This is a genomic window from Microbacterium deminutum, from assembly GCF_039530205.1.
GTDB lineage: Bacteria > Actinomycetota > Actinomycetes > Actinomycetales > Microbacteriaceae > Microbacterium > Microbacterium deminutum.
On the sequence record NZ_BAAAOG010000001.1, the window covers coordinates 1 to 113,037 of the forward strand.

Sequence of the window (113,037 nt, forward strand, 5' to 3'; positions counted from 1 at the left end):
GAAGCCCTACGCTGCCTGAAACGCCGCCTCGCCCGCACGGTCTTCAACGCCCTCACCGCCGACCAGCAACCGAGCCAGATCCCCGCGAGCCTCCCCCTCGCGGCCTAAGACTTGACATAGGAGAAACGCATGGCCGGCGCATCCATCGGACTCGCGAGCGCTGACGTCCGGCGCCACAACCTCAGCCTGGTGCTCAGACATCTCGCCGGTGCGGGTCCGACCTCGCGCACGGCGATCGCCGAGCAGACCGGGCTCACGCGCGGTTCCGTGACCGCGCTCGTGCAGATTCTGCAAGAAGCGGGGATCGTGCGGGAGACGACATCCGTGGTCGGCCTCAAGGGCCGGCCGCGCACGAACCTCGCACTCGCCGGAGACGCGATCGCGCTGCTCGCTCTGCAGATCGCGTCCGACGAGGTGATCGGGATGCTGACATCCCTCGTCGGCGACGAGGTGGCTACGATCAGCCGGCCTCATGCTGCGAGCCCCGGCGATCCGGGGCCGGTGCTCGATCTGGCGTCACAGGTCATGCGCGAGCTCATCGACGTCGCAGCGGCGGAGGGCCGCACTGTCCGCGACGCGAGCATCGTCGTGCTGGCCCCGGTGGGAGGCGACCCGCCGCGCGTGATCGGGGATGCCGCGCTCGGATGGCGCGCCGTCGACGTCGTCGGCGGCATCCGGGATCGCCTCCCCGAGCTGGGCACGGTTCCCGTCACGCTGGCGTCGGATGCGCCCGTCGCCGCCACCGCGGAGCTGAGGCGACTCGGAGTCATCGCCGACGCGATCTACCTCAAGGGAGATTCGACGATCGGCGGTGCCCTCGTCATCAACGGCGAGGTCGTCTCGGGGGCGCACAGCTTCGCCGGCTCGCTCGGGCATCTCGCCGTCGTGCCCGACGGGGAAGTCTGCGTCTGCGGCCAGCGTGGCTGCCTCGTCACCGTCGCGGGGATCGCTCCACTCGCCGCGGCCGCCGGCATGGACGCCGACTTCGCCGCACACTCACCGCACGCGGCATTGGCGGAGTTCATCGCGCGGGTCGACGACGGGGATGCGGCCGCCGGAAGAGCATGGGCCGGTGCCCTTCCGTGGATCGGCCGGACGATCGCCATCCTGAGCATGGCGGTGGATCCGAGCGTTGTCGTGATCGGGGGGCAGTGGGCGCCGCTCGCGTCCACGATCGAGGACGCGTTCCGGCGGGCGAGACCGGATGTCGCCGACGACGATGAGAAGCGTGCCCGTGTGGTGCCCGGCGTACTCGGATCCGGCGCCGCTCTCCGCGGCGCGATCGAGGCCGGGCAGCAGCGGCTTCTCCGTGATCCGCAGGAACTTCTTTACTTCAACACTTGAAATAAGGTGAGGTTCGCGGCAGACTGCCGGTGTCGCATCCGCGCCGCCGCAGGTTTGAGCCCTTCTCAGAGTCGAGGAGCACCGTGTCCGCATCACCGACGGATCAGATCGAGCAATCCGGAGCTTTCCGAAGCCCGCAGTCGCCGAAGCGGCTGCTCCCATCCATGACGATCCTCGCGTTCGTCATGTTCGCGTCCTACGCCGGCCTCGGCCAGGTGCTGCTGCCCAATCAGCTCGCCATCATCGACGAGCCCGACAAGGTGGCGAATCTCGCCGTCATCTCCACGATCTCCTTCGTCTTCACGCTCCTGACCCAGCCGATCATCGGAGCGTTCAGCGATCGCACACGATCTCGGATGGGACGACGCGCGCCGTGGATCGCGATCGGCGGCGCGGCCGGAGGCCTGCTCGTCGCGGGGATGGGAACCCTGACCTCGGTCGTCTGGGTCGGCATCTTCTGGATCGTGCTGCAGGTCTGCCTCAACGCGGTGCAGGGCCCCTTCACCGCCATCGTGCCCGACCGATACCCGCGCGAAAGGCGCGGTGTGGCCAGCGCGATGTTCGGGATCGGCACCGCGGCAGGGCTGACCATCGGAGTGATCGTCGCCGGGCAGCTCGCAGCGGCGCTCGGCCTCGCGTACGTCGTGTTCGGTGCTGCGATCCTCGTGGCCACGCTGCTGTTCGTCCTCGTCAATCGCGACTACTCGAGCGTCGATGCGCGGGCCGACCGCGTCACGGTGCGGGCATTCGTCGCCGCGTTCTGGGTCAGCCCGCGTCGTCACCCAGACTTCGCCTGGGCGTTCGCGGCTCGCTTCTTCTTCATCCTCGGCTACTTCATGGTGCTGTTCTTCCAGCTCTTCCTCCTCACGGACTACCTCGGGCTGCCGCTCGCCGGCGCGAACCAGACGATCGGGCTTCTGGCGCTGACATCCCTGGTCACCACGCTCATCTCCGTCGGGATCAGCGGCGTGTGGAGCGACCGGATCGGCCGACGCAAGATCTTCGTCTACGTGGCGTCCGCGTTCGTCGCGATCGGCTTCGTCGTCCCGCTGCTGAGCCCGAACATCCTCGGGATGGTGATCATGAGCGCGGTCAGCGGAGTGGGATTCGGCCTCTACACGGCGTGCGACACCGCCCTCATGACAGAGGTGCTGCCGAAGGACGGCGCGACGGCCGGCAAGGATCTCGGCATCCTGAACATCGCGACGAACCTCCCGCAAGCCCTGAGCACGGCCATCGGCGGCATCCTGATAGCGACGCTCGGGTACCCCGCCGTCTTCGTCAGCGGGATCGTCGCGGTGATCATCGCCGCCTTCGTGCTCGCACCCATCAAGAGCGTCCGTTAACCGGGGAGGCCGACCTCGTGAACATCCCGACGCTCATGACCAAGCTCGCGGCGGTGCGCGGGCATCCGATCCCCACGTCGACGCGCTCCGCTCCTGACGATCAGCGCGACAGCGAGGTGATCCCCGCCGACTCGACCGGGCAGATCGGCTCCGCCCGCGGGGTGCGACTCCGCCGGAACATCGAATACGCGCGACGTGAGACGCCGGGCGGGAGCGTTCGGCTGCGACTCGATCTGATGATCCCCGAGGCGGGCGGCCGGCATCCGCTCGTCGTCTTCGTCCCAGGCGGCGGGTTCGTGATGGCGCCCAAAGTCGGCGGGGCGAAGATGCGGCGGTACGTCGCCGCGGCGGGACTCGTGGTCGCGAGCATCGAGTACCGGACGACGCGGCACGATGCGACCTTCCGCGACGGTCTGCAGGACGTGCAGGATGCCATCCGATTCCTGCGATCGCACGCGGATGAGTTCGGCATCGATCCCGCTCGCGTCGGGCTCTGGGGCGAGTCCGCCGGAGGATACCTCGCCGCACTTGCCGGCGTCGTGTCCGGTGACCCGGCCCTCGACCCGGACGGCACCGCGGCGGTGCGAGCCGTCGTCGACAAGTTCGGCGGATCAGATCTCAGCCGTCTCGCCGACGGGTTCGACGACGACACGGTGGCGAAGATCAACGCGCCGGGCAACCCGAATGCCCGTTGGGTCGGCGGGCCTCAGGCGATGAGTGTGTCGGACGACGTCGTGTCGTGGCACGCGTCCGACCCTTCCCGCCACGTGCGGCCGGACGCACCGGCCTTCCTCATCTTCCACGGCAGCGACGACCGGCTGGTGTCGCCGGTCCAGACGATGGTGATGCATCAAGCGCTGTTGAACGCCGGTGCACGCAGCCGGCGGATCCTCGTCGCCGGGGCCGGCCACGGCGACATCGCCGTCAAGGGCGGCGAAGAGAAGTACTGGACCACCACCGCCGTCATGCAGTTCATCGTTGACTTCCTGCGGAGGGAGCTCTCCGAGGGCGGCGAAGCCGGATGACATCGCCGCTCGGTGCTCTCGACCCCGCGCAGCTGCAGTCGCTCCGCGAGATCCTCTCCGCGAACCGGCTGCTCAGCATGGCGACCGTCTCCGAGGACGGGCGCGCGCACATCAACACGGCCTTCTTCGCCTTCGCCGAAGACGGGACCCTCTTCGTCCTGACGCCGCCGCACACCGAGCACGCGCGCCATCTCCGCACGAACCCCAGTGCGGCCGTTGCCGTGTACGACTCGCATCAGACGCGCCTCCTGCGGCGCGGTGTCCAGCTGTTCGGCGAGATGGCCGAAGTGGATGCCGCGAACGCACACGCCGCGTTCGCATGCGTGCGCGCGCGGTTCGCCGACATCGGCTCGGATGGCGAGGACTACGAGGAGTTCATCCGCGGACACGACGTCAGGCTGGTCGCCTTCCACCCGACCCGCGTCAAGCTCTTCGACGAGGCGCTGCTGCAGCAGGGCGAGTATGCCGAGGTGCTGCTGCCGAGGCCGCGATGACGTCGTCGACGGCACCGCTTCTCACCGCGCTGCGTGCCGGAGAGCCGCAGCTGATGCTCGGCATCCGCATGAGTCGTTCGACGGACATCGTACGAATTGCGAAGTCGACGGGCTATCACTGCGTGTTGATCGATCTCGAGCATTCCGCGATGACCGTCGAGACCGCCGTCGCGCTGGCGGCGTGCGCGGGTGACATCGGACTGACGGCACTGGTGCGGGTTCCCGAGCGCGAGTACGGGGTGATCGGCAGATTGCTCGACGGAGGCGCGCACGGGATCATCGCGCCACGGGTCGAGACCGCGAGCGAGGCTCGGTCGATCGTCGACGCGTGCCGGTTTCCCCCGCGAGGGCATCGCTCGCAGCTCACGCAGATGCCGCAGCGGGGCATGGTCCCTATCGCTGCGCGGGAGCTCAATCCGCTCGTCGACGCCGCGACCATCGTCAAGATCCTGATCGAGACGCCGGCGGGCGCGAGCAACGCGCAAGAGATCGCCGCCGTCGACGGCGTCGACATCATCGGCCTGGGTGCCAACGACTTCACGAGCGAGCTCGGCATCCCCGGCGATTACGAGGATCCGCGCGTCGCCGCGGCCGTCTCGGCGGTCGCAGCAGCCGGTCGAGCGCACGACAAGCCGGCGATGGTCGGGGGTGTCCCTCTGGGATCGACGCTCGAGCGGTTCTTCGCCCTCGGGATGGCTCCGCTGTTCCTGGCAGGCGTCGATTCCGACCTGATGCATCGGGCGGCAGCCGACCGGTCCGCGGCGACCCGGGAGTGGTACGCGGATCGCAGAGGTCGATGATGGATGTGCCGTTCGCCCAGACCTCCCCGATGCGTCGCGCCGACACCAACACGAAGCCGAGCTTCGTGATGCCGGCCCGGGCGTGCGACACACATCTCCATGTCTTCGAGCCGGGCTTTCCGGCCGTGCCGAACCCGCTGTACACGTTCCCGGACGCGACACTCGCGCAATACCTCGCCGTCGCGGACCGGCTCGGCATCTCACGGATGGTGCCGGTGCAGCCGACGTACTACGGCGACGACAACTCGCTCATGCTGAGCGCTCTGGCCCGCCTCGGAGATCGTGCTCGCGGAGTCGCCCGTGTCAGCGAGGATGCTCCCCGCGGCGTCCTCGACGAGTACGACAGGCGCGGCATCCGAGCGCTGCGGCTCGACCTCTTCTCCCGCAAGGACTGGCCGCTCGACGACCTCCGCCGGTACGCCGACCGGATGGCCGACCTCGCGCATCCCCGGGGCTGGCATCTGCAGTTCTATGCGCCGGGCAGAGTCGTGCACGCGCTGCTCCCCTCCCTGAGCGATCTGCCCGTTCCCTTCGTGGTCGATCACATGGGCTACATGAAGCAGTCGGACGGGCTGGGCGACGAGGGCACCGCTCGGGTGCTGGCCGCGCTGGCCGTCGGGAACTGCTGGATCAAGCTCAGCGGTGCCTATCGGGTCGCCGAGGGTCGGCCGCTGCAGGCGGTTTCCCCGCTGGCCGAGGCGCTCGTCGGTGCCTTCCCCGACCGGCTGATCTGGGGCTCCGACTGGCCGCACCTTCCCGACGGCCAGCGCGACACGGGCGAGCTGCTGAATCTGCTCGCGGAGTGGGCGCCGGATGCCGGTGACCGCAGCCGCATCCTCGTGGACGCTCCCGACATCCTGTTCTACTCGCACTGAAGCCGCGACGATGCCCGGTCCGATCCTGACAGAGGTCCAGCGTCTGGCTTCCACCGGAGCGCGCGCGGTCGCTCCCTTCGTGCTGGGCGACACGCGATGGGTTGCGGTGCCTCAGCTCGCCGTCGACTCGCCCGGGTCGCCGCCGGGGATCAACGGCGGCAGCTCGGACGCCGAGGTGCTCCTCTTCCGAGACGGACCGCACGGCTTCGCGCTCGCCGGATCGCTTCCGGTGGGCGGAGGCGAAGACGTCGAGGTCTTCAGGATCGATCGGCGCGTGTTCGCGGCCGTCGCATCGATCCGCACCGGGAGCGGTCCGTACGACTACGCCACGGTGTCCCCGATCTTCGAATACGTCGAGTCCGGCTTTCGCCTCTTCCAGGAGCTGAACACCTACGCCGCCAAGCAGCTGCGGCACTTCCGGATCGGCAGAACCCACTACCTGGGGATCGCTCAGAATCTGCCGCCCGAAACGCGGCCGAGTGCGATCCTCCGATGGGACGGCTCGCGCTTCGCCCCGTTCCAGGAGCTCGAGTCGATCGCGGGCTATGGCATCGAGGTCTTCGAGATCAGCGGGACGGTATTCCTCGCGCACGCGGATCACCTGACGCCCAGCCGGCTGTACCGCTTCGACGGCGAGAGGTTCGTCGAGCACCAGGAACTGGTGTCGACGGGCGGGCGCGCATTCCTGCTCTTGACCGAGGGTCGCGACGTCCACCTCGCCGTCGGGCGAATCGACAGCCACTCGGTGCTGCTCCGGTGGCAGGACGGGCGATTCTCCTCGCCGATCCCCATCCCCGGCGGTCCCGGCGGGCGCGCGTTCGCGCGACTCGTGACGGACCGTGCGGTCTATGTGGTGCGGGTCGACTTCATCCACGGATCGCCGGCCGACCCGCAGCCCGACCTGCGATCGCATGTCTACCGCTTCAAGGGCGGGGAGCTGCGCGAAGTCGCCGGATTCCGGACGTCGGGTGGAACGGATGTCGCGGTCCTGCCTGGCGGAGGACGGGAGTTCGCTGTTTCGAACGGACTCGCGGCAGCACCCGTGCCCGGCCGCACGTTCGCCGCGGACACGGTCATCTATCGGCTGGATGACGATGTGCGGGAGGAAGCGGGATGAAGCCCTACGAGAATCCGGAGCTGCGGGCACTCCTCGATGTCTACAGCGACTCCACGTCGCCGGATCGCGGCTCTGTCGCCGATCACCTGACGGCCCTGGTGTTGGCGGAGCACGCCGCAGATCCCCTGATCGTCGCCACGGCGACCGATCTCGCCGTCTTCCCCGGCGATGGGAGACCGCCAGAGGTGCGCGGCTTCCGGCTGAACATCCCGGGGTTCACCGAACTGACCGCCATCTCGCATCTCGGACCTGCCATCGGCACGCTCGTCGCGCTCGAACGGCGGGGCGCGCACGAGTTGTGGCGCTCGGACGCAGCACGCCTCGTCGAGGTGATCCGCGGCGTGCGCCTGGTGAACGGCCCGGCGCTCTGGCGAGACGGCCTCGGCATCTCGTCCTTTGCCGGCCGCGAGCACGACATCGCAACCATGGTCGAATACGCGTGCGAGCTGGCCCAGGTCTATCTCCTGCGGGCACTCGGGGAGCCCGGCTACCTCACCCCAGCGAGCCTCGCGTCGGACTACCTCGACGTGGGCAGCGAGCGGTTCCCGGTGTCGGGGAACAAGCTGATGGTGGCGACCTTCGCCCTCTACGGGCTGGATCATGTCCACAGGTGGATCAACTGGTTCCACGGTCTGGGGATCGACTGGGCCCGGGCTCTCGTCGCCATCACCGGCCGCCAGGGGAGACCTACTGCCGGCACGACGAAGAGCACGACGAGCCTGGTGCGGCTGCTGCGCCACATCTCCCATGACGAGCTCGCGCTCACTCGAGTCTTCGTCGCGCCGACGCTGGCAGGGTTCGAGTCGCCGACGGATGGGGATCTTGCCGCCGTCGGCGCCGTGGAAGGACCGCTGCGCTGGCAGCTCGCGAGAGTGATGTCCTCCATGGAGCTCGCCCCCGTCATGTTCGGCGGCTACCCGGCGTTCGTCGAGCCGCCGCTGCTCGGGCCGGAGCTGAGCCCCGGTGCAAGCGAGGTCTCGGAGTTCCCGCCGGTGCGCGCGGCCGACGACTGGCACACGATGATCACGCGGCTGCGATTGACGCTGGAGGATCCGAGGCAGCTGCTCGCCGCCGGAGTGACCGACTTCATCGCCGAGCGTCTCGTCGCGGCAGGCAACGACCCGCGCGCCGTGGTGATCCCCGGGCTGGACACCGAGACGTACCCGCGCGGACGTTGACAGCACGCCGTGCCCTCAGGTCAGATCGGATGCTCCAGGCGCGCTCGCGCCTCGCGCTCCACGAGCACGGGAACGAAGTCCCGTACCTGGGCTCGTGCGAAGGAGTCTCTCGCGGCGTAGACGGCGTCGACGATCTGCGCATGCGGAAGCCGGGGGAAGCGTTCGGCGAGCCGTTCGATCACGTCTTCGATGGCGGCATCTTCGTTGATGGCGTCGCGGGTCACGGGCGGACCTCCGGGGCGAGGGCAGTGCTGATTGGGGACAATTCTGAGCCTCGGACCGCCCGCACTCAAGAGAGTCTTTCGAGCGCGGTGTCGTGAGGTTCGACCCGCCGTCTCGCAGCCGAGAATTGTCCGTATCCTGGATGCTCCATCCCGTCGGCGTGCGCCGAAGACCGCCGATCCGTAACTCGAAGGAGAGCCCGTGGATATCTCGAACGTCGCCCCGAGTCTGCGCACCGCCACGCAGAAGTCACCCAAGGTCAACATCGAGAACCGCTTTCTGCGGAGGTTCGCGGCATCCGCATCGGCGCTGCTGCCGGGCAAGCGCGTCGAAGGCGTCGAGCGACGCCTCCTGCGCCACGGCGGCGTCAAGCTTCGCGTGTACGTGCCGGCGAACCCGTCCGGCGCCGGGCTGCTGTGGATCCATGGCGGCGGACTCGTGCTGGGCGCCGCCGCGATGGATGACACACTCTGCGGTGAGACGGCCCGGCAGACCGGGGTGACGATCGTCTCGGTCGACTACCGGCTCGCGCCGAGGCATCCCTTCCCCGCGGCGATCGACGACTGCCACACGGGCTGGCAGTGGTTGCGGAGCAACCTCGGCGCGCTGGGCCTGGATGCCGGTCGCCTGGCCATCGGCGGGCAGAGCGCCGGCGGTGGACTCGCGGCGAGCCTCGTGCAGCGCGTCCACGACGACGGCGATGCCGTTGCGGCACAGTGGCTCTTCTGCCCGATGCTCGACGACCGCGTGGCAGCGGATCGCGGCCGGGACGAGGTCGATCACTTCATCTGGAACAACCGCTCCAACCTGGTCGGCTGGTCGTCGTACCTCGGAGACGCGATGGGGTCGGCCGATCTTGCCCCGTACGCGGCAGCTGCGCGCAGGGAGGAGTTGTCCGGCTTTCCGCCGACCTGGATCTACACGTCGGACATCGAGCTCTTCTATGACGAGGACATCGACTACGCCCAGCGGCTCGAGGCCGCGGGAGTGGACACGACCATCGACATCGTCTCCGGCGCACCGCACGGTTTCGAGGCGTGGGCGCCCGGCAGCGACCTGGCACTGGAACTCGTCGCCCGTGCGCGGGGGTGGCTCGGCGCACGCCTCGCGGAGCACGCCTGATCGCAGGATCTTCCCGCTCGACGTGTCACATCCGGCGGCCGGGCGGTGTCTTCATGTTCAAGGACGAACCTTGGAGGAGACATGACCGCAAGCACCCGTGTGCCCGCAACCGAGATCACGGGTGCCCGTGGCGCGCTGATGAAGTTCGCGGCCCGCCGCATGCTGGGAGAGGTTCCCGAATCGCTCGGCGTGATGTGGCACAACCCCACTGTGCTGATGGGCCTGATGGGCGTGAACCGCAAGGCCGAGAAGTGGAACGAGCTCGACAAGGACCTCGTGGTGCTCGCGGACATGGCGGCCGCGGCCGCGGTGGGATGCAGCTTCTGCCTTGATCTGAACTACTTCCTGGCGCACAGCCGCGGGCTGGACGAAGCGAAGGCGCGCGAAGCGCCACGGTGGCGCGAATCGTCCTCGTTCGCGCCGCTCGAGCGCAGGGTGATGGAATATGCGGACGCCATGAGTCGGACGCCGGTGGCGGTGACGGATGAGCTCTCCGCCGCCCTGCTCGAGGAGCTCGGGGCACCCGCGCTGCTCGAACTGACCGCGCGGATCGCGATCATGAACACCTCTGCCCGCGCGAACATCGCGCTCGGCATCCGTTCTCAGGGCTTGGCGGACAGCTGCGGCCTCGTGCCGCTCGCGAGCGCAACCGTGCACGTAGGCTCGACGGCATGAGCAGCTCGCGCGGCTCGACGGGGGACGACCCCTTCGTCGCCCACCGGAGCCTTCTGTTCACCGTCGGCTACGAGATGCTCGGCTCGGCCGCTGACGCGGAAGACGTGCTGCAGGAGTCCTGGCTGCGATGGGCCGCGGTCGACCAGGACGGCGTCCGCGACCCTCGCGCCTACCTCGTCCGGCTCGTGACGCGGCAGGCTCTCAACCAGCTGCGGACAGTTTCCCGACGACGCGAGGACTATGTCGGCGAGTGGCTGCCCGAGCCGCTGCTGACGACACCGGATGTCGCGGACGACGTCGAACTCGCCGAGAACGTGTCGATCGCGATGCTCACCGTGCTCGAGACGCTCGCCCCGACGGAGCGTGCGGTGTTCGTGCTGCGGGAGGTCTTCGATGTGCCGTACGACGAGATCGCGGAGGCGGTCGACAAGTCGCCCGCGGCCGTCCGTCAGATCGCGCACCGTTCGCGCGATCACGTCGCGGCGCGCCGCCCCCGCATCAGGGTGGGCCGATCCGAACACGAACGGGTGCTGGAGCGACTGGTGGCCGCGTTGAACAACGGTGACCTGCAGCAGCTCATGGATGTGCTCGCCCCCGATGTCGTCTCCGTGGCCGATGGCGGAGGCCGCGTCCGCGGCGCCGCGCGGCGCCCGATCGTGGGCGCGGACAACATCGCCCGGTACCTGCTCGGCGGCATCGCCAAGTCCGGCGCGGGCTTCGTCATGTCTCCGATGTGGCTGAACGGCGAGCCCGGCGTGCGCGTCGTGCTGGACGGTCGGCTCGCCGCGGCGGTGAGCGTCACGGTCGAGGACGGTCGGGTGACCCGCATCTACTCGATCGCGAATCCCGACAAGTTGGCGCGCCTCGACGCGGAGTCCGCGCTCACGCGGTGAGCGCGAACGGGCAGGTGGCGCGGTTGACAGGTCCCCCGGCGGCGAGCGGTTCGACGGAAGGCTCGGTCGGTCGTCGGCGCGCCCGCCCGAGGATGCGGCGTCCACGTGAGATGACCACGACCCCTGCGACGGTCGTATCGACCGACGCCGATCGAGTCAGCGGTCGAGCCCCAGTCGCCGCCACGCCCAGACGGTGAGGAGGCCGACCGCGACCGCAAGCAGCCCGGGGATCGCCAGCTGGACGCCCGACACCCCGGCGCCCCGGAGATGGCCCACGTCTATCACCGAGCGGAATGCACCGGCCCGGTGGACGCCCGGATGATCAGTTCCGATCCGATGGCCGGGGCGTGTGCGCGCGCCCCACCGAGCAGCTCCGCGACCGCCGACCGACCCTGGGCGTCGAAGTCGATGCGCAGCGTCGTGAGCGGCGGCGAGAAATATGCGGCTTCGGGAATGTCGTCCACACCGGTCACGCTGACATCGTCTGGAACCCGCAGTCCACGGTCTCGCAGGGCGAGCATGGCTCCGAGGGCCATCTGGTCATTCGAGGCGACGACGGCGGTGGCGGTGAAGTCCGGCGGAAGTGCCGCCACGGCGTCGTAGCCGGACTTCGCCGACCAGTCACCCGAGACCACCCCCGTCGACACGAGTCCGTGAGCGGAGATCGCCATGTCGTAGGCGTGACTGCGGTTGCGGGCAGCCGACCAGGTGGATGGTCCGGCGATGTGCAGGAACCGCTCGTGCCCGAGGGCGACGAGATGTGACATGAGCGCCGGGATGCCGAGTGTCGAGAGTTCCGTCGGATGGCCATGCTGCGCGTCGTCCTCTTCGGCCCGGATCAGGGCGGGGACGCGGAAGTCGGCCGCCGCGAAGGCCGCGGCCATCTCGTCGGTGGACGCCAGGGCGAGAACTCCCGCCACATCCAGCTGCTGGACGAGTTCGAGCGCTTCCTGGATCGAGAGTCGATCGCTCATGTCCAGCGTGACGATGTCGAGGAGGTAGCCCGCTTCGCGTGCCGCCACGCTCGCTCCCTGCACGATCTTGCTCGGACCGACCTGGTCGATCTCATGCGTCAGCGCCGCGATGCGGTGCGAGCGACCCTTGCGCAGTGACCGGGCGGTCAGGTTCGGGCGATAGTCGAGCTGTTCGAGGGCGGCGACGACGCGGTCCCTGGTCTCGGGCCGGATGCCTTGATAGCCCTTGATGAAGCGACTCACCGTCTGGTGGGACACTCCCGCGACGCGCGCGACGTCGTAGATCGTCGCCGCCTTCGCACTCCGGGCCTCCGTGGTGGCCGGTTCGGGTTCGGCGATCTCCACGGGAGTGCTGGCTGCGTCGGCATCCATCGTCCACCTCCGCGCTCTCTGCTTGGTCAGTTGAGGATACGGTGCGCCTTCTCGACGTCGGAGACATCGTGAATCAGAGTTTATCGATAACATTCTGGTCACGACTCCTTGTTATCGACAACATTCAGCCCTAGGTTGCTCAGGAAAGCCCACCACGACGACAACGGAGTTCATCAGGATGGTCTCGCGCTCGATCGCCTACCGCCCGACGGGCGTTCTCTTCGGGGCGGCCTACTACGCCGAGTACCACGTCGCCGACAGGCTTCAGCTCGATCTCGACCTGATGAAGGCGGCCGGGTTCACCGTCATCCGGGTGGGTGAGTCGGTGTGGTCGACGTGGGAGCCCCGAGATGGCGAATTCGATCTCGAGTGGCTCACACCGGTGCTCGACGAGGCACACACGCGAGGAATCCGGGTCATCCTGGGGACGCCCACCTACGCCGTGCCGCCCTGGCTGCAGGTCGCTCATCCGGAGATCGCAGGCGAGCGTGCCACAGGCGCCCGCATCCCGTGGGGTGCCCGCCAGGAGGTCGACTTCACGCACCCGGTGTTCCGCCTGCACGCCGAACGGGTCATCCGCGCAATCCTCGCCCGGCACGCCCAGCACCCGGCGGTGATCGGGTTCCAGGTCGACAACGAGCCGGGGCTCGAGCTGTTCCACAACGACGGAGTGTTCGCCGGATTCGTGGAGTCGCTGCGCGAGAGCTATGGGGACGTCGAGACCCTGAACCGGGAATGGGGACTGACGTACTGGTCCCACCGGCTGACCGAGTGGTCGCAGCTGTGGCGTCCGGATGGCAACACATTCCCGCAGTACGACCTCGCCTGGCGCCGCTACCAGGCGTCGCTGACCACGGAGTTCATCGCCTGGCAGGCGGACCTCGTCGACGAGTTCCGCCGCGACGACCAGTTCGTCATGACCTGCCTCGCGTATCCGCGCCCCGCTGTCGACGACGAGAAGCTCAACGCGCGCGTCGACATCACGGCCGGCAACCCTTACTACGGCATGCAGGATCGGCTGGATGCCCTGAAGGAGCTCCCGCCGCTCAGCCATTGGACGACGACGGGCGTCGCCGGACTGTTCCGCCAGGCTGACCGGATGTTCTCGTCGAAGCAGTCGCGGTACCTCGTCACCGAGACGAACGCGCAGTCCATCAGCGGCCCGGAGCTGAACTTCCCCCCGTATCCGGGGCAGCTGCGCCAAGCGGCATTCGCGATGATCTCCCGCGGCGCGGCGATGATCGAGTACTGGCACTGGCACACGCTGCCCTACGGGACCGAGACCTACTGGGGCGGAGTGCTGCCCCACAGCCTCGTTCCCGGCCGCATCTATCAGGAGGTGGCAGAGCTCGGCGCGGCCCTCGGCGGGATCGGCGATGCCCTCGACGGCTATGAGCCCGACGCCGATGTGGCGATCCTGTGGTCGAACCCGAGCCGATTCGCGCTGCAGTTCACGCCGCCGTTCCGGATCGATGGCAAGCCGGATGCCGGCTCGTACGAGCACATCGTCGACAGCTTCCATCGCGGCGTGGTCGACTCGGGTCGGCAGGCGCGCATCCTGCACCTCGACCAGGCGCGCGCCATCGGGGCGGCGCACCTGGTGGAACGGTTCCCGGTGCTCGTCGCCGCGGGGCTCTACATCGCGGATGACGACGACCTCGCCCTGCTGCGCGACTACGCCGAGCTGGGCGGGCACCTCGTGCTCGGGGTGCGCACGGGCTACGCAGACGAGGAGGCGCGCGCGCGGATCGCGGTCGCGCCGCCCGGTCTGAGCGACGCGGCCGGCGTCCGGTACGACGAGTACTCGAACCTCGACGACAGCATCCCGGTGTCGGGGAGCACCGACCTCATTGCGTCGTCCGCAACGGCGCGGCTGTGGGTGGACGGGCTCATCAGCGACGGCGCCGAAGTGCTCGCCGGGTATGAGCACCCGCGATTCCGGGACTTCCCCGCCGTCACCACCAATCCGTTCGGCACGGGGCGGATCTCAGTCGTCGGCACGGTGCCGTCGCCCGAACTGGCGGCCGCCATCGTCGGGTGGGCCGCACCGGATGCGATCACGTCTGAACTCGTGACCGCGGCCTCCCTCCCCGTCACGGTCTCGTCCGGAACCCTGCCCGACGGAGGCCGCGCCTGGTTCGTCTTCAACTGGGGATGGCCCGCGCAGCAGGTCACCCTCTCACTTGCCGTCACCGACCTGGTGACGGGCACCCGCCTGGAGGCGGGCTCCGCACTCTCACTCGACGGATGGTCGACGCGGGCCTTCGTCAGCCGGTGAGATCCCCGGATCGCCAGATCCGACACCATAGATAAGAAAGAGCAACCATGAAAAAGGCACCAAGAACAGCGATGGCGCTGCTGGGCAGCGTTGCGGTCGCGGGTCTGCTGCTCTCCGGCTGCAGCGCCGGCACGAACGGGGGCACCCCGAGCAGCAGCGCGATCTCGCAGGCGGACATCGACAAGGCGATGACCACGCCCACCAACCTCACCTTCTGGACATGGGTTCCCGACATCCAGAACGAGGTGGACCTCTTCGAGGCGAAGTATCCCGACATCAAGGTCAAGGTCGAGAACGTCGGTCAGGGTCTGCCGCATTACCAGAAGCTGCGAAGCGCGATCGAGGCGGGCACCGGCGCCCCGGATGTCGCGCAGATCGAGTATCAGTACATCCCGTCGTTCGTGCTGCCGAAGTCGCTGCTCGACCTCACTCCGTATGGCGCCGCGGATCTCTCCGGCGACTTCGTGGATTGGGCATGGAAGCAGGTTGCGCCTGCCGACCAGGTCTGGGCGATCCCGCAGGATGTCGGACCGATGGGCAATCTCTACCGCAAGGACATCCTCGACAAGGCCGGCATCACTCAGCCGCCGGCGACCTGGGACGACTACGCGACCGCCGCGAAGGCCGTGAAGGACAAGACGGGCTCGTACATCTCGAACCTCGGCGCCACGCAGGCGGGGCAGATGATCGGGTTCTTCTGGCAGGCGGGCGTCAAGCCCTTCGCCTACGACGGCAAGCAGACCGTTGCCATCAACGTCAACAGCGACAAGGCCAAGCAGGTCGCGGACTACTGGACCAAGCTGATCCAGGACGGCCTCATCTCGACCGACGTCGACTTCAATGACACCTGGTACCAGGGTCTCGCCAGCGGCAAGTACGCCGGGTGGCTGACTGCGGCGTGGGGTCCGATCTTCCTCCAGGGGACGGCCAAGGACACCTCGGGTCTCTGGCGCGCGGCTCCGCTGCCGCAGTGGGATGCGAGCACTCAGGTCTCGGGCAACTGGGGCGGCTCGTCAGACGCCGTCCTCGCCGGCAGCAAGAACCCCATTGCCGCGTACGAGCTCGCGAAGTTCATCAACGACGACAAGGAGTCCGCGATGATGCTCGCTACCAAGCAGTTCCTCTACCCGCCGCAGAACTCGGTGCTTCAGGACCCTGCGTTCGTGGACCAGAAGTCGGAGTTCTACGGGGGCCAGCAGGTGAACAAGCTGTTCGCAGACATCTCGAAGACCGTCGACACCGACTTCGAGTGGCTGCCTTTCATGGACTACGTGTACTCGACGTATGAGGGGACGGTGGGCAAGGTGATCGCGGCGAAAGGCGACATCTCCGCAGCCCTGGACGCTTGGCAGGACCAGCTGGTGAAGTACGCCAAGGATCAGGGCTTCACCGTCAAGTGAGACCGGGGGCGCCCGCCACAGGTCGGTGGCGGGCGCCCGAACCCGGCAGGGCTGAACTCGCCGCCGCTCTGCGCATCCGACTTCGAACGATCCACCGAAAGGAGTCACCATGGCGAACGCATCCGCGCTCACGGCCGTGCGCCGCTCACCGAAGGCCGAGCCCAAGCGGCGGACCAGCCCCAACAAGCGCAAGCAGTACCGCGCCGCGTACCTGTTCCTGCTGCCGTTCTTCGTCGTGTTCACCACGATGCTCGTCATCCCGCTCGTCTACGCCGGCTATTTGAGCCTCTTCGAGAGCAAGCTGGTCGGCGGCGAGACCTTCACCGGCCTCGCGAACTACGTCCGCGCCCTTACCGACCCCGAGTTCCTGGGTGGACTCGGCAACGTGGCGCTGTTCTTCATCGTCCAGGTGCCGATCATGCTCGGTCTGGCGCTGTTCTTCGCCCTCGCGCTCGACAGCTTCCGGGCCAGGGGATCGAAAGGCATCCGCCTGCTCATCTTCATGCCGTACGCCGTGCCCGCGGTCGTGGCCACTCTGATGTGGGGCTATCTGTACGGCCCGGACTTCGGACCGCTGGCCCAGATGGCGCGAGCGCTCGGCTTCGGCACTCCCGAGTTCCTCTCGCCCGCGAACATCCTCGGCTCGATGATGAACATCGTCACCTGGGAATTCGTCGGCTACAACATGATCATCATGTACGCCGCCCTGCGGTCGATCCCGGGTGAGCTGTACGAAGCCGCGGAGATCGACGGGGCCGGCCAGTTCCGCCTCGCGTGGAGCGTGAAGATCCCCGCGATCCGTCCTGCGATCATGCTGACGGTGATCTTCTCCGTCATCGGATCGTTCCAGCTCTTCGCCGAGCCGAGCCTGCTCAACGCCATCGCTCCCGACTCCATCACCAACGGGTTCACGCCGAACTACTACGCGTACAACGTCGCCTTCATCAACCAGGAGCTCAACTATGCCGCCGCTCTCGCCTTCGTCCTCGGGCTCGTGATCGCTCTCATCTCGTACTTCGTCCAGCTCGGATCCGAGCGAACCGCGCGGCGCGAGAGGAGGGGGCTGGCATGAGCGTCACCCAGACCCGCACGCTCGTCGCGCCCGGCACCACCAGCCGCCGCGGACGTCCGGCCCGTCACTACGACCCTTCGCGCCGGCGAAGCCTGCTGCTGACGATCCTGTTGTGGCTGTGCGTGCTGTACTTCGTGCTTCCGCTGTGGTGGCTGTTCGTGTCGGCGACGAAGGACAACTCCACCCTGTTCTCGACGTTCGGGCTGTGGTTCGGACCGCAGCTGTCGCTGTGGGACAACCTGCAGACGCTCTTCACCATTCGGGGCGGCCTCTTCACGCGCTGGCTGATAAACACGGTTGTGTACTCGGTGACCGCCGCCTTCGGCGCCACCCTGCTCTCCGCGATGGCCGGCTACGCGTTCGCCAAGTACGAATTCCCTGGAAAGAAGGTGCTCTTCAGCGCCACCCTCGGCGCGATCATGATCCCGCTCACCGCTCTCGCGCTGCCGACATATCTGCTGTTCTCGCGGGCAGGGCTCACCGACACGCCGTGGGCGGTCATCATCCCCTCGCTCGTCAGCCCATTCGGCGTCTACCTCATGCGGGTCTATGCGGCGGACGCCATCCCCGACACCCTCATCGAGGCCGCGCGTGTCGACGGCGCGGGAGAGTTCCGGACCTTCTGGCAGGTGGGACTGCGCCTGCTCGGACCGGGTCTGGTGACGGTGTTCCTCTTCTCGCTCGTCGCGACGTGGAACAACTACTTCCTTCCGCTCATCATGCTCAACACCTCGGACCTGTACCCCATCACGGTGGGGCTCGCCCAGCTGCAGGCGGCGGCATCCGCCGGCGGTGGAACCCAGGCGCTGTTCTCGACGGTGATCACGGGCTCGTTCGTGTCGATCCTCCCGCTGATCATCGCGTTCCTCTTCCTCCAGCGATACTGGCAGTCGGGCCTTGCAACAGGCAGCGTGAAGGGCTGAGGGGTTGCCAGAAGTGTCGACATCCGAGGATGCACATTCGTTCGTGATCGGCGAGCGGGACTTTCTGCTCGACGGTGAGCCGTACCGCGTCCTCTCGGGGGCGATCCACTACTTCCGCGTGCATCCGGAGCAGTGGGCGGACCGCATCCACAAGGCGCGCCTGATGGGCCTCAACACGATCGAGACGTACGTCGCGTGGAACGCCCACGAGCCGGTGAAGGGCGAATGGGATGCCGCCGGCTCGAACGATCTCGGGGCGTTCCTCGACGCGATCGCCGCCGAGGGGATGCACGCGATCGTCCGGCCGGGCCCGTACATCTGCGCCGAGTGGACCAACGGCGGGCTGCCCGTATGGCTCACAGGCGACCAGTCCATCGGACTGCGCAGCTCGGAGCCCCGGTACCTCGCCGAGGTCGAGCGCTTCCTGCGGTCGGTCTACGAGATCGTCGCGCCGCGCCAGATCGATCGCGGCGGCAACGTCATCCTCGTGCAGATCGAGAACGAATACGGCGCGTACGGCGACGACAAGGACCACCTCGCCGCGCTCGTCGCCGTCACCCGGGATGCCGGCATCACCGTGCCGCTCACCACCGTCGATCAGCCGCAGCCGCAGATGCTGCGCGACGGGAGCCTGCCGGGACTGCATCTGACGGGGTCGTTCGGATCCCGCGCGGCGGAGCGGCTCGCGACGCTGCGCGAGTTCCAGCCCACCGGCCCGCTCATGTGCATGGAGTTCTGGGACGGATGGTTCGACTCGTGGGGAGGCGTGCACCACACCACCGATGCCGCCCAGGCCGCCGCCGAGCTCGACACGATGCTCACCGCGGGGGCGTCGGTGAACTTCTACATGTTCCACGGCGGCACCAACTTCGGCATCACGAACGGCGCCAACGACAAGGGCCGATATCACCCCATCACCACCTCGTACGACTACGACGCACCGCTCGACGAGGCTGGGGACCCGACCGCCAAGTACGAGGCGTTCCGGGACGTCATCGCCCGGTACGGCCCCGTTCCGTCCGACCGGCCGGTACGGTCCGACCCGGCGCCGGCGCCGACCGTCCCGCTGCGGGACCTCGGCGGCTGGGTGACGCCTCCCGTCGATGGGGCCGACCGGCATGACACGCCGCCGACGTTCGACGACCTCGGCTTCGCGGGCGCTCTCGTCCGCTACGAGACCGCGCTTCCGGATGCCGAACCCGATGGTCTGTGGACGCTGGAGTTGGACGAGGTCCGGGACCTCGCCTGGGTGAGTGTCGACGGGCGCCCCGTAGGGCGCCTGTCGCGAGCCCTCGGGGAGCGGGCGATCGCGCTGCCGCCGGGTCGTCGCCTCGTGATCCTCGTGGAGGATCAGGGCCGGGTGAACTATGCCGCCCGCATCGGCGAGCCGAAGGGCCTCCTGGGCAGGCCTCTCCTGAACGGCATGCCGCTGCTCGGCTGGACCGCGACTCCGATCGACCTCCTCGCGACTGCCGACGCCGTGGCCGCACGGCTGGATGCCGACATCGCGCGTGCGCCGGCACTCGGCGTCGCGCTCGGGGCGGCGTTGGAGCTCGAGAGGCAGAGCGACCTCTTCCTCGACACCGCCTCCTTCGGCAAGGGGTACGCGTTCCTCAACGGCTTCGCGCTCGGCAGGTACTGGCGCAACGGCCCGCAGCGGACGCTCTACGTCCCCGGTCCTGTCACCCGGGCCGGCACCAACCGCCTCGTGATCCTCGAACTCGAGGCGATCGCAGGTCGCCAAGCGCAATTCGTGCCCCGGGCCGCGCTGGGGCATCTGGAGGAGTGAGCCCGAGCGGGGCTGTGCGGCTCGTCCAGGCGACCGCTGCACTCCGGGCAGAATGAGCGGTATGGATCGCACCATCCTCCGCGGCGGCCGTGTCATCGACCCCGCGGCTCGCACCGCGACCGTCGCCGACGTCCTCGTGCAGGGCGACCGGGTGGTGAACGTGTCACCCGTTCCCATCCTCGACTCCGCGGCGACCCTCATCGACGTGTCGGGGCTCGTCGTCGGCCCCGGCTTCGTGGATCTGCACAGCCATGTCCACTCGATCGCCGGGCAGCGCCTGCAGGCGTTCGACGGCGTCACGACGAACCTCGACCTCGAGGCGGGCCTGATGCCGATCGAGCGCGCCTATGCCGAGGCCGCGGCATCCGGACGGGTGCTGAACTACGGCTTCTCGGCGTCGTGGACATCGGCGCGGGGACAGGTTCTCGCAGGAGTCGAGCCGACGGCGAGCTTCGCCGGCGCCGCGGCGCTGCTCGGCGACGTGGAGTGGCAGCGCAGCTCGTCTCCGACCGAGCTGACCGCCTGGCTCGGACTCCTCGAGCGAGAGCTCGCGGCGGGCGCGCTCGGCATCGGCGTGCTCATGGGATACGCGCCGCGTTCGGATCCCGCTGAGTACCTGGCCGTCGCGCGCCTCGCCGCAGCGGCCGGCACGCCCACCTACACGCACGTGCGCGAGCTCATCGAGGTCGACCGGACCACGCCCGTCGATGGGTCGAGCGAGATCGTGATCGCGGCGGCCGAGACCGGCGCGGCGATGCATCACTGCCATGTCAACAGCACGTCCAAGCGTCACGTCGACCGAGTGCTGGCGACATTGGAAGCTGCGCAGTCGGCGGGCTCGCGGGTGACCGTGGAGGCCTACCCGTACGGGATGGGCAGCACGAGCGTCGGGGCGTTCTTCCTGGCGCCGGAGCGGCTGTCGGCCGCGGGACTCACTCCGTCGAGCATCGTGATGCTCGGCACCGGCGAGCGGATAGCGGATGCGCGACGGCTGCGTGAGGTGCGCGCGGCAGACCCGGCCGCGACCTGCTTCGTGGAGTTCCTCGACGAGCGCGACGAAGCCGACCGGGCACGCCTGCGCAGCGCGCTCGCCTACCCCGACGCCATCGTCGCGAGCGACGCCATGCCGGTGGAGTGGCCGGACCACCGCATCGACACCCGGGAGTGGCCGCTGCCCGCCGGTGCATCCACCCACCCGCGCACGGCGGGCACCTTCGCCCGCAGCCTGCGGCTGATGGTGCGCGAGGACGCCCTCTGGGACTGGATCGAGGCCTTCCGGCGCTGCTCGTATCTGCCCTCGCGCCTGCTCGACGACACGGCTCCGGCGATGCGGCGGAAAGGTTATGTGGCGGCAGGAGCCGACGCCGATCTCGTCATGCTCGATCCGGCCACGATCACCGACAACGCGACCACCGCCGACCCCGTGCGGCCGTCGAGCGGCGTGCGGCACCTCATGGTCGGAGGAACCTTCGTGATCCGCGACGGTGAGCTCGACCTGGGCGCCTACCCCGGCCGCGCCGTGCGCGGCGAACCTCGCTGACCTCTCGCCGCACTGCGGCGGCCTCCAAACGATGAACCAGGTGCGCTGCCACGGGCCCGTTGCTCATGACACTACCGGCGGTCGCTCGCGGGGATTCCGGCATCCCGGCGCAGATGCGACTGATCAGCGCAGGTCGTAGACCCGCTTGTACTTCCCCTCGCTGCGGGGGAGCGTGCCGGGCTCCTCGAGCTTCACGGCCACAGTGGAGCCGATGTGCACCTTGATGCGCTGGGCCAGCACCTCCGCAGCGGCTTCGCATGTCTCGCGCGAGAGGTCGGGGTGTCGCTCGATGCGCACGGTGAGAGCATCCATTCGTCCCTCGCGCGTCAGTTCGAGGATGAAATGCGGTGTCAGCGTCTCGATGCCCAGGACGAGCTCTTCGATCTGGGTCGGGAAGAGATTGACGCCGCGCAGGATGATCATGTCGTCGTTGCGGCCGGTGATCTTCTCGATGCGCCGCATGGCCGGACGTGCCGTGCCCGGCAGCAGGCGGGTGAGGTCGCGCGTGCGGTACCGCAGCACGGGGAAGGCCTCTTTGGTGAGCGACGTGAAGACGAGCTCGCCGCGGTCGCCTTCGGCGAGGGGCTGACCGTCGTCGCTGACGATCTCGGGCAGGAAGTGGTCCTCCCAGATGTGCGGGCCGTCCTTCGTCTCGACGCATTCGTTGCCGACGCCCGGCCCCATCACCTCGCTCAGCCCGTAGATGTCGACGGCATCGAGGTCGAGTCGCCGCTCGAGTTCTGCGCGCATCTCGTTGGTCCATGGCTCGGCGCCGAGCACCGCCACCTTGAGCGACGTCGAGCGCGGATCGATCCCGGCCTGCTCGATGGCGTCCGCGATGGTGAGCAGGTAGCTCGGCGTGCACAGGATCGCGTCCGGTTCGAAGTCGATGATCAGCTGCACCTGGCGCGCGGTCTGCCCGCCCGACATCGGGATGACGGTGGCGCCCAGCTTCTCGATGCCGGCGTGAGCGCCGAGCCCGCCGGTGAAGAGCCCATAGCCGTACGCGTTGTGGACCTTCATGCCCGGACGGATGCCGCTGGCCCGCAGCGAGCGCGTCATCAGGGTGGCCCACCGATCGAGGTCGCCCGCGGTGTACCCGACCACCGTGGGGCGCCCGGTGGTGCCGGATGAGGCGTGGATGCGGCGGACGTCCGCCATCGGCACCGCGAACATCCCGAACGGGTAGGTCTGGCGAAGGTCCTCTTTCGTCGTGAAGGGCAGCCTGCGCACGTCGTCGAGCGAGCGGATGTCGTCGGGCGATACGCCGGCATCATCCAACTTGCGCGTGTACAGGGGAACGTTCTCGTAGGCGTGGCGGACCGTCCACTGCAGTCGCTCGAGCTGCAGCGCCTCGAGTGCGGAGCGGTCGAGACGCTCCTCGGGGTCGAGCATCGATGGATCGGTCGGCGCCGGCAGGGTCGTCGTTGACATGGGACTGCTCCGATTCATTCGGTCGGCGGGCGGCGGGTCGTGATCGACCGTCCGCGGAACTCCGCGACGACGTCGCCGGTCTCATCCGTGACGGTCACGTCGTAGAGCCCGGTGCGGCCGACCACCGCGCGCCGGCTCGCCTGGGCGGTGAGGGTCTGACCCGATCGGGTGGACTTCAGGAACGTGATGTCGGCGCCCGCGGCCACCGTCACCGACTCGTCCTCATTGCACGCGATCGCGAACGCCGTGTCGGCGACGGCGAACACCAGACCACCGTGGGTCACGGCGAAGCCGTTCGTCATATCGTCGCGGATGGGCATGGAGACGACGGCGAAGCCCGGTTCGTCTCGCTCGACCACCATGCCCAGCGCCGCCGAGGCGCGGTCGCGCCGCATCATCGGACGGGCTGCGGCGCGCGGGTTGTCGGCATCCGTCATGGCACTCTCCGTCGAGTCGGTCGCGTTCGTGCACGACTATACCGGATAAGTGAACGTTCGGTCTGTAAATGTTTCGGAACGCGGATGCCGCAGGCTTGCCGCCCGGTGGATTGGTTGTTACGCTTACTGAACGATCGTTCTGTAAATCCGCAGGCACGTCCGAGGAGAGTCGATGATGACCGCACCCGATCTGTCCGTCATGGAGCGCGACGACGAGGCGCAGGCGGACTTCGACGCGCTCATCGCCGCCGAGCAGCGCATCGAGCCGCGGGACTGGATGCCGGATGCGTACCGAAAGACCCTCATCCGGCAGATCTCGCAGCACGCGCACTCCGAGATCATCGGCATGCAGCCCGAGGGCAACTGGATCACGCGGGCGCCGAGCCTCAAGCGCAAGGCGATCCTCATGGCGAAGGTGCAGGACGAGGCGGGCCATGGGCTGTACCTCTACTCGGCCGCCCAGACGCTCGGCATCACGCGCGACGAGATGACCCAGCAGCTCATCGACGGCAAGGCGAAGTACTCGTCGATCTTCAACTACCCGACTCCGACGTGGGCCGACATGGGTGCGATCGGATGGCTCGTCGACGGCGCCGCCATCTGCAACCAGGTGCCGCTGTGCCGCGCGTCGTACGGGCCCTACGGGCGGGCGATGGTGCGCGTCTGCAAAGAGGAGTCCTTCCACCAGCGCCAGGGGTTCGAGATCCTGCTGACGCTCATGCAGGGCACGCCCGCACAGCGCGAGATGGCGCAGGATGCCGTGAACCGCTGGTACTGGCCGTCGCTCATGATGTTCGGCCCGCCCGACGACGCGTCACCGAACTCGGCGCAGTCCATGGCGTGGAAGATCAAGCGCTTCTCGAACGACGAGCTGCGGCAGAGGTTCGTCGGGATGCTGGTACCCCAGGCCGAGATCCTGGGTGTGACGCTGCCCGACCCCGAGCTGCGGTGGGATCAGGACGCCCAGCGCTGGCACATGAGCGAGATCGACTGGACCGAGTTCTTCGAGGTGCTGGCGGGACGAGGGCCCATGAATGCGGTGCGCCTGCAGAACCGCCGCAGCGCGCACGACGACGGCGCGTGGGTGCGCGAGGCCGCGGCTGCCTACGCCGATAAGCATGCCTTCCCTCGGTCGTTGAGCGAGGAGCGAAGCGACGAGACGAAACGCGCTCAACCGACGGGGGTGGCATCATGACCGCCCCGGGGTCGTCCGACCGCGAAACCTGGCCGCTGTGGGAGGTGTTCGTCCGCGCGAACCGCGGGCTGTCGCACGTGCACGCGGGGTCGCTGCACGCTCCGGATGCCGAGTTCGCGCTGCGCAACGCGCGGGATGTCTACACCCGTCGGGGCGAGGGGACGTCCGTGTGGGTCGTCCCTTCCGACGCGATCACGACGAGCGATCCGGACTCGAAGGGCGCGTTCTTCGAGTCGCCCGCCGGCAAGAACTACCGGCACGCCCGTTACTACACGGCATCCGAGGGGGTGCCCCACCTGTGAGCGATGTGCAGCGCGTTTCGTCTCGCTCCGCTCGCTCAACGACCGAGGAGGGCGCAGGCGAGGGGCGGGTCGTCCCCCCGGTCGTTGAGCGAGCCGAAGGCGAGACGAAACGCCCCGAACCCACGCCCGACACCGATCTGCGCGGCGAGGTCACGGTCGATCAGGTCGAGCTCTCCGCCGAGCTCGCCGGGGCCGAGGGTCTCGCGGCGACGGCCGATGTCGCCGAGTACGCGCTGTGTCTCGGCGACGACGCGCTCATCCTGTCGCAGCAGCTCGGCGCGTGGATCGCGCGGGCTCCCGAACTCGAAGAGGACGTAGCCCTCGGCAACATCGCACTCGACCTCCTCGGTCACGCCCGATCTCTGCTGCGCTACGCCGGCACCTTCGACGGACGCAGCGAGGACGACCTCGCCTACTGGCGCGACGAGCCCGAGTTCCGCAGCGCATGGCTCTTCGAGCAGCCGAACGGAGACTTCGCCCACACGATCGCGCGCCAGCTCGCGGCATCCGTCTATCAGTTCGAGCTGTACTCGGCGCTGAGTTCGTCCGCCGACGACACTCTCGCGGCGATCGCCGACAAGGCCGTGAAGGAGGTCGACTACCACCGCGACCACGCCGTGCAGTGGACACTGCGCCTCGCGGGCGGCACCGACGAATCCCGGCGGCGGATGATCAGCGCCGTCGCCGACGTGTGGCCCTACATCGACGAGCTGTTCCGCGATGAACCGCTGACCGATCGGCTCGCCGAGATCGGCGTCGCGGCGCGGCCGTCCGCCCTGCGCGACCGATTCGACGCGGTTGTTGCGGCGGTGTTCGCCGAAGCAGAACTGACCGTTCCCGAGGGTTTCGTGTCCTCGGGCGGCGGCCGCCGAGGGTCGCATTTCTCGACCCTCGGCTACCTCCTCGCCGAGATGCAGGTGCTCGCGAGGCAGCATCCGGGGGCGACATGGTGACGACCTACCAGACGGATGCCGCGGTGCGTGCCCGCGCGATCGCCTCGGCCGTGAAGGATCCTGAGGTGCCGGTCCTCACGATCGAGGATCTCGGTGTGCTCCGCGATGTGCGCGCCCACGGCGATCGCGTCACGGTCACCATCACGCCGACCTACTCGGGATGCCCCGCGATGGACGTCATCCGCGACGATCTCGTGCTCGCCCTTTCGGCGGCGGGCTTCGACGACGTCGAAGTGCGGCTCACCCTCTCGCCTGCGTGGACGACGGACTGGATGACGGATGCCGGCAAGCAGAAGCTCACCGACTACGGCATCGCGCCGCCGACCGGCCGCGCTGCGGTCGGTCCGCTCAAGCTCTCGCTGGCGGTGAAGTGTCCGCGCTGCGGCTCGCTCGACACGCGCGAGGTCTCGCGGTTCGGATCGACGTCCTGCAAGGCGCTCTACGAGTGCCGCGCGTGCCTCGAGCCGTTCGATCACTTCAAGGTGCACTGATGCCCTCGCAGCAGATCGGGAGCGTCGACGATGCCACCCAGATCGCGGACGCGTTCCTCGCGAGCGCGGTCGGGGGGCCCTCGGGAACGCGCAGGCGCGCCCGGTTCCACACGCTTCGCGTCGCCGACGTGCGTGCGCTCACCGATTCCTCCGCCGAGGTCACGTTCGCCGTGCCTGACGAGCTGGTCGGCGAGTTCGACTACCTCGCCGGTCAGCACGTCGCGCTGCGCGCGGAGATCGACGGGCGCGAGGTGCGCCGCTCCTACTCGCTCTGCCGCCCGCCGACACCCGGATCGGTGAGCGTCGCGATCAAGCGCGACCTCGGCGGCCGCTTCTCGACGTGGGCGCTCAGCGAGCTGAAGCCCGGTGACGAGCTGGACGTCATGAGCCCGCAGGGCACGTTCACCTCGACCCTGGCCGACCTCGACGACGCCCACGTCGCCGGCATCGCCGCAGGGTCGGGCATCACGCCTCTGATGGCACTCGCAGCGACCGTGCTCGCGCGATCCGACACGTCGCGCTTCACCCTCGTGTACACGAATCGGTCGACGACGGACGTCATGTTCCTCGATGAGCTCGCCGATCTCAAGGACCGCTACCCGACCCGCCTGGCTCTGCACCATGTGCTGTCGCGCGAGCAGCGCTCGGCGCCGCTGCTGTCGGGCCGGATCGACGAGGAGCGCCTCCGGCGCATCCTCGACACGCTCGTGCTCCCCGAGACGGTGGACGAATGGTTCCTCTGCGGGCCGTTCGAGCTCGTCCAGCTATGCCGCGACACTCTCGGAAGCCTCGGTGTCGATCGCTCGCACGTGCGCTACGAGCTGTTCACGACAGGAGAGCCGGGTCGGGACGAAGGCGACGCGGGGCGGCCGGTCATTGTGCAGCAGGGCGATCCGGTCTTCACGATCGAGATCACCCTGGACGGCCAGTCCTCGACGATCGAGAGTCCCACCAGCGCCCACGAATCGATCCTCAACGCGGCGCTTCGGGTGCGGTCGGACGTGCCGTTCGCGTGCGCCGGGGGCGTCTGCGGCACCTGCCGTGCGCGCCTGCTCGCCGGATCCGTCGCGATGACCGAGAACTACGCGCTCGAGCCCGATGAGCTCGAGCGGGGCTACGTCCTCACCTGCCAGTCGCACCCGACCACCGACCGCGTCGTCGTCGACTACGACGTGTGAGGCGGATGCTGATGAACGGATCCACCATGTCGCGAGGTCAGGTGATGCCGCGACATCAGGCGGGAAGCCGGCGGAATCGCCCGGAAGGGGCGACATCGCCTGATCCCAGCGCAACGTGTCCGCCGCGGACGAGCCGATGCGCAGTCGAGAGAGGCACCCGATGATCGACCTTCGCATCGATGGCCCGGTCGCCCATATCGTGCTCGACAACCCCGCAAAGCTGAACGCGCTCGACGAGGGCGCGCTTCGTGACCTGGATGCCGCCTATGGCGAGGCCGCGGCATCCGGGGTTCGTGCTCTCGTGCTGCGCGGCGAGGGTCGTGCGTTCTGCGCGGGGCGCGACATCTCGGCCGTCGACCCGCGGGACGACGACGTCATCGGATACCTCGGCGGGCTGGTCACGCCGCTGCTGAAGCGCATGTCGGCGTTTCCCGCTCCGACCTTCGCCGCGGCGCACGGTGCCTGCCTCGGCGTCGGCCTCGGGCTGCTGATCGCCACCGACGTCGTCTACGTCGCCGAGAGCGCCAAGATCGGCTCGCCCTTCGCCGCGCTGGGCGCTACGCTCGACTCGGGCGGCCATGCCCTGTTCTACGAGCGACTCGGCGCCCACCGCACGCTCGACCTGATCTACACCGGACGGCTGATGTCGGGCACCGAGGCCGTTGCGGCCGGCCTGTTCTCGCGCGTGTTCGCCGACGACGAGGTCGTCTCAGCCACGATCGAGGCAGCCGAGAAGGCTGCGAACGGTGCGACGCAGGCGTTCCGCGCGAGCAAGGAGCTCGTCCGCGCACTGCGCGACGAACGGCTGGGTCTGTGGCAGGCGATGGATGCCGAGAACGCCGCCCAGGCGGCGCTGTGCGACACCGACGACTACCGTGAGGGCTTCGAGGCGTTCCAGCAGAAGCGCTCTCCCCGGTTCAGGGGCTGAGCGGCGTCCGGTGTGGGATTCAGCGCGGGCGGATCCCGTCGAACGCGACGGTGAGGATGTCGTGGGTCAGGGCGTCGCGATCCTTCGGTCCGCTGGGCCGGTACCACTCGATCGTGGAGTTGAGCATGCCGAAGATGAGGCGCGTGACGATGGCGCTGTCGACATCCGGCCGCACCGATCCGGACGCCTGCGCCTCTCGCACGAGCGACGCCATCTGATGATCGAACGAACGGCGGCGCGCGAGCGCCGCGCGCTCGATGTCGCTGTTGCCGCGCACGCGCAGCAGGAGGGTCACATACGGGAGCCGGTCGAGCAGTACCTCGACTGCGGCGCGCAGCACGAAGTGCAGACGCTCGGATGCCGACCCCTGCTGCGCTCCGGGCTGTGCGAGCACGCCCTCGAGGCCGTCGAGCGCCTCGCCCAGCGCTCTCTCGAGGAGCTGCTCCTTCGACGCGAAGTGGTGGTACATCGCGGACTTGGTGAGCCCGAGCCGGGCCGCGAGATCCGACACGGATGTCGCGTCATACCCCTGCTCGTTGAACAGCGTGACCGCGGCGGCGAGCACCTCGTCGCGGTCGTAACCCGGGCGCCCGCGGCGGCGGGCCGCAGGGGGTTCGACGGTCGTCATGGCCTCAGTCTGGCACTTGGGGCGGGCTTGCCCGGGCGGCCTTTGCGAACATCCTGCCGTTCTGCCATGATTTCTGAACGATCGGTAAGCAATTGCCTGTGGAGCATGGCCGCGGCGCGACGACGCGTGTGGTCGAGAGGATGACGATGGCTGAGTCCGAATCGGCGCTCCACATCGAACGGGCGCCCGACCGCGTCGTCGCGACGCTCGATCGCCCGGCGACCCGCAATGCGATCGATCAGCAGCTGGTCGACGCGCTCCACGTGCTTTGCGCCGAGCTCGAAGCCGAGCCGCGGGTGCTCATCCTCACCGGCGCCGGGGGAGTCTTCGCCTCAGGGGCGGATATCTCGCAGTTGCGTGAGCGCCACGCCGACGATGCCCGCCGCGGAATCAACACCATGGCGTTCCGGCGCATCCGGAACCTGCCGATGCCGGTCATCGCCGCCATAGACGGCTGGGCGCTCGGCGGCGGAGCGGAACTGGCCTATGCCGCCGACATCCGCATCGCGACTCCGCAGGCGAAGCTCGGCAACCCTGAGACCGGGCTCGGGATCATCGCCGCCGCCGGGGCGACCTGGCGGCTCCCCGAGATCGTCGGGCATGCACGGGCGAGCGAGCTGCTGCTCACCGGTCGCGTCCTCACGGCCGATGAGGCGCTGGCCTGGGGCCTGGTCTCGTCACTGCACGATCCGGACGATCTGCTGCCCGCCGCTCACACCATCGCAGACCGCATCGCCGCCAACGATCCGCTGGCGACCCGCCACACCAAGTCGGCACTGCTCGCGCCCGCCGACGCGCACCCGGGCATCGAGCTCGAACTGCAGGCGGAGCTCTTCGAGAGCTCCGAGAAGGTGCGGCGCATGACCGAGTTCCTCGAGAGGAGGCGCCGATGAGCACCGCGCCGGACCAGCGCATCTCGGGGCCGGGCGCTCCCGCGCATGTCGGAGTGCTCGGCGGCGGCCGCATGGGCGCGGGCATCGCGCACGCGTTCCTTCTCGCGGGCAGCCGAGTGACCGTCGTCGAACGCGACGAGCAGTCGATGGATGCCGCATCCGCCCGCATTCGCGACAGCCTGGCCCGCTCGGTGCAGCGCGGCACGGCGGCGCTGGCGCTCGATGCTCTGGAGCGAGCGCTCGAGACGGGCATGGATGTCGAGGCGTTCGCGGCATGCGGTCTCGTGATCGAGGCCGTCCCCGAAGATCGGGCGTCGAAGGTCGAGGCGCTGGCCCGAGTCGAGGGCGTCCTCCCCGACGACGTCGTCGTCGCATCCAACACCTCCTCGATCTCGATCGATGACCTCGCCGGCGAGCTGCGCCGACCCGCCCGGTTCCTGGGGATGCACTTCTTCAACCCCGTCCCCGCCTCCGCTCTCGTGGAGATCGTGATGGGAGCCGCCACCGATCCAGGCCTCGACACGGTGGCCCGTACCTGGGTCGCGGCGATCGGCAAGACGCCGATCGTGGTGCGCGACGCGCCCGGATTCGCGTCGAGCCGCCTCGGGGTCGCCCTCGGGCTGGAGGCGATCCGCATGCTCCAGGAGGGCGTCGCGACCGCCGAGGACATCGACCTGGCGATGCAGCTGGGGTACCGGCATCCGATGGGGCCGCTGCGCACGACGGATGTCGTCGGACTCGACGTCCGCCTCGGGATCGCCGAGGAGCTGCACCGCAAGCTCGGCGAAAGGTTCGCGCCGCCCGAGCTGCTGCAGCGCCTCGTCGGCGAAGGACACCTGGGTCGCAAGACCGGCCGCGGATTCTACGAATGGAGCGACTGATGCCCGAGATCCTGCCGAGTTACGTCCAGGGATCGTGGTGGACCCCGTCCGACGGGGGCGATGCGGCGGTGGTGCGCGACGCCTCGACCGGCGAGATCGTCGCGCACGTCAGCACGAAGGGGCTCGATCTCGCCGCGGCGCTCGACTACGCCCGCACGGTGGGGCAGCGCAGCCTCGGCGAGCTGACGTTCCACCAGCGTGCCGTGCTGCTCAAGGAGTTCGCGCTGGTCCTGACGGATCGCAAGCAGGAACTGTACGAGCTGTCCAAGCGCTCCGGGTCGACCGTGCGCGACTCGCTCAGCGACATCGACGGGGGGATCGGCGTGCTCTTCACCTACTCGTCGAAGGGCCGTCGCGAGCTTCCGAATGCCAAGGTCTACGTCGACGGCCCCGTCGAGTCGCTCTCGAAGGACGGTTCATTCCTCGGGCGGCATGTGTACACCCGCCTCCCGGGGGTCGCCGTGCAGATCAACGCCTTCAACTTCCCGATGTGGGGCGCGCTCGAGAAGTTCGCCCCGGCTTTCCTCGCCGGCGTGCCGAGCGTGGTGAAGCCCGCGACCCCGACGGGCTACATCGCCGAGGCGTGGGTGCGGATCCTCGTCGAGTCGGGGCTGCTGCCCGAGGGGACGCTGCAGCTCGTGAGCGGTGGTGTGCCCACGCTCTTCGAGCATCTGAAGCTCGGCGACCTCGTAGGGTTCACCGGCAGCGCGTCGACCGCGGAGCGCCTGCGCGAGAAGGCCGCGTGCGGTGTGCGTTTCACGAGTGAGACCGACTCGATCAATGCCTCGGTGCTGGGTCCGGATGCCGCCCCCGGATCTCCCGCATTCGACGCCTACGTGAAGCAGCTCATGGTCGAGCTCACGACGAAGGCCGGTCAGAAGTGCACCGCCATCCGGCGGGCGATCGTGCCGGTCGGCACAGTGGACGCACTCGTCGACGCCTTGAGGTCGAAGATCGACGAGCGTGTCGTGATCGGCGATCCACACGCGGATGCCGTCACAATGGGTCCGCTCGTCTCGCTCGAACAGCGCGACGAGGTGCTGAGGCAGGTGGCGGCGCTCGAGGCCGCGGGGGGCCGGATCCTGCTCGGCTCGTCGGACGCCCCTGATGTCGTGCGAGCCGACGGCACGGTCGGCCCGGCGCGCGAGGGCGCCTTCATCACGCCGATCCTCGTCGGATTCGCGGATGCCGGCGCCGAGGCGGTGCACGAGGTCGAGGCCTTCGGCCCGGTGTCGAGCGTGCTCACCTATTCGAGCGTCGCCGAAGCCGCCGACCTCGTCGACCGCGGCGGGGGGTCGCTCGTGACGAGCGTCGCCACCGACGATCCGGATGTCGCGGTCGAGCTGATGAGCCGGATCGGCGCGTTCAACGGGCGGGTGCTGTTCCTCAGCCGCGAAAATGCGCGGACGTCCACCGGGCACGGCTCGCCCGTGCCCCACCTCATCCACGGCGGACCGGGGCGTGCCGGCGGTGGTGAGGAGCTGGGCGGGATCCGTGCGGTCCTGCATCACATGCAGCGGACGGCGATCCAGGGCTCACCCGAGATGCTGACCGCGCTGACCGGCGTGTGGCACGCCGGTGCGACCGTGCAGAGCGGCCGGCATCCGTTCCGCAAGTCCCTCGCCGAGCTGTCGCTCGGCGACCAGGTGGTGTCGGCATCCCGCGAAGTCACCCTCGACGACATCGAGACGTTCGCGCACTTCACGGGCGACACGTTCTACGCCCACATGGACGAGGAGGCCGCTGCGGCGAACCCGTTCTTCCCCGGACGCGTCGCGCACGGCTACCTGCTCGTCTCGTGGGCCGCTGGGCTGTTCGTGGATCCCGAACCGGGTCCGGTGCTCGCCAACTACGGTCTGGAGAATCTGCGGTTCATCACGCCGGTGTCGCCGGGCGACACGATCCGCGTGACGCTGACGGCGAAGCAGATCACGCCTCGCGAGACGGACGAGTATGGCGAAGTGCGATGGGATGCCGTCATCCTGAACCAGGACGACGAGATCGTCGCCACCTACGACGTGCTGACCCTTGTGGCCAAGAACGCGTAGCCCGCTCGGCGTTCCGGTCAGGGACGGCGCAGCAGCTCCGGTCGCGTCGGGACCGCCCGGTACCCGTCGCGGCCGAGCTGCGCGAGGGTTGCGGCGATCGCGGCGAGAGCGATGATCCCGAGTGCGATGAGCAGAATGATTGCCATGTGACGGCCCTCCGTGGGTTGGAGTCGGTGTGATGACCGTCACACTCGTCTCTGAGGTGGCCCTGCCGCGTGCGGCATCCGCCCTATCTTCTCCGCGCCGTTCGGCCACGCTCTAAGGCCGGTGCCGGCGGGCAGTCAGCGTGCCGCGTTGTGCGCGAGGTATGCGGCCTCGGTGCGGGTCGTCGCACCGGTCTTGCGCAGGATGTTCGACACGTGGACGCTCGCCGTCTTGGTGCTGATGAACAGCTCTTCCGCGATCGCGCGGTTGCTCAGCCCGTGCGCGATCAGGTCGAGCACCTGACGCTCGCGCTCGGTGAGCAGGTTGTCGATGGATGCCGCATCCACTGGCGCATCGCCGCGATGCTCGCCGCCGACGGCACCGACACGACGCTCGAGCTCTGTGACCGAGTCGACGATGAGACCGAGGCCGATCGCCTCGGCCCACTCGCGGGACGCCTGCGCCCACGTGCGCGCACCCGCGCGATCGCCTGCGTTCGCCAGCGCCTCGGCGAGGCGGAAGGCGGTGTAGGGGGCGAGCCGGGCGGGGGCGATCGGGTCGTGCACCGCCTCGACGGCCCGCTCCCACAGGGCGGGGTCCGTTCCGGTGCCGCGTGGCCCTCCCAGTTCCGCATCGACGATCGCCGAGTAGGCGGGCGCTGTGGGCCATCGCTGCGCGACCGCCTGCGCGGAGCGCACGTCGCGTTCGAGTTCGTCCGCTGACGTCGCGTCGCCGCCCGCACCGGGCAGCGCGGTGCCCGTCACACGGGCCGCGCCGAGCACGCGCGCCGCCAGCGCGATGAGCGGAAGGTCGTACGCCGGGAACGACCGGTGCTCCGGGTCGAGGAGCACAGCGACCTCGCGCCACGCCTCGGCCGTCTCTCCGCGGGCGAGGGCCAGTTCGCCGCTCACCAGGGCGAGGCTGAGAACCAGCTGCGCATCCATGCGCTGCTGTTGCCGTAGCGGTCCGCGCCAGTCTCGCAGCAGGCGCTCCGCCTGTGTGCGATCTCCTGACCACAGCACGGCCTGCACCTTCATACGTCGTAGGGGTGCGCTGAACCCGATCGGCGAGTCGAGTTCGAGCGCGCGATCGAGCATCTCGTCGGCGCGGGCCGTCTGCCCGAGGGCATAGAGCGGACTGATGACATTGGACAGCAGCACAGCACCCGAGGTGCGCTCGACGCCGCGCTGCCGGGCACGTTCGGCGCCCTCCTCGGCCGTCCGCACGGCTTCTTCGTAGCGACCGACCAGGTGGAGCGCATCGGACATGTTCACCCAGTACCGCAGGCGCGCCGAATCGTTGCCGATCGCGAGTTCGCCGGCAAGGGCGAGGTCCGCGAGCCCGGCCTCGATGTCACCGCCCGCGAGCCGTGAGAATCCTCGGATGTTGGATGCGACCGACATGCGCGGCTTGTTGTCCACCGCCGTCGCCTCGGCGAAGGCCCCATCAGCCATCTCCATCGCCTCCTCGAATCGGGCCAGGAGCATGAGCCGGGCGGCGAGCTCGCCGAGCACGTTCGCACGCAGCACGCTGCGCGGCTCGCCGTCGAGCACCACCAGCGCCTCGCGCAGCAGTTCGATGGATCCGGTCTGGCCGATGTTGGCCAGGTACGACGCCTTGTTCCGAAGCAGGAGTGCGTAGACCTGCACATCGTCCGGCTCGCAGAGCGCGATCGCGTCGTCGATCAGTGCGATGGCCCGCTCGCTCTCGCCGGCGTTGCGCAGCACGTAAGACGTGTCGTGCAGCAGCTGGACCTTCGTCCGCCCGGCGAGCTCCTCCGCGTCCGCGACCTGGTCCCAGAGCTCGATCGCCCGTTCGCCCATGTTGGCCGCAGCGGCGTACGCGAAGGACGCCCTCGCCTGCTGGAACGCGGCGACCGACGCGATGAACGCCTCTCGCACGTTGTGCGCGGCCATCCAGTGGTAAGAGACCGCGGTGCCGTCGGCGGCGCCCGCACCGGTGTGCTCGAGCAGTGCCTGGGCGTATCGCGTGTGGAAGCGCACCCGCTCGCCGGGGAGCAGCTGGTCGTGGATCGCCTCGCGGACCAGGGCGTGGCGGAACGCGTAGGCCGTGTCGTCGACCACGAGCACGTTGCCGGCGATGGCCTCGCTCGCCGCGGCATCGATCGCGTCGGGGGACTCGTCGCACACCGCGACGAGCAGCTCGTGCTCGACGCGCACCCCGCCGGCCGCGATCAGCCGCAGCATCCGCTGTGTGGCGTCGGCGAGCTGGTCGTAGCGTGCGAGCAGGATGTCACGGAGGGTCTCGGGGAAGCCGTCGAGGCTCTGCACCCCGCTGCAGCAGACCAGCTCCTCGACGAAGAAGGGCACACCGTCGGTGCGCAGATAGACCTGCGCGAGCTCCTCCTCGTCGGGCGGTCCGTCGAGGATCGCCGTCGCCATCTCGCGCACCTGCCGGCGGTCGAGGCGGGCGAGTTCGAGCCGTGTCACGCGGCGATTGCGGTCGAGTTCCGGCAGCCACGCGCGCAGGGCGCTGCCGCGTCCGAGTTCGTCGCTGCGGAACGTCAGGACGATGAGCAGGCGCGAGTGCTCGATGACCCTGACCAGAAAGCGCAGGAGGCCCAGGCTCGCCTGATCCACCCAGTGCAGGTCTTCGATCACGAGGACGACGGGTCTGACGGCCGCGACGTTCTCGAGCACCTCGGCCACCGCATCGTAGAGACGCTCGGCGCTGCCGCGAACGGGCGCCTCGGTCATCGACGCGCTCAGGCTGAGATCGGGCAGCAGCAGGGCGAGCGCGTCGCCGGCCGGTCCGGATGCGGCGAACAGCGCCTGCTCACCGACCTCCTGCGCGAGGGATCGGAGCACCGAGAGGATCGGCGCGTACGGCGGGGCGTCGCGATCGAGGTCGATCGACTGGCCGCGCAGCACGATGGCGTCTTCGGGAAGCGTTCGCAGGAACTCGTCCACGAGTCGGGTCTTGCCGATGCCGGCTTCGCCGCCGACCAGCACCGCGCGGCTGGAGCCTGCGGCGCTGTCGGCGTAGGCGTCGTGGAGCGCCTCGAGGTCGTCTTGACGACCGACGAGGGACGGGCTCACGACGGCGCGCATAAGCACATCGTCCCACTGGCCTGCGACATCCGGGGCGGCCCATCGCGGCCCCCGTATCGCCGTCAGCGAACCCGCCCTCGAGGTCATCGAGAGGGCGAGAGGACCGACGCTCCGGTGTGCGCCGGGCGGCGGAGGCGACGCACGGTGTCCCGCACGACGTGGCCGAAGTGCGTGGCCGCCGATTCGCGGTCGACGCCGCGCTCGCGCGCAATGCGGCGGTACTCCAACTCCTGCCGGAAGCGCTGCTCCTCGGCCTCGCGAAGGTGCTGGAAGAGGTACTCGTTGGCGATCATGATGACTCCTCAGGTGGTTCGTCCTGGGAGACGTTCGTCCCTAAGGCGGGGTGCCGCCATCCGGAAGTTGCCTTATTTCGGTCGGCTGCAGCTCCTCAGGCAGGTGCGGCGGCGTGGCAGGCTCAGCGGGAGACTGCGGATTCCGCCCAGTTTCCGCCCTCTCCGGGCACGATGGCGACGTCGTCGGCATCGACGATGCGCTCGTCGTTCCCGCGGAAGGCGACGTGCACGAGGGCCCCGTCGCTCGCGTCGACGATCTTCGATCCCGGGCCTGTCGGCGCGGGATCGAACCGGTCGTTCCAGTCCAGGATGGCGGCGATGACGACCTGCAGGCCGCGTCCGGCCTCGGTGAGGTGGTAGCTCGAGCGCTCGCGGCTGCCGGCCTCACGATAGGCGCGCTTCTCGAGGATGCCGGACTCGACCAGAGACGCGAGCCGCGCCGACAGGATGTCGGACGGTGCGCCGAGCGAGTGGCGGAATTCCGAGAACCGGGTGCGACCACGCAGGGCGTCGCGCACGATCAGCAGCGACCACTTCTCGCCCACGATGTCAAGCGTCCGGACGACCTGGCACTGCGGCTCGGGCGTGCGGTGGCGCGGACTCATGGATCCAGGCTACGTCGAAATCCTCTGAATTGGAAATACCAAGTCAGATGGGTATGCTGACGGAATGACACGCCTCAGCGATCTGGTAGACGTCCGCTCCGCCTCCACGCGTCGGGCGATCCTCGGGTCGCGGGGAACGTTCTGGTCCGCGGCCGCCGTCCTCGCGCTGTGCCTGTGGTCCAGCGGCGCACCGAGCGTCCTGTATCCGCTCTACGCGCAGCGCTGGGAGCTCACACCGGCCGTCACCACGGCCGTGTTCGGCACCTATCCGCTGGCGCTGATCGTCACGCTCGTCCTCTTCGGCGGGATGTCGGATGTCGTCGGCCGCCGCCGCGCGATGATGACGGGCGTCGCCCTGATCGCGGCATCCGCTGTCGTGTTCGCCGCCGCGAGCGGGGTCGGCTTCCTGTTCGCTGGACGCGTGCTGCAGGGCATCGGCACCGGGCTCGCGCTGAGTGCAGCGAGCGCCGCGCTCGTGGAGCACAACGTGTCGGACAACCCTCGGTTCGCGAGCTCGCTGGCGACCGTCTCGACCTCGACCGGGCTGACGCTCGCGCTCGTGGTGTCGGGGATGCTCGCCCAGCTCACACCCCTGCCGCTGGTGTGGAGCTACGTCGTGCTGCTCGGGCTCGGGACCGCGACGTTCATCGCACTGGCGGCCACACCCGACGATCGTCCCGTCGACGCCGTGCAATGGCGGCCCCAGCCGCTGCGGGTGCCCGCCGGCATCCGACGGATCTTCGTCATCGCCGCCATCTCGGTGTCGATCGCCTACTGCGTCGGCGCGATCTTCCTGTCGCTCGGAGCGCTCATGGTGCGCCAGTTCGCGCACACCACCGACATGATCGTGATCGGCGCGCTGCTCGGCGTCTCGTCGCTCGCCATCGGGGCGACCGCGCTGCTGCTCGCGCGGGTGCCGGCGCGCATCGCCGTGTGGGTGGGGGCGAGCCTGTCGCTCGTCGGCCTCAGCCTCATGGCCGCCGTCGCCGCCAGCGGATCGATCGCGCTCTTCCTGGTGTGGTGCCTCGTCGGCGGAGTCGCCTACTCGTTCTCGTTCACCGGGGGACTCGGGTTGATCAACCGTGCCGCGCCTGCGCACCACCGGGGGGCGACGCTCTCACTGCTCTACCTCTTCGCGTATCTGCTGCAGGCGCTCACCGCGATCGGCGCGGGCGCGCTTGCGACCGCATTCGGCCTCGGGCGGGCGGTAGACGTGATGGCCCCGATCCTCGGTGCGCTCTGCGTGGCGGCGCTCGTCCTCGCCGGCGTGGACATGCTCGTCGTGCGGCGGGTCGCGCGGGCCGGCTGAGCACGCACAGCTGCGCGCCTATGTCGGCATCTATGGCACGGTGCTGGCGCGCGGGCGCATGTGCCTCTGCGGCATGCTCGCATCCGACTTCGAGACACTGCCTGCGGCGGTGCAGCAGCGGGTGTCGGAGTTCTTCGGGCGCAGCTATGTGTGGCTCGAGGGCGTGATCGACCAGGGCGTCGCGGACGGGCGGATTCCGGCCCCGGTGTCGCCGCGCGCGACCGCCGAGGCCCTCGTCGCCGGCCTCGAAAGAGCGATGCTCGTTTCACGCCCGTCGCATGGCAGCGAGCGCTTCGAGGCCATCGCCGACGCCCTGCTGGAATCGATGGGAGTCAATTCGCGGGGCTGAGCTGAAGGATCGGTCGGGCCGCCGCGGCGACGCTGATCGCCGAAGCGCTATGGACGGTGATGGTCCGCCGCGACATCGCCCGGCGTCCTCACGACAGCCGCGGCGACCTCATCAGGTCGTTGAACCATGTGGTGATCCCGATGTCGTCGACGCGCTGCGCGTCCCGTCGCTCGCGGGCACGGGCGACGTACGCCTCTGGCTCGCCGGCTTCGATCGCCGCGAGCGTCTCGGCGATGAACTCCTCGAGCGGCATCGCGCGCGGATCGGTGAGGTTGACCGCCTGCAGTGCCGTCTGCGTGTACGGCGGCGCGATCTCGATCACCTCGGGCCCGGCGTCTCCCGACCGGTAGCGTAGGGACAGGGTGTAAGAGTGCATGGCGGCCTTCGTCGCCGAGTAGAGCGACGACCGCGCGAGCGGCGCATATCCGAGCATCGAGGTGATGTTGACGATGGCGGCATCCGGAACCGAGCGCAGCTGTGCGATGAACGCCGAGACCATCCGGATGGGCCCGAGCAGATTCGTCGATACCACCCTCATGAGCTCGTCGTCGTCCACCGGCGCCGTCGGATCGTCGTCGATTATCACGCCGGCGTTGTTGACGAGGACGTTCAGCTCCGGATGCCGCGCCAGCACGTCCGCGGCGGCTGTCGCGATGCTCTCGGCATCCGAGACATCGAGGGCGAGCGTCTCCATGCCGGGGCGGCCTGCCGCGACTTCGGCGAGCACGTCCTCGCGGCGGCCGGCGATGATGACCGTGTTAGCGCTCGTGGAGTGCTTCCGCGAGGCCGCGGCCGATCCCCGTGCCTCCGCCGGTGATGAGGATGGTGCTGCCGGTCAGCTTCATCGGCGGGCCGCCGAGCAGGCGTTCCATTCGCGTCGCACGAACTGCTCGTACGACGTCGGCTCGCGGCCGAGCAGCCAGGTGAGGACATTGGAGTTCCCCACGAAGTCGTGGGCGCTGTAGCGCGCGCTGATCGAGCGCAGCACGGCGAGCTGGTGCGGAGCCGTCGCCGGATCGCGGTCGCCCAGCCACGCCGTGGCGTAGGTGTCGGCGTCGATCTCGCGGACGTCGATGGGCCGCCCGAGCACGCGGGAGATGACTTCGCCGAGCTCCGCAGCGGTGTACCGGCCGGGAGCGACGAGCTCGTACATCGCTGCGGCGTGGCTCGCGCTGTCGGTCAGGGCCATCACCGCGACATCCGTCACGTCGTCGAGGTCCACGAGGCTCTGCCGGCGCTCGAGCGACCACGACAGCTCGAACACGCCGCGCTCGAAGGCGGGCTTGAGCTTCAGCGGCAGCATGTAGTTCGACGGCTGCAGGATCGTGAACTCGAGGTCGGACGAGAGCAGGTGCTCTTCGACATCCCGCTTGATCTCGTGCTGAACAAGATCGGTGACGATCGAGTGCAGCACGGAGCTGAACACGAAATGCTCCACGCCCTCGGCGCGGCCGGCGTCGATGAGCCCGATGCCCATGGCGCGTTCGCCGGGGCTGAGCGTCGCGCCGACGTGATAGACCTTCGACACGCCCCGGACGGCACGGCGCTGTACGTCGGGATCCGCAAGGTCGCCCTCGACGATGTCGCTCACGCCGAGCGCGCGGAGACGGGCAGCGGATGCCGCCGACTGCACGCTGGCCCGCACCGGGATGCCGCGCTCGAGCAGCTTCGGGATGAGCAGCCGCCCCTGGTTGCCCGCGGCGGCGGTGACGAGGATCACGCGCTGCCCGCCAGGCGCTCGCCGGCGAGCCAGACGCCGCGGATCGAGCGTGTCGCGCTGATGTCGGCGGTCGGATCCGCCTCGAGCAGCACGAGGTCGGCCCGCAGCCCCGGCGCGATCGTGCCGCGGTCGGCGAGCCCGAAGTGTTCGGCCGCGACCGACGTCGCCGCGCGCAGCGCCTCGACCGGTGTCAGCCCGGCCTCGACGAGCAGCTCGAGCTCGTCGTGCAGGCTCGAGCCGAACGGCGGGGATGCCGGTGCCGCGGGCGTCTCGTTGGCATCCGTGCCCGCGAGGATGGGGACGCCTGCCTTGTGCAGTGCCCGCACGGACTCGCGCGCCGCCTGGTACGACGGGCCATGGACGCCGGCCGTGCGCAGGACGTCGGTGATGCCCCGCATCATGGTGAGCGTCGGCACCACCACGGTGCCCGCCGCGGCGAGCCGCTCGGCCTGCGCCGCTTCTACCGGCCTGTCCAGCGGGGCGTGCGTGAGCACATCGATCCCGGCCGCCTCCGCCATCGCGACGGCATCCGATCTCGACGCATGCGCGACTGTCCGCAGCCCTCGCGCGTGGGCGGCGGCTACGAGCGCGTCGACGGTCTCGGCATCGAAGCCCGGCAGATCGATGACGATCTTCAGGTAGTCGGCGCCCTGCGCGACTCGGAGGTCGACCGCCTGCTCGGCGTCGGCGGCGCTCGGGACAAGCGCTTCGCGAGCGGCGGGGATGTCCTTCATGCGCTCCGCGTGGGCGCTCACCGGCGACGTGGTCGCCATCATCGCGCTGCGGATGTCGGCCACACCGGCCCGTCCCCGCATGGCGTTGACGAGCGGAGCAGGCGAGCTCATATCCAGGCCCGTCGTGACTCCGGCGGCGGCGAGCAGCTCCTGGGTGTGCGGCCCGGCGAGGTGGATGTGGCAGTCGATGAGGCCGGGGACGAGATAGCCTCCGGCCCCGTCGACGATGTCGGCATCCGGCCCCGCGTCCTCGACCACCACACCGCCGGCCAGAGCGACATCACGCGGGTCGGAGAATCCGTCCCCGTCGAAGACGTGGACGTTGCGCAGGACCGTCGCCATGCTTCTACACCGTGGCCGTCTGCGCGCACGCCTTGGCGAAGACCAGCTGCGAGTCCTGGAACTCGGCGCTCGGCAGATGGAAGTCGATGCAGTGACCGCTGCCGAGCTGCAGGGCGGAGTCGATTGCCGCCGCGGACGTGAACCCCTCGCGGAATGTGTCGACTTCGTTCTGGTTCGTCACCCAGAGCGCGTCGAACTCGCCCTGACGATGGTGCACCGGCACCGTGACCTGGCCGCACACCTCGGCGCGGCGCTGGATCCATCCGCCTGTGATGTCGAGCAGCTCGGCTTTGGGCACGAGCGTGTTCGAGGGGTGGCTCGCGGCGGGCATGTCGTCGGAGTACGTGCCGGCCGGGCCGAACATGACCATGTCCTTCATGGGCACGGGCAGCTCGATCATCGGGATCGGGGGGAGTGCCTCCCATGCGCCGCGGGATTCTTCGGGGACGCGCACGAGGCATCCTGAGATCGCGAGTCCCTGCAGCGGCCACGACGGCTGTGAAGCGGCGATCGCGGTCGCGACGGCGGCTCCGATCGAGTGAGCGATGAGCACGATTCCGGATGCTGCGCCCCCGTGCTCCTCCCAGATCTCGCCGATCGCGTCCGTGAGGACGTCCGCGTTCGCGAGGATGATCGAGTCGTCGCTCTCGAGCGGGCTCGAGCCGACGTAGTTGGGACGGTCGAGGGCGATGACCGGAACGCCTGCCGCCTCGGCGCGGTCGAGCAGCGAATACCCGGAGATGTCGAAGTACTCGGACGTGTAGGTGCCGCCGTGCAGCGCGATCACGAGCGGGGCGCCGGCGGTCGGCTCGATGCTGTTGCGTCGGCCGGTGTAGGCGCGGCCGTCGGCGGAGGTGTGGGTGAATGAGGTGGACATCGTCGTCCTTTCGGTTGGGTGGGTGGCTGGAACGGTCAGGTGGTCGGCTGCGGGAGGAGCGCGTCGCGCACATCGGCGGCGATCGCGAGGGATGCGGGCAGGTCGCGGCCCGCTTCGCGGAGGCCGAGGATGCCGGCTCCGCGATGCTCGGGCGCCAGGTCGGATGGCCGGGCGGTCACGAGGAAGTGGAAGTGCGGGTAGTTCTCGCCGAAGCTCATGAAGTACACCGTGGGGGAGCCGGTCGCGTCGCGGATCGCCGCCGCGACCTGCTGGGACACCCCACCGAAACCCGCGGCCTCCGCGGCGGAGAGACCGGCCCAGCCTTCGGCGTGCCGGCGCAGCCGCAGGATGTACCAGCCCGGCACGTCGTACCCCGCGGCCACGTCGCACGACCAGGTGTCGTCGCGATAGACGATGGCTGCGGCATCCGCCTGCTCCAGGTCGCAGGGCAGGCAGGCGCTCACGCGTCCACCCCGGCCGGCGCGAGGGTCTCGTCGAGGTAGGCCTCGACGGTCCTCGGGGGGCGCCCCGTGACCTGCTGCACGGTGTCGGTGACGAACTCCGATTCGCCGGCGCGGAACAGCTCGTACATTTCGGCGAAGTGATCCGCCTCCCACTCCTCGGTGCCCCGGGCGACGAGCGAGGTGCGCACATCGCCCGGGGTGATGTCGACGACGTCGACGGCCGAGCCGGTGCGCGCCGAGACCAGCTGAGCGATCTCGGGGTAGGTGATCGCGCGGGGGCCGGTGAGCGCGAGGGTCTGGCCATCCCAGTCGTGGCCTGTGAGCACTCGTGCCGCAACGGCGCCGACATCGCGGGCGTCGATGAGGCTGATGCCGGCCGAGCCGAGGGGGTTCATGATCCTGCCGGTCGCCCGAAGCGCGGGAAGCATCAGCCGGCCGACGAGCACCTGCATGAACGAGTTCGGGCGCAGGATGACGAAGGGCTGCCCGCTCGCCTCGAGGACGCGCTCGATCTCCCAGTGCTGACGGCAGGCATGGGGTCCGTCGGGGGTGATGGCCGAGCTCGTGCCCGACAGCTTCACGATCCGGATGCCGGTGCGCCGCAGCTCGCGGATCACCCGGAGCTGGAAGTCCGACATGTCGAACGCGTGCGGGGTGAGCAGGAAGACGCTCTCCACGCCATCGAGGGCGCTCGCGAGCACGGCGGGATCGGTGGCATCGCCACCGATCACCTCGGCGTCGTCGCCGAGCAGCGCGCGGGCTCTGCCGGCGTCGCGGACGAGGACGCGTACGCTCTCGCCGAGTGCGTCGAGTTCATTCACGACGTGCGGGCCGACGTTGCCGGTGGCGCCGAGCACGAGTACGGGCATCAGGATCTCGCTATTCGCTAGGATATATTCTGCATGGTAAGAGGTGATCCGCGACCGCGCAAGAGCGGTGGGTCAGTGGGCTTGCGGGTGGGGTTCGAGGGCTCGGATGTGCGTGAGGATCCGCTCCTCGTTGCGCTTCAGGTGCTGACGCAGGGCCTGGGTCATCGCAGCGGCGTCGTCGGCGACCGCCGCTTCGCGCAGGATGCGGTGGGTCTCGTAGCGGCGGGCCCGCTCTGCCTCGGTGATCCGCGTCGGGTCGAAGACGAGATGCGTGTATCGCTCGGCAGCCATCCACAGCGTGTGCAGCAGCCGGTCATCCCAGTCATTCGACGCCGGATGAACGAGCGCCTCGTGGAAGTCGTAGTGGCCCTGCCATGCGACCTCGGGGTCCTCGTCCCGGCTCAACTCGAGAAGCTCATCCAGCCGGGCGATCTGATCGGCCGAGCGGGTGCCCGCCGACGCGCCGGCCAGCGGGAGTTCGATGAGGTAGCGCAGCCGGTAGATGGCTTCCAGGTCGCTGCTCGAGAGGGGCGCCACGCTCGCGGCGCGAGCCTGTCGCAGCACGATCAGCCCCTGGGACTCGAGCCGGCGAAGGGCCTCGCGGATCGGGATGTGGCTCACGCCGAGCTGGGCGGCCAGATCCTGGATCGAGAACTGCTGACCCGCGGGGAGAGCGCCCGTGAGCACGGCTCGCCGGATCTCGGCGGTCACGAGATCGACCGCCGAACTGTTGGCGGCCGCAACGGACCGGACTCGGCCTTCGAGCGCCATGCACCCTCCTCGGTGTCTGCGTCCATCGTGGCATGTGCTTCACTCTGAGCACTTGACGTGATGGTGGCAATCGCTACTGTATAGAATATATCCTGATGGGACAAGGAGGTTTCCGATGACGGCATCGACGCAGTCCGAGGCGGAGCGGGCCGCGCTCCGCGAGCTCGACATGGACCTCCTGGCGGAAGTCGAACGCAAGGTGCTGTGGCTGTCCACCGCCATCATCGACGCGGCGAACTCCCCCTCGCGCAAGGATCCCGACGGTCTGAAGATCGGCGGGCACCAGGCATCCAGCGCCTCGATGACCACCATCATGACCGCGCTCTGGTTCACGCAGCTCACGAGCGAGGATCGCGTGTCGGTCAAGCCGCACGCTTCGCCGGTTCTTCATGCGATCAACTACCTCCTCGGTGAGCTGACTCCGGAGCAGCTCGGCACCCTCCGCGCCTTCCACGGTCTGCAGAGCTACCCGAGCCGGTCCAAGGACCCCGATACGGTCGACTACTCCACCGGCTCCGTCGGCATCGGGGCGACCGCGCCGATCTGGGGCGCGATCGCGCGTCGATACGCCGCGGACACCGCGAGCGTCCCGCGCAGCGCGGGCCGTCAGTACAGCCTCGTCGGCGACGCGGAGCTGGACGAGGGCGCCGTGTGGGAGGCCGTGCTCGACCCCAGCGTGACCGACCTCGGCGAGCTCGTGTGGATCGTCGACTTCAACCGCCAGTCGCTCGACCGGGTGGTGCCGAACATCTCCGCCACCCGGTTGCAGGCGATGTTCGCCGCCGCCGGCTGGCAGGTCATCACCCTCAAATACGGCCGTTTCCTCACGGCCCTGTTCGATGCACCGGGCGGCCATCACCTGAAGGACCGCATCGACGGGATGTCGAACCCCGAGTATCAGCGGCTGCTGCGCTGCTCGCCCGCCGAGCTGCGCGAGCGCCTGCCGGGCGAGGGACCGGGAGCCGGCGACATCCGCGCTCTGCTGGATGGCCTCGACGACACGCAGGTCACCCGCGTCATCCGGGGACTGGCGGGTCACGACATCCCGAGCCTGGTCGATGCGTTCGACCGGATCGACGACAGCCGCCCGACCGTGATCTTCGCGTACACCATCAAGGGCAACGGCCTCCCGAACGCGGGCCACCCGCAGAACCACTCGAACCTGCTCAAGCCCGATCAACTCGCGCTCGTCGCGCAGCAGCTGGGCGAGGACGTCACGGAGCCGTGGCGCGGGTTCGCCGAGGGGTCGGATGCCGCGCTGCTGTGCACACGGACCGCTGAGCGGCTGCGCCGCCGCCCCGTCGCGGTCGCCGAGCCGCCCACGGTTCCCGCCGACTTCGGCCGCGAGATCAAGGGCCACAGCTCCACGCAGCAGGCGCTCGGGCGGCTGCTGCTCGACCTCACCAGGCTCGCGCCGGCGGCCGCGCGGCGTGTCGTGACCGTCGCACCGGATGTCGCGTCATCCACCAATCTCGGCGGCTGGGTCAACAAGGCGGGCGTGTGGTCGTCGACGGCGAAGCGCGACTGGTTCGCCGACGATGCCGAGACGATCCTGCACTGGGACGAGCGCCCCACCGGCCAGCACGTCGAACTCGGCATCGCGGAGGTCAACCTCGTGTCACTGCTCGGTGAGCTTGGCGCGACGTGGAGCCGCTGGGGCGAGCCCTTGCTGCCGATCGGCACCCTCTACGACCCCTTCGTGACGCGTGCACTCGAGCCCTGGTCGTTCGGCGTCTACGGCGGCGGCCAGTCGATCCTGATCGGCACGCCGTCGGGCGTCACGCTCGCCGCCGAGGGCGGAGCGCACCAGTCGATCATCACGCCCTCCATCGGCATCGAGCAGCCCGGAGTGGTCTCGTTCGAGCCGGCGTTCGTGCAGGACTTCGAATGGTGCATGCTCGACGCGCTCGGCCGGCTCGGTCGCGCCGGCGGATCCTCCAGCTACTTCCGCCTCTCCTCGCGCGTGCTCGATCAGAGCATGGCCGCTGTGCCGGTCGATCCGGCGGCGCGCGAGCGCCGTCGCAGGCAGGTCGTCGCCGGCGGCTACGCGCTGCGCCGTGCCGCGGCTCCGGCCGTGACGCTCGTCGGAATGGGTGCGGTCCTCCCCGAGGTGCTCGTCGCCGCCGATCGACTCGGAGAACTCGGCATCCCGGCCGACGTGGTGTGCGTGACGAGCGCCGACCGGCTGTACCGAGCCGTGCGCGCGCGCACCGGGCACGGATCGCGGGATGCCGGGGCCGGCGATCCGGCGATCGTCGACCAGCTCTTCCCCGCCGATCGTGCCACCCCCATGGTCACCATCCTCGACGGGCACCCGCACACCCTGGCGTTCCTCGCCGCCGTGCACGGCGTCCGCAGCATCAACCTCGGTGTGACCGAGTTCGGCCAGACCGGAACGCTGCAGGAGCTGTACCGCCTCCACGGCATCGGGCCCGACGCCCAGGTGGGGGCGGCCCTCGACCTCGTAGACCCATCCCCGCGTCACTGACGCACCTCAACCCCCATCACTCGAAGGAGAGAGATCATGCCCGAGAACAAGGCGACCAACCGGCCGGCGAACCCGCCCAAGCTGCACCACACCACCTTCACCACCCTGCGCATGAACCAGATGGTGGAGTGGTACGGACTCGTGTGCGGACTGAAGCCCGTCTTCCAGAGCGACGAGGCGTCGTGGCTCACGAACGACGAGGCGAATCACCGCATCGCGTTCCTCTCGCCCCCCGGACTCAAGCACCCCACCGACAAGGGTCACGAGACCGGCATCCACCACACCGCATTCGAGTTCTCGACGTTCGACATGTGGATGAACAACTACATCCGCCTCCGCAACCACGGAATCCTGCCCTTCCTGCAGCTCGACCACGGCATCACGATGTCGGTCTACTACCAGGACCCCGACGGCAACGGCGTCGAGATCCAGGTCGACGGGTTCGGCGACTGGGCCGACTCGAGCGAGTGGATCGCCAACGCCAAGGAGTTCGCCGAGAACCCCATCGGCACGTGGTTCGATCCCGAGAAGCTCGTCGCGGCGCGCGAGGCCGGGCTGTCCTTCCAGGAGATCCACGAGCGCACCAGGGCCGGCGAGTACCTGCCCGAGGTCATCCCCGCCGACATCTTCCTGCCCGAGGTCTGGTGATCGCAGCGTGCTGAGCGGGATGCCTCGCTCCCTCGCCGCGGAAGGGCTGACGCCATGACGGATGACGCCGCCGCCGCCGTGCCGGTGCTGATCGCCGGTGGCGGCCCGGTCGGGCTGACCACCGCGCTCGAGCTCGCGCACCACGGTGTGGCCGCCCTGGTCATCGAACCGCGCGAGATCGTGGAGCACTCGAGGCCGCGCGCGAAGACCACGTCGGCGCGGTCGATGGAGCTGTTCCGCCGCACCGGCGCGGCAGCCCAGATCCGCCGTCGGGCCGCGTTGCCGGTCGAATGGTCGCAGGCCGTCCGGTTCTGCACGACGGTGTCCGGCATCGACATCGCCTGGTTCGACGGCGTGCTCGGGCTCGACCTCGTGGACTCCGACCTGACGTCGGAGGCCGCGCAGCAGGTCACCCAGCCCGTGGTCGAGGAGGTGCTGCGGGCGCTTATCGCGCAGCATCCGCTCGCCTCCACCCGCTTCGGCAGCCGCGTCTCCGGGGTCGATCTGTCGGGTCCGCGACCGCGCGTGACGGTGACGGATGCCGGGGGCGCGGCATCCGTCATCGAAGCCGAGTACGTGGTCGGCGCCGACGGCTCCCGAAGCGTCGTGCGCGAGGCGCTCGGAGCGCACTACGAGGGCGCCGCGGGTGGGCGCAAGAACGTGAACATCACGTTCCGCTCGTCGCAGCTGGCGGGCCTGCTGCCCACTCGGACTGCGGTGCACCACTGGGTGCTGAACCCGAATGCGCCCGGCGTCGTCGGCCCGCTCGACCTCCACGGCACCTGGTGGGCCATCGCGACCGGCACCGAGTCCGTCGCCGACGACGCGGAGGCCGCGCGGCTCGTCCGCGCCCTCGTCGGAGCGGACATCGACGTCGAGGTGCTCGCCACCGACCCATGGCAGGCGCGGCTGCTGCTCGCGAATTCCTACGGCTCGGGCCGCACCTACATCGTCGGCGACGCCGCGCACCAGAACCCGCCGTGGGGCGGGCACGGATTCAACACCGGAGTCGGCGACGCCGTGAACCTCGCGTGGAAGCTCGGCGGCGTCATCAACGGCTGGGCGCCGCCCGCACTGCTCACGTCGTACGAGTCCGAGCGTCGCCCCGTGGCGCAGCAGACGATCGACCTCGCCGTCCGCAACATGAAGGTGCTCTCGAACGATCTCAGTTCCCCCGAGCTGCTCGACGACAGCGCCGACGGGGCTCGGGCGAGGGCGGCCGCGGCGGACGCCGTCGACACCTTCAAACGCGCCGAGTTCTTCAGCCTCGGCCTCGTGCTGGGCTACGGCTACGGCTCGGATGCCGCCGCCCAGGCGCCGGCATCCGACGTGTACAGGCCGATCCCGCGTCCCGGCAACCGTCTGCCGCACAGCCGCAACGACTCGGGCGGGTCGCTCTACGACCTGCTCGGACAGGAGTTCACCGTGCTGGGCGGCGATGCCCATGCGTGGACGGATGCCGCGGCCCGCCGTGGCGTGCCGCTCGTCCACGTCGATCCCGCGGCGCATGGATTCGCTCCCGTCGCGGGCGATGAGGTCGTGCTCGTGCGTCCCGACCAGCACATCGCCTGGGTCGGATCCGCGTCAGCCGACCCGTCCGCCGCACTGGATGACGCGCTGCGGGGCCTCCCCGCGAGCGCGCACTGACACCCCCACCGAAAGGAGCGCCTCGTGCGCATCGCCAACCTCTCCCAGCGCCTCGTCCTCGTCGCGGACGACCTCGCCCTCGACGTGGAGCGAGCGAGCGGGGGGACGTTCTCCGCCGACCCCGCCGCGGTGTTCGCCCGCTGGAATGAGTTCGCCGCGTGGGCGGACTCCGTCGATGTGACCGGGCATGCGGCATCCGCGCCCTTCTCCGCGGCGGATCTCGATGCGCCGTCACCGCGCCCGCGTCAGGTGATCGGCGTCGGCCTCAACTACGCCGACCACGCCCGGGAGTCGGGGCTGCCGATCCCGGAGCGTCCGGTGGTGTTCACCAAGTTCGCCTCATCGGTCGTCGGCCCGGATGTCGATGTGCACCTGCCCGGTGACACCGTCGACTGGGAGGCCGAGCTCGTCGTGGTGATCGGAGCGGGCGGGCGCGACATCCCGGAGTCGGAGGCGCTTTCGCGCGTCGCCGGCTACACCGTCGGACAGGACCTGTCCGAGCGGACGGTGCAATGGCAGGGGCAGCCCGCCCAGTTCAGCATGGGGAAGTCGTTCGAGGGCTTCGGTCCGACGGGCCCGGTCATCGTCTCACTCGACGAGTTCGCCGATCCCGGCGTTCTGGGGATCTCCACGACGATCGTCGGAGCCGACGGCACCGAGGACCGGGTGCAGGACGGCTCGACCGATCAGCTGATCTTCACCGTGCCGCAGCTCGTCAGCATCCTGTCGCAGACGCTCGAACTGATTCCAGGAGACCTCATCTTCACGGGAACCCCGTCCGGCGTCGGTGCGGGGATGGAGCCCAAGCGATTCCTCGTCGACGGCGAGTCGCTCGTCACCGAGATCGAGGGGATCGGGAAGATCACGCAGCGCTTCCACCGCTGAGCCGCGCGACGGGCGCTTCTCTCCTTTCGGCGAGCTATCGTCGGACGATGCGCGACCCCATGCATTTCGACGCGGATGCCGCAGGCTACGAGTCGGCGCGTCCGCCCTATCCGGACGCACTGTGGGCCTGTCTGCACGAGCTCGGCGCTCTGCGCCCGGGCCTGCGGGCGCTCGATCTCGGTGCGGGGAGCGGACAGGCCACCGGTCCTCTCCTCGAGGCGGGACTGACCGTCACGGCAGTGGAACCGGGAGTCCACCTCGCGGCGAGGCTGAGTGAGCGGTTCCCCGAAGCTGTCGTGCTCGTCTCACGCGCAGAGGACGCGGTGCTTCCCACCGGCTCCTTCGACGTCGTGGTGGCTGCGACATCCATCCACTGGATGGACCTGGCGGTGGTGCTGCCGAAGGTGCGCGCAGCGCTGGTGGACCGCGGCCTCCTGCTGGTATGGGCGAACGAATACGGCGACCCATCCGTGCCCCGCACCCCGTTTCGAGAGCGCGTGGAGACGATCGTGCGCGCACGTGCACCGCTGCCGCCGGATGACCGCCAGGCGCTCGATCCGCCCCGATGGGCCGAGACATTCACCCGAGGGGGACACTTCCGCGTCGTCCGGCAGGAGCTTTTCCGGTGGGCGATCGACCTGGATGCCGCGCAGGTGCGGGCGCTGTTCGCGACCTTCAGCAACTGGACCGCTGACGAGGCGAACGAGGCCGCGGATGCCGTCTGCAGCCTCGGCGGGACCGTGCACGAGCACTACACCACGCCCCTGATCGCGCTGGAAGCCGTCTAGCGACTCGGTGTCGTCGCCGGCTTCAGCTGCCGGACACGCGCGCGACGAGGGGCCCGACACGCGGTGTCAGCTCGCCCGGCACCGTGAGGTAGGAGATGCCGGTCGCCTCACGCAGCTCTGCGAGGGCGTCGGCGTCGCGGTCGACATCCCCCGACAGCATGGTGGCGGATCCTGCCTCGCGCAGGCCGTCCGGCGTCAGCCCCTGCTGGTGGCGCAGCCACGCGGGGATGTCGTCGCCGACCCCGGTGAGCTGCACGGCGAGCTCGATGTCTCCTGCGTGAACCCGTGCCCGCTCGGCGAGCGCCGCGAGTGTCGCGAGGTCAGCGGTCGGCGGAGTCGGCAGCGCGAGGGTGTCCGCCATCCGGGCCGCGATTCCGAGCATCCGATCTCCGCTGCCCGCGATGACGATCCGGGGAACCGGGTCGATGCCGCCGCGCACCGCCGTGACGGTCGCCTCGACCTGCGTGACCCGTGCGCCGGCGCTGCCCCACTCGACACCGAGCGCCTCGGCATCACGTTCGCCGCCGGGACGACCCGCGCCGATGCCGAGCTCCACCCGCCCGGCTGACAGCTCCTGCAGCGTCTTCACCTCGCGCACGACCTCGGCCGGTCGGCGCAGCGCCGACGCGATCACCCACGTCCCGAGGCGGAGGTTGGTCGTGGCCGCGGCGACGGCCGCGAGCACGAGGAACGGCGATGGGGTCCAGAGCGTGTCGGGTACCAGGAGGGTCGAGTACCCGTCGTCCTCGAGGCGGCGCGCGCCATCGGTCCATGCCGATGCAGGACCGCGCACGCCGGCCACGGCTCCGAAGCGGAAAGGGCGTCGTGATGTCGTCATATCGCCATGCTCGTCCGTCGAACGAATCCGCGCATTCCCCTCGCGGAGGTTCTTGGCGTACTCCCGGCGGGGTATGGCCGCAGGATTCCCCGCTATGCGGCTTCGAGGATGCGCTTGGCCTCGACGAGAGCGGCGACCTCGGCATCCATCGACCTCTGGACCGCGCCGCCCATCAGAAGCTTCTTGACTCCGGACAACTCCGCGGACAGCGTGAACTCGACCCGCGTGTGGTCGCCCTCCGCACTGAAGCGGAAGTCGCCGGACGGACGCACCGGCCCGGCGACCACCGTGAACGAATACCGCGAATACGGTTCGCAGCCGGTGACCTCGATGTCGGCGGGGATGGTTCGGCCGCCTGGTCCGGCGACCGACTGCGAAATGCGGCTTCCGACCGCGACCGGTCCGTCGGCGCTGATGGAGATCACGTGGGTGCGCCACCGCCGGTCGTTTCCCGGAGTCGTGAAGAACGCGAACACGTCCTCGACCGGGCGATGGATGAGAACCGTGTTCGTCGAGCGGGCCATGGCGTGATGGTACGCCTGCGCCGAAGGTCAGAGCCGTCCGGCCGCGCTGAGCACGGCGAGGACGTCCGAAGTGACCCACTCGTCGATGCCGCGAGGCACTGCTGACCCCCACGAGACCGCCTCGATCCCCGAACGATCTTCTCCGCGCCTTCGTGACCCGAGACACGTCGATGTCGGTCAGGTACATCGGTGCGAGCCAACGACCGAGCATCACATCGCGCATCGCGACGAGACGCTCGTCGCCCGCGGGAAATCCGAGTGCGGCGAGGGACTGCAGCGCCCAGTGCGGACCCCGCCACTTCGCGAAGGCCGGGAGCCGCGGCATCCGTCGATGATCCCCTTCGCGCGGTCGGAGCGCCGGATCTGCTCCTGCAGCGCCCGCACCGCCGGCGCGTCGTGCGGTTCCGCCAGCACGGCGGTGCGCCCCCGCCATCGGATGGAGGGTTCGTCGCTGGCGAGAAGCTGCGAGACGATGTCACCCATCGGGCTCAGTATGGCCCCGAGCCGCGTGTGGGTGGTGCCGGGTACCGTGCCAGCCATGGCGGAACGGGTCGAAGCGTGGTGGGCACGCCGGCAGTTCTCGCGGGGCGCCGACGTGCCGTATGCCGTCGGCACCTATCGCGAGGCGTGGGCGGCGTTTCCGATGCTCATCCGGCAGTATCACCCCGAGCTCAACGCCGGCATCACCCTGACGCAGATTCCCCCCGCCGCGGACGTGCTGCTGCTCTGGCAGTGCGAGGCCGGGCACCTGTTCGCGGCGACGCCGAGCGAACAGCGCGCGCGTCCGGGGCGCGAGCGCCGCAGGTCCGCGTGGTGTCCCGAGTGCGCAGGGCTCGCGCAGCCGCCGCGAATCCGGCCGGCCGGCGAGCCGAGGCCGTCCGTCACGCGGACGCCGCCGCCGCTGTGCGCGAAGACGCCCGAGCTGCCGGTGGGCGAGCCGTTCGTGAGCGAATGCGCCCCGCGGCCCGCGTCCGCCGTCGAAGCGCGCCTGCGCGCCGACCTCTTCGCGCGTCTCGGTGTCACCGATGGTTTCAACGCGGTGCGGGTGAGCCGACCGTTCTTCGACCATCTCGAGGTGTGGCCCGACATCCTGCTCCCCGAGCTTCGCATCGCGCTGGAGTACGACAGCCCCGGCCGGTTCGGGCTCGAGCACGTCGGCAAGCGCGAGGAAGCCGATCGGCGCAAGGACCGGGTGCTGCGCGCCGCCGGATGGGAGATCGTTCGGATCCGCACCGGCAAGCTCGAGAAGCTCGGCCCGTATGACGTTCAGCTCTCGTCTCTGGGCCGGCGCGGCGTCGATCGACTGCTCGACGCGTTCCGCGACATCCGAGGATCGCTGCTGATCGACGCGTATCTGCGGTGACCGTACGCGCGCCGGGTCAGCTCAGCGACGCGATCTCGGCCCGGGCGGCCAGCACCAGCTCCTCGTTGGTGTGCGCGATGCCGCCGAGACCCCAGCCGCCGGGGATCGCTTCGGTCAGCAGCACCCACGTGCGGTCCTTGAGGCCGGCATCGCCTGCGGCATCCGCCACCAGCTGGGTCAGCTGGGCCGTCACAGCAAGCTGCTTGTCGCGGTCGAGCGCTCCGGCGTTGGTGAGCACCTGGATCCGGACGTAGTCGCTCGCTCCGGCGACGTTCGAGAGCGCGCCGTCGGCGAGCTCGTGCACGAAGGCGGCGGTGTTGTTGCGGAACATCGGGATGTCGGGCACCTGCTCGACCCGCATGACCACGGCCGCGGCATCCCGGGCGAGCGCGTGCACGTCGGGGAAGGTGCCGGCAGTGGCGTAGATGTCGATCATGGGCATGGCGGGCTCCTTGTTCGAGGGACGTGACAACTATGGACTATGATGATCGTCATAGTCAAGACCCGGCGATCTGGAGGGGGCGGTCTATGACAGCGGGAGTCCGCGGCCGCATGATCGACACCGCCGTCGTTCTGCTCGCCAAGCACGGATATCAGGCGACGTCCTTCAGCACTGTGCTCGAGGCATCCGGTGCTCCTCGCGGCTCGATCTACCATCACTTTCCCGACGGCAAGGATCAGCTGATCGGCGAGGCCGTGCGGGTCGCCGGCGACCGGGCGATCGCCCTGCTCGATTCGCTCGAAGGACGCGGGCCGATCGACATCGCGCACGGATTCCTCCAGATGTGGCGCGCACTCCTGGTCGCCACGGACACGAGGGTCGGATGCTCGGTGCTCGCGGTGACGGTCTCGGCGCCGACGGCGCAGCTGCGGGATGCCGCCGGCGCCGCGTTCGCGGGATGGCGAGGTCGCCTCGCGGAGCTTCTCGTGGCGGGCGGTGCCGAGCGGTCCGAAGCCGATCGATTCGCCGCGCTCCTCATCGCCGGGTCCGAGGGCGCGGTCGTCATGGCGCGGGCGTCGGGGAGCCTCGAGCCGTTCGACACGGTCGCCGACCAGCTCGAGCAGGTCGCGGCCCGGCTGTCGCCCGACCCCCGCCGGCCTTAGACTCGCCGCGGCGGTCGCGGTCGTACCCGTCGGTCCGCGCCCCGAGGAGGGCTCATGTACAGCGTCCCCGATCAGAGCGGTCGCCGCTTCGTCGTGACCGGCGCCAACAGTGGGACGGGGCTCGAGGCCGCCACGCGCCTTGCCGGCGCCGGTGCCTCGGTGCTCATGGCGGTGCGAGACATCGGCAAGGGCGAACAGGCGCGTCGCGACATCCTGAGCGTGCATCCGGATGCCGATCTCGAGGTGCGGCGTCTCGATCTCGCCGATCTGGCCAGCGTGCGCGCGTTCGCTGAGTCTGTCGACGCCGACGGCGCTCTCGACGTGCTTGTCAACAACGCCGGGGTGATGGTGCCCCCGAATCGGATGACGACCGTCGACGGGTTCGAATTGCAGCTGGGGACGAACTTCCTTGGCCCGTTCGCGCTGACGGTGCGGCTGCTGCCGGTGCTGCTGCGGGGCTCGGCGCCGCGTGTCGTCACCATGAGCAGCATGGTTGCGAACTACGGCCGGATCCATTTCGACGACCTCCAGTCGGTCCGCAGCTACCGACCGAGCCGCGCCTACTCGCAGTCGAAGCTCGCCGACCTGCTGATGGGCGTGCGGCTGGCGACCGTGGCCGTGGAGCGCGACTGGCCGCTGCTCAGCACGATCGCGCACCCCGGATTCACGCGCACGAACCTGCAGACCTCTGGTCGCAACCTCGCGCGCGAGACACCGCTGCCGCCCATCCGGCGGTCGACGCTCCCGTCGCAGGAGCCCGAGCAGGGTGCCGAGCCGCTGCTGTTCGCCGCTTCCGATCCGGACGCGGATCAGGGCGCGTACTACGGCCCGAGCCAGTGGGGCGGTCTTGTCGGTCCGGCCGTCCGCGTCGATCTGCCGCGAAGTGCCCGAGGCGTGGACCTCCCCGCCTCGGTGTGGGCGATCGGCGAGTCGCTCACGGGCGAGCGGCTGTCGCCCTCCTGACGGACCGGCCCGACGTCAGAGGTGCGCGACGCCTTCGCCGCGTCCGTCGATGATCGGCGCGGTCATCCCCCGGGCCGACGGCCGGATCCGTCGCGGCACGGTCGCGCGGTGGCGGACGTACAGCCAGACCACATCGCGGCCGAACGACTCGATGAGCAGGACGAGGCAGCCGAGTACCACGACGGCGTCGAACCACGTGGGCGCAAGCCCCGACGCGGCTGACGCGAGCGAGATGCCGGTGACGGCCGCGACGACTTTGCCCCAGTACCGGGGCGGCACGGCGCCGCGCAGCCAGGGGAGCAGCCACCCCGCCACGACGTACGCGTATCGCATGAGCCCCAGCATGAGCACCCACCATCCGAGGTCCTGCGCGACGAAGGCGCTCAGGACGAGGATGAGGAAGGCATCCACCTCCATGTCGAAACGCGCGCCCAGTTCGCTCGCGGTGTGCGTGCGCCGGGCGAGCCAGCCGTCGACGGCATCCAGCGCGAGCGCGGGTGCCGTGAGCCCAATGAGCAGGGGCACCGAGATCTGGGTCGTGAAGGAGGTCGCCACCAGCGCCGTGATCACTCCGACCAGCGTGGAGCGGATGGAGGTGGCTGCGTTCGCGGGACCGAAACGTGCCGCGCCGCCGCGAAGCAACCCCCTTGTCAGCAGAAGGTTCGAGACGATGAGGTAGAGGCATCCGGCGATCCAGCCGGCGGGGGAGAGCCCGTCTGACGACGCGACGATCACCAGGCCGACGAGGCCGCCGACGACCGACGAGAGCGGAGCGAGGTGAACCATTTGCACGATGAGATCCGTTCTCTCCTCATGGGTACCACTCATGACACGTACGCCGCGTGCGCGAAGGTTCAATCGGGGGGTGCAGCGCAGTGACGCAGGCCACGGCATTCTGGGTGGAGACGCCGGGCCGGGGGGCGCTGCGGACCGGCGAGCTGCGCGATCCGCAGCCCGGCGAGGTCCGGGTGCGGACGGTGTACACGGGCATCAGCCGGGGAACCGAGTCGGTGGTCTTCCGGGGTGAGGTGCCCACCGGTGAGCACGAGCGGATGCGCGCACCGTTCCAGGAGGGCGACTTCCCCGGGCCGGTCAAGTACGGCTACCTCAATGTCGGCGTCGTCGAAGAAGGTCCCGCCGATCTGCGGGGTCGCGCCGTGTTCACTCTGTTCCCGCACCAATCGACCTTCGTGGTGCCCGCGTCGGCGGTCACCGTGGTCCCCGATGGCGTCCCCGCCCACAGGGCCGTTCTTGCGGGGGCGGTCGAGACCGCGGTGAATGTGCTGTGGGATGCCGCGCCCCTCGTCGGAGACCGCATCACCGTCGTCGGGGCGGGGATGATCGGATGCGCCGTCGCGCGGCTGGCGCGCGAGATCCCCGGCGTGGACGTGAACGTGGTCGATGTGGACCGCTCGAAGGCGTCTGTCTGCGAGCGGCTCGGAATCGCGTACGAGCATCCCGAGGACGCACCGCTCGATCGGGATCTGATCGTGGACGCGAGCGGGTCCGAGGAGGGTCTGCAGTTCGCGCTGCAGGCCACGGTGGTCGAGGGGGAGATCATCGTCGCGAGCTGGTTCGGCGACCGCCCGGTCCGGCTCAACCTCGGCGAGGACTTCCATTCCCGCCGATTGACGATCCGTTCGAGCCAGGTCGGCATGGTCTCGCCGCGGCGACGCGCGAGCCGGACGACCACAGATCGGCTGGAGCTCGCCCTGCACCTCCTGCGCGACAAGACCTTCGACGCCCTGCTCGATGAGACCTCGTCATGGCGAGATCTGCCCGAGGTCATGGCATCCGTCGCCGCGGGAACCTCGCCAGGTCTTTGCCACACGATCGACTGGAGGGATGCCGAGTGACCTACTCCGTCACGGTCCGGGACCACATGATGGTCGCCCACAGCCTCGTCGGCGAGACGTTCGGCCCCGCCCAGCGGCTGCATGGCGCGACCTATGTCGTCGACGCGAGCTTTCGCGCCGAGAATCTGGACGGTGACGGTGTCGTGGTCGACATCGGACGGGCCTCGGACGCGCTTCGCGGCATCCTCTCGACTTTCTCGTACCGGAATCTCGACGACGAGCCGGAGTTCCAGGGGATCAATACGACGACCGAGCGGCTCTGCGGCGTGATCGCTGAGCGGCTCGTCACGGCTGCACGTGACGGCGATCTCGGGGTGGGGGGCTTGGGGCTCACCGGGGTCGCCGTCACGTTGCATGAGTCGCACATCGCGTGGGCGACGTGCGAGGTGACACTGTGAATCCGGGCGGGGGCGGCGTCGTCCACTTGGTCGTCCCCGACGACATCGACGATCAGGCCCGGGTGAGCGGCGGCAACGTCTGCGACCGCCGTGTGAGGGACGGCCTGATCGGCCTCGGCTGGACGGTGCGGGTGTCGCCGGTGGCGGTCGACGCGCCCGCCGCAGCCCATCAGGTGCTCTCGCACGTGCCGGACGGCGAGCTCGTGCTGATCGACGGGCTGGTAGCCACCCGTTCACCGGCGGCGGTGGAAGTGGCCTCTGAGCGCCTGCGCATCGTGGTGCTGGCGCACATGGTGTCGGCGGCCTTCCCTGACGCCGATCCACGTGATGTCGACGGCGAGCGAAGGGCGCTTTGGGTCCCGCGGGCGGTGATCGCGACGAGCGCCTGGACTCGGTCCGAGCTCCTGAGCCGCAACCTCGTGCCGTTCAGCCCGGTCGTCGTCGCCCTGCCGGGTTCGGACGACGCCGTCGCGGCCACCGGAACGCCGAGCGGCGGAGCCCTCTTGTGCGTCGGCGTGGTCGCGCCGCACAAGGGCCAGGACACCCTGGTCGAAGCACTCGCGAACCTCGAGCCGGGGGCGCCGTGGACGTGCACGATCGTCGGCTCGCTCGAGAGCAGCCCGGAATTCGCGGAGCGGGTAGCACGACTGGCGGAAGAGGCCGGGCTCGGCGACCGGGTCCGGATGGCGGGAGTGCTCGGCGCGGACGAGCTCGATCGGGCCTACCGGCGGGCAGATCTGCTCGTCGCGCCGTCTCGTGCCGAGAGCTACGGCATGGCGATCGCGGACGCGCTGCGGCGCGGCATCCCGGTCGTGGCCAGCAGCGCGGGAGGGATCCCGCAGACGGTCGCCCGCAGCCATGCGGCGGTGCTGGTGCCTCCCGGTGAGCCGCGCGCGCTGAGCACGGCACTGCAGCGGTGGATGGTCGATCCCGCCCTGCGAGCACGACTCGCGGACGAGGCGCGGCGCGGACGATCGGACCTGCCTCGATGGGATGACAGCATCCAGCGGATCGCGAAGACCCTCGCAGGTGTGCGATGACCGCCGTCATGCCGAAGTCGGCGGAGTGGCAGGCGCTGCGCGAGCACGCGGACGGGCGGTCGCGATCACGGGCGCTGGCGGTCGCGGCGGCGAGACTGACCCGTGGCCCGATCGTCGTGCACGACCTCGGCAGTGGCAGGGGGTCGATGCTGCGTTGGCTCGCCCCGTTCCTCGGCGGACGGCAGACCTGGGTGCTCCACGACGCGGATCCGGCCCTGCTCGCGGGTAGCCCCGAGGATCCCGCCGGGCTGTCGAGCCCCCCGGTCGTGATCCGCGCGAGCGAAGCGGATGCCTCGCCCCTGAGCGACGACGCACTCGAAGGCGCCTCGCTCATCACGGCGTCGGGTCTGCTCGATCTCATCACCCGCGAAGAGGCGCAGGCGATCGTGCGCGCGTGCGTCACCTCGGGTGCGCCTGCGCTCCTCACGCTCACGGTCACCGGGCGTATTCGCCTCGAACCGGTCGATCCCGGGGACCGCGTCTTCGAATCGACGTTCAACGACCATCAGCGACGGATGGCGGGCGATCGCCGCCTGCTCGGGCCGGATGCCGTCGGCACGGTGGTCGATCTCTTCCGCGATGCCGGCTGGTCGGTGCGGGTCGCCGACTCGGCCTGGCAGCTGGACGCGACGGATCAGCGGCTCATCCAGGAGTGGCTGGAGGGAAGGGTCGCCGGGGCGGTCGAGGAGCGGCCGGCACTCCAGGAATGGGCGGACGAGTATTCGCGCACCCGCGCCCGGCAGCTCGCCGACGGCACGCTCCGCATCGTCGTCGACCACCAGGACATCCTCGCGTGGTCGCCATGACCGCCGCCGTCGGGGCACGGCCGGCGCGCGCGGCGCCGAGTGCCGCTCGCCTGCGCGCATGGGGGCGGGGCGCTGTCGGCGCCGTGATCCTCGTGGCGATCATCCTTCAGGCGGGCGCTGCGCCGTTCGTCCGCGGACTCGCCGCCGTCTCGGTTCCCTCGGTGGTGGCGGCACTGCTGCTGACCGCGGCGGCCACGGCCGCGGCGGCCTGGCGGTGGCGGATCCTCGCCGGCCGGCTCGGCCTGGCACTGACGTGGCCGCAGGCCGTGTCGGCGTACTACCGATCGCAGTTCCTCAACACCGTCCTGCCCGGTGGCGTCGTCGGTGACGTGCACCGCGCCGTCTCGCACGGACGCAGCGTCAGCCAGGTCGCGCAGGCGTCGCGGGCAGTCGTCGCCGAGCGCACCGCCGGGCAGGTCGTGCAGATCGGGCTGGCCGTCATGGTGCTGGTGGCGCTCGGGATGTCGGCCTACGCTCCCGCTGTGGGCATCGTGCTCCTCGCGGTGGTCGTCGCCTGCGCCGGAGTGGTCGTCGCGGCGGCTGTCAGCACGCGTGCGCGCGATGTCGTCCACCGCGAGCTCGACGCCGTCAGGACGGCGTTCGGGACCGTCGGCACCGTCGCCAAGGTGGTCGTCGCCTCCCTGGTCGTGGTCGCTGGCCACGTCGCGACCTTCGTGGTGGCCTGCCTCGCGGTGGGGGTCGATGCGCCGCCCCAGCGACTGGCCGCTGTCGCGCTCATCGCGGTGCTCGCCGCCTCCATTCCCTTCAACATCGGGGGATGGGGCCCGCGCGAGGGGGCGGCGGCCTGGGCGTTCACGTCGGCCGGACTGGGCGCGGCCACCGGGCTCGCCGCGTCGACCGCCTTCGGCGTGCTGGCCATGATCGCCGTCGCACCCGGCGCGGCGGTGGCGGCGGCATCCGCTTTTCACCGTCGCCGCGCGACCCGTGCCGCAGCGGTCGAGGAGTCGTCATGAACCGTCCGTACGTGACCCTCAGCTGCGCCATGTCGCTCGACGGCTACCTCGACAGCGCCGCACCCCGGCAGCTGTCGATGTCGAATCCCGCCGATTTCGACCGCGTCGATCAGCTGCGTGCCGAGAGCGACGCGATCATGGTCGGTGCATCCACCGTCCGCCGCGACGATCCTCGGCTCCTGGTCCGCAGCGCCGACCGCCGGCTCATGAGGATCGCCGCGGGGAGGCCTTACTCTCCGATGAAGGTGACCGTCACCTCGAGCGGCGATCTGCCCCCGCATGCATCGTTCTTCGCCGAGGGCGACGTGGCGAAGACGGTCTACTGTCCGGAGGGCAGCGTGCGCCGCGTCGCGGGCAGGCTCGACGGTGCTGCGACAGTGGTCGGCCTCGGCGCCTGCGTGACGATGACAGATGTCGTCGACGATCTCTCGTGCCGCGGAGTGAGACGGCTGATGGTCGAGGGCGGCGGACGACTGCACACTCAGTTCCTCGTCGAGGACCTCGTGGACGAGCTGCAGCTGGTGATCGCCCCGTTCTTCGTCGGGGAGGCTCGCGCGCCGCGATTCGTCGAGGCGGGGCGCTTCCCCTGGACCGCAACACGACGGGCGACCCTCGCCGAGACGCGACCGATCGGAGACGTCGTCCTCCTGCGGTACGCGCTGTCCGACCGCTTCGAGCCCGCCGTTCGCGAGGCCGAGGGCGCCGGAGGCCGCTCTGCGCGATCGTGAGGGCAGACGGTGAACGACGGGTTCGATGAACGGCGCGCACCACGCCGCGGTGCACGGGTGGCGACGATCGTCGCGTTCGCGGCGCTCGTCGTGGCTCCGCTCGTCACGGGGGCACTGACCGCGGGCACCCCGGCAGCCCTGCTCAGCCTGCCCGCGGAATCGATCGCGGTGCTGCTGATCCTGCTCGCAATCCCCGGCCGGCGGACCCGGTGGCTCGTCGCCGGGGCGTTCGGCGTGATCGTGGTCACCGCCACGGTGGTGGCCGCCCTCGACCTCGGATTCGAGGCGACGGTGGACCGCGCGTTCAGTCTGGTCGACGACGGCCCCGCGCTGCTCAGCGCGTTCGGGGTGGTGGGCGATGCCACGGGAACTCTCAACGCATTCGTCATCCTGGGCGTCCTGGTGGCGCTGCTCGTCGGCGCCGTGTTCGCGCTCGCGCGCGCCGCGCTGCGGGCGGAGGAGGTGACCGTGAGATCCGGGCGTGCCGGACGCCTCGTGGCGGCGACCGTGACCGCAGTGTGGATCGTGTGCGCGCTCGCGGGGGTCCATTCGCTGCCCGGCATCCCGTTCGCATCCGCCGACGCCGCATCGGCGCTCGCCGCCACCTCTGCGCAGACCGCTCAGAGCATCCGCGACCAGCAGACCTTCGCGGCCGCGGTCCGCACCGATCCCTATCGCACCGTTCCCTCCGACCAGCTGCTCAGTGCTCTCAAGGGAAAGGACGTCGTCGTCGCGTTCCTCGAGAGCTACGGCAAGGTCGCGGTGCAGGACTCCACCTTCTCGCCCGGCGTCGATCGGGTGCTGCGGGCCGGTGGCGCGCAGCTCACCGAGGACGGGTACTCCGCGCAGAGCGCGTTCCTCAGCTCACCCACCTTCGGCGGAGTGAGCTGGCTTGCGCATTCGACGCTCCAGAGCGGCGTCTGGATCGACTCCCAGCAGAACTACGACCGGCTGACCGCGGGCACGCGGCTCACGCTCACCCGGGCGTTCGAGAACGCGGGATGGCGCACGGTCTCGGTCGTGCCCTCGAACAGCGAGCCCTGGGCGCTCGGCAAGCAGTTCTACGGGTACGACGCCATGATGAACTCCCTGAACATGGGCTACCACGGGCCGGTGTTCAGCTACGCGCGCATCCCCGACCAGTACACCTGGCAGCACTTCTACGACGAGGAGCTCGCCGCCGCACACGCCCCGGTCATGGCCGAGATCGACTTCGTGTCGTCCCACACACCGTGGACCCCGCTGCCCCGCCTCGTGCCGTGGTCGGCCCTCGGCGACGGCTCCATCTTCGATCCGCAGCCCGCGCAGGGTCTGGCCCCGGTGGCGGTGTGGCCCGACCCGGAGCGCGTCCAGCGCGTCTACGGGCAGTCGGTCGAGTACACGCTGGGCGCGATGTTCTCGTTCCTGCACACGCACGACCAGCGGAACCTCGTGCTCATCGTGCTCGGCGACCACCAGCCCGCGAGGATCGTCAGCGGCGCGGCCGCGAACCACGACGTGCCCATCTCGATCATCTCGAAGGATCCCGGGGTGTTCGACAGGATCGCCTCCTGGCGGTGGCAGAGCGGTGTGCTCCCGACGCAGTCGGCCCCGGTGTGGCGGATGGACCAGTTCCGCGACCGGTTCTTCGAGGCGTTCACACCTTGACAGCCCGGGTCCCCGCGTCCCGCTCTGGATGGGAGCCGGCACGCTGCGCGGAACCTTCGCGCTAGATTCGCCTGGCGGGGGTCGGCCAGCGCCGCGAAGCGAGGTTCGCGTGAAGATCGGGATCATCGGCGGGGGCGCCGCCGGTCTCACGAGCGCGTGGCTGCTCGCTGATCAGCATGACGTGACCCTGTTCGAGGCCGAGGATCGGCTCGGCGGTCACGCCCACACGATCGACGTCGAGACCGATGGCCGGCGAATCGAGATCGATGCCGGCTTCCAGTTCTTCGGCGGGGGCCAGTCCTACCGCCGGTTCAACCGGCTGCTCGACGCCCTGAACGTCGCCCGGTCGTCTTACCCCGCGACGTTGACGGTCTTCGACGCACGCGACCAGCACGCGGTGGTCCTCCCGCCCTTCCGCGACGGGCGACCCGTCCAGTCGTCGCTGACACCTTCCGCGATCGGTTCGATGCTCCGCTTCCGCCGGTTCCTGGCACGCATCCCCGCCTTCCTCGGGCAGCACGACAAGACGATCACGATCGAGGACTATCTCGCGCAGGAGCGGATGCCGAAAGCCTTCGTCGATCGATTCCTCTACCCCTTGCTGCTGTCGTTCTGGTGCGTCGAGCTGTCGGAATTCCGGGGGTTCGCCGCATACAACGCGCTGTATTACCTCGGCGCGAACATGCCGTCGGGCCTGACGCCGCCGCCGCAGAGCGAGGTCGCCGGCGGACTCAAGGTCTATATCGACGCTCTCGCGAATGGGATCGGGCGGGAAGGGATCCGGTTGGATGCCGGCATCCGTCGTATCGATCAGGAGGGGGACGGGTACTCGATCGTTGATTCCCACGGCCGCCGCGACACGTTCGATCACCTCGTCCTCGCGACGAACGCGCGTCAGGCGCTCGCTCTGATCGAGTCCATTCCCGTGCTCGACACGCGCAGCGAGCAGCTGCGGCGATTCCGCTACTTCGACACGACGATCGCCATCCACGGCGACCGGCGCCTGATGCCCCGCGACGAGCGGGCGTGGTCGGTCGTCAACGCGCGCTGGGATGGGCGCCACAGTTCGCTGTCGATCTGGAGTCCCGCCCGTGGTCTGCCGATCTTCAAGAGCTGGATCACCTTCGACGAGGCGATGCCCGAGCCGCTGCATGCGATCGCGACCTATCAGCACGGCATGATCGACCTCGAGTACTTCGATGCGCAGCAGCGTCTGAAGCTGCTGCAGGGTCAGCACCGGCTGTGGCTGGCGGGCCTCTATGCCGACGACGCCGATTCGCACGAGAGCGCGATCCGCTCGGCGATGACGGTCGCGCGATCGCTCGCTCCTCATTCCCGTCGCCTGAAACTGCTGGAATCCCCCTGAACCGGTACGAGGCTGCCCGCGCTCGTCTACGACGAGACGCAGGCGATCAGCGACGTGATCAGCCACCTCGTCGAGCTCGGCCACGAGCGGATCGCCCAAGTGGTCGGCCCTCAGACCGGCGCGCAGGCGCGGCTGCGACGCGCGCTGTATCAGCGCGTGCTTCGCGATCACGGCCTGGATGACTCGTGGTGGGCCGAGGGGGACTGCACGGCGGCCGGGGGCCGTGTGGCCACCCGGACCCTGCTCTCGTCGGTCGACCGGCCGACGGCGATCGTGTACTCGAACGACCTCATGGCGATCGCGGGGAGCGCGAGGCTCGAAGGTAGGAGTTCACCGTTCTGAGGATAGGGGCCGCCGCCAGCTCCTGCTCGCGTCCCTCGGGGACGCCGATCACACGGATGTCCCGGCTCTCGCCCGGCAGCAGGGTCAACAATGCGTCGTCCGATTCGGCGGCGGGCGAGATGCGATCGGCGAAGATGCAGACATCTCGCACGACGGTGTCCGCTGCGAGCGTGAGCACGACGGTCTCCCCGTCGCGCCGCAGGGATGTGCGCAGCGCCGGCTCGGTGAGGTCGAGGTCGCGATCGACGGCGAAGAACCGGTGGGCGACGGCGGTCCCGCCGGGTTCCAGGGCGACCAGAATCTCCGCGTGCGGGTCGGTGGCGACGCACACCTCGGCGGGCAGGGTCAGAGTCGCGACGCCCAGCGGCTCGACCTCGACCCGGAGGGGCTCCTCGGCGAGGACCTTGCCGTCGAAGCTCAGCCGGCGCACGACCACATCGAGGTCCCACTCGTCGCGCTCATCGTTCACCGCCACCAGAGCGAGTGCGCCGTCCTCGCCGCGAGGCTGGAGGGTGAGCAGCCGCGGGGCGTAGGCGTTGCGCAGGGCGTACCAGAGCGGCTTCCGGCGGCCGTCGCCGTCGATCGCCGCCCAGCTCGTCACCGGCCAGCAGTCGTTGAGCTGCCACACGATGGTGCCGCTGCAACGGGGCCGGAGCGAGCGGAAGTGCTCGATGCCGAAAGCCACCGCACGGGCCTGGTTCAACTGGGTCGCGAAGTGCCAGTCCTCGGTCGTCTCAGGCGCCGGCAGATGAGGCTCGAGGCCGCGACGCAGCTTTCCCGCTCCGTCGTTCGCCTTCTGGTGCGCGAGCATTCCCGGCGACTCCGGGGTGAGCGGATCGTCATGGATGGCGCGTGTCATGGTCGACCACGTCGGCGGACCCTGCCAGCCGAACTCGGCGACGAAGCGCGGCCGGTAGTGCGCATACACGGAGTAGTCGACCTCGTTCCAGACATCCCAGATGTGCTTCGGACCGTGGTCGTCGTCGTTGGGATGGATGGCGGGATCCCCCGAGTAGGGACTGCCGGGCCAGTACGGCCGAGACGGATCCACCGCGGCGACGGCCTCGGGAAGCATCTCCAGGTAGTACCCCGCGCCCCACGGTCTGCCGCCGAGCGTCTCGCGCCAGTCCCAGTCCAGCATGCCCCAGAAGTTCTCGTTGTTCCCGTTCCACAGCACGAGGCTGGGGTGGGGCATGAGACGTGCCACGTTGTCGCGCGCCTCTGCGCGGATCTCGGTCGCGAGTCGGTCTTCTTCGGGATAAGCGGCGCAGGCGAACAGGAAGTCCTGCCAGACCAGCATCCCCGCCTCATCACAGGCACGGTAGAACTCGCGGCTCTCGTACACACCGCCGCCCCAGACCCGCAGGAGGTTGATGTGCGCCCCCAGAGCCTGCCCGATGCGGGCCTGCAGCCGGCTCGCGTCGACGCGCGGGAGGAAGCAGTCGTCGGGGATCCAGTTCGCGCCTCGCACCGGAACGGGGATGTCGTTGACCACGAGGGTGAACGGCGTGCCCTCGGCATCGGGCGCGGTGTCCAGGCGCACCGACCGGAAGCCGAGCCGCTCGCGCCACTGGTCGTGGAGGTCGCCCGACTCGGTGCACAGCCGCACCGACGCGTCGTACAGCGCGGCTTCGCCCAGACCTGCCGGCCACCAGCGGCGCACCCCGTCGAGGTCGATCGCCATGCGGACACTCAGGACCCCGGGCTCGACGACGCGGCTCACTCGGGCGTCGCCGAGGGTGATCTCGACGACGATGTGCTCCTCGCCGGTGTCGGTGTCGGTGCCGGTGATGTCGACCTCGAACACCGCGTGTCCGCGGTCTCCTTCGACGGTCAGGGTCGGGCGGACATCGCCCAGACGCGGCTCGTCGCCCGTCACGAGCAGGACGTCACGCCAGATGCCCGCGGTGACGAGTGACGGACCCCAGTCCCAGCCGAAATTGCATGCCGACTTGCGCATGTAGTTGAACGGGGCTGGATACTGACTCGGGTACGCGCCAAGACGGGCTCGCTCGGCCTCGCCGAACGCCGTCGCCGACGCGAACTCGACCCGCAGCGTGTTCGGTCCGTGGTGGAGTGCGTCGGTCACATCTACGTCGTAGCGGCGATGCTGGTTCTCGCTGCGCAGCACGACGGGCTCGTTCACAGTCACCGTTGCGACGGTGTCGAGCCCATCGAAGTGCAGCACGCGGCGGCGGCGCGGATCGACGATGTCCAGGCTGCGCTCGTACACCCAGTCGACCCACCCGATCCATGAGACCAGGTCTTCGTTGCGGTCGAGGTAGGGGTCCGGGATGAGACCCGCAGTGAGCAGGTCGGTGTGGACGGTGCCCGGCACGGTCGCGGCGATCGGGAGCGCCTCCCGCACCGCCGCGGGGACCACCGAATCCGAGGCGCCGTTCGCAAGGCGGAGCGTCCAGCCCTCATGCAGGGGCGTGCGATCGATCATGGGTCTCCCGTCGGCGCGGAGGCGGTCGGTGCTCGACACTGCGCACCACCATCATCCTTGAACCGGTTCAACACGATCGTTGCCGACCCCACGACAGCCGAATCGTACGGCGATCCGCAGAGAACCCGTCGAGCCCACGGACGGCCCTGCACGCGGGCGTTCACGCCGGCCGCGCGACGGCGGCGATGCGGTCGGCCATGACCTTGGCGCCGCCTGAGGACGTGAACCCGCCGTCGACGGGGATCTCGGCGCCGGTGATGTAGGAGGCGGCATCCGACAGCAGGAAGGCCGTCACCATCGCAACCTCGTCCGCCTGTCCGACCCGCTCGAGCGGCGTCAGCTCCAGCTGCGCCGCGCGCATCGCGTCGGGGGCGGATGCCGTCATCGGCGTCTCGATGAACCCCGGGTGGATGATGTTGACCCGGATGCCGCGGGGTCCGAACTCCGTCGCCGCCACGTGGGTGAGTCCTCGAAGCCCCCATTTGCTGGCCGTGTACGCGGCGGGCTAATGGCCGGTGAGCGCCGCGGTCGAGCCGACGTTGACGATCGACGATCCCGCGACCATCAGCGGCGACAGCGCCTGGATGCCGAGCATCGCCCCGCTGAGGTTGACCGCGATGACGCGGTCCCAGTCCTCCCGGGTGAGGGCACCGAGGCGCGCACGGTGGGTGATGCCTGCGTTGTTGACGAGGCCGTGGACAGCGCCCGAGTCGACGAGCTGCTCGGCCAGCGCGGTCCAGTCCGCTTCGGAGGAGACGTCCAGCCGCCGGTAGCGGATGGCGGTCCCCTCGAACGCGGCTGGGACGACGTCCCCGAGGTCCGTGGCGACGACTCGCGCTCCGAGCTCGTGCAGCAGCAGGGCCGCCGCCGCGCCCTGTCCCGCAGCGGCGCCCGTGACCACGATCGTGCGTCCGGCGAGCGACCCACCTGCGCTCGTCATACGGTGACGCCCGCTGCGGGATGCAGCTGCGAATCGACGATGCGCGCGGCCTCGGCGAAGATGCCGCGCATCCACACGTGCTCGGGGTCCCGGTTGTGAACCGGATGCCACCACAGGGCATTGAGCACCGGGGTGGCATCGAACGGGGCGGCGAGGATCCGGATGCCCCCGACCTGCTGGGCGAGTGGTGCGAGGCCGGCCTGCAGGAGCCCGAGCCTGTTCGTGCCGGTGATGAAGTGCGGCAGCGCGAGGAAGCTCTCCACCACCACCTCGACACGTGGTTCGATGCCCAGCTGCTGCAGCTGCCGTGCCGCGGAGGTGAAAGCGGTGCGCGACTGATACGTGAACACCCAGGGCATCTCGCCGAGGACCTGCATCGACAGCTCCTCGCCGATGGATTCATTCGACTCGGACGCGACCACCACCCACCCGTCCCGCCACAGGTCGACGTACGGCAGATCGGTGAGGTAGCCGTGGGGGATCATCATGCCGTCGACCGCCCGCAGGCGATTCGCCACATCGTCGACGATGGCGGGGTTGTGCAGCATGAACCGGAAGCGCACCCCCGGCGCACGCTCGGCGGCCAAGCGCGACACCGCCGTCCCGACCGTGGCGAATCCGTAGTCGGACCCGTACACCGAGAACTCCCGCGTCGAATCGAGGGGATTCCACGTCGCCTGGCTCTCGAAGACGCGGCGTGCGGCCTCGAGGGCGGTCGTGGTGTGCTCGGTCAGCCGGATGGCCAGAGGCGTGAGCTCATAGGTGTTTCCGCGCCGGGCGAGGATCGGGTCGTTGAAGTGCGTGCGCAGTCGTGCGAGGGATGCACTCAGCGCGGGTTGGCTGAGGTGCAGGCGCTCGGCCGCGCGGGTGACGCTGCGCTCGGTCAGCAGCGCGTCGAGGGCGACGAGCAGATTCAGATCCAGTCGGGAGAGCAGCGGTTGGTCGGACACGTCGGTGTGTTCTTTCGCGGTCGGGATGCCTCGGCCCAGTGTATCCGCGCGGTCTATGGGGTAGGTAGCGACCATCGCTCAGGACGATGGGCGCACGTCGAATGGTTATGCGCGCATTCGTCTTACTTATGTGGGAAACGCACCTAAAGCTGATAGCGTGAATCCTGCCTGCCGCTGCGCGATGCGGCATCCCGAACCAGAGAGCGAGCATCGATGCTTCTCGAGCGAGACCTGATCCAGTCCGTCGGCTTCCGCAACGTCCGCGAGGGCGGCGTCGTGACCGGATTCCAGTTCCGGGTGCGGATGCCGTCATACCGTGGCATGGCGGCATCCCTCATCGACGGCATCGCCGTCCGCGTCGGCGATCTGGTGGATGTCGGCCCCGACGTGCCGCGCTGGACGTTCGGCGGCCGCGAGTACTCCCTCGCCGAGCTCTGGGACAGCGACGGGGTGCGGTGGCAGCTCGAAGATGCCGGGGTCGTCACGGTTCCGTTCCCCGGGGGCCTGCCCGAGGGCGTGCACGAGGTCTCGGTGGAGCTGCGGCTGCGGATGTCGTACATCCCGATCGAGCATCAGCCGAGCGTGTTCCGTGCCACCGAATACATCACGCTCACGTCCGAAGCGAACGGCGGACCGTTCCAGTACGGGGTCTCGCTGTACAGCTTCATGCACGACTACGGCACGGTCCTGGACCTCGAGACAGCGCTCGCCGCAGTGGCGGATGTCGGCGCCACCGGCGTCGAGATCCTGGGCGAAGGGCACGTGGCGAACTACCCCGAGCCGTCGACGGCGTGGATCGATCAGTGGTTCGCGCTGCTCGAGAAGTATTCGCTCGAGCCGACGAATTACGGCTCGTGGATCGACACGCGGCTGCATCCGGGCCGCACCATGTCGGTGGCCGAGGGTGCCGCCGCTCTCCAGCGCGATCTCCGCCTGGCGGGGCAGCTCGGCTTCCGATTCGTCCGCCCGAAGATCGGCGTCGTCTCGAGCGATCTGATCCCCGACCCGATCTGGACCGAGGCGGTGGAGCGCAGCCTCGACCTCGCTCACGAGCTGGATGTCGTCATCTGTCCCGAGATCCACTCGCCCACGCCCATCAGGCATCCTGTCGTCGACGACTACATCGCTCTCATCGAACGCACCGGCACGCAGCACTTCGGGCTGCTGATCGACACCGGGATCTTCCAGGACCGACCCATCCCGCTGCGGTCCGGCGAGACGCGCGAAACGCGACCCGCGTTCCTCGACGGCATCGGCGTGGACCCTGCGGACCTCCTCGACATCGGCAAGTACGTCGTCTTCGTCCAGGCGAAGTTCCACGACATCGACGAGCACCTCGTCGATCAGCAGATCCCGTGGGAGCCGGTGCTGCGCGGGCTCCGGGATGCCGGCTACACCGGCTACCTCTCCAGCGAGTACGAGGGCGAGCGCACACCCTGGCGTTCGCTCGAACAGGTCCGCCGCCAGCACTCGCTCATGCGCCAGGTCGCCGCGCGACTCTGACACCCCTTCTCGAAACGAACCGGAGCCGATCATGCCCAACGGACTCATCCACGACGACAGCCTGCGCGTCCACCCCGACGGGCTCGCGCTGTCGCTCACCATCCCGTGGTACCGAAGCCTCTGGCTGTCGTCGGTGGGCACGCTCCAGGTGACCCTCGACGGCGAACCCGTCGACTCCGCAGACCTCTCGCTCGAGCTCGCGGGCGTTCGGTACGCCCTTGAGGACCTGCCCGCACAGAGCGATGTGCTGTGGTACCTGCAGGAGCACCCGCTGCTGATCGTGAGGCGCGCCGAGCTGATAGCGCTCGGCGAGTCCCACGAGGTCGCGATCCTCGGCGAGCTGCGGCTGCCGTACATGCAGATCGCCCCGGGCCAGGACGGCGGACCGGGTATGTACGTGCCCAACGTGGTGCGCCAGACGCTGACCCTCGTCGCCACGGATCGGGATGCCGCGCCCCCGGCCCTGGTGTCGGACGTGCCGCCGCCTCCCGCCGCGACCGAGGAGGATCCCTTCAAGCTGGGTCTCACCCTCTACTCGGCCAGCGCCGAGTTCCGCGCCGGGTGGTACGACTTCGACGGTCTGCTCGACCGGGTCGCCGAGCTAGGGATCGGGCCGGGGATCGAGATCGTCGCATCGCAGGTGCTTCCCACGTATCCGGTCGTCTCCGACGAGTTCGTCCGCACCTGGCGTGCCTCGTTCGACCGGCACGGGTTCGACGAGAGCTCGTTCGGGGCGAACCTCGACATGGGCAGGCGGCGCGACAGAGACATGAGTCCCGACGAGGAGTTCGAGTTCAGCGAGCTGCTCTTCCGTGGGGCGAAGAAGCTCGGCTTTCCGCTCGTGCGCATCCAGAGCGCCAAGCCCGACCTGCTGCGGCGGCTGCTGCCGGTCGCGGAAGAGCTCGAGCTCGCGCTCGCGTACGAGATCCACGCTCCCATGGGCCAGAATGCGCCCGAGATCCTGAAGGTGCGGGACGTATACGAGCAGCTGGACTCCCCGCTGCTGGGGTTCGTCGCGGACTTCTCGTCGACGATGCACTCGATGTCGCCGACCCTGCTTCGGGCGGTGCGCCGGGCGGGACTGGATGATGACGCGGTGGAGCGCCTCCAGCAGATCTGGGCGACGGATGCCTCGATGCGCGACCGGCAGCAGGAGTTCATCGCCTATCTCCAGAGCCGCGACTTCGATCCGGGCCGCCTGGGATCGTTCGCCCATCTCGCCTTCAACATGCACGGGCACGTCGATCCCCGCGAGTGGGGGGACATCATGCCCCAGATCCTGCACGTGCATGCGAAGTTCTACGACATCGACGAGGACGGCCAGGAGCCCGCGATCGACTACCCGGAGCTCGTGCGCGTGTTCGTCGAGGGCGGCTACCGCGGCTACTGGTCGAGCGAGTGGGAGGGTCACGCGTTCGCCGAGATCGGCGAGGTCGATCCGCTCATCCTCGTGCGCAGGCAGCACGATCTGATCCGCAAGTCGATGCGCGAGCTGCAGCCGGCGTGAGGCCAGGTCGCATCCGAAGTTCGGAGGATGGACCGAACTTCGGAGCAATCGCGAGGATCGGTCCGAGGTTCGCGCGATTCGCCGAAGTTCGGATGAGCGGATGCTCGCCGGTGCGGGAGTGGACGTACGCTGCATCTCGAGCCCGGCGCCGACCACGCGCACATCAACGAACCGTCCGGCCCCACCGCGTTGCCGACGATCGAGGCCATCGCCGAGTGGATCGTCGCTCGGGCGTGTCCTTATCCGCGCCGCTCGACGGAGAGACCGAGGGAGCACCATGAGGCAGATCGACGAACTCGTCCGCGCGAGCCTGCGCGGAGCGGTCGACGGGGAAGTCCGCCCGACCGAGCGGTTCGCCGAATCCTCGATCGTGTCCACGTGGGTCGAACAGGCGCGAGAGAGGACGGCCGCGATGTCGACCAACCAGATCCACGCGCCAAGAGCCCGAACCATCCTCGGCGCTGAAGTTGCCGGCGGTAGGGCGGTGACATGAAGGTCGCGGTGGTCGGGGGAACCGGCAACATCAGCACGAGCATCGTGCGCCTTCTCCTCGACAAAGGCCACGAGGTCACGTGCGTCAACCGCGCGATGACGGCAGCGCCGGCCGACGATGTCGAGACGCTGGTCGTCGACAGACGCGACCAGGAGCGGTTCGAGGCCGTCGTCCAGAGCCGGTCGTTCGACGCCGCGATCGACGTGATCGCGTTCACGCCGGACGACGTGCGGTCCAGCATCCGAGCTTTCCGAGACGTCCGCCACGTCATCCACACCTCGACGGTGACTGTGCTGGGGGAGCAGTTCGACTGGATGCCGGTCACAGAGGATCACCCGGTGCGACCATCGGTTCCGTACGCCGCGAACAAGGCCGCGGCTGAGCGCGTGCTCCTCGAGGAGCACTATCGGTCGGGGTTCCCGGTGACGATCATCCGGCCGTCGACCACGTATGGACCGCGCCGCGCGCTGCGCCAGATCGGCATCGACAGCACCTGGGTGCACCGCATCCGAGCCGGACAGCCGATCATCAAGGTCGGCGACGGCAGTGCGACACATCACCTGCTGCACGTCGATGACGCTGCGGCCGGATTCGTCGGAGCGCTGGGCCGAGAACGGTGCGTCGGCCAGACATACCACCTTGTGCATCCGCACCACACGACCTGGGAGGAGTACCACCGAGCACTGATGCGAGCGGTGGGACGCGAGGTCGACCAGGTGGGCGTGCCCGCAGATGTGCTGCAGTCGATCGACCCGCAGCGGTTCCTCTTCGCCACCAGCATCTTCGCGCACAACATGCTCTTCAGCGCGGCGAAGATCCTGCGCGACGTCCCGGAATTCTCACCGCGGGTGACGCTCGACGCCGGTCTCGCAGAGACCGTCGCATACGTCGACGAGCATGGGCTGGGCCGGGATGCCGACGATCTCGAGGACCGGATCATCGACGCCCAGCGCTCGGTCGCAGGCGCTGTGGTTCGCTGACGCCGAGACCCGACTGGGCGACTTCCGGTGTCGCGGACGCGCATGCCGGGCTGGCTTATGCCGCATATCGAGAATACTTATGTGCATTTCTGGCACATGCTGGTCATACTGAAACGACAGCACGGTGATTCGATCAACGAGCCACCGACAACGAAGTCAGAAAGGCTGGACATGACACAGCACCGTCGCTCTCGCGTCATCCGCACCGGCGTATTCGCCGCCGTGGCCGCGGGCGCCCTCATCCTCGCAGGCTGCTCCGGTACCGGAGGCGGCGGCAGCAGTTCCGCGGGAGGCAAGGAGGAGTTCTCTCTTGCGTATGGGGTGGTGAACAGCGCCACCACAACTTCATTCAAGGCCCTCGCCGAAGCGTACATGCACGAGAACCCGAACGTCACGATCACGCTCAACGAGATCCCCAACGACTCGTACGCTCAGACGCTGACGACACAGCTCAACGCAGGCAACGCATCGGACGTCTTCCAGACGGGACCAGGCTCAGGTCAGGGAAGCAGCATCCTCACTCTCCAGAAGGCCGGTCTCATCGCCCCAGTCCCCGCTGGCACCAATGTCATCCCGGCCGGCTCCGAGAGCCAGTTCCAAGTCGACGGCAAGACCTACGGCGTCGCGCTTGGACTGACGTACGTGGGCGGAATCCTCAACGACACCACCGCAAACACCGCGGGCGTGACCTACCCCACGGATTGGGACACGCTGATCTCGGACTGCAAGTCGATCGCAGGCGGCGGCAAGTCCCTGTACGCGCTCGCCGGCGCCATGGCCCCGAACACGGGCCTCACAGCGCTGATCCTCTCGGCAACGCGCGTCTACGCCGACAACCCGAACTGGAACCAGGATCGGACCGACGGCAAGACCACGTTCGCCGGCTCCCAGGGCTGGAAAGACACTCTGCAGGCGATCGTCGACATGAACAAAGCCGGCTGCTTCCAGAAGGGCGTGGAGGGCGCCGGATTCGACGCGATCACGAATGGACTGCTCCAGGGCACCGCGCTCGCAGCGTTCGTACCGAGCGGAGCGGCGGCCGACCTGAACCGGCAGGCGCCCGATCAGAAATTCAGCATCCAGACGGTTCCGCCGGCACCGGGTGGCAAGGACTTCGGAATCGTCGGCGCAGACTACGCGATCTCGTTGAACAAGGCCGCTAAGAACGCCGACGCGGCGAACAAGTTCCTCGACTGGGCCGCGTCCGACGCGGGCCAGAAGGTCTTCGCCGACGCTGCGGGTTCGGTGCCTATCGGCTCGGATCTCTCGAAGACGATCTATGCCCCGGTCGCCGACATCATCAACAACGGCGACTATGTGCCGCTTCCTCTCACCGGCTGGCCGAACCCCGGCGTCTACGACGCCCTCGGCAGCGGAGTGCAGGGACTTCTCACCGGTCAGAAGAGCGTGGACGATGTCTTGAAGGCCATGGACACCGCCTGGGGCTGATCCGCCGGCGCGCCGCCCAGGGAGGTCTTATCCCTGGGCGGCGCGCTCCCTTCCCCACGACGAAGCAACGAAGACAGGACACCATGAGCACCACCATGTACTCCGAGACCGAGGCCCTAGTCGTTCCCAAGCGCACCCGGCAGGGCCGCCGACGCGACTCGAGCCCCCGGCGCTCGGGCGTCCTGTCCTTCGGTCACTGGTGGTGGGCGCTGCCCGGCATCCTGATGGTGTTCGCGATCCACTACGTCGCCACGGCGATCGGAGCGGCCTTCGCCTTCACGAACTGGACTGGAATCGGGTCGTTCGAGTGGATCGGCTTCCAGAACTTCGTCAAGATCGCACAGAACCCGGTGATGGTCGGCGCCGTCATCAACACGCTCTTCCTTGCGGTCATGTCGGTCATCCTCGTGAACGTCGTCGGCCTGGCGCTGGCGCTGGGTCTGAACCGTCTCGTAAAAACGCGCTATGTCCTGCGCGTGCTGTTCTTCATGCCGGTCGTCCTGAGCCCGCTCGCTGTCTCGTACATATGGAAGTTCATCTTCGATTACAACGGGCCGCTGAACGCCTTCTTGACCGCGATCGGACTGCAGTCCTGGGTGAAGCCCTGGCTTGCGGATCCATCACTCGCCATCTGGGCGATTCTCGTCGTCATCGTCTGGCAGCAGACCGGATTCGCGATGGTCATCTACATGGCGGGCCTCGCCTCGGTCCCGCCGGAGATCGAAGAAGCCGCCGCGATCGACGGCGCCGGACTGTGGCAGCGGTTCTGGCATGTGGTGCTGCCCGCGATCCGCCCCGCCGTGGCGATAGCGACGACGCTCGGCATCGTCAACGGTCTGCGGATCTTCGACCAGATCATGGCGCTGACGGGCGGTGGGCCGGCCGGTGCCACCGAGACACTCGCAACGCAGGTCTACAAGCAGGCATTCGCTCTCAGCAATTTCAGCTACGGCGCGGCACTCGCGCTGATCCTCACCCTCATCATCCTGGTCTTCGCGATCCTGCAGCAGCGCGTCACCCAGAGCCGGCCCGAGGAGGCCTGAGATGTTCCGCTACACGAAGTTGACCCTCCTGCGCGAGGTCCTCCTCTGGGTGCTCGCGGCGGTCTTCCTGCTGCCGTTCTACTTCCTCATCGCGACGGCGCTGAAACCCGACAGCGAGATCTACACCACCTCGCCGGTCGCGTGGCCTAAGAGCCCGACGCTGGCGAGCTTCGGCTCGGCGTTCACAGGACAGGGCAACGCCAACATCGTGACCGGCCTCATCAACAGCGTGATCATGACCGCCGGGTCGATCCTGGGGCTCGTGCTGCTCGGCGCACTCACCGGCTACGTCCTCTCCCGCAGCACCCGCCGCTGGAGCCGAGGCGCCTATTACCTGTTCCTGATCGCCATCGTGCTGCCCACCCAGCTCGGCACGGTGCCGCTGTACATCGGCGCCCGAACCATCGGGCTGACCGGGACCCTGTGGGGCATGATCATCCTCTACACCGGCATGCTGCTGCCGCTGTCGATCTTCCTCTACGCCGGCTTCTTCCGTCAGCTCGGCACGGAATACGAGGAGGCCGCAGCGATCGACGGTGCCAGCAAGACCCAGATCTTCTTCAGTATCGTGCTGCCGCTGATGTCGCCGGCGACAGGCACCGTCGCGATCCTGGCGGGCCTCATCGTGTGGAACGACTTCTTCACCGCCCTCATCTTCCTCGGCGGCTCGCAGAACCAGACCCTGCCGGTATCGATGTATTACTTCATCGGCTCGCTCGTCTCGAAGTGGAACTCCATCTTCGCGATCGTCATCATCTCGATGATCCCGATCCTGGCGTTCTACCTGTTCGCCCAGAAGCGCTTCATCCAGGGCTTCGCCGGCGGGCTCAAAGGCTGATGGGCACCGACAACCGCGCTGCATTCGAACGATTCGTCCACCTCTTCTACACGCAGAAGCGGGTGGCGGATGCCTTCGCCTACCTCGTCGCGGACGACTACCGGCAGCACAATCCGACCATTCCCGACGGCCCAGCAGCCGCGGTGGAGATGCTGACGCCGAAGTTCGACGGATCGCCCGACGCCCGGTTCGAGGTGCAGCGGATCCTGGTCGACGGCGATCTCGCGATGGTCCATGTGAAAGCCTCCCGTCCCGGCGCTCCCGACGCCGCGGTCGCGGACATCTATCGATTCGAGGACGGCCGGATCGTCGAGCACTGGGACGTGCTTCAGCAGGTTCCCGTGCATGCCGCCCACGACCATCCGATGTTCTGACCACCGAAGGACGCCCCGTGTATCAGCTATCACCCAACATCGAACTCCTCTTCACCGAGGCCGGCGATTACCACGACCGCGTGCGCGCGGCCGCGGCATCCGGATTCACCGCCGTCGAGATGTGGGGGCCGACCGGCGTCGACGCACCCGCGACGCCCAAGGACCTGCCCGCACTGAAGGCCGCGCTCGAAGAGACCGGCACCCAGCTGACCGCGCAGCTGGCCGAGCCGCGCACGCAGTTCATGATCCCGCCGTGGGATCACTCGGAGTTCTACCGCAAGCTCGACGAGGGTGTGGAGATCGCCCACTTCCTCGGCACTCCCCGCCTCGTCGTCGGCAGCGGCACCGGATTCGGCGGCTGGAAGCGTCAGGTGCAGCTCGACAAGCTCATCGAGATCTACCAGAAGGCGATCGCGCAGATCGATGGCTCAGGGATCACCCTGGTCCTGGAACCGGTCAACGTGCGCGTCGACCACCCCGGATCGCTGCTGGATCGCACAAGCGAGGCCGTCTACATCGCGCGCGGTGTCGACTCGCCGTTCTTCGGCGTGCTCTACGACCTCTACCACTCCACCGTCGAGGGGGAGGATGTCGCGAGCGAGCTCGCGAACGCGGGAGACCTCATCCGCTACGTGCAGATCGCCGACGCACCCGGGCGCGGCGAGCCCGGCACTGGCTCGATCGACTGGCCCTCCTCGCTCGCGATACTGCGCTCGTCGGGGTACGACGGGCCGATCGGTCTCGAGTACTACCCGCAGACCGCGTCGGAGGAGTCGGTGGCCTACATCCGAGGGTTGGCTGAGACCGCATGAGCGGACGGGACTATCCGGATTCCGTCGATGTGGCGATCGTCGGCAGCGGTCCGACCGGCGCCGCGTACGCCCGCATCCTGAGCGAACGGGCACCTGGAGCGACCATCGCGATGTTCGAGGTCGGACCGACCGTGTCGGACCCGCCTGGCGCCCATGTGAAGAACATCGAGGACCCGGCTCGCCGTTCGGAGGCGCAAAAGGGTTCGCAGGGTCCTGGCTCCCACGAGGCGACGGTGGCCTCGCCAGGCGCCGTCAAGAGCGGCCAGCGCATCGGGCGCCCTGGTACCTTCCTGCTGCCGGAAGGCTACCGGTTCGAGGGCGAGGACGGCCTGCCCGTCGCAGCGATGTCGAGCAACGTCGGCGGGATGGCCGCGCACTGGACCGCCGCGTGCCCGCGGCCGGGCGGCACCGAGCGGATCGAGTTCCTCGACGATCTCGACGAGCTGCTCGACGAGGGCGACCGACTGCTCGACGTGACGACCGATGCCTTCGACGGCTCGCCGTTCGGCGGGCTCGTCCGCGACCGGCTCTCGGCCGCGGTCGACGAGGGCCGTGATGAGCGGTTGCGCGTGCAGCGGATGCCGCTCGCCGTCCATCGACGCGACGACGGCCGCCTGGTGTGGTCGGGGTCGGATGTCGTGCTCGGCGACGTCACCCGCGCGAATCCGAACTTCGGGCTGCACGACGAGTCGCTGGTCACCCGGGTGCTCGTGGAAAACGGGCACGCGGCCGGCGTCGAGGTGCGGGACCTCCGGACCGGCGACTTGCACCCCGTGCGGGCGCGCTTCGTCGTGGTGGCCGCGGATGCGCTGCGCACCCCGCAGGTGCTGTGGTCGTCCGGAATCCGGCCAGACGCGCTCGGCCGATACCTCAACGACCAGGCGCAGGTCGTGTTCGCCACACGCCTGCGCGACCTGCCTGACCTGGAGACCGAGCTGCCGGCGAACGGCACACTTGCGGAGTACAGCGGTGTCAGCTGGGTGCCGTTCACCGACGACATGCCCTTCCATGGACAGGTCATGCAGCTGGACGCATCGCCCGTTCCGCTCGCCGAGGACGACACCGTTCAGCCGGGCTCGATCGTGGGCATCGGACTGTTCTGCGCGAAAGACCTGCAGCGCGAGGACCGCGTCGTGTTCGACGACGAACACCCGGATGCGTATGGGATGCCGGCCATCGGCATCCACTACCGCCTCACCGAGCGCGATCACGCCGTGCTCGACCGCGCGCGCGAAGAGATCGTGCGGCTCGGTGCCGCGATCGGCGACCCGCTCGACCCCCGTCCTTTCACGATGCCGCTCGGCGCCTCACTGCACTATCAGGGCACCACACGCATGGGCGAGATGGACGACGGTCGGAGTGTCTGCGGGCCCGACAGCGAAGTGTGGGGGGTGCCGGGTCTGTTCGTCGCTGGAAACGGCGTGATTCCCACCGCGACCGCGTGCAATCCGACGCTCACGAGCGTGGCGCTCGCCGTGCGGGGGGCGAGGCGCATCGCCGCGGAGCTGAATGGCCGAAGTCGTTGAGCGACGCTTCGACTCGCTTCGCTCGCCCAGTGCGGGTCTTCCCGACACGAACGCACTGGACCTTTCGCACACATATTGCTTATGTCTAAATCAGACATTAGACTGTAGAAACACGGACAAAGTAGTCAAGGAGGCGGATGTGATCCCCGACCGCATCATCGAGCAGGGCACGCTCACGACGGACGGCGACAGGGCCGCCGTCGAAGTCCGACTGCCCTGGTACCGCGCCCTGCCCGGCTCCTGCATCGCCGGGGCCAGGCTGAGCGTGGATGGACACGAGGCTCCTGCGGAGTCGCTGCGATGGAGCATGAACGGCCGCGAGTTCCGCTTCGACGAGCTCGTGGACGAGACGGGCGAGTGGTGGTTCCCCACCGACTCCGCGGTGCTCTCCGGCGATCTGCCGGTCGACGACGCGGCCGAGCACGAGGTGCGCGTCGACCTCACGCTCTACATCCCGTACATCATCATCGGCGACGGCGAGACGCTGCACATCGAAGAGCACGACACCAAGACCATGAAGGCGGCAGCAGCATGACCGGCAGCACCGTGAAGGGCACGCCCATCCAGGGCGTCACGCTCTACAGCTTCACCCGTGCGTTCCACGGCCGCGAGTACGACCTCGAGGGGCTGATCCGCAAGGTCGCTGCGGACGGCTACGGCCCCGGGCTCGAGGTCATCGGGTTCTCGAGCTTCCGCGGATTCCCCGAGATCGAGGACTCGTTCGCCGGCTGGTTCCGAGACCTCGTGGCAGAAGTCGGACTGGTCACGACCTCTCTCGCCGTGAACGCCGATATCGGCATCCATCGCGATCGCCTGCTCACGCAGGACGAGCTGATCGAGTACATGACCCGGCAGATCAAGGCGGCCGCGAAGCTCGGCTTCCCGATCGCCCGCGTGCAGATCTCCATCGAACCCGACTCGATGGAGGCTCTCGCCCCGATCGCCGAGGAGCACGGCGTCACGCTGGCACTCGAGGTCCACGCCGATCAGTACGCGTCGCACCCGCGCATCCTCGCCCTTCGCGATCGCTTCGAGAAGGTGGGATCGCCGTTCCTCGGCTTCACCGCCGACTGGGGCGCCACCACCGTCGGCTTCGCGCCGTCGCTGGTCGAGGCCTACCGGCGCCGCGGCGCGTCCGAGGAACTCCTCGGCAAGGTCGTGGATCTCTGGAACAGCTACTACGAGCAGGGTCCGCCCGCCGACCAGGCCGACCACGGCCAGCGGTTCGGCTCGTTCATCGGTCTTGCGGCCCAGAACGGTCGCCCCGACCTCGGCATCGACTTCGCCATCAACGGCACCGGCTTGTTCGGCCCGGCGCGGGTGGAGGACTGGCTCCAGATCATGCCGTGGATCCGCCACGTGCACGGCAAGTTCTTCGGCATCGACGAGCACGGCGAAGAGCCGTCGGTCCCGGTCCGCGACCTCATCCGGCTCCTGGTCGAGAACGGCTACTCCGGTGCGATCTCCAGCGAGTACGAGGGCTGGCACTGGAACCACTGGCAGAGCCCATTCGAGATCATCGCCGGCGAGCAGGCCGTGCAGCGGTCAGCGGCCGCCGACGCCGGCTCGCGCATGATCACGGATGCCGCCGAGGCTCGCGCGCAGCTGGCGGGATGGCTCGCCCCGACATCGGTCGTTGAGCGGGCCGAAGGCGAGTCGAAACGCAGAGACGAAACGCAGGGAGCAATCGCATGACTGACGACAACGGCATCGCCGGCACCGGCATCAAGCTGGGAATCACGCTCTACTCGCTGACGAGTGAGTTCGCAGCGGGGATCTACACACCCGAGACCCTCATCAAGGCGGCGGCCGACCATGGCCTCGGCCCTGGCATCGAGTTCAACATCGCCCAGATGCTGCGCTCGTATCCGGATGTCGACGACGAGTTCGTGAAGATCTGGTTCGACAGCATGGATCGCTACGGCCTCGAGCCGAGCGCGGTCGGCACGAACCTCGACATGGGGCGTCGTAAGGACCGCGACATGACACCCGACGAGGAGCACGACTTCCTCGCCCGGCAGCTCAAGACCGCGAACACGCTCGGCTTCAAGAAGATCGTCATCCGCTCGGCGGGCAAGGAGCTGCTGCGCAGCCTCCTCCCGCTCGCGGAGAAATACGACCAGAAGCTCGGCTACGAGATCCACGCCCCGTCGGGTCCGAACAATCCGCAGGTGCTGCAGATCCGCGAGCTGTACGCAGAGCTCGACAGCGACCGGCTCGGCTTCACCGCGGACTTCTCGTCGACGATGCACAGCCTCTCGCCTACCCTGCTGCGCACGCTCGGTCAGATGGGGATGCCGGAGGAGTACTTCGGCGTGATGGACGAGATCTGGCACGAGCCGACGCCGATGCATGTGCGGAACCAGAAGTTCGAGGACTTCCTGACCTCGGAGGACTTCGACTTCGCGCGGCTCGGGCCGTTCACGCGCCTGGCGTTCAACATGCACGGACTCGTGCCGCCGGAGGAGTGGCTCGACATCATGCCGCAGATCTTCCACGTGCACGCGAAGTTCTACGACATCGACGAGAACGGCGACGAGCCCGCCATGGACATCCCCCGGATCGTCCGGCAGTTCGTCGAGGGCGGGTACCAGGGCTACCTCTCCAGCGAGTGGGAGGGTCACGCGTTCTCCGACCTCGGCGAGAGCGACCCGATCGATCTCGTCCAGAAGCAGCACCTGCTGATGCGCCGTGCGATCGAAGACACCGTGGCCGCGGCATCCGCCACGGTCTGAGACTGCCGGAGCAAGGGAGCGTGCCCATGTCGGAAACCATCACCGAGCCGTCCTTCGCCGACCTGCGCGCCGAGCTCGAAGAACTGCGCGGCGCGCTGGCCGAGGTCACGAGGATCGCGCGGTCGGCTCAGGACCGCGGCGCCGTCGAGAACGTCTTCAGCCGGTACATGTACCTGCACAACGCGTTCCAGGACGAGCAGATCATTCCGCTCTGGGTCAAGCGCGGCACCGAAGGCATCCGCGCCCGCTACACGAACGCCGGCGAGTACACCGAGTACGACAGCGTCATCCGCTACCACCAGGGTCGCCCGTCTCCGGTCGGCAAGCTCATCCTGCACGCCACAACGACGCCCGTCATCGAGGTGGCCGGTGACGGCGATACCGCCAAGGGCGTGTGGCTCATGGCCGGAACCGAGTCGGGCCTGACGGATCCCGAGGTCGCCAAGGAGTTCCCCGACATGTACTCACCCGGCGAGGTGCTGGGCAAGAGAGTCTGGGCGCACTGGGTCTGGTGCAAGTACGCGATCGACTTCCTCAAACAGGACGGCGAGTGGAAGATCTGGAAGTTCCGCTGCTACGAGCTGGCCCGCGCACCGTTCGAGGAGAACTGGATCAGCTTCGGCCTGAAGAACCAGGGCGCATTCGATCTCGACCTGATGTACTTCGGCGACGACGGCAAGCCCGTGTTCATGCCGCCCGCCGACCAGCCCGTGGTCTCGAAGAACCACCCGTACAGCCCGTCGACCGTGCAGACGCTCGAGCCGGTCCCGCCGGTGCCGCACGACACGTTCACCGACACCTTCCACTGACCTCTCTCCCGATCAAGGAGCCTGCCATGGCCACCCACAACTCCCTCTTCTCCGACAAGGACGTCCGTCGTCGCGATGACGCCATCGCCGTCTCGGTGCAGCTTCCCTGGTACCGGAGCCTCTGGCTGTCCGCCGTCGACGATGTCGCGGCATCCGTCAACGGCGTCGCAGTGCCGAAGGAGGATCTGCGCTTCGAGCTGAACGGCACGAGCTACCGCATCGAGGAGCTGCCCGAGCAGTGGGACACCCTCTGGTTCGTCGCCGACAGACCCGAGGTCGTGATCCCGCTGGACCACACCCCCGAGACCGGTGAGAAGCTGACCGTGGAGGTCGTGCTGACCATGCGCCTGCTCTACATGCAGATCATGCCCGGCGTCGACGGCGGCCCGGGACGCTACGTGACCAACCGCGTCCCGGTCGAGCGCGAGGTCGTGCTCGCATGACCCTGCGTGTGGCGATGATCGGCTACGGCTTCATGGGCGCCACCCATTCGGTCGGGTGGCGGCAGGCGCCTCGCATGTTCGATCTGCCCGACGCCGTCGAGATGACCGTGGTCGTGGGCCGGAGTGCGGATGCCGTGGCCGCAGCCGCCGAGAAGTGGGGCTGGGCCGAGTCCGCCACCGACTGGCGAGAGGTCATCGCGCGCGACGACATCGACATCGTCGACATCGTCACGCCGGGCGACTCGCACGCCGAGATCGCGATCGCGGCTCTGGACGCCGGCAAGCACGTGCTGTGCGAGAAGCCGCTCGCGAACACGGTCGAAGAGGCCGAGGCGATGACGGATGCCGCCGCCCGAGCCACTTCGCGCGGCGTGCGCTCGATGGTGGGGTTCACGTATCGTCGCGTCCCCGCGGTGACCTTTCTGCGTGACCTCATCGCCGAGGGTGTCGTCGGCACGGTCCAACAGGTGCGCGCCGCATACCGGCAGGACTGGCTCGTCGATCCCCAGATGCCCCTGGCCTGGCGCCTGCAGAAGGAGCACGCCGGTTCCGGCGCACTCGGCGACATCGGCGCGCACATCATCGACATGACGCAGTTCGTGACGGGGCAGACCGTCGACGCCGTCTCGGGAACGATCGAGACGATCGTCAAGGAGCGCCCACTGCTCGGCTCGGGTTCCGGATTGTCCGGCACGGCCGCGGAGGGGTTCGGCGAGGTCACCGTCGACGACGTCGCGATCTTCACGGGGCGACTGTCCGGCGGCGCGCTCGGCTCATTCGAGGCGACTCGCTTCGCGACTGGTCGCAAGAACGCCCTGACGATCGAGGTGTCGGGCGACAAGGGCGCGCTCGCCTTCGATCTCGAAGACCTCAACAGCCTGCAGTTCTACGACCGCACCGCGCCCGATGATCGCCAGGGTTTCACCAAGATCCTGGTGACCGAGGCCGTCCACCCCTACGTGTCGGCATGGTGGCCGGCCGGCCACATGCTCGGGTACGAGCACGGCTTCAGCCACCAGGTCGTCGATCTCGTCACGGCGATCGCCGAGGGCGGCGACCCGCACCCGAATTTCGCGGAAGGCCTCTCTGTGCAGCGCGTGCTCGACGCGGTGGAGCGGTCGAGCGAGAACGATTCCGCCTGGGTCCGCGTCGCCGCGGATGTCGCTCTCGGTCGTTGAGCGAGCCGCAGGCGAGACGAAACGCCCACCCGAAGCGCACGAAGGAGTCAAGAATGGCGCGTCCTGTCACCCTGTTCACCGGCCAGTGGGCCGATCTGCCGTTCGAGGAGGTGGCCCGTCTCGCCGGCGAGTGGGGCTACGACGGCCTCGAGATCGCGTGCTGGGGCGATCACCTCGACGTCTCGCGCTGGGATGACGACGGCTATGTGCAGAGCCGGCTCGACATCCTCGAGCGCAACGGCCTGAAGGTGTTCGCGATCTCGAACCACCTCACCGGGCAGGCCGTCTGCGACGACCCCATCGACGAGCGCCACCGCGACATCCTGCCTCCCCGCGTGTGGGGCGACGGCGACCCCGAGGGCGTGCGCCGGCGCGCCGCGGAAGACCTCAAGAACACCGCTCGCTTTGCCGCCAAGCTCGGGGTGAAAACGGTGAACGGCTTCTCGGGCTCGTCCATCTGGAAGGCGGTCGCGATGTTTCCGCCGGCCTCCGACGAATTCATCGCGCGCGGCTACCAGGACTTCGCTGACCGCTTCAACCCGATCCTCGACGTCTTCGAAGAGGTCGGCGTGCGGTTCGCACTCGAAGTCCATCCCTCCGAGATCGCGTACGACTACTGGACCGCGAAAGACACCCTCGACGCCATCGGCCACCGCCCGAGCTTCGGGTTCAATTTCGACCCATCGCATTTCGTGTGGCAGCAGCTGGACTATGTGGCGTTCGTCCTCGACTTCGCCGACCAGATCTTCCACGTGCACGTCAAGGAATCGATCACGAATCTCGACGGCCGCAACGGTGTGCTCGGATCGCATCGGCCCTGGGCCGACCCGCGCCGAGGCTGGACGTTCGTGTCGACGGGTCACGGCGCCGTGCGATGGGAGCCGCTCTTCCGTGCGCTGAACGCGGTCGGCTACGAGGGTCCTACCAGCGTGGAATGGGAGGACGCCGGAATGGATCGGATGATCGGCGCGCCGGAGGCGCTCGCGTTCGTGCGCAGGCTCGCCGAGATCACTCCACCCGCAGCCGCGTTCGACGCCGCGTTCTCGACGAAGTAGCTGCTGCGCCCCACCCCCTCGTATGGGGTTTGGGGCGGAGTCGGTCCGTTGGGGCGCGATGATCACGCCCCAACGGACGAGATGCGCCCCAGATCGACTCAGGATGCGTCGCGCTGCGCGATGAGCTGGGCGCGAACGAGCTCCATCGTCTCGAGTACCTCGATCGTGGCAGACACGGGGTGGAAGGGATGCTCCCGATCTCCCGCGAGGATCGCCTCGCAGGCGGCTCGGAACATCGGCACATACCCTGCGCCCTCTTGCTCGAACTCGATGTCTTCGATGCGGGGCGGCTGCGGTGGGGTCCCGGTCATGAGTCGCAGGCTGCGGGGAGCGAACAGCATCTCGCCGAAGGCGATGCTGCCCGCTGTGCCGCCGACCGAGCCGCGTGGCGGGATCGCGTAGGTGATCGAGGTCGTCAGCTGTGCCGTCGCCCCGTTCATGTACGACAGGGTGTACGACTCGTGCAGGTCGACGTCATCGGGTCTGATCTCGCCGATCGTGCTGACCGCGTCCGGGACTCCGAGGAACAGGTGCGCAAGTGCGATCGTGTACACGCCCATATCGAACAGCGCGCCGCCGCCGAGCTCGGCGACCCAGAATCTCTCCGGGCCGTCCCCGGGCACAGGATAGCCGAGCCCCGCCTGCACGAACATGGGCGTCCCGATAGCACCGGACTCGACGAGTTCGAGGGCGCGGCGCATGCTCGGGGCGAACTTCATCCACATCGCCTCCATGAGGAAGACGTCCTGCTCGACCGAGAGACTCTTCAGCTCGCGCGCTTCGGCGGCCGTCATGGTGAGCGGCTTCTCGCACAGCACGTGCTTCCCCGCGCGCAAGGCCTCGCTCGCGTAGCGGAAGTGCGTGCCGTGCGGGGTGGCGATGTAGATCGCATCGACGGTCATGTCGGCGCACAGCGCGGTGAAGTCGGCGTATCCGCGCTCGATGCCCCACTCGGCCGCGAAGGCATCCGCGGACTCCTCGCTGCGCGAGCAGACGGCGACGATCTCCGCCCGCGGGACCAGGCGCAGGTCGCCCAGCGTCCTTCGGGCGATTCCGCCGGTGCCTACGATGGCCCAGCGAACAGTCGAATCAGCCATCAGCTCACCCCTCGTGGTTGTAGTAAGGCCAGGGAAGGAACCGGCGTTCGCCGCGGCGATCGGGCCCCGTCAGAGTGACCCGTCCCGTCGCCGCCCACTCGACCCCGCGCGGGAACATTCGGATGAACTCGATCCGGCGGAACGTGTCGATGTCGTGCCCGATTGTGATCGTGAATGAGCGGCCGTCGCCGTACTCGTTGATCCAGGCGATCGGCTGGTCGGTATCGATGCCGGGCATGCCGGCCAGTCCTTCGTCCGGGATCATCACGGGGTAGTGGGACATCGGCCATACCGGCGCATTCCGGTACGACTCGAGATCGTCGAACGTCGTCAGCAGCACTTGCGCTCCAGCGTACAGCTCGACCCCCACGAGGATGTCGTCACCGGTCACGGTCCATGGCTCGCCGATGCCATCGGTGATCGGGTGATCCGGCTCCGCGATGCTCAGCAGCGCCTCGCCCCAGGGCCGCGGACGGATCCCGGTCGGCACGCTGAGCTTCGCCCCCCGCATGATGTTGTACTCCTCGGGGTAGCCCCAGTCGTCCTCCTGCACGGACGAGCCGTGGAACCAGACGATCCCCTTGCCGTCGTCGTGCACGAAGCGCAGCAGCGCGGCGTCGGTCTCGGCGCCGAAGCCGACGGCCTTCTCGTGATACCCGTCGCGACCTTCGAACACGACGATCACCACGTCGTACTTGGCGATGATCTCCGCCGTGAGCCCGCGCGGGTCTTCGACCACCCGCACGCGAAAGCGCCCGGTGTCTTCCAGGAGTGTGGTGATCCATTGATTGTGCACCCGGAAACTCCGGTGCTCGTTGTCGTGCTCGCGGGTCATGTGGCCCGAGAGGATCAGCGCATGGAGCACGTCGGTCATGTCTCTCCTGTCGTCGGAGTCGCCGGAAGCTCAGACTCGATCGGCGAGTCGGGCGGCCACCGACGCCCCCGAGTTGAGCTCCCTGCGCGCGAGTTCGAGGTGCGCACGAGTGGTGTCCGCGGCATCCGCGTCGATCCATTCGTGGCCGCCCCATTCGCTGCAGAGCGTCCCGCGGAAGTCCGTGCGCGCCAGCTCCGCGCCCAGGTCGCGGATCGGCTGCGACACACGGCCATCGGCGTCGTCGAGGTCCCAGAATTTGAGATGGAACGCGCCGACCAGGGGGAGGATGCCGCGCAGGTCCGCGGCCTCCGATCGGCCGAATCGCACGAGCAGGTTCATGTACAAGGTCTGTACGGCAGGGGGGACGCCGCCGGAGCGCAGCACGTCGAGGACCGCCGCATTCGTCGCCGGGTCGCGCCAACCCGAGGCGAGTCGCTCCAGCAGGCTCTCGGGCACGCCGCCCGCACGCAGCCGGTCGAGATAGCTCTGCGGCAGCGCCGGCATCAGCATGCTGATGTCCACCAGCAGTCGCACGTGTGGGTCGCTCATGCCGGCGATCGTCTCGATGGCGCCGCGCGCCGCAGCGGATTCCGGCGTCTGCTGGCCCTGGATCTCTTCGTAGAGCACCAGGTCGAGCTCATGCAGCACCGGGAGCAGCTGCCGCAGCAGCGGCTCACCGGCCTGGCCGATGGGCAGCCGTACGCCCGCGGCGCCGACACGCTGTGCGGCGTGCAGCTGCGGCAGGAGGAACGCGAGGCGCTCGCCCTCGGTGCGCCGCTGCGTGGGAGTGAGCCAGTCGTCGAGGCTCGCGCCCACGATGCTCACGCTGCCGCCGGCCGCATCGAGCGCGTCGCGCAGCGCATCGACCTCGCCCTCGGCCGGCTCGGGGAACGAGCGCCACAGCTGCCCCGGTTCGAGTTCGATCACGGGGGCCACACCGCCCGCCACGATGCCGACCGCGATCTCGGGCGCGGCACGATCGGCGCGGATCACGTCGGGAGTCCAGTTGAACGCGGATGCCGCCAACGTCCACCCGGCCGGGAGCGTGTCCTCTCGCGGCTGCACGACGGCCTCGACGACCGGGGGCACCGCATGCCCCGTAACGGGCGGGGCTGAGTCGGCGCTCAACGAGCGTCCCACCGCGAACGGCAGGGAGAGCGGGCCGTCCGGCCCGGTCTGCAGGTACGGAACGACGAGCCCGAACGACAGCGACACGTCGTGGGCGCCGGGGGCCAGCATCCGCTCTCCGCGGATCGTGACGCGATCCTGAAGGAACCACCAGTCGCTCTCCTGCGCAAGCGCCGCGGGCTCGACCCGACGGCCGCCCAGTTCGAGCCAGATCCGCTCGACCGGTACGCCGTCGATCTCGAGCATCAGGTCGTGCAGGCTCGCAAGCGGGAGCGAGCGGATCCATGGGAGTCCGAGCCGCAGCGCGAATCCATCCTCGGCGGACCGAAGCGCGTCGTCGCGCAGCGCGATCAGGCTCATGGCTTCCTCACGTCGTGTTGCCGAGACACTCCGGCTTACGACCAGAACCTACACGCTTATGTCGAAAAACGGAAGAAGAATCAGGATGCCGCCAGCACACCCGAGATCGACGGCCGGCCATCCCCGAACCAGCGGGGGAAGGTGATGTCGAACAGCTGCTCGCGCACCATCTCCACGCCGCCACGGAGCGGCTCTCGAATGTCGTTGGCGGAGGGCGTGATGGACAGGTCGCGGGTCGCGAGGGGGAGCGAGAGCTCGTAGACCCGCTGGCGCACTTCGGCGAGGTAGATCTCCCCGGCGCCCGCCATCGCACCGCCGATGACGATGAAGCCAGGGTTGAACATGTTGACGAGGGCGGCGATCGACTCGCCGACGACGCGCGCCGAGCGCTGCAGCAGCGCGATAGCGACCGCGTCCCCGTCTTCGGCGGCGAGAGTGATCGCCTCCGGCGTGAGCGCTTCGCCATCGGCTCCGCGCTTGGCCAGGTACCCCGTCGCGCCGCCCGCGATCGCCGCCTCGGCTTCACGGACGAGCGCCCAGCCGCCGGCCACCGCCTCGAGGCAGCCGATCTTGCCGCAGCGGCAGATCGCAGTCGACTCGGGCACTCGGACATGCCCGATATCGCCGGCGGCTCCATTGACGCCGCGATGGATCCGCCCCTGCGACAGCAGCCCGGCGCCGATGCCCGAGCCGATCTTGCAGTAGATCAGGTCGATGTGGTCATCGCCGCGGCGGGCCCGCTCGCCGAACGCGAGCAGGTTCACATCGTTGTCGACCCAGACCGGCGCCTCGTACTTCTGCTCGAACCGCCGCCGCACATCGAACCCGTTCCATCCCGGCATGATCGGGGGAGCGACGGGTCTGCCGGTCTCGAAGTCGACCGGACCGGGCACGCCAACGGCGATGCCCCATACCGGGACGTCGGGAGTGCGGGCGAGCAATTCGTCGACCATGGCCAGTGCGGTGTCCAGGGTCTCGGCAGGACCGCGCGCGATGTCCCACGTCCTGTGGTTCTGATCGATCACGTCGCCCTCGAGCATGGCCACGCCGATGTGGATGTGCAGCGCGCCGAGCGCGCACACGACGATCCGGCCTCGATCACCGCGGAACCGCAGCGTCCGAGGTGCGCGCCCGCCCGAGGATGCCCCGAACTCGCCGTCTTCGAGGTAACCCATCTCGATCGCGTGGTCTACTCGCTGAGTCACGACGCCGCGGCCGAGGCCGGTCACCCGGCCGATCTCGGGCCGCGTCGAGGCTTCGCCGGTGCGCACCATGTTCACGATGCGCAGGAGGCTCGTCACCTCGTCGGTCTGCGCGCCGAAGCGCAGTGTGGACTCCCTTGCCATGCGTAGATTTTTGCACAAGCTGGGCACGAGGCAGCGCATTTCGCGTCATCTATGGTCGATTGTGGTTCGACTTAGGTACTATTCATGCGCAACCAGCGAACGGAGAGAGGATGCCCTACGGCGTCGGCATCATCGGAGCGGGGCCAGGGGTCGCAGCTCTGCACTCGCCGACCCTGGCGCGCCTCCGTCGAGACTTCCGGGTCGTCCACGTCGCCGATGCCGGAAGCGGACGCGCCGAGGACATCGCGCGGCGCACCGACGCGCGGTGGTCCACCGGCATCCGCGAACTGCTGGACGATCCAGCGGTGGATGTGGTGGCGATCTGCAGTCCGCCCGCCGAACACGCCGAGCAGGTCCTCGCCGCTGTCGCCGCGGGCAAGCGCGCGATCCTCTGCGAGAAGCCGATCGCGACGACCGAGGCCGACGCTGTCGCGGCGATCGAGGCGTGCCGTGCCGCGCGCGTTCCCCTCCTCGCCGGCACGAACCACATCTTCGACGCGGCTTGGGGTCGCGCCCGCCACCACCTCGCCGCCGCGGGCGGCACGGTGCGCGCGGTGTCGGTGACCATGGCCCTGCCGCCGAACGGTCGTTATCACGGTGCCGTCACCGAGTTCGCGCCGGTCTCGGCGATGAACCGCGGCGCACCCGATCTGCGCGAGCCGGCGGTCGCGGCATCCGTCGTCCGGCAGCTGCTCACCGGACTCGCGGTCCACGACCTGCCGCTGCTGCGCGACCTCGCCCCCGACTTCGAGCGGGTGGTCTATGCGCGCGCGGTCGCGCCGATCGGGTACGTCCTCGGGTACGAAGCATCCGGGGTGCCGATCCGGCTCGCCACCGTGATGCTTGCGGACGGCGCGGACGCGCTGTGGCGCATGGACATCACGACCGACGACGAACGCGTCGAGGTGCTGTTCCCGCCCGCGTTCGTGCATGACGGCAGCGCGACCGTGCGAGTGCGGTTCGCCGACGACCGAGTGACGGTCTACCCGCAGGAGGACGAGGACGGATACGTGGCGGAGTGGCGCGCGCTCGTGGCTGCCATGCGAGGAGACGTCGAGGTCGAATACGACGAGCTGCTCGGCGACGCCCGCTACGCGCTGCGGCTCGCGCAGGCGGCATCCGCGGCGATCCTCGAGGGGGCGGACCGATGACCCCGCCCGTTCCCGTTGTGACTTCCTCGGAGCGATACGCGACGGCGCTCGCCGAGCTCCCGCTTCGGACACGGGCCGCGGATGCCGCGCATGGCGCGATCGTGGTCGTCGACGGCGGCCGCGACCGTTGGTGCGACGATGCGCGTGCGGCCGCGGCATCCGGCGCGATCGCGATCGTGGTGGCACAGCCGAATGCCGTGCCGGCCACCGGGATACTCGCGCTCATCGAGGATGTCGGCGAGGTGCCGATCGTGCTCGAGCGGTCGTTCCTCCGCCCCGACGCGACCGCGGACGCGGTCGCCGCGCGAGACAGCCATGGCGCACGCGCAGTGCCGCGACTTCTCACCGGGGACTGCGTCGCGACGGCCGACGAACTGGGCGTCGCGACACGCGACGCGATCGGATGGCTTCGGGTGCTCTCGCAGGGCGGCCTGTCGATGCGCACGGGGCGGGCGGGAGTCGGTCTTCTCGAGTGCCGTGACGCCGACGGCGCTCCCTCGGCGCTCACGGCCGTGATCGTGAAAGGCGTGAGCCGAGTGCGCATCGCCGTGCTCGGCGAGGTGCTGTCCGAGATCGAGGTCTCGGACAGGCGCACGCTCGTCTCCACCTCGACGTCGGCGGGACGGATGCTGACGTCGCCGCGTTACGAATCGCCCCAGCGGCTCGCACTGCGGCGCGCGCTCTCGGCGCTTTCCGGCGCGGCGACGGTCGATGATCTGGCGGAGCTCGCGGCCGATGCCGCGCTCGCCGAGACCGTGTCAGTGCCCGAGCGGGCATAAACGCCACTGATCCGCCGGATCGGCAAGTTGGGATTCCTGGATACGTCTGTCTTGGGCGAAAGTGGATTCCGGGAACCCCCGCACGCTTCATCTGGAAAGGATCGAAGATGATCAAGCTTCTCTCCCACCTCTCGTACGTGGCCATCACGTCGCCCGACGTCGAGGCGTCGGTGACCTTCTACGAAGAGCAGGTCGGGCTGACCGTCGTCGACCGCATCGACGGCGCCGTCTACCTCCGCTGCTGGGGCGACTACTACTCGTACTCGATCGTCGTCATTCCCGGTGACGAGCCGTCACTCGACACCATGGCATGGCGTACGTCGAGCGCCGAGGCCCTCGACGAGGCAGCCAAGCGCATCGAGGCCGCCGGCGCCGAGGGCGAGTGGATCGACGACGTGCCGCACATCGGTCGCGCCTACCGCTTCACCGGCCCCTGGGGCCACAGCATGACGCTGCACTGGGATGTCACGCGGCACCACGACACGGAGGGGGACGCGGCATCCATCTACCCGGACCGTCCCTCGCGGCGATCCAAGGTCGCCGGCGCTCCGCGCCAGCTCGACCATGTCACCATCGCCTCCAGCGACGTCGATGCGTTCGCTCAGTGGTACAACGACGTGCTCGGGTTCCGGATCATGGCCCGGACGCTTCTCGACGAGGCGCCGATCTCGGTGTTCTCAGTGCTGACGACGAACGAGAAGTCGCACGACCTCGGCGTGGTGCTCGACGGCTCGAGCCGCGCCGGGCGCATCAACCACTACGCGTTCTGGGTCGACACGCGCGAGGAGCTGCTCATCGCCGCCGACGTGCTCATGGAGAACGGCATCCCGATCGAGTACGGGCCCTCGATCCACGGCATCGGCGAGCAGAACTTCCTCTACTACCGTGAGCCGTCCACCCTGCGCATCGAGCTCAACACCGGCGGCTACCGCAACTACGTGCCCGACTGGGAGCCCAACACGTGGCGCCCCTCACTGGGGTCGAACAACTTCTACCGCAACAGCGCAATGCCGATGTCGATGACCGAGTCCTTCCCGCCCGCGGACGGGCCCAGCGCCACCGAGGAGGGCGTGCCCGACGAGATCAAGGACGCCCTGCTCAACCCGTACGCGAAGCACGGCCGGGGCTGACAGCTCTGGTGGGGGATGGCGGGTCGGATGATTCAGCCCGGCCCGCCCAGCCGCCGCCGACACGACGATGCGCGGAGGAGAATCCATGACGACGATGTCTCTCGATCCCGACACCCCATTCGCCCTCGCGCGCTACCGCGCGGGCGACGAGACGCGGGTCGGGCTGGTCGTAGGCGACCGCATCCGGCCGCTCGGTTCGGACATTCTTGGCCGTGACGGGCTGAACGGCTTCCTCGGATCGCCGGACTGGGACCGCCTCGGCGCCGTCGTTTCGGCCGAAGGCGAGTGGATGCCGCTCAGCGGCGTCACGCTCACCGCTCCGGTCGAGCCTCGCCAGGTGCTGCAGGCCGGCGCGAACTATCGGCAGCACGTGATCGACCTCGTCGTGGCGGGACTCACCCAGGATCAGACGCGGACGCCCGAGGAGGCACGCGTGTTCGCCGCCAAGATGATGGACGACCGCGCGGCGAACGGCGAGCCGTACTTCTTCATCGGGCTGCCCGCATGCGTGGTGGGCGACGACGTGCCGCTGGTGCTGCCTTCGTACAGCGACGTGCACGACTGGGAGCTGGAACTGGCCGTCGTCATCGGCGCCGAGGCATTCCGTGTCACCCGCGACGACGCCATGTCCCACGTCGCCGGGTACACCATCATCAACGACATCACCACCCGCGACCTCGTCTTCCGCAAGGACATGAAGGAGATCGGCACGGACTGGTACCGCGCGAAGAACGCGCCCGGCTTCCTTCCCACCGGGCCGTTCCTGGTGCCGGCGCCGTTCGTCGACCCGAGCGATCTGAACGTGCGACTCGAGCTCAACGGAGAAGTGATGCAGGATGCCTCCACCAGCGACCTGCTGTTCGGCATCCCGGCGCTCATCTCGGGCGCGTCGCAGACGATGCCGCTGCTGACCGGCGATGTGCTGCTGACCGGCAGTCCTGCTGGAAACGGCCAGCACTGGAAGCGCTTCCTGCGCGACGGCGACGTCATGACCGGCACGATCCAGGGCCTCGGCACTCAGGTCGTGCGCTGCGTCGCGGAGGAGTCCCGATGATCCGTCTGGGTTCGGCGCGTTTCATCCGGGGGCTTTCGGTCGTTGAGCGAGGGAGCGCAGCGACCGAGACGAAACGGTCCGGACGTTCGAGGATGGCCGGTTCGGCGGGCTCCGTCTCGCTTCGCTCGCTCAACGACCGGGAGGGGCGAGCCGCATGACCGAGCCATCCGAGATCCCCGCCGACCTCGACCGGAACGAGCCCGAGCGCGAGATCGGCGCCCGCGCCGAGGCGTACCGCAACTGGGGTCGATGGGGCGAGGACGACGTGCTCGGCACGCTCAACTTCATCAGCCCCGAGAAGCGCGTGGATGCCGCGGCACTCGTGCGCGAAGGTCGGGTCGTCTCGCTGTCGCAGTCGTTCGACACGAACGGGCCGCAGAAGGGATGGCGCCGCCGCACCAATCCCGTGCACACCATGATCGACACCGGGGTGGATGCGGAGCGCGGCAACCAGGGCTTCCCCCACGGCATCGGCGGGGCGGATGACGTCATCTCCATGCCGCTGCAGTGCTCGACGCAGTGGGACGGCCTCGGCCACATCTTCGACCACGGCATGGCCTGGAACGGGCGCCGTGCGGGCGACGTCGTCACGAGCGAGGGCGATCTCGTCACGGGGATCGAGCACGCGGCATCCGTCGTCGTCTCGCGCGGAGTGCTGCTGGACGTCGGCAGGCACCTCCAGCCCGGCACCGGCGAACTGCCCGACGGGTACGCGATCACCGTCGCCGATCTCGATGCGACGATCGCCGCGCAGGGATCGACGAGCGCGATCGGCGGCGGTGATATCGTGCTCGTCCGCACCGGCCAACTCGCCCGGGCCCGCCGCGACGGCTGGGGCGACTACGCCGGAGGGCCCGCACCTGGCCTGAGTCTGACCACGGCCGGCTGGCTGCACCGCAGCGAGATCGCCGCGATCGCCACCGACACGTGGGGCTTCGAAGTCCGGCCGAACGAGTTCGACGCGCCCGCCTTCCAGCCCCTGCATCAGGTCGTCATCCCGAATCTCGGCCTGACGATCGGCGAGATGTGGGACCTCGACGAGCTCGCGCGCGTCTGCGCCGAATTCGGACGCTTCGAGTTCCTGCTCTCGGCCGCACCGCTCCCCATCACCGGTGCCGTCGGCTCGCCCATCAACCCCGTCGCCATCCTCTGACAACCCGACACAGAACAGGGAGGTTCTGACATGACCGCTGTGAACAAGGTCGCGATCGCCGGCAGCGGCGTCGCGGCGCTCGCCGCCGCCATCCAGCTCGCCAAGGCGGGCGTAGAGGTCGACGTGTTCGAGGCGAAGCCAGAGCCCAGCACCCTCGGCTCGGGCATCTCGCTGCAGGGCAACGCACTGCGCGTGTTCGACGCCCTCGGTGCCTGGGACGAGATCCGCGCCGCCGGGTACCCCTTCGAGGGGCTCAACCTGCGCGCGCCCGGTCCCGGTGCCCCGATCGTCGCCGAGCTGCCGGACGTGAAGACCGGCGGGCCGGACTACCCAGCTGCCATGGGGATGCCGCGCCCGGAGCTGGCGCGGATCCTCCTCGAGCATGCCACCGCGGCTGGTGCGGACATCCGGTTCGGCGCCAAGGTGACGTGGCTCGTGCAGGGCGACGACCACGTCGAGGTCTTCGTCGACGACGAATCCGCCGGCGTGTACGACCTCCTCGTCGGCGCGGACGGCCTGCACTCGACGGTGCGCGACATCATCGGCATCGACGTGAAGCCCGAACCGACCGGGATGGGCATCTGGCGCTCGTTCGTCTCGCGGCCCGCCGAGGTGGTCCGCAGCGAGCTGTACTACGGCGGTCCGGTGTACATCGCCGGCTACACGCCGACCGGCGAGAACTCCATGTACGCGTTCCTGGTGGAGAAAGCCCAGGACCGCTTCGGCACGACCGACGACGAAGCCACCCGGATCATGCTCGACGAGTCACGCGCCTACGACGGGCCGTGGAACTCGATCCGCGCCGACCTCGAAGGCGGGGCGCACGCCAACTACACCTGGTTCACGCAGCACATCGTGCCCGCGCCCTGGAACCGCGGGCATGTGGTCGTGATCGGGGATGCCGCGCACAGCTGCCCTCCGACGATCGCGCAGGGCGCGGCCCAGGCCCTGGAGGACGCCCTCGTCCTGACCGAGCTGCTCGTGGACCGCGACCACGTCGACCAGGACCTCTGGGACGCCTTCCACGCTCGCCGCCTTCCTCGCGCCCAGCGCATCGTCGAGGCATCCGTGCAGCTCGGCCAATGGCAGCTCGACGGCGTGCGCGACGCGGATGTCGCCGGTCTCATGTTTGGCGTCGCCCATCAGATGTCGGAGCCCGCATGAGCGACACCCCGATCACCGACGTCCACGCGCACATCCTGCTGCCCGGCCTGCATGCCGAGGTCGAGCGCCGGGCGCCGGAGCTCGTCGAAGAGGCGGCCGCGCTCGAGCTGAAGCGCAACGGCGCCGAGAGCCTCGCGGTGTCCGGGCCCATGGTCGGCGCGCGGGTGCCGAAGCTCACCTCCGTCGCCGAGCGCCTCGCCGCCATGGATGCCCAGGGCGTCGACCGGCAGTGGGTGAGCGCCTCGCCCAACCACTTCTACCCCTGGGCGCCGGAGGGCCTCGCGGTGTGGATCGCGAACGAGGCGAACCGGCTCATCGCGTCGCACGTGGCGCAGGCCCCGGAAAGGCTGACCGGGCTCGGTCTCGTGCCGTTGCAGCATCCGAGCCGCATGCTCGAGTGCCTCGATGACGCCGTGCTCGGACGCGGACTCGCCGGCGTCGAGATCTCGTCCTTCGCGGGGGACGTCGAGCTGTCAGACGAGCGGCTCGAGCCGTTCTGGGCGCGCGCCGAAGAGCTCGGCGCGGTCGTCTTCCTCCACCCCTTCGGGTGCAGCCTGGACGAGCGGCTCGATCGCTTCTATCTGTCCAACTCCGTCGGACAGCCCACCGAGAACGCCGTGGCGCTGTCGCATCTGATCTTCTCGGGAGTGCTGGACCGGCATCCGGGGCTCAAGCTCGTCGCCGCCCACGGCGGCGGATACCTGCCGTTCGCCATCGGACGCTCCGACCGCGCGTGGCGGGTGCGCCCCGAGGCGCATCGCTGCGAGCACGAGCCGTCGAGCTACCTGCGGAGGCTGTGGTTCGACACCGTCGTGCACGACGCGCATGCGCTCCGCCACCTCGTCGAGGTCGCCGGCGGATCGCGGGTGCTGCTGGGCAGCGACTTCCCGTTCGACATGGGCCTCGACGACCCCGTCACCGAGATCCGCGCGGCGGGCCTGCCCGACGAGATCACGCGCCGCATCCTCGGCGGGAACGCTGATGCCCTGCTCGAGACCCGGGTGCGGGCATGAGGATCGCGCGCTGGGAGGAGATCCCTCGCGTCGATCGACCCGAAGGCGAGACCCCGGTCGCTGGGCGAGGGAGCGAAGCGACTGAGACGAAACGGGGCGAGGGCTTCGTCATCGGCGACTCCGTCGTCCCTTTTCCTGACGGTCTGACGGTCGCGGACGTGCTCGCGCGGGGACTGGATGCCGCGCACAGCGCGTTTCGTCTCGCGAACACCCGCACTGAGCGAGCGAATGCGAGTCGAAGCGTCGCTCGACGACCGGAGGAGCGTATCCCCCTCGCGGACGTGCGGCTGCTGGCGCCGGTCGTGCCGGCCGCGATCCGCGACTTCGTCGCGTTCGAGGAGCACGTCGAAGGGGTGAGCGCGTCGGTCGACGGCAGGAGCGAGGTCGTGCCGGAGTGGTACCAGGCGCCGACGTTCTACTTCACGAACCCGCACACGGTGCTCGGTCCGGGCGAGCCGGTTTCGCCGCCCGTCACGGAGCGGCTCGACTTCGAACTCGAGATCGCCGCGGTGATCGGCGGCGTCGAAGGCTCCGACGGAGCGAACCTGACGGTGCAGGGGGCGGCATCCCACATCTTCGGCTACACGATCATGAACGACTGGTCGGCGCGCGACATCCAGTCGCGAGAGATGAAGGTGCGCCTCGGCCCCGCCAAGGGCAAGGACTTCGGCACGAGCCTCGGGCCGTGGATCGTCACGGCGGACGAGCTCGCGCCCTTCCTGGATGCCGACGGATTCCTCGCGGTGCGCGCCGAGGTCCGCGTCAACGGCGAGCTGATCGGCGAGGACCTCGTCTCGAACATGGGCTGGCCCTTTCCCGAGCTCGTCGCGTACGCCTCGCGGAACTCGCGGGTGGTACCGGGGGATGTCCTCGGCTCGGGAACGGTCGGAAACGGGGGATGCCTCGGCGAACTGTGGGGTCGCGCGGGAGAGCTCGTACCGCCGCCGCTGCGCGAGGGCGACGAGGTCCGCATGCAGGTGGAGGGCATCGGCGAGCTCGTCGCCCGCGTCGGCGCAGCGGTCGTCGCGCCCGCTCTGCCGCAGGCTCGGGTCCGCAGTCGCGCCCGGACGCGCTGAGCCTGGTGTCCGGCTGTGCGCGGCATCCGTCCCAGCCCGCTTTGGTTGTTTTTCGACCAAAGAATGAGTAGAATCGACCTGACGTCGGGGCTCTTGAAGGAGCCCGTCTCCCGGGTCGCAGCGGCCTCGAGAGCACACCCCGTCGCGTCGACGACCCGATCGTTCGGGTGACCCCAAATGCCGCTCTCACCGCTCAGGCTCCGCCTCCTCGTCGCATCCCTCCTCACCGTCTCGTTCCTCGGCGCGATGGATCACACCGTCGTCGCCACCTCCCTCGCCACCATCGCCGGCGAGCTCGGCGCGGTCCAGCAGATGAGCTGGGTCATCGTCTCGTACACGCTCGCGAGCACCGTCCTGCTGCCCGTCCTCGGCAAGCTCGCCGATCTCATCGGTGCGCGGCTCATCTTCCTGTCGAGCCTCGTGCTCTTCCTCATCGCGTCGCTGCTCTGCGGGTTCGCCCAGGACATCGCACAGCTCACCCTCGCGCGGATCGCCCAGGGCATCGGGTCGGCCGGCCTGCACCTCATGCCGCAGACGATCATCGGCGAGGTCACCACGCCTCGCGAGCGGCCGCGGATCCTTTCGATCATCGGCGCCGCCTTCCCCGCCGCGATCCTCGTCGGCCCCATCGCCGGGGGCCTCATCACCGACGCGTGGGGGTGGCGCTGGGTGTTCTGGATCAATATCCCGCTGGGTGTGGTCGCGCTCGCGCTCGCCGTCGTCGCCGTCCCGCACATCGCGGGTCGCGCCGGCCGGAGGTTCGACGTGGCCGGAGCCGTCACGCTCGGCATCTCGGTCATCGCGTTCGTCCTGGCTGCAGCGTGGGCGAGCGCCGGGGGAGCCCAGCGGGGTGCGCCCGTGCTGATCGCCGCGACGGTCGCGATCCTCGGAATCGCGGCGTTCATCGCCATCGAACTCCGCGTGAGCGAACCGCTCGTGCCGCTGCATCTCTTCTCGCACCGCACGATCCTCGTGTGCATCGTGCTGTCGACGGTGATCGGCGTCGGACTGTTCTCGGTGGTGTCGTACGTGCCCACCTACATCCAGATGGCGTACGGCGCGTCGCCGACGGTGTCGGGTCTCGTGCCGATCGCGACGGTGTTCGGGATGCTGGTGAGCACCCTGGTGACGGGATGGCTGGCGAGCCGGTCGGGCCGCTACCGGATCTTCCCCCTGCTCGGAACGTCGGCTGCGGCCGCGGGGCTCCTCGTCATGGCCTTCCTGCCGACCGGCTTGCCGCTGTGGGTCCCGATGCTGGCGATGGCGCTCGTCGGCGTCGGCACCGGCGGGTTCATGAACATCATCATCGCGGTCGCCCAGAGCGCCGCGCCGCGCGAGGACACCGGCAGCGTGACCGCCGCGGTGTCGCTCGTGCGGCAGATCGGATCGACCGCGGCCACCGCCGTCGTCGGCGGGCTGATCGGCGCGGGTGTGACCGCGGGGCTTCCGCCGACGCTGGATGCCGCGACGCTCACCCCCCTCGCCGTGCGGAATGCGTCGGCCGCAGTTCAGGCACAGGTCGCCGACCTGTACTCGAGCGTCATGGCACCGATCTTCATCGGCCTCGCCGTCGCCTACGGTGTCGGCATCCTCGCGTCGCTCCTGCTGCCCGACGGTCGCCTGTCGGACCAGCTCGAAGCCCCTGCCAGCCGCGCCGCCGAGGCGGCCGCCGCATGATCCCCGCGACCACCTCTCCCGAAGGAGACGACATGTCCCATCGTCCCACCATCGTCATCGTCGGCAGCGGGCCGATCGGATCCGCGTACGCCCGGCTCCTGCTGGAAGGGCTGCCGACCGCTCGCGTCGTGATGTTCGAAGCGGGTCCGCAGCTCACCGGGATCCCCGGCGAGAGCGTCCGCAACATCGCGGATCCCGACGCGAAGGCGCGGGCCCGCGAGATGTCGCAGGGTCCTCAGGCGGGTCGATTCCGCTCATCGCTCGGGCTGCCGGAAGGCGTCTCGGTGGAGGGCATGTTCACGGCGCGCGAAGGCACGCACCTCATCGACTTCGGCGGTGAAGGCTCGGGGCACGCTCCGACGTTCCCCGCCGCGGCGGCCTCGACGAACGTCGGCGGGATGGGCGCCCACTGGACCTGCGCCATTCCGCGGCCGGGGTTCAGCGAGAAGATCCCCTTCATCGACGACGCGGAGTGGGACGGTCTCATCGCCACCGCCGAGAGCCTGCTGCACGCGCAGAGCGCCGCGTTCGCCGATTCGGCGGTCGGCGGTGCGATCCGCTCCCTCCTCGAGGAGGAGTTCGGCGGCGAGCTGCCCGACGGCTACGGCCCCGGCACCCTCCCCGTCGCGGGGGACCCCCAGCCCGACGGCACGATGAGATGGGCCGGCGCCGACGCGGTGCTCGGGCCGCTGATCGATCCGTCATCCCCGCTGTCGGCGCGCTTCACGCTGCGGGATCTGACACTCGTCCGCCGGGTCGAACACGAGGGTGACACCATCACCGGGGTCACGGTGGAGGACCTCTGCACCGGAGAGATCTCGCTCCTGCCCGCGGATGCCGTCGTCGTCGCCGCCGATGCCTTCCGGTCTCCGCAGCTGCTGTGGGCTTCCGGCATCCGGCCGCAGGCGCTCGGGCACTATCTCACCGAGCATCCCGTGGTCATCTCGACGGTCGCGCTCGACGCCGAACGGATGAGCCGATTCGCCAGCGAGGCCGAGCTCGACGTCGAGCTCGCACGCCGGGCGCACAACGCCGCGGATCCGGTCGCCGCCGTCAACCGCATCCCCTTCTCGGAGCCCGACCATCCGTTCTCGCTGCAGGTGATGTACTCCGAGACGACGCCGTTCCGGATGGATCCCGGCGCAGCCTATGCCGAGAACCGCTGGGGGTACGTCAACATGGGCTATGGCATGCGCAAGTTCCCGCGCTACGAGGACGCTGTGACCTTCGACGATGAGGATCCCGACTACCGCGGGCTGCCGAACATGACGATCACGTACGCGCTGACCGACGCCGAGACGGCAGAGATCGAGGCGGGCACGCAGCATCTGCGTCGTGCGGGCCACGCCCTGGGGGCGTTCGTGGCGGAACCGCGGCTGCTGCCGAACGGGTCGAGCCTGCACTATCAGGGGACGATGCGGATGGGCCGCGCGGATGACGGCACCTCCGTCGCGGATCCGTGGTCGCGCGTGTGGGGCTACCGCAACCTGTACGTCGGCGGCAATGGGCTGATCCCGACCGCGACCGCGATGAATCCGACGCTCATGAGCGTCGCGATCGCCGCACGGGGCGCGCAGAGGCTCATCGACGAGCTCAGCGATGAGTGACGATACGCGGGACGCCCGATGAGCGGGCTCCGGCTGGCGCCCGAGCGCCTCTTCTCGTGCGCCGGCCAGGTCGCGATCGTCACGGGCGCCGCGAGCGGAATCGGCAGAGCCTGCGCCGAGGGGCTCGCCGGCGCGGGCGCGCGCGTCATGCTCGCGGGGCTCGGCGACCTGGAATCCGTCGCCGACGAGCTCACCGCGCAAGGCGCCGAGGTCGGGCACTTCACGTGCGATGTGACGGATGCCGAGCAGCTCGCCGCACTCGTGCAGGCGACCGTCGCCCGCTGGGGTCGGATCGATACGGTGCTGGCCAATGCCGGGGTCGCGCTCGACCAGCCCGGGGGCGTGGATGCCGTGGCGCACCTCGACCGGATGTTCGACCTGCACGTCCGATCGGTGGCGCGTCTGGCGGAGCTCGCCCTGCCGGTCATGGCCGAATCCGGAGGGGGAGCATTCCTCGTGATGTCGAGCCTGTCCGGTCTGCGCGGCAATCAGGTCCTCGCGGGCTACGGAGTGACCAAGGCGGCGAACGCTCAGCTGGCGCGGAACCTCGCCGTGCAGTGGGGACCTCGGGGTGTGCGCGCGAATTCCCTCTCACCCGGCGTCATCGCGACCGATTTCGCGCGGCCCATCACGGCGGACGCCGATCTGGCCCGCGCCCGGCTGGCCAAGACCCCGCTCGGGCGCTTCGGCACTCCCGAAGAGGTGGCGGGTGCGGTCGTATGGCTCGCCTCAGGCGCCGGTGCGTTCGTGAGCGGACAGAACATCGTGATCGACGGCGGGACGCTCATCTCGGACTGAGCGTGAGCAGGTGATGGGATCAGCACCGCGGGGCGCCGATCCCATCACGTGAGGGCGGAGCTGCGACTCTACGGCCGGTCGTCCTCCTCGTCCTCCTCGTCCTCCTCGTCTTCGTCGTCCTCCCAGTCGTCCTCGTCCTCGTCGTAGAGCTCGGCGACCTCGAGATCGGCGAGCGCGACCTCGGCGGCGAGCGCCTTGACGATGTTGCCGGTCGCGGCGGCGACTCTCGCCGTCCCCACGATGGGGGCGATGGCGGTGAGCACGCCGCGGATGGAGTCGATGTCGAGCCCGCCCTCGGCGGCGGCCTCGAGGTTCAGCGCGTAGGAGACGGGTGCCGCGTCGACCGCGACCAGCGCGGCGATCCGCACGAGAATGAGGGTCTCGCTGTCGAGGCTGGATGCCGCGAGCGAGTCCGCGGTCATACGCGCGAGCAGGTCGAGAACGGGGGCGTCGTTCAGGGTGTCACTCATGTCGATGTGTACCTTTCCTGTTTAGGTGTCGCGGTCGATTCGCATGGCCACGCGGATGCCGAAGACCCATGTCAAGTAGACCCGCGCGAGCGGAGCACATCATCACCCCCATGGGGTGATTGGGCCGCACATCAAGTCGGCGCACTTGAGGGATCGGAGCTTCCGGTATACCTTGTAGCTCTAGGTACATAGCACTATCAGGTATGGAGCGGACATGCGGATCGGCAAAGACCTCGTCGCGGCCGCCGCGACGCCCATGGTGCTCGGCATCCTCGCCGAGGGGGAGTCGTACGGCTACGCCATCATCCAGCGGGTGAGCCAGCTCTCCGACGGCGAGCTGGAGTGGAGCGACGGCATGCTGTATCCGCTGCTGCATCGGCTCGAGCGCCTCGGGCACGTCGAGTCGGCGTGGGGGGCTTCCCCGACGGGGCGGCCGCGCAAGCACTACCGGCTGAGCGCGGCGGGTGCGTCCGCCTTCCGCGAGCAGCGCAACCAGTGGGATGTGGTGAGCCGCGCGCTGCAGAAGGTGTGGACTGATCGACCGGGCGGTTCCGGCGCCCCCTTCGCGCTCGGGACGGTGTGACATGACGACCGGACTGGAGGAGCAGATCGGCGCGTGGCGCGAGTTCGTGCGCGCCCGTGCGGTCATGGCAGGCGACGTCGCCGAGCTCGAATCACATCTGCGCGACCAGATCGAGGGCCTCGAGGCATCCGGGCTCTCTTCCGACGAGGCATTCCTCGTCGCAGTCAAGCGCATGGGCCGGCTGGACGACCTCTCTCGCGAGTTCGCGCGGGAGCACTCGGACCGGCTGTGGAAGCAGCTCGTCGTCGGAGGATCGGGGGCTCCCGATCGGGTCTCGACGGGGCTGACGCTCGCCGTGGGGCTCGCCATCGCGGCGGCGCTCGCCATCAACCTGCCGAAGCTCTTCGGATTCACGCTCGCCTCGAACCCCGACGTCTATCTGCGCAACGCACCTGTGCTCGTGCTCCCGTTCCTCGCCGCCTTCTTCCTGATCCGTCGCCGCGCGCGCCTGGCGACGGTGATCGCCGTCGCGGCGCCGTTCGTGGTCGCCGGCATCCTGCTGAATGTCTATCCGTTCGCCTCGGGCGGGGTGACCGAGGTGCTCGCCGCCATCCACGCGGGGGTGGCCTTGTGGATCGTGCTGGGCATCGCCTACATCAACGGCAACTGGCGATCCGACCGCGCCCGGATGGACTTCATCCGCTTCACCGGCGAATGGTTCGTGTACTTCGCGCTGCTCGGGCTCGGTGGGGGCGTGCTCATCGCCCTCACCATCGGCCTGTTCAACGCGATCGGGCTGGATGTCATGTGGTTCGTCGATGGGTGGATGCTGCCGTGCGGGGTCGCGGGCGCGGTCGTCATCGCCGGCTGGCTGGTCGAGGCCAAGCAGAGCGTTATCGAGAACATCGCTCCCGTCCTCACCAAGGTCTTCACGCCGCTGTTCACCTTGCTGCTGCTCGCCCTGATTGCCGCGGGTCTGGTGCAGGGGAACGTCATCGACTCGCAGCGGGATCTGCTGATCCTGTTCGACATCACGCTGGTCGTGGTCCTCGGCCTGCTGCTCTACTCGATGTCGGCCCGGCAACCCGCCGATCCCCCCTCGTGGTTCGACCGGCTCCAGCTGCTGATGGTGCTGGCGGCGCTGGCGATCGATGTGCTGCTGCTCATCGCGATGATCGGCCGGATCGGGACGTACGGCGCCAGCGCGAACAAGCTCGCATCGCTCGGGCTCAATCTGATCCTGCTGGCGAACCTGGCCGGGGCGGCGTGGCTGCAGTTCGGATTCGTCCGCGGTCGCGTCGCGTTCGGGCGGCTCGAGCGCTGGCAGACGTCCTATGTGCCCGTCTACCTCGCGTGGGCGATCGTCGTGGTCGTCGTCTTCCCGCCCGTCTTCGGTTTCGTGTAGTCCGCCCGGGTTCGCTCCCGAGGGAGCGGGATGGCGATTCCCGGGGCAGACTGGAGGGAGACACCTCGAGGAGGGACGTGGACACCACGATCCAGGCGGCCCGGCGGGTCGGCGACATCCGCGCCGACTTCCCGCTGCTGAGCGCGCACCCCGACCGGGTCTATCTGGACTCGGCTGCCACGTCGCAGCGGCCGGAGGCGGTGATCGCGGCCGAGACCGCGTTCGTGCGCGAGTCCTACGCGGCGGTCCACCGGGGCTCGAGCGTCGCGACGGGCGAGGCGACCATCGCGTTCGAGTCCGCGCGAGAGACGATCGCGGCGTTCGTGGGCGCGGCGCCCAACGAGATCGTATGGACCGAGAACGCCACGGACGCGCTCAACATCGTCGCGCTGGGCATCTCGGACGCGTCCCTCGGGCTCGGCGCCGAGCGATTCGCCCTGAAGCCGGGCGACGAGGTGCTCATCACCGAGGCGGAGCACCACGCCAACCTGATCCCGTGGCAGCGCCTCGTCGCGCGCACCGGCGCGACCCTGCGGTGGGTGCCGGTGGACGAGCACGGCGAGTGGTCCATCGACGCGCTGCGCGAGCGCGTCGGACCTCGCACGAGGATCGTGGCATTCGCCCACGTCTCCAACGTCACGGGAAGCATCGCGCCGGTCGCGGACGTCGCCGAGATCGCTCGCGGGTCCGGCGCCCTCACGGTGCTGGATGCCTGCCAGTCCGTCCCCCACCGGCAGATCGACGTCGGGGCGCTGGGCGTCGACTTCGCGGCGTTCTCGTCTCACAAGATGCTCGGTCCGACGGGAATCGGCGCCCTGTGGGGACGCGCCGAGCTGCTGGATGAGCTTCCGCCCGCGCGCACCGGCGGATCCACCATCACGACCGTCACGATGGAGAAGTCGGAGTTCCTCCCCTCGCCGCAGCGCTTCGAAGCCGGCACCCAGCCGGTGAGCCAGGCCGTCGGCTTCGCGGCCGCCGCGGACTACCTGACCGCCCTCGGCCACGATGCGATCGGCGCGCACGAAGAGCAGATGACGGGACTCCTGGTCGAGGCCGTCGACGCGACTCCTGGTGTGACACTCGTGGGACCGCGACCGGGCAAGCCGCGCGCATCATTGGCGAGCTTCATCGTCGACGGCGTGCACGCCCACGACGTCGGCCAGTTCCTCGACGATCGCGGCATCACGGTGCGCACCGGCCACCACTGCGCCCAGCCGCTGCATCGCCGGCTCGGCGTCGCGGCGACCGCGCGAGCAAGCGCCTACGTCTACACCACCCCCGAAGACATCGAGCGGTTCCGCGTGGCGCTTTCCGAGGTCCGCGGATTCTTCGGAGCCGGCGGATGAGCGAACTCGAGAACCTGTATCGCGAGGTGCTCCTCGACCACTCCCGGCGACCCGAAGGCCGAGGGGACACCAGCGGATTCGCGGTCACCCACCACGAGCTGAATCCGTCCTGCGGTGACGAGATCACGCTCGGGATGTCGCTCCGGCCTGACGGTGCGATCGAGACGATCGCGTGGCAGGGGCAGGGATGCAGCATCTCCACCGCCTCGGCCTCGGTGCTGACCACCCTCCTCGAGGGTGAGGATCCGGCGACCGCTCGCGACATGATCGACGAGTTCCGTGCGATGCTGCGCAACCCGGGCGCCGAGCCGCCCGAACGACTCGGCGATGCGGCCGCCTTCCAGGGCGTCGCGCGGTACGTCATGCGGGTCAAGTGCGCGATGCTCGCGTGGGTGGCCGCCGAGGCGTGCCTGCTGCAGCTCACCCCCGCCGTCGACTCCTGACGTCGGCCTCACGCGTCGTGACGGCCGCCGGCGGAGCGTCGAGACGGCCGTCGCGCCAGAGCACTAGCCCGTCGGACGTTGCCGGAGGACGATAAGGGTCACCACTTCGAACCCGAGGAGGTCCCGATGACGTCGCTGTGGATGCAGACCGCTCCGCCCATTCCGCAGGACGACGAGCCGCCCCCCGCCGAGACCCAGGTGGTGATCGTCGGCGCCGGGATGACCGGGCTTTCGCTGGCCGTCATGCTCGGCGAGGCCGGCGTGCCCGCGACTGTGCTGGAGGGACGTCAGATCGGCGCCGTGGCGACCGGCAACACGACGGGCAAGCTGTGCCTGCTGCAGGGCCGCGTGTTCTCCGAGATGCGGGAGCACGCCCGAGACGACGTGCTCCGCGCCTATGCCGATGCGAACCGGGCCGGGCAGGAGTGGCTGCTGGCGCAGGTGGCCGACGAGCCGGGGTGCGCCGAGCCGAAGGTCGCCATCACCTGGGCGGACACCGAGGACGGCGTCGCCACGCTCGCCCGCGAAGCCGAGGCGATGGCGGCAGCAGGCGTCGAGGTCGAGCAGATGGCGTCACCGGACCTCGCCGAGCTGACTCTTCCGTTCACTCCGACCGCCGCCCTGCGTCTGGGTGGCCAGGCGCAGCTGCAGCCGGTGCGCGTACTGGCGGTGCTCGCGCGCAGGGCACGTTCGGCCGGAGTGCGGATCGTGGAGGGATGCCGCGTCACCGCTGCCGATGTCACGGGCGAGGGCGTCGTCCTCGAGACGTCGCGCGGACAGGTGCGGGCGCAGACCGTGGTGCTCGCCACCGGAACCCCCGTTCTGAATCGGGGCCTGTATTTCGCGAAGCTCCTCGCGGAGCGGTCGTTCGCGGCGGCGTACGCCCTCGGGGACTCGCCGCCGCTCCCCGACGGGATGTTCCTGTCCGTCGACCCGGTCGCCCACTCGCTTCGGACGGCCGAAGGAACGGACGGCGGCCGCGTGCTCGTCGTCGGCGGCGGCAACCACCGAACCGGCCGGGACGGCGACACCGCCGCTCTGGTGGACGAGATCGACGCGTGGACGAAGACTCATTGGCCCGGAGCCCGCCGGGTGACGTGGTGGGCGGCGCAGGACTATCGCGCCGTCACGCGAGTGCCCTATGCGGGCCCCATCCCGCGAGGCGGCGGCCGCATCCACGCCGCGACGGGATATCACAAGTGGGGCATGACGAATGCGGTCGCCGCGGCGCTGCGCATCGCATGGCACCTCGAGATCCCCGGCCATCTCGCAGGTTCGGAGGCGGCGTGGGCGCGAGTCCTGGCGGATCACCACGCGGGCGTGACGGATGCCGGGGACGCCGTCGTCGTGAACGCCGAGGTCGCGGCGCATCTGACCGGCGGATGGGCCCGGGCTGAGGCATCCGGCCGTCACGATGATCCGCCCGCGGAAGGCGCGGGGCGGATCGTCAGGTCGGGAGTCAGCCCCGTCGCGGAGTCGACGGTCGACGGTGCCACCTGCCGTGTCTCCGGAGTCTGCACCCACCTCGGCGGCATCCTCACGTGGAACAGCGCGGAACGGTCGTGGGACTGTCCACTGCACGGCTCGCGATTCGATGCCCGCGGCCAACGTCTCGAGGGCCCGGCGCTCGCCGACCTCGCTCCGGCCTAGCCCGAAGCCGGCCGGGCAGCCGGACTGCGGTTCTCGGCAGAGACCATCCACGCGAACTGCTCGAGGCTCTCGAGGATCGCGTGCAGGATGTCGGAGCTCGTCGGATCCTCGTCATCCACATCGTCGTGCACCTGACGGCAGGTCCCGATCACTGCCTCGAGGCGCTCCGTGACGAGGTCGACGACCTCAGCCGTGTCGATCTCGCCCTGCGGGAACTCGGGAAGGGTCGTCGTCTCGGCGACGGTGTCGCTGCGCCCGTCCGGCAGCGCGTGCAGGGCGCGCATCCGCTCGGCGACGGTGTCGCTGAAGGTGCGCGCGGCCTCGATGATGTCGTCGAGCTGGCGATGCGTGTCGCGGAAGTTCTTGCCGACGACATTCCAGTGCGCCTGCTTGCCCTGCGACGCGAGCTCGATGAGGTCGACCAGAACGCTCTGCAGATGCTCACTCAGCTGCTGCGACGCGGTGAACCCGCTCTCCGCGTTCTGCTCCTTCGTGAGCTCCGCGCCGCCGCGGGCGGGTCGCCGCTTGTTGCGGCTGGGTGTGGGGGGCTTCTTGGTCGCGGTCGCCATGGGGAATCTCCTCTGTTCTCCGATGAGGGTAGGAGCCTCGCCCTGGCGCGATGAGGGGATTGCCCTGTGCTCAGGCGCGTGCTATCCCCGGTCGGTCGAGTCCCGACCGAGCTCGGGGGCGGGTTGGGGGGCCGAAGCCTCGAGCGCGCGGATCAGCGACTGCGCGTCATACGGACCCACGTGACGGCGGCCGTTCACGTAGAACGTCGGCACCGCGGTGATGTCCATGGCCTCGGCATCCAGCATGTCGTCGCGCACGCGCCCGGTGATCTCGGAAGAGCGCAGATCCTCCTCGAACCGCGCCATGTCGAGTCCGAGTTCCGATGCCCGGCGCATGATGTCCGAGGGCAGCTGGCGCTCCTGGTCGGCGAAGAGGCTCTTTCCGAACGCGATGAATGCCCCCTGCCGCGCGGCCGCCTCTGCCGCTTCGGCGGCCGCGAGCGCGTTGGGGTGATAGCTCGTCAGCGGCGCGTGCCGCCACACATAGCGCAGCCGGTCGCCGAGCTCGGCTCGCACTTCGTCGATCGATCCTGATGCCCGAGAGCAGAACGAGCACTGGTAGTCGCCGTACTCGACGATCGTGAGCGGTGCTTCGACGGGCCCGATGATGTGGTCGCGCTGCGGGTCGACCGGGCGCATGAGCGTCTTCGTGCCGTCGTCCGGCGGGCGGACGGCATCCGAGATCCGGAAGACCACCGTCGCCAGCACGAAGGCGAGGATGGATGCCGACAGCACGCCCACGCGCGCTTCGTTGCGCATCGCCGGATCCACCGCGAGTTCGACGATGAACAGCGAGATCGTGAAGCCGATCCCGCACAGCGCCGCACCGCCGGCGATCCGGTCGAGTGAGAGCCCGGCGCCGAACGATCCGATCCCGGTCACCCGCATGAAGGCCGCAGAGCCGAACACGCCGACGAACTTCCCGATCACGAGCGCGGCGACGATGCCCCACGTCAGCGGCGAGGTCGCGGCGCGGGCGAGGATCTCGGGGCTGAGGACGACGCCGGCGTTCGCCAGCGCGAACAGCGGAAGGATCACGAACGCGACGTACGGCGCGTAGGCAGCCTGCAGCCGCTCGTTGATCGAGATGGATTCGCGCAGGCTGTTGGCGGCCGCCCGGGCGTACTGGGTGTTCGGCGACTGCTGGAAGGTGCGGGCGAGTTCGAGCGCCTGCTCGACCGCACGGCGGTCGGGCCGATAGACCGGGATGAGGAGTGCGACCGCCACTCCGGCGAGTGTGGGGTGCACGCCCGAGGCGAGGAACGCGAGCCACACGACGATCGAGAGACTCACATAGATCGGCCCGCGGCCGCTGCGCACGTACCGGGTGAAGTAGATGCCGACCAGGCCCACGGCCGCGACGATGAGCGGCAGCGGGTTGAAGTCCGCGGTGTACACGAGCGCGATGATGCTGAGCGCCCCGATGTCATCCACCACGGCGAGCGCGAGCAGGAAGACACGCAGCCGCCCCGGAGCCTTCGGACCCACGAGCGCAAGCGCACCGACGAGGAAGGCCGTGTCGGTGGAGATCACGACGCCCCAGGCGTGGGCCTGTCCGGAGTCGCGGTTGAAGAGGACGAACACCAAGGCCGGGATGACGAGCCCCGCGATGGCGGCGAGCACCGGCACGACGGCACGCGACCAGCTGGTCAGCTCGCCGATCGCGAACTCCCGGCGCACCTCGAGCCCCACCGTGAAGAAGAAGATCGCCATGAGCGCGTCGTTGACGAGGGCGTGGAGGGTGAACTCGAGCTGGAAGTCCTCGATGCCGAAGACGAGGTGGGTCTCCCAGAACCGGTCATAGCTCGCACTCGAGACGTTGACCCAGACGATGGCCGCGATCGTCGCGAGCACGAGCGCGAGTGCGGCCATCCGGGTCATCCCGACGTTGCGGATGCGCTCCGCGATCGACGGGCGAGGACGATCGGCCGGTCGCTCCGGGTCGGGTGATCGCTCGATGAGCGTGAGATGCGTCATCCGTCTCCTCGAATGTCGTGCGCGGGGTCGCACTCGTTCGTGTCTCAGTATGGAGCGCCCACCGGGGTGGAGGGCGCGGAGCGCGCGACTACGCTGAGCGCGTGGACCCCGTCGTCGCAACGCTCGCCATCCTCGGACTCGCGATCGTGGCCTTCGTGAGCAACCGGATCCCGCTCGGCATCGTCGCGATCGGCGTCTCGCTCGCCCTCTTCTTCACGGGCGTGCTCACGCTGCCACAGGCGCTCGCAGGATTCGGAGATCCAACCGTCATCTTCATCGCGTCGCTGTTCGTGGTGAGCGAGTCCCTCGATTCGACGGGTGTCACCGCCTGGGCGGGCCAGAAGGTCATCGCGCGCGCCGGCTCCCGGCGCACCTCCCTGCTCATCATCGTCTGCGTGCTCGTCGCCGCCACCACGGCGCTGATCAGCATCAACGGCGCCGTCGCGGCACTGCTGCCGCTCGTGGTGGTCGTAGCGGCCCGCGCGGGGATCAAGACCTCGCAGCTTCTCATGCCGCTCGCGTTCGCGGCATCCGCGGGATCGCTCCTGCTGCTCACCGGGACGCCGGTCAACATCATCGCCTCGGAGTTCGCGGCCGAGAACGGCGGCCGTGCGTTCGGGTACTTCGAGTTCGCGCTCGCCGGCATCCCGCTCGTGATCGTCACGATCGCCTTCATGGCGCTGCTGGGCAGCCGGCTGCTGCCGAAGCGCGACGGCGGCCGGATGCCGCTCGACCTCGTGCGGCACGCCCGGCTGCTGCGCCAGCAGTACTCGCTGAGCCTCGACACGGCGATGATCATGAACCCTCGAAACGGCGTGACCGAGGTCGTCGTGCCGCCCCGATCGCCGCTCATCGGCACCCAGGTCTATCCCGGCATGGCCACTCCCGAGGGCGAGCTGGTGATCCTCGCCGCCCGGCGCGGAGACAGCGAGCTCAGGGGACAGGCGATCACCGTCCAAGCCGGCGATGCGCTGCTGCTGCAGGGTTCCTGGGACGACCTGACCCGCCACGCGGAGTCATCCGGCGTGCTGGTCGTGGACTCGCCGACGCGGCTGCGCCGGTCCGTTCCGCTCGGGCGCGGCGCCCGGAGGGCGCTCGTGATCCTCGCCGCGATGGTTGCGCTGCTCGCGACCGGCATCGTCCCGCCCGCCGTCGCGGGGCTGCTCGCGGCGGGCGCGCTGGTGCTCACGCGCACCGTCGCCCCGGCCCAGGCGTATCGCTCGATCTCCTGGACGACGGTGGTGCTGATCGCGGGCATGATCCCGCTGTCGACCGCTTTCATCCAGACCGGCACCGCCGATCTGGTGGCGGCATGGCTGCTGTCCCTCATCGGCGACGCCAGCCCTTATGTGGCCCTGGGCATCCTCTGCGTGCTGACGCTCGTGCTCGGTCAGCTCATCAGC

106 protein-coding genes and 2 pseudogenes (1 of these 108 only partly in view) are annotated in these 113,037 nt (G+C 69.2%); 78 read left to right on the plus strand and 30 right to left on the minus strand.

The window, feature by feature from the left end; translation table 11 throughout:
• The first annotated feature begins 129 nt into the window (after positions 1–129).
• The 8 genes from ABD212_RS00005 to ABD212_RS00040 all read left to right on the plus strand — a co-directional run bounded on the left by ABD212_RS00005 (position 130) and on the right by ABD212_RS00040 (position 8,179).
• A complete protein-coding gene (locus ABD212_RS00005) occupies positions 130–1,344 on the plus strand; it encodes an ROK family protein (RefSeq protein WP_344089872.1) in 1,215 nt (404 codons plus the stop codon).
• 83 nt (positions 1,345–1,427) lie between these two features.
• Positions 1,428–2,690: an MFS transporter gene (locus ABD212_RS00010; RefSeq protein ID WP_344089874.1), complete on the plus strand. Its 1,263-nt coding sequence runs from the start codon at positions 1,428–1,430 to the stop codon at positions 2,688–2,690.
• 17 nt (positions 2,691–2,707) lie between these two features.
• Positions 2,708–3,715, plus strand: a complete 1,008-nt coding sequence (locus tag ABD212_RS00015; protein ID WP_344089876.1) for an alpha/beta fold hydrolase — start codon at positions 2,708–2,710, stop codon at positions 3,713–3,715.
• Positions 3,712–4,209 (plus strand): pyridoxamine 5'-phosphate oxidase family protein, encoded by a 498-nt coding sequence (locus ABD212_RS00020; protein ID WP_344089878.1) that lies wholly within the window; start codon positions 3,712–3,714, stop codon positions 4,207–4,209. Before ABD212_RS00015 ends, ABD212_RS00020 begins: the two co-directional genes overlap by 4 nt.
• Positions 4,206–5,009, plus strand: a complete 804-nt coding sequence (locus tag ABD212_RS00025) for an HpcH/HpaI aldolase family protein (RefSeq protein WP_344089880.1) — start codon at positions 4,206–4,208, stop codon at positions 5,007–5,009. Before ABD212_RS00020 ends, ABD212_RS00025 begins: the two co-directional genes overlap by 4 nt.
• Positions 5,006–5,884 (plus strand): amidohydrolase family protein, encoded by an 879-nt coding sequence (locus ABD212_RS00030; RefSeq protein WP_344089883.1) that lies wholly within the window; start codon positions 5,006–5,008, stop codon positions 5,882–5,884. Before ABD212_RS00025 ends, ABD212_RS00030 begins: the two co-directional genes overlap by 4 nt.
• A 10-nt stretch (positions 5,885–5,894) precedes the next feature.
• Positions 5,895–7,001: a hypothetical protein gene (locus tag ABD212_RS00035; protein WP_344089885.1), complete on the plus strand. Its 1,107-nt coding sequence runs from the start codon at positions 5,895–5,897 to the stop codon at positions 6,999–7,001.
• The gene (locus tag ABD212_RS00040; RefSeq protein WP_344089887.1) at positions 6,998–8,179 is read left to right on the plus strand and encodes a DUF5624 domain-containing protein; all 1,182 of its coding nucleotides are present in this window, start codon (positions 6,998–7,000) and stop codon (positions 8,177–8,179) included. Before ABD212_RS00035 ends, ABD212_RS00040 begins: the two co-directional genes overlap by 4 nt.
• A 20-nt stretch (positions 8,180–8,199) precedes the next feature.
• Here ABD212_RS00040 and ABD212_RS00045 read toward each other — a convergent pair whose 3' ends face one another.
• Positions 8,200–8,403 (minus strand): three-helix bundle dimerization domain-containing protein, encoded by a 204-nt coding sequence (locus tag ABD212_RS00045; protein WP_344089889.1) that lies wholly within the window; start codon positions 8,401–8,403, stop codon positions 8,200–8,202.
• Positions 8,404–8,602: 199 nt separating this feature from the next.
• Between ABD212_RS00045 and ABD212_RS00050 the strand changes: the two genes are divergently transcribed.
• From ABD212_RS00050 to ABD212_RS00060, 3 genes are all read left to right on the plus strand, one after another.
• Positions 8,603–9,523 carry an alpha/beta hydrolase gene (locus tag ABD212_RS00050; protein WP_344089891.1) on the plus strand — a complete coding sequence of 307 codons (921 nt, stop codon included), beginning with the start codon at positions 8,603–8,605 and terminating at the stop codon, positions 9,521–9,523.
• Between the two features lie 81 nt (positions 9,524–9,604).
• Positions 9,605–10,198, plus strand: coding sequence for a carboxymuconolactone decarboxylase family protein (locus ABD212_RS00055; protein ID WP_344089893.1), 594 nt, complete (start codon positions 9,605–9,607; stop codon positions 10,196–10,198).
• Complete coding sequence (locus ABD212_RS00060) at positions 10,195–11,091, plus strand: RNA polymerase sigma-70 factor (RefSeq protein ID WP_344089895.1); 897 nt, start codon at positions 10,195–10,197, stop codon at positions 11,089–11,091. The genes ABD212_RS00055 and ABD212_RS00060 overlap by 4 nt, the downstream gene beginning before the upstream one ends.
• 281 nt (positions 11,092–11,372) lie before the next feature.
• On the opposite strand, the gene ABD212_RS00065 is transcribed toward ABD212_RS00060, so the two are convergent.
• On the minus strand, positions 11,373–12,437 hold the full coding sequence (locus tag ABD212_RS00065) for a LacI family DNA-binding transcriptional regulator (RefSeq protein ID WP_344089897.1): 1,065 nt from the start codon (positions 12,435–12,437) through the stop codon (positions 11,373–11,375).
• Between the two features lie 178 nt (positions 12,438–12,615).
• On the opposite strand from ABD212_RS00065, the gene ABD212_RS00070 reads away from it, so the two are divergent.
• From ABD212_RS00070 to ABD212_RS00095, 6 genes are all read left to right on the plus strand, one after another.
• Entirely contained in the window at positions 12,616–14,715 is a 2,100-nt protein-coding gene (locus ABD212_RS00070; protein ID WP_344089899.1) for a beta-galactosidase, read from the plus strand.
• Between the two features lie 47 nt (positions 14,716–14,762).
• The gene (locus tag ABD212_RS00075; RefSeq protein ID WP_344089903.1) at positions 14,763–16,115 is read left to right on the plus strand and encodes an ABC transporter substrate-binding protein; all 1,353 of its coding nucleotides are present in this window, start codon (positions 14,763–14,765) and stop codon (positions 16,113–16,115) included.
• A gap of 109 nt (positions 16,116–16,224) precedes the next feature.
• Positions 16,225–17,187 (plus strand): carbohydrate ABC transporter permease, encoded by a 963-nt coding sequence (locus tag ABD212_RS00080; protein WP_344089905.1) that lies wholly within the window; start codon positions 16,225–16,227, stop codon positions 17,185–17,187.
• Positions 17,184–18,110 carry a carbohydrate ABC transporter permease gene (locus tag ABD212_RS00085; protein WP_344089907.1) on the plus strand — a complete coding sequence of 309 codons (927 nt, stop codon included), beginning with the start codon at positions 17,184–17,186 and terminating at the stop codon, positions 18,108–18,110. The genes ABD212_RS00080 and ABD212_RS00085 overlap by 4 nt, the downstream gene beginning before the upstream one ends.
• Before the next feature lie 13 nt (positions 18,111–18,123).
• Positions 18,124–19,899: a glycoside hydrolase family 35 protein gene (locus ABD212_RS00090; protein ID WP_344089909.1), complete on the plus strand. Its 1,776-nt coding sequence runs from the start codon at positions 18,124–18,126 to the stop codon at positions 19,897–19,899.
• Between the two features lie 61 nt (positions 19,900–19,960).
• Positions 19,961–21,439: an amidohydrolase family protein gene (locus ABD212_RS00095; protein ID WP_344089911.1), complete on the plus strand. Its 1,479-nt coding sequence runs from the start codon at positions 19,961–19,963 to the stop codon at positions 21,437–21,439.
• Between the two features lie 123 nt (positions 21,440–21,562).
• On the opposite strand, the gene paaK is transcribed toward ABD212_RS00095, so the two are convergent.
• Both paaK and paaI read right to left on the minus strand, forming a co-directional pair.
• The gene (gene paaK / locus ABD212_RS00100; protein ID WP_344089913.1) at positions 21,563–22,873 is read right to left on the minus strand and encodes a phenylacetate--CoA ligase PaaK; all 1,311 of its coding nucleotides are present in this window, start codon (positions 22,871–22,873) and stop codon (positions 21,563–21,565) included.
• A gap of 14 nt (positions 22,874–22,887) precedes the next feature.
• Complete coding sequence (paaI, locus tag ABD212_RS00105) at positions 22,888–23,310, minus strand: hydroxyphenylacetyl-CoA thioesterase PaaI (protein WP_344089915.1); 423 nt, start codon at positions 23,308–23,310, stop codon at positions 22,888–22,890.
• A 172-nt stretch (positions 23,311–23,482) separates the two neighbouring features.
• Here paaI and paaA point away from each other — a divergent pair, with 172 nt between their 5' ends.
• The 6 genes from paaA (at position 23,483) to ABD212_RS00135 (ending at position 28,357) form a co-directional block, all read left to right on the plus strand.
• On the plus strand, positions 23,483–24,505 hold the full coding sequence (gene paaA / locus ABD212_RS00110) for a 1,2-phenylacetyl-CoA epoxidase subunit PaaA (protein ID WP_344089917.1): 1,023 nt from the start codon (positions 23,483–23,485) through the stop codon (positions 24,503–24,505).
• Entirely contained in the window at positions 24,502–24,807 is a 306-nt protein-coding gene (gene paaB / locus ABD212_RS00115) for a 1,2-phenylacetyl-CoA epoxidase subunit PaaB (RefSeq protein ID WP_344089920.1), read from the plus strand. The genes paaA and paaB overlap by 4 nt, the downstream gene beginning before the upstream one ends.
• Before the next feature lie 137 nt (positions 24,808–24,944).
• Positions 24,945–25,760: a 1,2-phenylacetyl-CoA epoxidase subunit PaaC gene (gene paaC, locus ABD212_RS00120; protein WP_344092355.1), complete on the plus strand. Its 816-nt coding sequence runs from the start codon at positions 24,945–24,947 to the stop codon at positions 25,758–25,760.
• On the plus strand, positions 25,754–26,251 hold the full coding sequence (paaD, locus tag ABD212_RS00125; protein ID WP_344089922.1) for a 1,2-phenylacetyl-CoA epoxidase subunit PaaD: 498 nt from the start codon (positions 25,754–25,756) through the stop codon (positions 26,249–26,251). Before paaC ends, paaD begins: the two co-directional genes overlap by 7 nt.
• Positions 26,251–27,429 carry a 1,2-phenylacetyl-CoA epoxidase subunit PaaE gene (gene paaE / locus ABD212_RS00130; protein WP_344089924.1) on the plus strand — a complete coding sequence of 393 codons (1,179 nt, stop codon included), beginning with the start codon at positions 26,251–26,253 and terminating at the stop codon, positions 27,427–27,429. Before paaD ends, paaE begins: the two co-directional genes overlap by 1 nt.
• Positions 27,430–27,589: 160 nt before the next feature.
• Positions 27,590–28,357, plus strand: coding sequence for an enoyl-CoA hydratase/isomerase family protein (locus ABD212_RS00135; protein WP_344089926.1), 768 nt, complete (start codon positions 27,590–27,592; stop codon positions 28,355–28,357).
• Between the two features lie 19 nt (positions 28,358–28,376).
• On the opposite strand, the gene ABD212_RS00140 is transcribed toward ABD212_RS00135, so the two are convergent.
• Complete coding sequence (locus tag ABD212_RS00140) at positions 28,377–28,985, minus strand: TetR/AcrR family transcriptional regulator (protein WP_344089928.1); 609 nt, start codon at positions 28,983–28,985, stop codon at positions 28,377–28,379.
• A 146-nt stretch (positions 28,986–29,131) separates the two neighbouring features.
• Between ABD212_RS00140 and ABD212_RS00145 the strand changes: the two genes are divergently transcribed.
• From ABD212_RS00145 to paaZ, 3 genes are read left to right on the plus strand one after another with little or no spacing between them, the layout of a single operon-like run.
• Positions 29,132–29,878: an enoyl-CoA hydratase/isomerase family protein gene (locus ABD212_RS00145; RefSeq protein ID WP_344089930.1), complete on the plus strand. Its 747-nt coding sequence runs from the start codon at positions 29,132–29,134 to the stop codon at positions 29,876–29,878.
• On the plus strand, positions 29,875–30,759 hold the full coding sequence (locus tag ABD212_RS00150) for a 3-hydroxyacyl-CoA dehydrogenase family protein (RefSeq protein ID WP_344089932.1): 885 nt from the start codon (positions 29,875–29,877) through the stop codon (positions 30,757–30,759). The genes ABD212_RS00145 and ABD212_RS00150 overlap by 4 nt, the downstream gene beginning before the upstream one ends.
• Positions 30,759–32,807 carry a phenylacetic acid degradation bifunctional protein PaaZ gene (gene paaZ, locus ABD212_RS00155; protein WP_344089934.1) on the plus strand — a complete coding sequence of 683 codons (2,049 nt, stop codon included), beginning with the start codon at positions 30,759–30,761 and terminating at the stop codon, positions 32,805–32,807. Before ABD212_RS00150 ends, paaZ begins: the two co-directional genes overlap by 1 nt.
• A gap of 17 nt (positions 32,808–32,824) precedes the next feature.
• On the opposite strand, the gene ABD212_RS00160 is transcribed toward paaZ, so the two are convergent.
• The 4 genes from ABD212_RS00160 to ABD212_RS00175 all read right to left on the minus strand — a co-directional run bounded on the left by ABD212_RS00160 (position 32,825) and on the right by ABD212_RS00175 (position 36,920).
• Positions 32,825–32,953, minus strand: a complete 129-nt coding sequence (locus ABD212_RS00160) for a hypothetical protein (protein WP_344089936.1) — start codon at positions 32,951–32,953, stop codon at positions 32,825–32,827.
• Positions 32,954–33,088: 135 nt separating this feature from the next.
• Entirely contained in the window at positions 33,089–36,022 is a 2,934-nt protein-coding gene (locus ABD212_RS00165; protein WP_344089938.1) for a helix-turn-helix transcriptional regulator, read from the minus strand.
• 83 nt (positions 36,023–36,105) lie between these two features.
• Positions 36,106–36,315 carry a hypothetical protein gene (locus ABD212_RS00170; protein WP_344089940.1) on the minus strand — a complete coding sequence of 70 codons (210 nt, stop codon included), beginning with the start codon at positions 36,313–36,315 and terminating at the stop codon, positions 36,106–36,108.
• Between the two features lie 122 nt (positions 36,316–36,437).
• Positions 36,438–36,920 (minus strand): winged helix-turn-helix transcriptional regulator, encoded by a 483-nt coding sequence (locus ABD212_RS00175; RefSeq protein ID WP_344089942.1) that lies wholly within the window; start codon positions 36,918–36,920, stop codon positions 36,438–36,440.
• A 64-nt stretch (positions 36,921–36,984) separates the two neighbouring features.
• Here ABD212_RS00175 and ABD212_RS00180 point away from each other — a divergent pair, with 64 nt between their 5' ends.
• The gene (locus ABD212_RS00180) at positions 36,985–38,229 is read left to right on the plus strand and encodes an MFS transporter (RefSeq protein WP_344089944.1); all 1,245 of its coding nucleotides are present in this window, start codon (positions 36,985–36,987) and stop codon (positions 38,227–38,229) included.
• A complete protein-coding gene (locus tag ABD212_RS18985; RefSeq protein WP_425561217.1) occupies positions 38,153–38,578 on the plus strand; it encodes a TetR family transcriptional regulator C-terminal domain-containing protein in 426 nt (141 codons plus the stop codon). The genes ABD212_RS00180 and ABD212_RS18985 overlap by 77 nt, the downstream gene beginning before the upstream one ends.
• Before the next feature lie 88 nt (positions 38,579–38,666).
• Here ABD212_RS18985 and ABD212_RS00190 read toward each other — a convergent pair.
• The 7 genes and pseudogenes from ABD212_RS00190 to ABD212_RS00220 all read right to left on the minus strand — a co-directional run.
• Positions 38,667–39,362 (minus strand): annotated as a pseudogene (locus ABD212_RS00190) (SDR family oxidoreductase); the annotation flags it as partial.
• 57 nt (positions 39,363–39,419) lie between these two features.
• Entirely contained in the window at positions 39,420–40,298 is an 879-nt protein-coding gene (locus tag ABD212_RS00195) for an NmrA family NAD(P)-binding protein (protein ID WP_344089948.1), read from the minus strand.
• Positions 40,295–41,374, minus strand: coding sequence for an amidohydrolase family protein (locus tag ABD212_RS00200; protein WP_344089951.1), 1,080 nt, complete (start codon positions 41,372–41,374; stop codon positions 40,295–40,297). The genes ABD212_RS00195 and ABD212_RS00200 overlap by 4 nt, the downstream gene beginning before the upstream one ends.
• A 4-nt stretch (positions 41,375–41,378) precedes the next feature.
• Positions 41,379–42,251, minus strand: a complete 873-nt coding sequence (locus tag ABD212_RS00205; protein WP_344089953.1) for an alpha/beta fold hydrolase — start codon at positions 42,249–42,251, stop codon at positions 41,379–41,381.
• 35 nt (positions 42,252–42,286) lie between these two features.
• The gene (locus ABD212_RS00210; RefSeq protein ID WP_344089955.1) at positions 42,287–42,715 is read right to left on the minus strand and encodes an HIT family protein; all 429 of its coding nucleotides are present in this window, start codon (positions 42,713–42,715) and stop codon (positions 42,287–42,289) included.
• Positions 42,712–43,584: an SDR family oxidoreductase gene (locus ABD212_RS00215; RefSeq protein ID WP_344089957.1), complete on the minus strand. Its 873-nt coding sequence runs from the start codon at positions 43,582–43,584 to the stop codon at positions 42,712–42,714. Before ABD212_RS00215 ends, ABD212_RS00210 begins: the two co-directional genes overlap by 4 nt.
• A 72-nt stretch (positions 43,585–43,656) precedes the next feature.
• Positions 43,657–44,355, minus strand: coding sequence for a GntR family transcriptional regulator (locus ABD212_RS00220; RefSeq protein WP_344089959.1), 699 nt, complete (start codon positions 44,353–44,355; stop codon positions 43,657–43,659).
• A 115-nt stretch (positions 44,356–44,470) separates the two neighbouring features.
• Between ABD212_RS00220 and ABD212_RS00225 the strand changes: the two genes are divergently transcribed.
• Genes ABD212_RS00225 through ABD212_RS00245 form a run of 5 tightly spaced genes read left to right on the plus strand, consistent with a single transcriptional unit; the run spans position 44,471 to position 50,811 of the window.
• Positions 44,471–46,843: a transketolase-like TK C-terminal-containing protein gene (locus ABD212_RS00225; RefSeq protein ID WP_344089961.1), complete on the plus strand. Its 2,373-nt coding sequence runs from the start codon at positions 44,471–44,473 to the stop codon at positions 46,841–46,843.
• Between the two features lie 36 nt (positions 46,844–46,879).
• The gene (locus ABD212_RS00230; protein WP_344089963.1) at positions 46,880–47,491 is read left to right on the plus strand and encodes a VOC family protein; all 612 of its coding nucleotides are present in this window, start codon (positions 46,880–46,882) and stop codon (positions 47,489–47,491) included.
• A gap of 54 nt (positions 47,492–47,545) precedes the next feature.
• On the plus strand, positions 47,546–49,138 hold the full coding sequence (locus ABD212_RS00235; protein WP_344089965.1) for an FAD-dependent monooxygenase: 1,593 nt from the start codon (positions 47,546–47,548) through the stop codon (positions 49,136–49,138).
• Between the two features lie 24 nt (positions 49,139–49,162).
• Positions 49,163–50,023 (plus strand): fumarylacetoacetate hydrolase family protein, encoded by an 861-nt coding sequence (locus tag ABD212_RS00240; protein WP_344089967.1) that lies wholly within the window; start codon positions 49,163–49,165, stop codon positions 50,021–50,023.
• A 47-nt stretch (positions 50,024–50,070) separates the two neighbouring features.
• On the plus strand, positions 50,071–50,811 hold the full coding sequence (locus ABD212_RS00245) for a class I SAM-dependent methyltransferase (RefSeq protein WP_344089969.1): 741 nt from the start codon (positions 50,071–50,073) through the stop codon (positions 50,809–50,811).
• 22 nt (positions 50,812–50,833) lie between these two features.
• Here the strand turns inward: ABD212_RS00245 and ABD212_RS00250 are convergent, their stop codons facing one another.
• Complete coding sequence (locus ABD212_RS00250) at positions 50,834–51,649, minus strand: LLM class flavin-dependent oxidoreductase (RefSeq protein WP_344089971.1); 816 nt, start codon at positions 51,647–51,649, stop codon at positions 50,834–50,836.
• 92 nt (positions 51,650–51,741) lie between these two features.
• Positions 51,742–52,173: an SRPBCC family protein gene (locus ABD212_RS00255; protein ID WP_344089973.1), complete on the minus strand. Its 432-nt coding sequence runs from the start codon at positions 52,171–52,173 to the stop codon at positions 51,742–51,744.
• Between the two features lie 538 nt (positions 52,174–52,711).
• On the opposite strand from ABD212_RS00255, the gene ABD212_RS00260 reads away from it, so the two are divergent.
• A complete protein-coding gene (locus tag ABD212_RS00260; protein WP_344089976.1) occupies positions 52,712–53,536 on the plus strand; it encodes a zinc-ribbon domain-containing protein in 825 nt (274 codons plus the stop codon).
• A gap of 16 nt (positions 53,537–53,552) precedes the next feature.
• On the opposite strand, the gene ABD212_RS00265 is transcribed toward ABD212_RS00260, so the two are convergent.
• Complete coding sequence (locus ABD212_RS00265) at positions 53,553–53,978, minus strand: tautomerase family protein (RefSeq protein WP_344089978.1); 426 nt, start codon at positions 53,976–53,978, stop codon at positions 53,553–53,555.
• A gap of 86 nt (positions 53,979–54,064) precedes the next feature.
• Between ABD212_RS00265 and ABD212_RS00270 the strand changes: the two genes are divergently transcribed.
• Together ABD212_RS00270 and ABD212_RS00275 are read left to right on the plus strand one after the other, a co-directional pair.
• A complete protein-coding gene (locus tag ABD212_RS00270; protein WP_344089980.1) occupies positions 54,065–54,640 on the plus strand; it encodes a TetR/AcrR family transcriptional regulator in 576 nt (191 codons plus the stop codon).
• 54 nt (positions 54,641–54,694) lie between these two features.
• Positions 54,695–55,603: an SDR family oxidoreductase gene (locus ABD212_RS00275; protein WP_344089983.1), complete on the plus strand. Its 909-nt coding sequence runs from the start codon at positions 54,695–54,697 to the stop codon at positions 55,601–55,603.
• 15 nt (positions 55,604–55,618) lie between these two features.
• On the opposite strand, the gene ABD212_RS00280 is transcribed toward ABD212_RS00275, so the two are convergent.
• Positions 55,619–56,389 (minus strand): CDP-alcohol phosphatidyltransferase family protein, encoded by a 771-nt coding sequence (locus ABD212_RS00280; protein ID WP_344092357.1) that lies wholly within the window; start codon positions 56,387–56,389, stop codon positions 55,619–55,621.
• 89 nt (positions 56,390–56,478) lie between these two features.
• Between ABD212_RS00280 and ABD212_RS00285 the strand changes: the two genes are divergently transcribed.
• From ABD212_RS00285 to ABD212_RS00325, 9 genes are all read left to right on the plus strand, one after another.
• Positions 56,479–57,459 carry a zinc-dependent alcohol dehydrogenase gene (locus tag ABD212_RS00285; RefSeq protein WP_344089986.1) on the plus strand — a complete coding sequence of 327 codons (981 nt, stop codon included), beginning with the start codon at positions 56,479–56,481 and terminating at the stop codon, positions 57,457–57,459.
• Positions 57,456–57,857, plus strand: coding sequence for a 6-pyruvoyl trahydropterin synthase family protein (locus tag ABD212_RS00290; RefSeq protein WP_344089989.1), 402 nt, complete (start codon positions 57,456–57,458; stop codon positions 57,855–57,857). The genes ABD212_RS00285 and ABD212_RS00290 overlap by 4 nt, the downstream gene beginning before the upstream one ends.
• Positions 57,839–58,897 carry a glycosyltransferase family 4 protein gene (locus ABD212_RS00295; RefSeq protein ID WP_344089992.1) on the plus strand — a complete coding sequence of 353 codons (1,059 nt, stop codon included), beginning with the start codon at positions 57,839–57,841 and terminating at the stop codon, positions 58,895–58,897. The genes ABD212_RS00290 and ABD212_RS00295 overlap by 19 nt, the downstream gene beginning before the upstream one ends.
• The gene (locus ABD212_RS00300; RefSeq protein WP_344089994.1) at positions 58,894–59,703 is read left to right on the plus strand and encodes an SAM-dependent methyltransferase; all 810 of its coding nucleotides are present in this window, start codon (positions 58,894–58,896) and stop codon (positions 59,701–59,703) included. Before ABD212_RS00295 ends, ABD212_RS00300 begins: the two co-directional genes overlap by 4 nt.
• Entirely contained in the window at positions 59,700–60,677 is a 978-nt protein-coding gene (locus ABD212_RS00305; protein WP_344089995.1) for a lysylphosphatidylglycerol synthase transmembrane domain-containing protein, read from the plus strand. Before ABD212_RS00300 ends, ABD212_RS00305 begins: the two co-directional genes overlap by 4 nt.
• On the plus strand, positions 60,674–61,405 hold the full coding sequence (locus ABD212_RS00310; protein WP_344089997.1) for a RibD family protein: 732 nt from the start codon (positions 60,674–60,676) through the stop codon (positions 61,403–61,405). The genes ABD212_RS00305 and ABD212_RS00310 overlap by 4 nt, the downstream gene beginning before the upstream one ends.
• A gap of 57 nt (positions 61,406–61,462) precedes the next feature.
• Positions 61,463–63,052, plus strand: coding sequence for an alkaline phosphatase family protein (locus tag ABD212_RS00315; protein WP_344089999.1), 1,590 nt, complete (start codon positions 61,463–61,465; stop codon positions 63,050–63,052).
• 109 nt (positions 63,053–63,161) lie between these two features.
• Positions 63,162–64,418 (plus strand): FAD-dependent oxidoreductase, encoded by a 1,257-nt coding sequence (locus tag ABD212_RS00320; protein ID WP_344090001.1) that lies wholly within the window; start codon positions 63,162–63,164, stop codon positions 64,416–64,418.
• A 54-nt stretch (positions 64,419–64,472) separates the two neighbouring features.
• A complete protein-coding gene (locus tag ABD212_RS00325) occupies positions 64,473–64,760 on the plus strand; it encodes a substrate-binding domain-containing protein (protein WP_344090002.1) in 288 nt (95 codons plus the stop codon).
• Here the strand turns inward: ABD212_RS00325 and ABD212_RS00330 are convergent.
• From ABD212_RS00330 to ABD212_RS00340, 3 genes and pseudogenes are all read right to left on the minus strand, one after another.
• Positions 64,708–67,209: a glycoside hydrolase family 2 protein gene (locus tag ABD212_RS00330; RefSeq protein ID WP_344090003.1), complete on the minus strand. Its 2,502-nt coding sequence runs from the start codon at positions 67,207–67,209 to the stop codon at positions 64,708–64,710. The two genes, ABD212_RS00325 and ABD212_RS00330, sit on opposite strands and share 53 nt — an antisense overlap.
• 160 nt (positions 67,210–67,369) lie before the next feature.
• Positions 67,370–68,149: pseudogene (locus tag ABD212_RS00335) on the minus strand (SDR family NAD(P)-dependent oxidoreductase).
• On the minus strand, positions 68,146–69,099 hold the full coding sequence (locus tag ABD212_RS00340) for a LysR family transcriptional regulator (RefSeq protein WP_344090004.1): 954 nt from the start codon (positions 69,097–69,099) through the stop codon (positions 68,146–68,148). Before ABD212_RS00340 ends, ABD212_RS00335 begins: the two are co-directional and overlap by 4 nt.
• 213 nt (positions 69,100–69,312) lie before the next feature.
• Between ABD212_RS00340 and ABD212_RS00345 the strand changes: the two genes are divergently transcribed.
• The 16 genes from ABD212_RS00345 to ABD212_RS00420 all read left to right on the plus strand — a co-directional run bounded on the left by ABD212_RS00345 (position 69,313) and on the right by ABD212_RS00420 (position 85,844).
• Positions 69,313–70,602, plus strand: a complete 1,290-nt coding sequence (locus ABD212_RS00345) for a C-glycoside deglycosidase beta subunit domain-containing protein (RefSeq protein ID WP_344090005.1) — start codon at positions 69,313–69,315, stop codon at positions 70,600–70,602.
• Between the two features lie 31 nt (positions 70,603–70,633).
• Positions 70,634–72,109 (plus strand): C-glycoside deglycosidase beta subunit domain-containing protein, encoded by a 1,476-nt coding sequence (locus ABD212_RS00350; protein ID WP_344090007.1) that lies wholly within the window; start codon positions 70,634–70,636, stop codon positions 72,107–72,109.
• A gap of 489 nt (positions 72,110–72,598) precedes the next feature.
• Positions 72,599–73,582 (plus strand): NAD-dependent epimerase/dehydratase family protein, encoded by a 984-nt coding sequence (locus ABD212_RS00355; protein ID WP_344090008.1) that lies wholly within the window; start codon positions 72,599–72,601, stop codon positions 73,580–73,582.
• A gap of 171 nt (positions 73,583–73,753) precedes the next feature.
• Positions 73,754–75,031 (plus strand): ABC transporter substrate-binding protein, encoded by a 1,278-nt coding sequence (locus ABD212_RS00360; RefSeq protein ID WP_344090010.1) that lies wholly within the window; start codon positions 73,754–73,756, stop codon positions 75,029–75,031.
• A gap of 83 nt (positions 75,032–75,114) precedes the next feature.
• Positions 75,115–76,074, plus strand: a complete 960-nt coding sequence (locus tag ABD212_RS00365) for a carbohydrate ABC transporter permease (RefSeq protein ID WP_344090012.1) — start codon at positions 75,115–75,117, stop codon at positions 76,072–76,074.
• 1 nt (position 76,075) lies between these two features.
• Complete coding sequence (locus ABD212_RS00370; RefSeq protein WP_344090014.1) at positions 76,076–76,912, plus strand: carbohydrate ABC transporter permease; 837 nt, start codon at positions 76,076–76,078, stop codon at positions 76,910–76,912.
• Positions 76,912–77,286 carry a nuclear transport factor 2 family protein gene (locus ABD212_RS00375; RefSeq protein ID WP_344090016.1) on the plus strand — a complete coding sequence of 125 codons (375 nt, stop codon included), beginning with the start codon at positions 76,912–76,914 and terminating at the stop codon, positions 77,284–77,286. Before ABD212_RS00370 ends, ABD212_RS00375 begins: the two co-directional genes overlap by 1 nt.
• A 17-nt stretch (positions 77,287–77,303) precedes the next feature.
• Positions 77,304–78,098, plus strand: coding sequence for a TIM barrel protein (locus tag ABD212_RS00380; RefSeq protein WP_344090018.1), 795 nt, complete (start codon positions 77,304–77,306; stop codon positions 78,096–78,098).
• Entirely contained in the window at positions 78,095–79,624 is a 1,530-nt protein-coding gene (locus tag ABD212_RS00385) for a GMC oxidoreductase (RefSeq protein ID WP_344090020.1), read from the plus strand. The genes ABD212_RS00380 and ABD212_RS00385 overlap by 4 nt, the downstream gene beginning before the upstream one ends.
• Positions 79,625–79,763: 139 nt before the next feature.
• Entirely contained in the window at positions 79,764–80,159 is a 396-nt protein-coding gene (locus ABD212_RS00390) for a C-glycoside deglycosidase beta subunit domain-containing protein (protein ID WP_344090022.1), read from the plus strand.
• The gene (locus ABD212_RS00395) at positions 80,156–81,319 is read left to right on the plus strand and encodes a sugar phosphate isomerase/epimerase family protein (protein WP_344090024.1); all 1,164 of its coding nucleotides are present in this window, start codon (positions 80,156–80,158) and stop codon (positions 81,317–81,319) included. Before ABD212_RS00390 ends, ABD212_RS00395 begins: the two co-directional genes overlap by 4 nt.
• Positions 81,316–82,359, plus strand: a complete 1,044-nt coding sequence (locus ABD212_RS00400; RefSeq protein ID WP_344090026.1) for a sugar phosphate isomerase/epimerase family protein — start codon at positions 81,316–81,318, stop codon at positions 82,357–82,359. Before ABD212_RS00395 ends, ABD212_RS00400 begins: the two co-directional genes overlap by 4 nt.
• A 26-nt stretch (positions 82,360–82,385) precedes the next feature.
• Positions 82,386–83,168: a nuclear transport factor 2 family protein gene (locus tag ABD212_RS00405; RefSeq protein ID WP_344090028.1), complete on the plus strand. Its 783-nt coding sequence runs from the start codon at positions 82,386–82,388 to the stop codon at positions 83,166–83,168.
• A 26-nt stretch (positions 83,169–83,194) separates the two neighbouring features.
• Positions 83,195–83,611, plus strand: coding sequence for a C-glycoside deglycosidase beta subunit domain-containing protein (locus ABD212_RS00410; RefSeq protein ID WP_344090030.1), 417 nt, complete (start codon positions 83,195–83,197; stop codon positions 83,609–83,611).
• Entirely contained in the window at positions 83,608–84,789 is a 1,182-nt protein-coding gene (locus ABD212_RS00415; protein ID WP_344090033.1) for a Gfo/Idh/MocA family protein, read from the plus strand. The genes ABD212_RS00410 and ABD212_RS00415 overlap by 4 nt, the downstream gene beginning before the upstream one ends.
• Before the next feature lie 53 nt (positions 84,790–84,842).
• Positions 84,843–85,844, plus strand: coding sequence for a sugar phosphate isomerase/epimerase family protein (locus tag ABD212_RS00420; protein ID WP_344090035.1), 1,002 nt, complete (start codon positions 84,843–84,845; stop codon positions 85,842–85,844).
• Between the two features lie 98 nt (positions 85,845–85,942).
• Here ABD212_RS00420 and ABD212_RS00425 read toward each other — a convergent pair whose 3' ends face one another.
• The 4 genes from ABD212_RS00425 to ABD212_RS00440 all read right to left on the minus strand — a co-directional run bounded on the left by ABD212_RS00425 (position 85,943) and on the right by ABD212_RS00440 (position 90,649).
• On the minus strand, positions 85,943–86,941 hold the full coding sequence (locus tag ABD212_RS00425) for a Gfo/Idh/MocA family protein (protein ID WP_344090037.1): 999 nt from the start codon (positions 86,939–86,941) through the stop codon (positions 85,943–85,945).
• A 4-nt stretch (positions 86,942–86,945) separates the two neighbouring features.
• Positions 86,946–87,815 (minus strand): ThuA domain-containing protein, encoded by an 870-nt coding sequence (locus ABD212_RS00430; protein WP_344090039.1) that lies wholly within the window; start codon positions 87,813–87,815, stop codon positions 86,946–86,948.
• 30 nt (positions 87,816–87,845) lie between these two features.
• Positions 87,846–89,303: a hypothetical protein gene (locus ABD212_RS00435; RefSeq protein WP_344090041.1), complete on the minus strand. Its 1,458-nt coding sequence runs from the start codon at positions 89,301–89,303 to the stop codon at positions 87,846–87,848.
• Between the two features lie 80 nt (positions 89,304–89,383).
• The gene (locus ABD212_RS00440) at positions 89,384–90,649 is read right to left on the minus strand and encodes an ROK family protein (RefSeq protein WP_344090044.1); all 1,266 of its coding nucleotides are present in this window, start codon (positions 90,647–90,649) and stop codon (positions 89,384–89,386) included.
• Positions 90,650–90,759: 110 nt separating this feature from the next.
• Here ABD212_RS00440 and ABD212_RS00445 point away from each other — a divergent pair, with 110 nt between their 5' ends.
• The 11 genes from ABD212_RS00445 (at position 90,760) to ABD212_RS00495 (ending at position 103,251) form a co-directional block, all read left to right on the plus strand.
• Positions 90,760–91,800, plus strand: a complete 1,041-nt coding sequence (locus tag ABD212_RS00445) for a Gfo/Idh/MocA family protein (RefSeq protein ID WP_344090046.1) — start codon at positions 90,760–90,762, stop codon at positions 91,798–91,800.
• Positions 91,797–92,579: a hypothetical protein gene (locus ABD212_RS00450; protein WP_344090048.1), complete on the plus strand. Its 783-nt coding sequence runs from the start codon at positions 91,797–91,799 to the stop codon at positions 92,577–92,579. Before ABD212_RS00445 ends, ABD212_RS00450 begins: the two co-directional genes overlap by 4 nt.
• Positions 92,580–92,686: 107 nt before the next feature.
• Positions 92,687–93,709: a VOC family protein gene (locus ABD212_RS00455; protein WP_344090050.1), complete on the plus strand. Its 1,023-nt coding sequence runs from the start codon at positions 92,687–92,689 to the stop codon at positions 93,707–93,709.
• A gap of 85 nt (positions 93,710–93,794) precedes the next feature.
• On the plus strand, positions 93,795–94,763 hold the full coding sequence (locus ABD212_RS00460; protein WP_344090052.1) for a fumarylacetoacetate hydrolase family protein: 969 nt from the start codon (positions 93,795–93,797) through the stop codon (positions 94,761–94,763).
• A gap of 154 nt (positions 94,764–94,917) precedes the next feature.
• Positions 94,918–95,916 carry a cyclase family protein gene (locus tag ABD212_RS00465; RefSeq protein WP_344090054.1) on the plus strand — a complete coding sequence of 333 codons (999 nt, stop codon included), beginning with the start codon at positions 94,918–94,920 and terminating at the stop codon, positions 95,914–95,916.
• Between the two features lie 30 nt (positions 95,917–95,946).
• Positions 95,947–97,080 (plus strand): FAD-dependent monooxygenase, encoded by a 1,134-nt coding sequence (locus tag ABD212_RS00470; RefSeq protein ID WP_344090056.1) that lies wholly within the window; start codon positions 95,947–95,949, stop codon positions 97,078–97,080.
• The gene (locus ABD212_RS00475; RefSeq protein ID WP_344090058.1) at positions 97,077–98,093 is read left to right on the plus strand and encodes an amidohydrolase family protein; all 1,017 of its coding nucleotides are present in this window, start codon (positions 97,077–97,079) and stop codon (positions 98,091–98,093) included. Before ABD212_RS00470 ends, ABD212_RS00475 begins: the two co-directional genes overlap by 4 nt.
• The gene (locus tag ABD212_RS00480; protein WP_344090060.1) at positions 98,090–99,169 is read left to right on the plus strand and encodes a fumarylacetoacetate hydrolase family protein; all 1,080 of its coding nucleotides are present in this window, start codon (positions 98,090–98,092) and stop codon (positions 99,167–99,169) included. The genes ABD212_RS00475 and ABD212_RS00480 overlap by 4 nt, the downstream gene beginning before the upstream one ends.
• A gap of 177 nt (positions 99,170–99,346) precedes the next feature.
• Entirely contained in the window at positions 99,347–100,846 is a 1,500-nt protein-coding gene (locus tag ABD212_RS00485; RefSeq protein WP_344090062.1) for an MFS transporter, read from the plus strand.
• Positions 100,847–100,878: 32 nt separating this feature from the next.
• Positions 100,879–102,453 carry a GMC oxidoreductase gene (locus ABD212_RS00490; protein ID WP_344090064.1) on the plus strand — a complete coding sequence of 525 codons (1,575 nt, stop codon included), beginning with the start codon at positions 100,879–100,881 and terminating at the stop codon, positions 102,451–102,453.
• A gap of 18 nt (positions 102,454–102,471) precedes the next feature.
• On the plus strand, positions 102,472–103,251 hold the full coding sequence (locus ABD212_RS00495; protein WP_344090066.1) for an SDR family NAD(P)-dependent oxidoreductase: 780 nt from the start codon (positions 102,472–102,474) through the stop codon (positions 103,249–103,251).
• 68 nt (positions 103,252–103,319) lie between these two features.
• Here the strand turns inward: ABD212_RS00495 and ABD212_RS00500 are convergent, their stop codons facing one another.
• Positions 103,320–103,721, minus strand: a complete 402-nt coding sequence (locus ABD212_RS00500) for a carboxymuconolactone decarboxylase (protein WP_344090069.1) — start codon at positions 103,719–103,721, stop codon at positions 103,320–103,322.
• Positions 103,722–103,935: 214 nt separating this feature from the next.
• Here ABD212_RS00500 and ABD212_RS00505 point away from each other — a divergent pair, with 214 nt between their 5' ends.
• From ABD212_RS00505 to ABD212_RS00525, 5 genes are all read left to right on the plus strand, one after another.
• Complete coding sequence (locus tag ABD212_RS00505) at positions 103,936–104,304, plus strand: PadR family transcriptional regulator (protein ID WP_344090071.1); 369 nt, start codon at positions 103,936–103,938, stop codon at positions 104,302–104,304.
• A gap of 1 nt (position 104,305) precedes the next feature.
• A complete protein-coding gene (locus tag ABD212_RS00510; protein WP_344090073.1) occupies positions 104,306–105,649 on the plus strand; it encodes a permease prefix domain 1-containing protein in 1,344 nt (447 codons plus the stop codon).
• 77 nt (positions 105,650–105,726) lie between these two features.
• Positions 105,727–106,995 (plus strand): aminotransferase class V-fold PLP-dependent enzyme, encoded by a 1,269-nt coding sequence (locus tag ABD212_RS00515; RefSeq protein WP_344090075.1) that lies wholly within the window; start codon positions 105,727–105,729, stop codon positions 106,993–106,995.
• The gene (sufU, locus tag ABD212_RS00520) at positions 106,992–107,438 is read left to right on the plus strand and encodes a Fe-S cluster assembly sulfur transfer protein SufU (RefSeq protein WP_344090077.1); all 447 of its coding nucleotides are present in this window, start codon (positions 106,992–106,994) and stop codon (positions 107,436–107,438) included. The genes ABD212_RS00515 and sufU overlap by 4 nt, the downstream gene beginning before the upstream one ends.
• 126 nt (positions 107,439–107,564) lie before the next feature.
• Positions 107,565–109,088 carry an FAD-dependent oxidoreductase gene (locus ABD212_RS00525; RefSeq protein ID WP_344090079.1) on the plus strand — a complete coding sequence of 508 codons (1,524 nt, stop codon included), beginning with the start codon at positions 107,565–107,567 and terminating at the stop codon, positions 109,086–109,088.
• Here the strand turns inward: ABD212_RS00525 and ABD212_RS00530 are convergent.
• Both ABD212_RS00530 and nhaA read right to left on the minus strand, forming a co-directional pair.
• Positions 109,085–109,657, minus strand: a complete 573-nt coding sequence (locus tag ABD212_RS00530; protein ID WP_344090081.1) for a Dps family protein — start codon at positions 109,655–109,657, stop codon at positions 109,085–109,087. The two genes, ABD212_RS00525 and ABD212_RS00530, sit on opposite strands and share 4 nt — an antisense overlap.
• Before the next feature lie 81 nt (positions 109,658–109,738).
• Positions 109,739–111,634: a Na+/H+ antiporter NhaA gene (gene nhaA, locus ABD212_RS00535; RefSeq protein WP_344090083.1), complete on the minus strand. Its 1,896-nt coding sequence runs from the start codon at positions 111,632–111,634 to the stop codon at positions 109,739–109,741.
• Positions 111,635–111,735: 101 nt separating this feature from the next.
• Between nhaA and ABD212_RS00540 the strand changes: the two genes are divergently transcribed.
• On the plus strand, positions 111,736–113,037 hold the 5' portion of the coding sequence (locus tag ABD212_RS00540) for an SLC13 family permease (protein WP_344090085.1). 261 nt of this gene lie beyond the right edge of the window; 1,302 of the gene's 1,563 nt are visible here — the first part of the coding sequence; the start codon lies at positions 111,736–111,738; its stop codon lies beyond the right edge, outside the window.

What these genes read in the sequence shown, in the direction of transcription:
- ABD212_RS00355 (WP_344090008.1), top strand. Translation starts at nt 72,599, where the DNA reads ATGAAGGTCGCGGTGGTCGGGGGAACCGGCAACATCAGCACGAGCATC.
- ABD212_RS00405 (WP_344090028.1), top strand. Translation starts at nt 82,386, where the DNA reads ATGTCGGAAACCATCACCGAGCCGTCCTTCGCCGACCTGCGCGCCGAG.
- ABD212_RS00350 (WP_344090007.1), top strand. Translation starts at nt 70,634, where the DNA reads ATGCCCAACGGACTCATCCACGACGACAGCCTGCGCGTCCACCCCGAC.
- ABD212_RS00375 (WP_344090016.1), top strand. Translation starts at nt 76,912, where the DNA reads ATGGGCACCGACAACCGCGCTGCATTCGAACGATTCGTCCACCTCTTC.
- sufU (WP_344090077.1), top strand. Translation starts at nt 106,992, where the DNA reads ATGAGCGAACTCGAGAACCTGTATCGCGAGGTGCTCCTCGACCACTCC.
- ABD212_RS00245 (WP_344089969.1), top strand. Translation starts at nt 50,071, where the DNA reads ATGCGCGACCCCATGCATTTCGACGCGGATGCCGCAGGCTACGAGTCG.
- ABD212_RS00365 (WP_344090012.1), top strand. Translation starts at nt 75,115, where the DNA reads ATGAGCACCACCATGTACTCCGAGACCGAGGCCCTAGTCGTTCCCAAG.
- ABD212_RS00435 (WP_344090041.1), bottom strand. Translation starts at nt 89,303, where the DNA reads ATGAGCCTGATCGCGCTGCGCGACGACGCGCTTCGGTCCGCCGAGGAT.
- ABD212_RS00450 (WP_344090048.1), top strand. Translation starts at nt 91,797, where the DNA reads ATGACCCCGCCCGTTCCCGTTGTGACTTCCTCGGAGCGATACGCGACG.
- ABD212_RS00490 (WP_344090064.1), top strand. Translation starts at nt 100,879, where the DNA reads ATGTCCCATCGTCCCACCATCGTCATCGTCGGCAGCGGGCCGATCGGA.
- ABD212_RS00220 (WP_344089959.1), bottom strand. Translation starts at nt 44,355, where the DNA reads ATGGCGCTCGAAGGCCGAGTCCGGTCCGTTGCGGCCGCCAACAGTTCG.
- ABD212_RS00430 (WP_344090039.1), bottom strand. Translation starts at nt 87,815, where the DNA reads ATGACCGACGTGCTCCATGCGCTGATCCTCTCGGGCCACATGACCCGC.
- paaE (WP_344089924.1), top strand. Translation starts at nt 26,251, where the DNA reads ATGCCCTCGCAGCAGATCGGGAGCGTCGACGATGCCACCCAGATCGCG.
- paaZ (WP_344089934.1), top strand. Translation starts at nt 30,759, where the DNA reads ATGCCCGAGATCCTGCCGAGTTACGTCCAGGGATCGTGGTGGACCCCG.
- ABD212_RS00170 (WP_344089940.1), bottom strand. Translation starts at nt 36,315, where the DNA reads ATGATCGCCAACGAGTACCTCTTCCAGCACCTTCGCGAGGCCGAGGAG.
- ABD212_RS00260 (WP_344089976.1), top strand. Translation starts at nt 52,712, where the DNA reads ATGGCGGAACGGGTCGAAGCGTGGTGGGCACGCCGGCAGTTCTCGCGG.
- ABD212_RS00455 (WP_344090050.1), top strand. Translation starts at nt 92,687, where the DNA reads ATGATCAAGCTTCTCTCCCACCTCTCGTACGTGGCCATCACGTCGCCC.
- ABD212_RS00465 (WP_344090054.1), top strand. Translation starts at nt 94,918, where the DNA reads ATGACCGAGCCATCCGAGATCCCCGCCGACCTCGACCGGAACGAGCCC.
- ABD212_RS00415 (WP_344090033.1), top strand. Translation starts at nt 83,608, where the DNA reads ATGACCCTGCGTGTGGCGATGATCGGCTACGGCTTCATGGGCGCCACC.
- ABD212_RS00205 (WP_344089953.1), bottom strand. Translation starts at nt 42,251, where the DNA reads ATGTCCACCTCATTCACCCACACCTCCGCCGACGGCCGCGCCTACACC.
- ABD212_RS00445 (WP_344090046.1), top strand. Translation starts at nt 90,760, where the DNA reads ATGCCCTACGGCGTCGGCATCATCGGAGCGGGGCCAGGGGTCGCAGCT.
- ABD212_RS00075 (WP_344089903.1), top strand. Translation starts at nt 14,763, where the DNA reads ATGAAAAAGGCACCAAGAACAGCGATGGCGCTGCTGGGCAGCGTTGCG.
- ABD212_RS00525 (WP_344090079.1), top strand. Translation starts at nt 107,565, where the DNA reads ATGACGTCGCTGTGGATGCAGACCGCTCCGCCCATTCCGCAGGACGAC.
- paaB (WP_344089920.1), top strand. Translation starts at nt 24,502, where the DNA reads ATGACCGCCCCGGGGTCGTCCGACCGCGAAACCTGGCCGCTGTGGGAG.
- ABD212_RS00095 (WP_344089911.1), top strand. Translation starts at nt 19,961, where the DNA reads ATGGATCGCACCATCCTCCGCGGCGGCCGTGTCATCGACCCCGCGGCT.
- ABD212_RS00225 (WP_344089961.1), top strand. Translation starts at nt 44,471, where the DNA reads ATGACGGCATCGACGCAGTCCGAGGCGGAGCGGGCCGCGCTCCGCGAG.
- paaK (WP_344089913.1), bottom strand. Translation starts at nt 22,873, where the DNA reads ATGTCAACGACGACCCTGCCGGCGCCGACCGATCCATCGATGCTCGAC.
- ABD212_RS00300 (WP_344089994.1), top strand. Translation starts at nt 58,894, where the DNA reads ATGACCGCCGTCATGCCGAAGTCGGCGGAGTGGCAGGCGCTGCGCGAG.
- ABD212_RS00160 (WP_344089936.1), bottom strand. Translation starts at nt 32,953, where the DNA reads ATGGCAATCATTCTGCTCATCGCACTCGGGATCATCGCTCTCGCCGCG.
- ABD212_RS00495 (WP_344090066.1), top strand. Translation starts at nt 102,472, where the DNA reads ATGAGCGGGCTCCGGCTGGCGCCCGAGCGCCTCTTCTCGTGCGCCGGC.
- ABD212_RS00395 (WP_344090024.1), top strand. Translation starts at nt 80,156, where the DNA reads ATGACCGGCAGCACCGTGAAGGGCACGCCCATCCAGGGCGTCACGCTC.
- ABD212_RS00385 (WP_344090020.1), top strand. Translation starts at nt 78,095, where the DNA reads ATGAGCGGACGGGACTATCCGGATTCCGTCGATGTGGCGATCGTCGGC.
- ABD212_RS00420 (WP_344090035.1), top strand. Translation starts at nt 84,843, where the DNA reads ATGGCGCGTCCTGTCACCCTGTTCACCGGCCAGTGGGCCGATCTGCCG.
- ABD212_RS00040 (WP_344089887.1), top strand. Translation starts at nt 6,998, where the DNA reads ATGAAGCCCTACGAGAATCCGGAGCTGCGGGCACTCCTCGATGTCTAC.
- ABD212_RS00400 (WP_344090026.1), top strand. Translation starts at nt 81,316, where the DNA reads ATGACTGACGACAACGGCATCGCCGGCACCGGCATCAAGCTGGGAATC.
- ABD212_RS00140 (WP_344089928.1), bottom strand. Translation starts at nt 28,985, where the DNA reads ATGACGACCGTCGAACCCCCTGCGGCCCGCCGCCGCGGGCGCCCGGGT.
- ABD212_RS00030 (WP_344089883.1), top strand. Translation starts at nt 5,006, where the DNA reads ATGATGGATGTGCCGTTCGCCCAGACCTCCCCGATGCGTCGCGCCGAC.
- ABD212_RS00070 (WP_344089899.1), top strand. Translation starts at nt 12,616, where the DNA reads ATGGTCTCGCGCTCGATCGCCTACCGCCCGACGGGCGTTCTCTTCGGG.
- ABD212_RS00310 (WP_344089997.1), top strand. Translation starts at nt 60,674, where the DNA reads ATGAACCGTCCGTACGTGACCCTCAGCTGCGCCATGTCGCTCGACGGC.
- ABD212_RS00085 (WP_344089907.1), top strand. Translation starts at nt 17,184, where the DNA reads ATGAGCGTCACCCAGACCCGCACGCTCGTCGCGCCCGGCACCACCAGC.
- ABD212_RS00135 (WP_344089926.1), top strand. Translation starts at nt 27,590, where the DNA reads ATGATCGACCTTCGCATCGATGGCCCGGTCGCCCATATCGTGCTCGAC.
- ABD212_RS00215 (WP_344089957.1), bottom strand. Translation starts at nt 43,584, where the DNA reads ATGCCCGTACTCGTGCTCGGCGCCACCGGCAACGTCGGCCCGCACGTC.
- paaD (WP_344089922.1), top strand. Translation starts at nt 25,754, where the DNA reads ATGGTGACGACCTACCAGACGGATGCCGCGGTGCGTGCCCGCGCGATC.
- ABD212_RS00255 (WP_344089973.1), bottom strand. Translation starts at nt 52,173, where the DNA reads ATGGCCCGCTCGACGAACACGGTTCTCATCCATCGCCCGGTCGAGGAC.
- ABD212_RS00065 (WP_344089897.1), bottom strand. Translation starts at nt 12,437, where the DNA reads ATGGATGCCGACGCAGCCAGCACTCCCGTGGAGATCGCCGAACCCGAA.
- ABD212_RS00330 (WP_344090003.1), bottom strand. Translation starts at nt 67,209, where the DNA reads ATGATCGATCGCACGCCCCTGCATGAGGGCTGGACGCTCCGCCTTGCG.
- ABD212_RS00510 (WP_344090073.1), top strand. Translation starts at nt 104,306, where the DNA reads ATGACGACCGGACTGGAGGAGCAGATCGGCGCGTGGCGCGAGTTCGTG.
- ABD212_RS00150 (WP_344089932.1), top strand. Translation starts at nt 29,875, where the DNA reads ATGAGCACCGCGCCGGACCAGCGCATCTCGGGGCCGGGCGCTCCCGCG.
- ABD212_RS00305 (WP_344089995.1), top strand. Translation starts at nt 59,700, where the DNA reads ATGACCGCCGCCGTCGGGGCACGGCCGGCGCGCGCGGCGCCGAGTGCC.
- ABD212_RS00275 (WP_344089983.1), top strand. Translation starts at nt 54,695, where the DNA reads ATGTACAGCGTCCCCGATCAGAGCGGTCGCCGCTTCGTCGTGACCGGC.
- ABD212_RS00425 (WP_344090037.1), bottom strand. Translation starts at nt 86,941, where the DNA reads ATGGCTGATTCGACTGTTCGCTGGGCCATCGTAGGCACCGGCGGAATC.
- ABD212_RS00020 (WP_344089878.1), top strand. Translation starts at nt 3,712, where the DNA reads ATGACATCGCCGCTCGGTGCTCTCGACCCCGCGCAGCTGCAGTCGCTC.
- ABD212_RS00055 (WP_344089893.1), top strand. Translation starts at nt 9,605, where the DNA reads ATGACCGCAAGCACCCGTGTGCCCGCAACCGAGATCACGGGTGCCCGT.
- ABD212_RS00410 (WP_344090030.1), top strand. Translation starts at nt 83,195, where the DNA reads ATGGCCACCCACAACTCCCTCTTCTCCGACAAGGACGTCCGTCGTCGC.
- ABD212_RS00485 (WP_344090062.1), top strand. Translation starts at nt 99,347, where the DNA reads ATGCCGCTCTCACCGCTCAGGCTCCGCCTCCTCGTCGCATCCCTCCTC.
- ABD212_RS00280 (WP_344092357.1), bottom strand. Translation starts at nt 56,389, where the DNA reads ATGGTTCACCTCGCTCCGCTCTCGTCGGTCGTCGGCGGCCTCGTCGGC.
- ABD212_RS00025 (WP_344089880.1), top strand. Translation starts at nt 4,206, where the DNA reads ATGACGTCGTCGACGGCACCGCTTCTCACCGCGCTGCGTGCCGGAGAG.
- ABD212_RS00505 (WP_344090071.1), top strand. Translation starts at nt 103,936, where the DNA reads ATGCGGATCGGCAAAGACCTCGTCGCGGCCGCCGCGACGCCCATGGTG.
- paaA (WP_344089917.1), top strand. Translation starts at nt 23,483, where the DNA reads ATGATGACCGCACCCGATCTGTCCGTCATGGAGCGCGACGACGAGGCG.
- ABD212_RS00235 (WP_344089965.1), top strand. Translation starts at nt 47,546, where the DNA reads ATGACGGATGACGCCGCCGCCGCCGTGCCGGTGCTGATCGCCGGTGGC.
- ABD212_RS00145 (WP_344089930.1), top strand. Translation starts at nt 29,132, where the DNA reads ATGGCTGAGTCCGAATCGGCGCTCCACATCGAACGGGCGCCCGACCGC.
- ABD212_RS00370 (WP_344090014.1), top strand. Translation starts at nt 76,076, where the DNA reads ATGTTCCGCTACACGAAGTTGACCCTCCTGCGCGAGGTCCTCCTCTGG.
- ABD212_RS00035 (WP_344089885.1), top strand. Translation starts at nt 5,895, where the DNA reads ATGCCCGGTCCGATCCTGACAGAGGTCCAGCGTCTGGCTTCCACCGGA.
- ABD212_RS00230 (WP_344089963.1), top strand. Translation starts at nt 46,880, where the DNA reads ATGCCCGAGAACAAGGCGACCAACCGGCCGGCGAACCCGCCCAAGCTG.
- ABD212_RS00175 (WP_344089942.1), bottom strand. Translation starts at nt 36,920, where the DNA reads ATGAGTCCGCGCCACCGCACGCCCGAGCCGCAGTGCCAGGTCGTCCGG.
- ABD212_RS00165 (WP_344089938.1), bottom strand. Translation starts at nt 36,022, where the DNA reads ATGCGCGCCGTCGTGAGCCCGTCCCTCGTCGGTCGTCAAGACGACCTC.
- ABD212_RS00470 (WP_344090056.1), top strand. Translation starts at nt 95,947, where the DNA reads ATGACCGCTGTGAACAAGGTCGCGATCGCCGGCAGCGGCGTCGCGGCG.
- ABD212_RS00265 (WP_344089978.1), bottom strand. Translation starts at nt 53,978, where the DNA reads ATGCCCATGATCGACATCTACGCCACTGCCGGCACCTTCCCCGACGTG.
- ABD212_RS00270 (WP_344089980.1), top strand. Translation starts at nt 54,065, where the DNA reads ATGACAGCGGGAGTCCGCGGCCGCATGATCGACACCGCCGTCGTTCTG.
- ABD212_RS00250 (WP_344089971.1), bottom strand. Translation starts at nt 51,649, where the DNA reads ATGACGACATCACGACGCCCTTTCCGCTTCGGAGCCGTGGCCGGCGTG.
- ABD212_RS00480 (WP_344090060.1), top strand. Translation starts at nt 98,090, where the DNA reads ATGAGGATCGCGCGCTGGGAGGAGATCCCTCGCGTCGATCGACCCGAA.
- nhaA (WP_344090083.1), bottom strand. Translation starts at nt 111,634, where the DNA reads ATGACGCATCTCACGCTCATCGAGCGATCACCCGACCCGGAGCGACCG.
- ABD212_RS00005 (WP_344089872.1), top strand. Translation starts at nt 130, where the DNA reads ATGGCCGGCGCATCCATCGGACTCGCGAGCGCTGACGTCCGGCGCCAC.
- ABD212_RS00530 (WP_344090081.1), bottom strand. Translation starts at nt 109,657, where the DNA reads ATGGCGACCGCGACCAAGAAGCCCCCCACACCCAGCCGCAACAAGCGG.
- ABD212_RS00345 (WP_344090005.1), top strand. Translation starts at nt 69,313, where the DNA reads ATGCTTCTCGAGCGAGACCTGATCCAGTCCGTCGGCTTCCGCAACGTC.
- ABD212_RS00460 (WP_344090052.1), top strand. Translation starts at nt 93,795, where the DNA reads ATGACGACGATGTCTCTCGATCCCGACACCCCATTCGCCCTCGCGCGC.
- ABD212_RS00200 (WP_344089951.1), bottom strand. Translation starts at nt 41,374, where the DNA reads ATGGCGACGGTCCTGCGCAACGTCCACGTCTTCGACGGGGACGGATTC.
- ABD212_RS00360 (WP_344090010.1), top strand. Translation starts at nt 73,754, where the DNA reads ATGACACAGCACCGTCGCTCTCGCGTCATCCGCACCGGCGTATTCGCC.
- ABD212_RS00500 (WP_344090069.1), bottom strand. Translation starts at nt 103,721, where the DNA reads ATGAGTGACACCCTGAACGACGCCCCCGTTCTCGACCTGCTCGCGCGT.
- ABD212_RS00060 (WP_344089895.1), top strand. Translation starts at nt 10,195, where the DNA reads ATGAGCAGCTCGCGCGGCTCGACGGGGGACGACCCCTTCGTCGCCCAC.
- ABD212_RS00475 (WP_344090058.1), top strand. Translation starts at nt 97,077, where the DNA reads ATGAGCGACACCCCGATCACCGACGTCCACGCGCACATCCTGCTGCCC.
- paaI (WP_344089915.1), bottom strand. Translation starts at nt 23,310, where the DNA reads ATGACGGATGCCGACAACCCGCGCGCCGCAGCCCGTCCGATGATGCGG.
- ABD212_RS00080 (WP_344089905.1), top strand. Translation starts at nt 16,225, where the DNA reads ATGGCGAACGCATCCGCGCTCACGGCCGTGCGCCGCTCACCGAAGGCC.
- ABD212_RS00440 (WP_344090044.1), bottom strand. Translation starts at nt 90,649, where the DNA reads ATGGCAAGGGAGTCCACACTGCGCTTCGGCGCGCAGACCGACGAGGTG.
- ABD212_RS00180 (WP_344089944.1), top strand. Translation starts at nt 36,985, where the DNA reads ATGACACGCCTCAGCGATCTGGTAGACGTCCGCTCCGCCTCCACGCGT.